The sequence below is a fragment of the Pelagimonas sp. KU-00592-HH genome (genome assembly GCF_040369695.1).
Classification (GTDB): Bacteria; Pseudomonadota; Alphaproteobacteria; order Rhodobacterales; family Rhodobacteraceae; genus Shimia.
In genome coordinates this window covers 277,009-385,800 of sequence record NZ_BAABWM010000001.1, presented here as the reverse complement: position 1 = coordinate 385,800, position 108,792 = coordinate 277,009, and the positions used below count along the sequence as shown (strand labels likewise).

Sequence of the window (108,792 nt, the reverse complement as noted above, 5' to 3'; positions counted from 1 at the left end):
GGGAACTGCCGGTGCTGGTGGAATTCGTGATCTACGTGTTCTTCGGCGTGGCCTGGGTGTTCCCGCTGAAGCCGATCTTCCTGGGCATCGGCCAGGCCGACCCGGACGATCCGGACCACGGCACATGGGATTAAACAAAACGCGTCAGGTGACTGGCGCGTTTTTTTGTTGTGGGGTGTTTGTCGCTAATTTTCATTGAGCTTTCCAACGATTTTTTTGCCGTTGGCAATTCCGATGCGGTTCAATCTGAGCTAAGGAATTAGTAATCCACCTTTGGTGGAGTGATTATTCTGATATTTTTGTAGAGGTTGAAATTGGACCCAGTTGCGATTGGTTTGATAGTATGGATGCTCAGCGCTCCCGTTTTTCTTGTTCTTTGGTTGCGAAGCCATTTTAGGCGGAAGCGAGCCTTGGGAGAACTCGAACGGTTCGCGGAAATAATTTCCATTGAAAAGGAAGTGGCCAAGAAGAAGCATGAGGTTGAGGCACTGGAGACCGACATCGAAACTCTTCAGGCAACTTACGGCGAAAAGAAAAAATATCTTGATCAGCTATTAGAGCAGGTAGCTGTCTACGATGACCGCTTGGCTTTTGCTGAACTGGGAATGTATGAGCCACATTTCGAGTTTGGGGATAGCGAACAGTACAAAGACCAAATTAAGAAAGTACGAACCCTTCAAAAGGCGATGGTCTCGGCAAAAGAGGCGACGATCTGTCCGGCTGATTGGACGGTTGAAGGGAGCCGTGCCAAAGGGCAGACAATGATCAACCGTCAATCGCGCTTGACGATGCGGGCTTTCAACAATGAGTGTGAGGCCGCAATCGCCAACACCAGATGGAACAATGTGGTTGCGATGGAAAAGCGCATCCTGAACTCGGCTAAAGCAATTTCAAGAGAAAACACCTCTCTCCAACTGAGCATCAATGACGCCTACGTTGCGTTGAAGATCGACGAGTTACACTTGACGCACGAGTATCGTGAGCAGCTAAAGATTGAAAAGGATGAACGCGCTGAACTTGCCAGGGTTGAAAGAGAAGAAAAGAAGCTGGCAGCTGAGGCAAGAGCGGCGGAAAAAGAAGAGATGAAATATCAAGCGCTCTTGGAAAAAGCGCGAAGAGAAGCAGGCTCTGATGAGGTTAGTGAGAGCTTGAAGCAAAAAATCCACGATCTCGAGAGCGCTTTGGAAGAGGCGCGCGCGACCTCTGAGCGCGCACGCGCAATGGCGGAAATGACTAGGTCAGGGTATGTGTATGTAATTTCCAATGTGGGATCGTTTGGAGAAGAAATGGTTAAGATTGGCCTGACGAGGCGTCTCGACCCTGGTGACCGTGTTCGCGAACTGGGAGACGCGAGTGTTCCGTTTGGTTTCGATACACATGCCATGATTTATTCAGAAGAGGCGCCTGCCTTGGAAGCTGCTCTACACAAAGAGTTCTCAGAACAACGCGTCAACATGGCCAACATGCGGAAGGAATTCTTTCGCGTGTCCCTTGACGAAGTGGAAGACGCTGTTGCGCGACTTGCTCCAGATGCTGACTTCTTCAAGGACAGAGAAGCGCAGGAGTGGCACGAAACCTTGGCAAGGCGGAAGGAGAAATTGCAAGCGGTCGCTCCATCCGAACTTGAGGCGCTGCCCGCCGCAATTTGACATAGTTCGCGCGGCTTTCTCGAAAACGGTCTTCTGGATTGAGTTTGGGTTGGTAGTCGTCTGAATATAAAGCGAAAAAAGCCGCCCCTGATGGAGCGGCTTTTGGTGTTTTTGAGGCTTGCCCGGATCAGCCGGCGGCGCGGTCTTCGGGGCGGTAGCCGATCAGTTCCGAGGCGGTGAAACGGCCGCCTTCGATCTTGGCAATCTTGTTTTCGCGCAGGAGTTGGCCGAAGGAGCGCAGGCTGTCTTCGCGGGTGTAGGCGTTGCTGCCGTCGACATCGCGGGCGAGGCGCATGACCATCGGGCGCGAGAACTTGTCCTGACCTTCAACGAAGGTGAGGTAGGCGGCGGCGGCTTCGAGAACCTCGGGCAGCTTGGTGGCGCCCATTGATTCCGCGAATTCCGCAAAGCTGCCGGCTTCGGCCGGGTCCATCTGCGACGGGGCGGCGGGGGCCGGTGCCGGGGCATCGGCGGCGCGTTCGCCAACCGAGACGCGGCGCGGACGTACGGGGCTGCGCGGGGCTTCGGCCTCGGGGGCTGGGGCGGTTTCAACCGGCGCGGCGGGTTCCTGCGGTTCCGCGGCAGGGGTGTCGACGCGCTGTTCGGCCACAAGTTTCAGCGGGGCCGCGGGGGCCTTGGGACGGCTCGGGCGGACCTCGGTTTCCTCGGGAGCCTGGCCGGTCACGTTGCGCACCACGCTGGCGAGATCGCCGCGATAGGGCTCGGTGGCGTCCTGCGGGGCGCGGGCGGCGCCGGAGCGCTGTTCCGCCTTGGTGGCGGCAACGGCGGCACGCAGATGTGCGATGGCCTGGCGACGACGGTTGCCGTCCGGTTCGTTCATGTGCTGGTCGGCCTCGGCCATCAGGCGCGGCATGTCGCTTTCGGCGTCGCGGTCGGCATCGGTCAGGTGCTTGCCACGCTCCGAACGGTCAGCCTCGGGCTCTTCTTCGGCTTCCATCTGGTCGGCGCGGTTCAGTTCGGCCTCGACCTGAGCCAGTTCGGCCAGCAGTTCGGCTTCGTCCTCGGGGGTCAGGCTGGAGACACGGCCGGGTTCGTCGGTCTTGGTCTCTGCGGTGTCCTCGGCGATTGGTGCTTCGGGCTCGTCTTCTTCCGGCTCGGCTTCAAGAAGACCTGCAGAGACTGCCTCTTCGAAGTCGGCCTTTTTCATGCGGACAACGCGGGCACGGACCGGGCGTTCGACCGGGGCCTCTGCCACGATCTCTTGTTCGGCGGGCTCTTCGGCAACGTCCTCTTCGGCTGCTGCTGCGGCCATTTCATCGTCGAGTTTCAGAACCGATTCAATCTCTTCGCGGGCTTCGGTCAGGAAGCTGTCGGCGTGTTCGTCTTCGGAATAGTCTTCTTCTTCGGGTTCGTTGCGCGACTTGGACACCACGGCGCGGATACGCTGGAGCTTGGCGGCGATGGAGTTTTCCTCGGCGGGGAAGTCCTCGGGCTCTTCGACCAGTTCGGCAATGTCTTCGGCGGCGTCCTCTTCGGCGAGGGCGTCTTCGATGGCAGAGAGGTCGAGCGTGTCGTCCTGTGCGGGGGCGCTGGCCACCTCGTCGTCGGCAAAGTCCTGTTCCTCCAGCGCGCCTTCGAGATCGGCGACAATGGTGGCGTCCTGATCTGCGATGGCCTCTGCGACAGGGGCTTCCTCGGCAATGTCTTCAGCGACCACCTCTTCGATGGTTTCTTCGACCATCTCTGCCTCGGGGGCAGTCACGGCATCGAGAATCTCGTCGGTGACGTCTTCGACTTCCGGTTCAATCTGTTCTTCCGGGGATTCGGCCTGCGGCTCGGCAACCTCGACGGGCGCCGCTTCGGCCACCGGTGCGGCGGGTGCGGGGGCTGCCTCGGGCTGCGGCGCGGGGGCGGCGGGGGCCTCGGTGGTCAGGTAGATCGAGCCCTGTTCGGTGCGCGCCTGAACGCGGCGTTCGACCTCGCGCTCGGCGATGCGGGCCAGCATTTCGGCGTCGGGGGTGGGAGGCTCGGCACCGAAGTACCTATCATCTGCCGCGAGATCGCGGAAATACTCAGCAATCGCTTTCATGGTGTCGAACGAGTCATCGAAACCCTCAAGCGTACAGGAGAACGTGCCGTATGAGACCGTCAAAACTTTGTTATTCGTAACCATCAGATGCGGGTCCTTTGAACTACTCGAGGTTCTGTTTACCACGACAGTCGAGACGAAAGCTGACCGATTCTGTGAAAGACAGCGTATCATTTTGAGGCTAGATTGTGGCGCGTTTCTTAAAATTGGAGGGAAACCGGGGTGTCTGAGGCGATTGTGCATAGTTTGGAACCAATCACCCTTGTCGGGGCGGGATTGGTCGGGAAAACCGATTTTGACACCTGTCGCCGCCTTGCACCGCGTGTTGTTGCGGCGGATGGCGGGGCCTTGCATTGCCTTGAATACGGGGTGATGCCCGAGGCGGTTATCGGCGATATGGACTCGTTGGAGGGGGCCGGGGTGGAGGGCATTCCGCAGGATCGCCTGCATGTGGTGTTTGACCAGAACCGGACCGATTTCGACAAGGCCCTGCATAGTATAAGGGCGCCGCTGGTGATCGGGATGGGGTTCAGTGGGGCGCGGCTGGATCACCAGCTTGCCTGTTTCAACGCGCTGGTGCGCAACTGTGATCATCGCTGCATCCTGCTGGGTGACACGGATATTGCCTTTCTCGCGCCGCCGTCGATTGATCTTGATCTGGAAGAAGGCGAGCGGGTCTCGCTGTTTCCGATGGGGCTGGTTGAAGGGGTGTCGGACGGGCTGCACTGGCCGATTGGCGGGCTGACCTTTACGCCGGACGGGCGTGTGGGAACATCGAACCGCGCGACGGGGGCGGTGTCGCTTCAGTTCACGGCACCGAAGATGCTGATCATCCTGCCGCGTGACTGTCTGGGACGGGCGGTTGAGGCGTTGCTGACGCAATCCGCGACATGGCCCGCTCTCTGAAGACGATATAAAGACCGGCGGCCATGGTCACGCAAATACCGATGGCGGCGAGGCCATTGGGCAGGTCGGAGAAGATAATCCAGCCGATCAGCGTGGCGAAGGGGATCTCGAGGTATTGCATCGGTGCCAGCGTGGCCGAGGGGGCATAGCGCAGCGACCATGTCATCAGGAGGTGGGCGAGGGTGCCGAGTGCGCCGATGAACAGGAGCATCGCCGTGGTGCTGGTGTCGGTCCAGACGATCGCGGTTTCGGGCATGTTGATATGCGGGCCGATCAGCAGGAACGGCAGGATCATGAGCGAGGCCATGGTGCCGCTGACGGCCTGAAGGCTGATCGGGTCGGTTTCCTTGGCGATCTGGCGGGTGACCAGCATGAACAGCGAAAAGACCACCGCCACCACGAGGGGCAGGAGGGCGGGCAGGCCGACCTCGGCAAAGCTCGGCTGGATCACCATGAGGGTGCCGACAAAGCCGACAACGCAGGCCAGGATGCGGCGCAGGCCGACTTCTTCGTCGAGGACGAACTTGCCAAGCAGCAGCATCAGGAAGGGCATGACGAAGGCGATGGCCACGGCATCGGCCAGCGGCAGGAAGCGCAGGGCGGCGAACATGGCGCCAATGCCGATGATATGCAGGACGGTGCGGATGATCATGAGATTGAAGGTGCGGCGGCGCATTCGCCATGGGCGGTTGGTGGCGGCAACGACGGGGATCAGCAGCAGTGCCTGAATGCCGAAACGCACCAGAAGCAGTTGGCATAAGGGAACGAGTTGACCCAGGATCTTCGCAACAGCGTCTCCTAAAGGGGCAAGCACACAAAAACCAAGCATCAATAAAATGCCGAGGAGAGGTCGATCCTGAGCCATGGGGTGACGCTAATCCGAAACAGTTGCGCGGTTCAATCCTGAGCTTAGCAATGTGACCCAGCGTAAATCACGAAAAAAACGGGCCGGTACGAAGACCGGCCCGACAGGGAGTGAGCTCGGTCTATGGATCAACACCGAGCATCGGGGAACTTTTGGCGATCAGATCGCCAGGTATTCTGCGCGCAGCTCTTCGTTCGAGAGCACTTCCTCGGCAGAGCCGTCAAAGACGATGCCGCCGGTATCGAGGATCACCGAACGGTCGGCGAGTTCGAGGGCGCGGACCGCGTTCTGTTCAACGAGGATCGTGGTGATGCCCTGTTCCTTGATGATGCGCAGGGTTTTCTCGATTTCGTCGACGATCACGGGGGCGAGGCCTTCGTAGGGTTCGTCGAGCAGCAGTACCTTGATGTCACGCGCAAGCGCCCGTGCAATCGCCAGCATCTGCTGTTCACCACCAGACAGCGTGACGCCTTCCTGCTTGCGGCGTTCGCCGAGACGCGGGAAGAGATCGTAGAGGCGTTCAATCGACCAGCCGATAGGCGGTGCGATTTGCGCCAGTTGCAGGTTCTCTTCCACGGTCAGGCCGGGGATGATGCAACGATCTTCGGGCACCAGGCCGATTCCGGCGGCGGCGGCCTCATGGCTTTTCATGAGGTGCAGCGGCTGGTGGTCGAGCCAGATTTCACCGTGGGTGACCTGCGGGTCATCCATGCGGGCGATCGAGCGCAGGGTCGATGTCTTGCCAGCGCCGTTGCGGCCCAGAAGCGCGAGGATCTCGCCTTCGTGCACGTTGAACGAGATGTTCTGCACGATGTAGCTTTCGCCGTAGTAGCTTTCCATGTTCCAGACGGAGAGGAAGGCGGGGGCGGTTTCGGCCAGGTTGTGGCCCTTGGAGAAGTCGGGTTTGACGTTCATTTGGGTCTCTCCTGATTATGCCGTTTCGCCCAGGTACGCTTCGCGCACCTTGGGATTGCCGCGGATGTTTTCCGGATCGTCTTCGACGAGGGGAGTGCCCTGCGCCAGAACGGTGATCCGGTTAGCCAGCGAGAACACGACGTGCATGTCGTGTTCGATGATCGCGATGGTGATGTCGCGTTCGTCGCTGATCTGCTTGAGCAGGTCGATGGTGTTGTTGGTATCGGCCCGCGCCATACCGGCGGTGGGTTCGTCCAGAAGCAGCAGGCGCGGCTCCTGGGCGAGGCACATGCCGATCTCGAGGCGGCGTTTGTCACCACGCGACATGGCAGCGGCGTGCATGTCACGCTTGTCGGCCATGTTCATTTCCTCAAGCATGTGCTCGGCCCGTTCCACGATGTCCTTTTCGTCCATCATGTTTTCGATGGCGTGCATACGGAAGGCACCGTCGCGCTTGGCGAAACAGGGGATCATCATGTTTTCCATGACGCTGAGTTCGCCGAAGATCTCGGGTGTCTGGAACACGCGGGAAATGCCCATCTGGTTGATCTCGTAGGGGCTGCGGCCCAGCACCGACTGGCCGTCGAACATGACAGAGCCGGTGTCGGGGATGAGTTTGCCCACGAGGCAGTTCAGGAGGGTCGACTTGCCGGCGCCGTTGGGGCCGATGATGGCGTGGACGGAGTTTTCCTTCACGCTCAGGTTGACGTCGCTCAGAGCCTGGAGGCCGCCGAACCGTTTGCCAACATCTTTGACTTCAAGAATGCTCATCAGTCGTTCTCCTTATTCAGCGGGTTCGGTTTTGGCGGTTTCGGTGTCATCGGCCTTTTTGCCTTTGATGGCTTTGCGGATGCGTTGACCACCTTCGACCAGGCCACCGGGCAGGAAGATCACGACGAGCATGAACAGGATGCCGAGGGTCAGGTGCCAGCCTTTGCCGATGAAGGGGTGGATGATGAAGACAACGAAGTCTTCAAGACCATCGGGCAGGAATGCGAACCACTGGTGCAGGATGTTGTCGTTGATCTTCGAGAAGATGTTCTCGAAGTACTTGATGAAGCCCGCGCCCAGAACCGGACCGATCAGGGTGCCGGTGCCGCCGAGGATGGTCATCAGAACAACTTCACCCGATGCGGTCCACTGCATACGCTCGGCGCCTGCCAGCGGGTCCATCGAGGCCATCAGGCCGCCTGCGAGACCAGCGTACATGCCGGAGATCACGAAGGCTGCCAGCGTGTAGGGACGCGGGTTGAGGCCGGTGTAGCTCAGGCGGTTCTGGTTCGACTTGATCGCGCGCAGCATCATGCCGAAAGGCGACCGGAAGATGCGGATCGACAGGTAGAAGGCGAGGATCATGATCAGCGCCGAGAAGTAGTAGCCGACGTTGAAGGTGAAGACCCATCCGGCGATTTCCAGATCCGTGCTGCTGCGCATTTCCATGCCGAAGAGGCTTGGAACCGGGATGTTGCCGCCTGCGGTCTGGCTTGCGCCAAGGATACGCGGGTCGTTCAGGGTCAGTTGCAGGCCGGTTTCACCGCCGGTGATCGGGGTCAGAACCGAATAGGCCAGTGCAAACATCATCTGGGCGAAGGCGAGCGTCAGGATCGAGAAGTAGATGCCCGAGCGACGCAGGCTGACGTAGCCGATGACGACTGCGAAGAGGCCGGCGACGATGACCGCGAGCACGATGGCGGGCAGCACGTTCATGCCGAGGATCTTGAACATCCAGACCGCGCCGTAGGAGCCGATGCCGAGGAAGGCAGCGTGGCCGAAGGAGAGGTAGCCGGTGAGGCCGAAGAGGATGTTAAAGCCGATGGCGAAGATCCCGAAGATCACGAAACGCTGCATCAGGTCCGGATAGCCTGCGTTGAACTGTGCCATCGCCGAGCCTTCGGGGAAGGGGTTCAGGATGAAGGGTGCAAACAGGGTCAGCACCACAACGATCAGCAGGAGGGAGGTGTCTTTTTTGTTGAGACCCAGCATGAGTTATTCCTCCATCACGCCTTTGCGACCCATCAGGCCACGCGGACGCGTCAACAGAATGATAATGGCAACCAGGTAGATGATGATCTGGTTGATGCCCGGGATGAGGTCGATGATTTCGCGCATGGAGGCAAAGCTTTCGAGGATGCCCAGCAGGAAGCCTGCCAGAACCGCGCCCGGAAGCGAGCCCATGCCGCCGACAACCACAACAACGAAGGACAGCACGAGGAAGTCCATGCCCATGTGGTAGTTGGGCGAGTTGATCGGGGTGTACATGACGCCTGCGAGGCCGGCCACGGCGGCTGCGAGGCCGAACATGATGGTGAAGCGCTTGTCGATGTCGATGCCCAGGAGGCCCACGGTTTCACGGTCTGCCATGCCGGCACGCACGACCATGCCGAAGGTGGTGAATTGCAGGAAGGCAAACACACCGCCGATGATCACGACCGAGAACATGAAGTAGACCAGACGCCAATAGGGGTAGATGATGGTGTTCGGGTCGAAGCCGATCGCGGCCCCAAAGTCGAACGAGCCCTTGAAGGCGTCGGGCGCCGGGGTCGGGATCGGGTTGGCACCGAAGTAATACTTGATGATTTCCTGCAGAACGATGGCAAGGCCGAAGGTCACGAGGATCTGGTCGGCGTGCTCACGCTTGTAGAAGTGCTTGATCAGGCCACGTTCCATGATGACGCCGACCAAGAGCATGATCGGGATCGAGAACAGGATCGCAAGTGGGACGGACCAGTCGATCAGGGCGGCACCGGTTTCCGGGCCGAACCAGGCTTCGACATAGGGGGTTTTGACCTTGAGCGGGTTGCCGAGGAAGTCGGTCTTGGTCGGGTCGATCGTCTCGAAGCTCAGGTTGAGGATCTTGCTGAGGGTCACGGCACAGAAGGCGCCGATCATGAACAGGGCGCCGTGGGCGAAGTTCACCACACCCAGCGTCCCGAAGATCAGTGTAAGCCCAAGCGCGATCAGCGCGTAGGCCGAGCCCTTGTCGAGCCCGTTTAGGATTTGAAGGATTATTGCGTCCATGGTTCCCACCCGTAGGTTTTGTCTGGGGTCGCTCCGTTAGATCAGTGCCCCGATCCTTGGAATGAAAAGCCCGTCCTCCCACCCGCGAAGGGGCAGAGCGTAGCGGTGTCGCGATGCTCGATTTGGGGGCGGACAGAGAAACCGGTCGCGCCGGGGGCGCGACCGGAAGGTCCGGATTAGGCGCCCGGGTTGCAGGTGCCCAGTTCGCCGCCGAAGATCGCCGGATCGTAGGTAACCTGTGCGGTCGGGGTAACTTCGACGATTTCGAGAAGGTCGAATTCCGAAGTCGGGTTTTCCTTACCGCGCACAACCAGAACGTCTTTGAAGCACTGGTGGTCTTCCGCACGGTACAGGGTCTTGCCGTTGCCCATGCCGTCGAACTCGAAGCCTTCGAGAGCTTCTGCAACACCGCAGGGGTTGAAGGTGCCTGCGCGCTCACATGCGTCAGCGTAGAGCATGGCCTGAACGTAGCAGGTGTGTGCAGCCTGCGACGGCGGGAAGCCGTACTTGGTGCCGAACGACTTGACGAATGCCTTGGAGCCTTCGTCCTGCAGCGACCAGTGCCAGTTGGTGGAACCGTAGATGCCCTTAACGTTGGCACCGGCACCCTTAGCCATCAGGCGCGAGTAGAGCGGAACAACGATTTCGAAGTTCTTGTTGTTGACCAGCTTGTCACGCAGGCCGAACTGAACCGCGTTGGTGAGCGAGTTCACCATGTTGCCGCCGTAGTGGTTCAGAACCAGAACGTCCGCGCCCGATTGCAGAACCGGAGCGATGTAGGACGAGAAGTCGGTCTGGGTCAGCGGGGTTTTCACGGCCGCAACGGTTTCCCAGCCAAGGGCTTCGGTCGAGGTGCGAACCGCTTCCTCGGTGGTGTAGCCCCAGTTGTAGTCGGCGGTCAGGTGATAGGCCTTACGGTCGGTGCCGTAGTTGTTGGCCAGGATCGGCGCAAGCGCGGCACCCGACATGTAGGAGTTGAAGAAGTGGCGGAAGCCGTTGGCCCGCTTGTCCTTGCCGGTGGTGTCGTTCGAGTGGGTCAGGCCGGCCATGAAGATGACGCCTGCCTCTTGGCAGAGAGCCTGTACGGCAACCGCAACGCCCGAGGACGAACCGCCGGTGATCATGACAGCGCCGTCTTTTTCGATCATCGACTTGGCCGATGCGCGGGCTGCGTCCGATTTGGTCTGGGTGTCGCCGGTTACGAATTCGACTTTCTTGCCCAGGATGCCGTTACCTTGCAGCGCCTTGGACGAGAAGGTGTTCATCATGCCGCCGTCGCCGCCACCGTTCAGGTGCTCAACAGCCAGCTCGTATGCGCGCAGTTCGTCTGCACCCTCGTCCGCGTAGGGACCGGTCTGGGGCACGTTGAAGCCCAGGGTCACGGAGCCGCCGGTGGGCTCGTTGGTGTAGGCAGCAGCAGACGACGCGGTAAAGATGGTCGGAAGCGCTACGCCAGCGCCAGCGACGGCACCGGACTTGAGCACGCCGCGACGTGTCATAGTGGTTTTGGACATTTAATCCTCCCGTTTGGTAAACAATGGCGATTGGCTCCTCTTCCGCACGCCATAAGCACTTTTGTGCAAATTCATTATCGGGGAGGGATAGAAAATTCCGCAACAACTGCTTTTAGCGTAACAATTTTTTTGTAAAGTAATCCACAATACCATAGTATGCACTGTAAAGAAATTTTTCGGCGCTGCAGAAAGTCGTTGAAAACAACAAGGAAAACACCATGGCTCGCGACACTTTGACAGGCAGCCGTATTCGGGAGCGACGGGCGATGGCGGGGATACGTCAATCAGAGCTTGCGCGCGAGGTCGGTATCTCTGCCAGTTACCTCAATCTGATCGAGCACAACAGGCGCAGAATCGGCGGTAAACTCCTTGTGGACATAGCCCAGGTGCTTGGGGTGGAGCCATCCCTGCTGAGTGAGGGCGCCGAGGCGGCGTTGATCGCCACGCTGCGGGAGGCTGCTGCGGATGCGCCTTCAGTGCAATCGGAGCTGGACCGGGTGGACGAGTTTGCTGGGCGGTTTCCGGGCTGGGCAGAGCTGATTGCGGACAACCACCGCCGGGTGGGCACGCTGGAGCGGGTTGCGGCCACGCTGACCGACCGGCTGACCCACGATCCGCATCTGGCCACCTCGATGCACGAGGTTCTGACGATGGTAACGGCGATCCGCTCGACTGCGGGCATTCTGGCCGAAACCAAGGAAATTGAACCGGAATGGCGCAACCGGTTCCAGCGCAACCTGAACGAAGACAGTCAGCGGCTGGCCGAGAGCACGCAGCAGCTTGTGACTTACCTTGATGGGGCAGGGGATGTTGGGGCGAGCCTGACCTCGCCGATGGAAGAGGTGGAAATGATGCTGGCCGAGCACAATTACCGCTTTACCGATCTGGAAGAGAGTGACGAGGGGCTTGAGGCGTTCATCGAGGCGCAGCCGCAGTTGACCTCACATGCCTCGCGGGATGTGGCGCTTGGGGTGCTGCGCCAGCTTAGGCGCGATGCGGTGATGATGCCGCGGGCGAGTTTTGGCAAGGCGATGGGAGAGTGGGGGCTGGATTTCCCGCGTCTTGTAAAGGAATTCCGCGCGCCGATGGCGGCGGTCATGCGGCGGATTTCCATACTGTCCAATGATTTCTGGTCGTCGCCCATCGGGATGGTGGTCTGCGACGGCTCGGGGACGCTTATCTTTCGCAAGCCGGTCGAGGGGTTCGCGGTGCCACGGTTCAGCGCGGCCTGTCCGAAATGGCCATTGTTCCAGGCCTTGAACCGGCCTTTGCGGCCGATCCACCAGACCGTGACGGTGACGGGGCGGGATGCGCGGCAGTTTGATTGCTATGCCATATCCGAGACCATTGGGCCGCTCGAATTCAACGAAGACCCGCTGTATCACGCTTTCATGCTGGTGGTGCCGATCGAGGGGGATGCAGGGGCAACGCGGGAGGTTGGCTCAACCTGTCGGGTATGTCCGAGCCTTGACTGTGTCGGCAGACGGGAACCATCCATTCTTGTTGATGGGATTTGACTTGGCTTTTTGGTGCGGGCAGTTAAGATCGGCGGGCGCGGCCGTAACATCGGTTGAGGCAGGGAGGGTATAATGTATGGGAAAGAGCGTTCTTCTGATTGAGGACGAGCCGAACATTATTGAGGCGATCAGTTTCATCCTGTCGCGGGATGGCTGGGCTGTTTCCACGCATTCGAACGGGCATGATGCAGTTGACGTCGTGCGTGGTGCGGTGCCCGATATTCTTATTCTCGACGTGATGCTGCCGGGCAAGAGCGGGTTCGACATCCTGCGCGAATTGCGTGAAACCCACGGACCCGAGAGCCTGCCGGTGCTGATGCTGACCGCGCGTGGCCAGTTGAAGGATCGCGAAATGGCGGAAAAGGCCGGTGTGAACCGGTTCATGACCAAGCCGTTCTCCAATGCTGAAGTGCTTGAGGCGGTGCGCGACCTGGTCGACGCATGAGCAAGCGGCAGACTTCCGTTTTCTTGCAAAGGCGAAACTATCGCCGCAGGCGCCTTGTTGACCTGATCCGCATGATGCCGGTGATTGGCACTCTGCTCTGGGCGGTGCCACTGTTGTGGCCGACGGGTGAAGATGGCGGCGTGACCACGTCAAAGGCGCTGGTTTACGTATTTCTGGTGTGGTTCGGGCTGGTGGTTGTCACGGCGCTGTTGTCGCGGCTGGCGTTGACGGCGCAGGTGGATGAGAACCTCAAGGACGGCTAGATGGCGACGCTCAACATACTTGTGGCGGTCTGCCTGATCTACGTGATTTTCCTGTTCGTGGTGGCCTTTGCCGCCGAACGCGAGGCGCGACGGGGTAAGGGCGGGTGGCTGCGGTCGCCGCTGGTCTATACGCTGTCGCTGTCGATTTACTGTACTGCGTGGACGTTCTACGGGGCGGTAGGTTATGCTGCGCGGTCGGGGCTTGAATACCTGACCATCTATATCGGCCCGAGCCTTGTGATGATTGGCTGGTGGTGGGTCCTGCGCAAGCTGGTGCGGATCGGCCGGGCACAGCGGGCGACCTCGATTGCCGACCTGATTTCCTCGCGATATGGCAAGTCTAACCTGCTGGCGGTGGGGGTGACGATCCTCGCCGTGATCGGAACCACGCCCTATATTGCGCTTCAATTGCAATCGGTTACGCTTAGTTTTGCGGTGTTTTCCGACGCCGGATCGACCTTTGAGGCGCTGGCGGATCAGGAAAGCACGGCGCTGTTGGTCGCGATGGGGCTGGCGTTGTTCACGATCCTGTTCGGCACCCGGAACCTTGACGTGAACGAACGCCATCACGGTGTGGTCATGGCCATCGCGGTGGAGGCCATCGTAAAGCTTTTTGCGCTCTTGGCGGTTGGGGTGTTCGTGGTCTGGGGCGTTGGTGGGGGCCTGTCAGAGACACTGGACAAGATCGATGCCTCGAAGATCGGCATGTGGGAGATGCGTGGAGATCGCTGGGCCTCGCTGATCTTCTTGTCGGCGGCGGCCTTTCTGTGCCTGCCGCGCATGTTCCAAGTGATGGTGGTGGAAAACGATGATGAAAGCCACCTGCGCACCGCATCCTGGGCGTTTCCGGCCTATATCATGGTGATGAGCCTGTTCGTGGTGCCGATCGCGGTGGTGGGGCTGGACCTGTTGCCGGAAGGATCGAACCCTGACCTCTTTGTTCTGACGCTGCCGCTGGCGACGGGGAACGAGGGGCTGGCGATGCTCTCTTTCCTTGGTGGGTTTTCCTCGGCGACGTCGATGGTGATCGTGGCGGCGCTGGCGTTGTCGACGATGGTGTCGAACCATATCGTGATGCCGATCTGGCTGACGGCGACAGGTGGCGGAGCGACGGTTTCGGGCGACGTGCGTAACGTCGTGATCCTGGCGCGGCGGTTCTCGATTGCCGGGGTGGTGTTCCTTGGATTCCTGTATTTCCAGCTTTCGGGTGGCGGCAACGCGCTGGCCTCGATTGGTCTTGTTTCCTTTGCTGGTGTGGCGCAGTTCCTGCCGGTGTTGCTGGGCGGGGTTTTCTGGCGGGGCGCGACACGCAACGGGGCCTTTGCTGGGTTGACTGTGGGGTTCATGGTCTGGGCCTATTGCCTGATGCTGCCAAGCTTCGGCCCCGGCGTTCTGATCCCGGAAACCGTTATGGAGCACGGGATCTTCGGGATTGATTGGCTGCGGCCCTATGCGTTGTTCGGGATCGAGGGAATGGATCCGCTGGTCCATGCAGTTCTGTGGTCTATATCGCTGAATTCAGTTGTGTTTTTCCTTGCGTCCCTGATCGGGTTTCCAACCCCGCTTGAGCGTTTACAGGGCGCGCAGTTCGTGAATGTTTACGAACACACGGAGAACCTCCAGAGCTGGAGCGGCAGCTTTGCGCAGAGTGAAGACCTGATGGTGATGTCGCAGCGTATTCTTGGTGCTCGCGAGGCGCAGATCCTGTTTGAAAGCGAGGCCCAGCGGCAGGGTGTGGGCGGTTACCTGCCCGAGCCCAGCCCGGATTTCCTGCTGGTGCTGGAGCGGGAGTTGTCGGGGTCGGTCGGGGCGGCGACGGCCCATGCGATGATTGGCCAGATTGTTGGCGGCGCTTCGGTTTCGGTGGAAGACCTGATGGCGGTGGCGGATGAAACCGCGCAGATGATGGAGTATTCCAGCCGTCTTGAGGCCAAGTCGGAAGAGCAGAGCCGGACTGCGCGGCAGCTGCGGCAGGCCAACGAGAAGCTGACCGAGATTTCGGTGCAGAAGGATGCCTTCCTGAGCCAGGTGAGCCACGAGTTGCGCACACCGATGACCTCGATCCGGGCGTTCTCGGAAATTCTTCGGGACAGCGAGCGGCTGAGTGAAGTCGAGAAGGTCAAATATTCCTCGATCATCCATGACGAGGCGTTGCGTCTGACGCGGCTTCTGGATGACCTGCTGGACCTGAGTGTGCTTGAAAACGGGCAGGTGAACCTGAACGTGCAGACCGGTGATCTGGGCGCGCTTCTGGATCATGCGCTGGCCTCGGCGCTGACTGGTGCGGGCAGTGATGGCTTTACCGTGCGCCGGGATCAGGTCAAGGAGGCGGTGGCGCTGAATACCGATTTGGATCGCCTGAGCCAGGTGTTCATCAACCTGATCGCCAACGCGCGCAAATACTGTGATGCAGAGGCGCCCGCGCTGACCATTCGTGTTGTGCAGAACGGGGCCTCGGTGCTGGTGGATTTCGTGGACAACGGGTCGGGTATTTCCAAGAAAGATCAGGCGGTTATCTTTGAGAAGTTCGCGCGGGTCGGGGAGATGAAAGCCGGCGGCGCGGGGCTTGGGCTGGCGATCTGCCGCGAGATCATGGCGCGGCTTGGCGGGTCGGTGAACTATCTGCCGGGACAGGGCGGTGCTGCGTTTCGGGTGATCGTTCCAAGGACGTTGCGCAAGGCGGCGGAATAGGGGTGTTGTAAAGCCTCTGGTAACCTCGTGTGCCTAGACTGGGGTGATACTCGTGTCAGGCAGCAGGCAATGACGGAACAGGACGAAAAATCGGTCTTGCGAAAGATGGCGACGCCCAAGGGCAGCGCGGGAACGGTGCGGGCCGTGCCGGTGGCGCGGCTGATGCGGCGCGCGCTTGAGACGGCGGCGCAGGACAGCCTTGGGGTGCCGCTCGAGGTGCGGTCGGTGCGGCAGTCATCGGTCAAACACGAGGACCTGCGTGAACTGTTTGCCGGTTTTGGGTTCATGGCGCTTCTTGAGGGGAGGCCCGCCGCAGGTGTCGCGATCGAAACCCCGGTGTTGGGTGGCGTGGTCGAGCATCAGACCATCGGCACCGTGTTGCCGCAAGGCGCGGGCGAGCGGCTGCCGACACGGGTGGATGCGGCGTTGATGGCACCGCTTCTGGATGATGCGCTGGCGCGGTATTCGCAGAGCCTCGAGACGGCGGATACGTCGTTCTGGGGGCGCAACTATGCCTTCGGGGCGATGGTGCCAGAGGCGCGAACACTTGTTCTGGCGCTGGGGGACGGGTTGTATCACCTGTTCGAGATGGAGGTGTCCCTTGCCGGTGGCGCGCGCGAAGGACGCCTTGTCATGGCCTTTCCCGACCATGTGGAACCAGCAGAGGAGCAAGAGGGCGGGGATGCGGCGTCAGAGACCGTGCGGCAGGGCGTGCTTTCGGCCCATGTGACGCTGGATGCGGTGCTGGCGCGGGTGCAGCTTCCGCTTTCGCAGCTTCAGGGCCTCGCGGTTGGCGAGACGATCCCGCTTGAGGCCGGCGTGCTGGATCGGACCTGGCTTGTGATGGAAGAGGGGGGCGTGTCGGCGCAGGTCACGCTTGGCCAGATGAACGGCGCGCGGGCTGTGCGGCTGATCGGGCAGGCCGGACGGGGCGAAGAGGGCGGTGAAAGAGATGCGACGGCCTTCGTGCAGATGCATGAAGAGGCGCGGGTGGCCGAACCTGACCTGTCGGATTTGCCGGAGGTGGCCCTTGATATGCCGATGATGGATCTTGAGACTGGTATGGAAGACGGCGAAGCCCTCGATGATCTGGAAGATCTGTTATCGGGAGAGGGCTTGGCCGAAGATGATATCGCCTTAACCGCCTGACGCGAGCGAGGCGATGCGCGGTGCGAGCGGACGCATGTCATAGCCGCCCTGTGCAGCGGCGTTGACGATTTCGTCAACGGTGAGGGTATCGGCGTGACCCAGCGACCAACACACCGTCGAGCGGGTGCCGGATGCGCAATAGGCCAGAACCTTGCCGGGGGCCTCTTCCAGCGTCTTGCGTTGCAGGGCGCAGCGGTCGGGCGTCATGGTGTCATGGGTCAGAGGGTTGACCACGAAGGTCAGCCCGGCCGCCGTTACCGCGTCACCGATGGCATCGGCCTGATGGGAGGGCGGAACCTCGGCATCGGGGCGGTTGCAGATGACATGTGTGAACCCTGCGTCGGCGAGGGCGGCAACGTCCTCGGCCGAGATTTGCGGGGCAACGAAGTATCGGGGCGTGATCTGACGAATATCCATGATGCTCTCGATTACTCGGCTGGAACCGCCTTGTCCAGTTGCGAGCGCACCATCGGCGCGGCCCACATCCCGGCCAGCATGGCCACGAGGAAGACCCAGTGCGGCCAACCGCCATAAGACAGAGAGGCAACGGCCGGTCCGGGGCAGAGGCCGGCGAGGCCCCAGCCGGCCCCGAAGAGGACCGAGCCCAGAACGAGGTTGCGGCCGATTTTGGGTTCCGGCGGGGTGGGGAACTCTCCGCCGACGATGGGGCGGCGGCCCTTGGTGAGCATCCAGGCGATGGCCATGGGCAGGATTGCCCCGCCCATCACGAAGGCAAGGGTCGGATCCCAGGTGCCGAAGACATCAAGCCAGCCCTGTACCTTGGTGGTGTCGGTCATGCCGGAGACGAAGAGGCCGGCACCGAACAGGCCACCCGCGATGAAAGCAAACACAAGGCGCTGCATCAGATCACCCCCAGAATGTGACGGAAGAGGACCACGGTCAGGCCACCTGCCATGATGTAGAAGACGGTGGCGACCATGCCGCGCAGCGACAGGCGCGAGATGCCGCAGACCCCGTGTCCGGAGGTGCAGCCATTGGCGATACGGGTGCCGATGCCGACAAGGAGACCCGCTGCAACCAGCACGGCGAGGTTCTCGCTGGCGTGGGTTTCGAAGGGGCGGTAGAGCGGTTTCAGCACGTTCGGCAGCAGGAAGACCCCGATCAGAAAGACAATGCGTTCCATGGCCGAGCTGCGGCCCGAGCCATCGACAAGGCCGCCGATGATACCGCTGGCGCCCATGACGCGCCCGTTGGCAAGAAGGTAGACGGCACCGCCGGTGCCGATCAGGAGGCCGCCAACCAGCCCCCAGATCCAATCAACTGGGATAGATTCAAACATCGCATTTCCTCTTGGTCCTGATGCGAGACTATGAGGTGGCGCGCCCTATCCGCATTTGGACGCGCCACCGGTGTGTTTTGGGAAAGGGGTCAGAGTTTGTTGACCGGCACTTTCAGGAAGACATCGCCCTTTTCATCCGGTTCGGGCATCTGGCCAGCACGCATGTTGACCTGAAGCGAGGGGATGATGAGCTTGGGCATGTCGAGGGTGGCGTCGCGTGCGTCGCGCATTTCGACAAAGGCGTCCTTGTCCTTGCCCTCGCCAACGTGGATGTTGCGCGCCCGCTGTTCCGCGACGGTGGTTTCCCACGCGTATTCATCGCGACCCGGGGCCTTGTAGTCGTGGCCCACGAAGATACGGGTCTCGTCGGGCAGGGCGAGGATCTTCTGGATCGACTGGTACAGGATCTCGGAGGAGCCACCGGGGAAATCGCAGCGGGCGGTGCCGAAATCGGGCATGAAGAGGGTGTCGCCCACAAAGGCGGCATCGCCAATCACATAGGTCAGGCAGGCGGGGGTATGGCCCGGGGTGTGCAGCACGTCGCAGCGCATCTGGCCGATCATGATGCTGTCGCCCTCGGTGAAGAGCTGGTCGAACTGCGAGCCGTCGCGCTGGAACTCGGTGCCTTCGTTGAAGACCTTGCCGAAAGTGTCCTGAACGATGGTGATGTTCTTGCCGATGCCGATCTTGCCGCCCACCTGTTCCTGGATATAGGGCGCGGCGGAGAGGTGATCGGCGTGGACGTGGCTTTCAAGCAGCCATTCGACGTTGAGGTTGTTGTCCTTGACGTAGGCGATGACCTCATCGGCCGAGGCGGTGCTGGTGCGGCCTGACGAGTAGTCGAAGTCGAGCACGCTGTCGATGATGGCGCAGGATGCGCCTTCGGGGTCTTTTACCACGAACGAGATCGTGTTCGTCGCATTGTCAAAAAAGGCGGTTACTTCTGGCGTCATCGAGAATCCTCCGTTTGCAGAAAGACATATATTATTTTGCGCATATGTATCAAGAGGAAGTGTTGCGTTGACCTATATCAATGCCAGATCAACCGGAACGTGTCAGTCTGTGGGCGCATTTTGAGGAAGACGTGATGACCGATGTAACGACCCGCAAAAAAGCCCTTTTGAAGCGCCTGTCGGAGCTGGATGAAAGGCTGCACCTGATCGAGGAAGAGTTGGACGCACCCAACTCGAAAGATTGGGAAGAGATGGCTGTCGAGCGGGAAGGCGACGAAGTTCTCGAGCAGTTGGGCCAGAGTGGCCAAGATGAGATTCTGCGTATTCGTGCAGCACTCAAACGCATTCGTGACGGAGAATACGGCATTTGCGTGCGTTGTGGGGACGACATCTCGGCTGAAAGGTTGGATGTGCTGCCTGATGCGCCATTGTGTAAGAATTGCGCGGCTGCAACGGCCGGGTGAGTTGGTTTTTTGAGGAGGAACCAAGAAAATGACTATTGAAGACCTTCTGGCCAAGGCCGAAGCCCTGTTGCCGGAAATCGAAGCAGCAGAGGGTGATGAGCGGTACAACCTGCACCAGGACCTGCACCGACTTTTGGAAAATATTCGTATACGCGGCGGCAAAGTTCCGGCGCATCTGCGGACCCGCGACCTTGAACTGGTCGACGAGGAAGTGGAAGACGCATTCGACAACATGCCGATCTGATCGGATCGGCAGACTTGCAAAATGGCACTCGCGGGAGACTGCGGGTGCCATTTTTCTGTTTGTTTTCTTGCTTTGAGCGTGGGGCTTCGTACTGTGGAGGGGAATTACAGTACGTGTATTGAGAGTAGGGGAACGACGGTATGGAGGACGCGGTCGAATACCTTGTCAAAGGCGAGGTTGCGGTTCTTGCAGTGAACAACCCGCCGGTGAACGCCCTTGGGGTGGCGGTGCGGCAGGGGCTTGTGGCGGGTCTGGACCGTGCGCTGGCCGACGACACCGTAAAGGCCATCGTGATCCTAGGGCGCGGACGGACCTTTCCGGCGGGGGCGGATATCTCGGAGTTCAACGCGCCGCCGATCGATCCCTGGCTTCCCGAGGTCTGCAACCTGATTGAGGCATCGAGCAAGCCGGTTGTGGCGGCGCTGCATGGCACTGCGCTGGGCGGCGGGTTCGAGGTGGCCTTGTCGGCGCATTACCGGATCGCTGTGACGGGGGCGCGAGTTGGCCTGCCGGAAGTGACATTGGGCATCCTGCCCGGAGCCGGGGGGACGCAGCGCACGCCGAGGCTGGCCGGGGCGTCTGCGGCGCTGGACCTGATGCTGTCGGGCAAGCCGATCGAGGCGTCATCGAAGACAGCGGAATGCTATTTCGACCGGATCGTTGAGGGGGAACTCGAGGCGGAGGCGCTGCGCTTTGCCGAGGAGCTGATTGCAGAGGGCGCGCCGGTGCGCCCGACGAAAGACGCGATGCAGGGGTTTGCCGATCCCATTGGGTATCAGAAGGCGGTGGCGTCGCGGCGCAGCGCGATTGCCGAACACCCGGAACTTGCGCCTGCCGAGATCATCAACTGTGTCGAGGTGGCAGAGCTTTTGCCGTTCGCGCAGGGGCTGACTTTCGAGCGGGCGGCTTTCGAGACGCTGGTGTCCTCGGACCAGAGCGCGGCGTTGCGGCACGCGTTCTTTGCCGAGCGCAAGGCGGCCAAGTTTCCCGAACTGGAGGCGGGGCGTCGCCGGGCGGTGCGCCGCATTGGTATCGTGGGCAGCGGGCGACAGGGCACTGGCGTGGTGCTGGCCTGTCTCGCGGCTGGGTACGAGGTGCTTATTGTCGAGAACTCGGAACAGATCGCGCGCAACCGGGTTGACCAGATTTCCAACATGCTGAACCGGCAGGCGCGCAACGGCAAGATTTCCGCACAGGACGTCGAAAGCGGTTTGGCGCGGCTGAGCGGGCATAGTGATTTCGTGGCCCTTGCGGACGTGGACATGGTGATCGAAGCAGTGCCGGAGAAACGCGAGATCAAGCAGCGGGTCTATTCGCAGCTGGATGCGGTGATCCGGGAGGACACGGTGCTGGCGACCACGTCGCTGTGGACGGATGTGCGCGAGTTGGCGGAGATGACCGAGGACCCGCAGAACGTGGTGGGCCTGCGGTTCTCGCGACCGGTGCGCATCGGGCGGATTGTCGAGGTCGTGGCCGGAACGCAGTCCGGGGCGGATGCGGTGATGACGGCGGTGGATGTTGTGCGGCGCATGGGCAAGGTGCCGGTGCGTGCGGGCGGCGGCGTGGCGCATATCGGGCGCAGCATTCTTGGGGCCTATCGGCACGCGGCGGACCTGTTGGTTGAGCAGGGCACGACGCCCTACCTTGTAGACGAGGCGATGCGCGACTGGGGCATGGCCAAGGGCCCCTATCAGGTGATGGACGTCGAGGGCCTGAACAGCAGCCTTGGAGAGCGGCAGGCCAGAGCCATGCAGGGGGGCGAAGGCGAACGCAATATCCGGTTCGCCGGACTTCTGCTTGAGGCCGGGCGCGAGGGGCGTGACAGCGGCAAGGGGTTTTATCTTTATGACGGTCCGAAATCCGCTGGCGTGCCTGATCCGGAGGTGATCGAGATCCTGCGCCACGAACGTGAGCGCCTTGGGATCAGGGCGCGCGGGTTTTCAGCCGAGGAGATCCAGCACGCCTGTCTTGCGGCGATGGCCAACGAGGGGGCGCGCCTGTTGCGGCTGGGGATTGCCACGCGGCCGTCGGATATCGACGTGGTGATGATGCTGGCCTACGGTTTCCCGCGCTGGCATGGCGGGCCGATGAAGTCGGCGGATCTGGCAGGGTTGCTGACCGTGAAGCGCGACATCGAGAAGAACGCGCCGATGGACGGCGTGTTCTGGCGGCTTGAGCCGGTCTTTGACGAGCTGATCAAGAACGGGCAGGGCTTTGACGCCCTCAATGCCTAGGCGAGGAAGAGACCAAGGATCACCAGCATAAGGCCGATGACCGACAGGAAAAGCGAGCCGAGGTTCAGGGGCATCACCTTTTGAACGGCTACCCGTAGCTCTTCATCGCTGAGGCCAGCGTTGCGGGCCTTGGCGACCTTGACGATCGACAGAATGAGGCCGCAGAGGCCGATAAGCGAAACAAGGGCACCGCCCCAGACAAGCCATTGCATGCTGTCATCCTTTTCGAGTTGCACCCCTGCCTTGTGGCGGGCGCGGTAAAACCGGTTCCGCGATGGCCTAGCGGAAGTGTCGGCGCGGGGCAAGCGGCGGGGTGGAAAAGGGGCGTGCATTTTCCCGCCGTCACCCGTTTTTGGCGTCTTGCGGCGGTGGGGGCGGGGGGATAGGTTGCGGGCCTGATAAAACGCCAAACCATCGCCTGGAGGCCATATGAACGACTACGTCACCGAAGAAGCCAACTCGCCGGATTCGAGCTATCGCGTAACCGCGGGCGAACTGCGCCAGTTCATCGAGCGGTTCGAACGGCTGGAGATGGAGAAGAAGGACATCGCCGACCAGCAGAAAGAGGTGATGGCCGAGGCGAAATCGCGTGGCTATGACACCAAGGTGATGCGCAAGATCATCGCGCTGCGCAAGCGCGACAAGGATGACATCGCCGAGGAAGAAGCGGTGATGGAAATGTACAAGGAAGCGCTGGGCATGTGATCCATGCCCATGCCCGGGCGCAGGCCGCGTCAGGGCATGATCAGGTTGACGCCGGGCAGGCGGGACATCTCGTAGAGGTCTTCGTCGTAGATTTCCGTCAGAGCGTCGATGAAATCCTCGGTCCAGCCGGGAATATCCAGTTCTTCCTCAAGCTCGTCATCAAGGGCAAACTTGTCCAGGAACGCCGCGATCACGCGGCGTTTTTGCATTTCGGTCATGCCCGGGTGGCTGTCGATGTAGGACTGGTAGCGGCTCATGCCTTCTTTTGACATGATCTCGTCCAGCAGATCGTTGCCGCCCTTGATGGGCTGGGTCGCGTCGAGCCCGGCCATTTCACGCAGGAGTTCTTCCCACAAGAGCGGGGTGTCTTCGTTGCACCAGACGGTAAGGGATGCCTGCGGGACGGCGGCGCGGATGCGCGTGACCAGTTCGGACCAACGCAGGGCGGTCGGGATCGAATTGTTGGTCAGGTCATCAATGCTCTTGCAGGGGGTGCCCCCCAGCATCGCCGGCAGGAAGGTGGCCGGGTTGCGGATCGCGAGGAAGATCTCGACCTCGTCCTGTTCAAAGATGTTGCAGAAATCGAGCAGCCGGTCCGCGGCATCGGGATAGATCATGTTCTGGCGGATCGCGATCTTGGGCACACCGAAGAAGTTGCTGTGCGACATAAGGATGCGATCGGGAGACTTCACCGACTTGTCAACGAGGTTGTCGAGGAAGCGGGCACGCAGTTCGTCACGTTGCGCCGTATTCTGCACCGCGCCGAGGGTTGAGCGCATGTCGGCGCGGTAACTCCTGGGTTTGGGCAGGGAAATACCGCGTTCGGCAAACATTTCGGTGTTTTTTGCCAGAGATTTCAGGAGCTTGTCATCGTCCGTGAAATGCGCCCCGGTGTGGAGTACGACCTGCATGAGTATCCGGTGTTTTTTGATCAGTTTGGCGTATTATATCTTCGTTTCTGGACAGTGAAACCAGATTCAGGCAACAGGGGGCCATGACCGAGATCCAAACCCAGATGTCGCCCGCCGCACGCAAACCGCGGCTGCCCAGCCCCTGGTCTGCCGGGGCGCTGACGATTGCGGTGATCGTGCTGTTGCCGATCTGCGCCGTGTTCTACATGGCGCTGTTTCCGTCCGAGAATATCTGGGGGCACCTGATCTCGACCACCTTACCGCGTTACCTTCGCAACACGCTGATCCTGATGCTGAGCGTCGGGCTTCTGGCGGCCAGTATCGGCACAGGCGCGGCCTGGCTGGTGAGCCGCTATACGTTCCCGGGTTCGGGATGGCTGCAATGGGCGCTTTTGTTGCCGCTGGCGATCCCGGCTTATGTCGGGGCCTATGCGCTGGTGGATTTCCTTGAGTATGCGGGTCCGGTCCAGACAGGGATGCGGGCGGCGTTCGGATGGAGCAGCGCGCGCGACTATTGGTTCCCCGAGATCCGCTCGATGGGGGCGGCGATCATCGTGCTTTCGGTGGCGATGTTCCCTTATGTCTACATTCTTGCCCGCGCGGCCTTCCGCGAACAGTCGGGGGCGGGAGAAGAGGTGGCCCGCTCGCTGGGTGTCGGCGCCCTGGGGCGGTTCTTCCGCGTCGGCCTGCCGTTGGCGCGCCCCGCGATTGCGGCCGGGTCCGCCATCGTGATGATGGAGACGGTGAATGATTTCGGCACGGTGGACTATTTCGCGGTGCAGACCCTGACCACCGGGATCTTCAGTGTCTGGCTGGAGAGCAACAATGCCGGCGGTGCGGCGCAGATCGCGACCGTGGTTCTTGTGCTGGTGATTTTCCTCGTGACGCTGGAAAAGCTGAGCCGTCGCAAGTTGCAGTTCTATTCCATGACCACGCGCCACCAGCCACCGCGCCTCGTGGCGCTTGCAGGCGTTTGGGGCTGGGTCGCCACGGGCCTGTGCCTGATTCCGCTCGCGGTGGGGTTCGTGCTGCCGGTTGGGGTGATCCTGTCACACGCACTGGAGAATGCCGATTTGTGGCGCGATCCCGCGCTGTTGCAGGCGCTGCGCAACACGCTGGTGGTGGGCAGCATCGCGGCGGTGATCACGGTGCTTGCGGGCGTGTTCCTTGTCTACGGCGTGCGCTTGTCGGGCAAGACCTTGCCGCGCCTGTTGTTGCCACTAACAACCATCGGTTACGCCGCGCCCGGGGCCGTTCTGGCGGTGGGCATCCTGATCCCTCTGGCGCAGGTCGACAACCGACTGGCCGACTTCATCGAGGTGGTGACGGGTCGACCGACGGGACTTTTGCTGACGGGATCGGCCTTTGCCATCATCCTGGCCTATTGCGTGCGATTCTTCGCGATTGCCCAGGGGGCGGCGGATGGTGCGATGGGACGTGTCTCGCCAAGCCTGCCCTGGGCGGCGCGCTCGCTTGGGCGGACGCGGGGACAGACGCTGCGGGTGGTCTATTTCCCGCTGATCCGTGCCACGGTTGGGTCAGCGCTGCTTCTGGTGTTCGTGGACTGTGTCAAGGAATTGCCCGCGACCATGCTTTTGCGGCCTTTCAACTTTGATACGCTGGCCACGCGGGTGCATGATCAGGCCAGTCTGGAAAACCTCGGCGATGCCAGCCCCGGCGCGATCATGATCGTGCTTGTGGGGATGGTCGCGGTCGGTTTTTTGGCGCGCGCAAACCGGTGATCAACTTAACACTTGCAGCCCCCATTTTTTGCGCTTAAACGCGTGCCAGTGCCCCTATAGCTCAGCTGGTAGAGCAACTGATTTGTAATCAGTAGGTCCGCGGTTCGAGTCCGTGTGGGGGCACCACATTTCTTCGTAATCCACCTGTTTTTCGTTTTCCGGCGGCCTTCAGCTCGCCTGGTGTTATCGTGTATTCTTGTTAGGTGGCGCTATTGCGCGAGCAGTACTTCGACTGCAAGCCTTGCAAGGGGACGTGTTCGAGGTTTTTTCGAACTAAGTAATGGTGAAGGGCGTTTCAAACTGAAACGAACTCATAGTGAGGGCAGGGCTGGCGCGGCTTCGCGGTCCGCACGACAGTGTGATTTGAGGTGCTGGAATTTGCATTGGGAACAGTGCTACACGGCGGCTTCAATGCGACATTCTTTGGGGCTGTGTCCGGAAACGGGGGCGCGCGGGGCCTAAATGAGGAAAACGGTGAAGACGATGGGGCCGAAAAGCCAAGCAAGATCAGGGTTTGCCGAAGTGCGGCACGCAGCGCGGTTGAGCGTTGCGCCCATGATGGACTGGACAGACCGGCATTGTCGGTATCTGCACCGTATCCTGTCGCGCGAGGCGCTGCTTTATACCGAGATGGTGACGGCGCCGGCGTTGGTGCAGGGCGGCGCGTTGCATCTTCTGGACTATAACCCCGAGGAACATCCGGTGGCCTTGCAGTTGGGCGGGTCAGATCCGCAGGAGTTGGCCAAGGCGACGCGGCTTGGGGCGGATGTGGGGTATGACGAGATCAACCTCAATGTCGGCTGCCCGTCGGACCGGGTGCAGTCGGGCACCTTCGGGGCGGTGTTGATGCGCCAGCCTGAGCTGGTGGCGGAATGTGTGGCTGCGATGGCAGAGGCCAGTGACGTCGAGGTGACGATCAAGTGCCGGATCGGCGTTGATGAGCAGGAACCGGAAGAGGTTTTGCCGGATTTCCTCGAGAAGACCTCGGCGGCGGGGGTGACGCGGTTCACGATCCATGCGCGCAAGGCCTGGCTTCAGGGGCTGAGCCCGAAGGAGAACCGCGATATTCCGCCCTTGGACTATGACCTCGTGAAACGCATGAAGGCGGCTTATCCGCATCTGCATATCTCGATCAACGGGGGTATTGCCTCGCTTGATCTTGCCGAAGAGTTGCTGGCCGCGGGGCTGGACGGGGTGATGATCGGGCGGGCGGCCTATCACAACCCTGCAGACATTCTTGTCGAGGCGGATCGTCGGATTTATGGCGGTACGCACCAGATCACGGCGCATGATGCCGTGAGGGAAATGCTGCCTTATATCGAGCGGCATCTGGACGGCGGGGGGAAGCTGCACCAGATTACCCGTCACATGCTGGGCCTGTTCTCGGGGCGTCCCGGGGCGCGGGCGTGGCGGCGGGTGCTGTCGGAGAACGCAACCAAGCCGGGCGCCGGTGTTGCGCTTGTCGAGGAAGCCCTCGCGCATGTGGCGGAATTTGATGGGTCTGAGGCGAGGAGCGCGTGATGCCTGAAATGTCGAGTTTGCTGCCGATGGCCGCAATGCTGGTGGTCATCGGTGGGTTTGCCGGTGTGCTTGCGGGCCTGTTGGGCGTTGGCGGCGGTATCGTTCTTGTGCCGGCGTTTTTCTATGCGTTCAGTGGCCTTGGCTATGAAGGACCGCAGTTGATGCAGGTCTGTCTGGCGACCTCGCTGGCGACGATCGTGGTGACTTCGGTGCGTTCGGTGCTGAGCCATAACAAGAAGGGCGCGGTGGATTGGGATATCCTGCGCGGCTGGGCCATCGGGATCGCGATTGGCGCGGTTCTGGGCGTTCTGGTGGCGTCGTCGCTGCGGTCGGTGACGTTGCAGGGAATTTTTGGCTGTCTCGGTATCGTGATCGGCCTCTACATGGGGTTCGGCAAGTCCGAGTGGCGTCTTGGACAGGCGATGCCCAAAGGCGTGACGCGCGCCGTTCTGAGCCCCGGTGTCGGGTTCCTGTCGGTGCTGATGGGGATCGGTGGAGGCAGTTTCGGCGTTCCGCTGATGAGCCTGTTCAACACGCCCATTCACCGCGCGGTTGCCACGGCGGCGGGTTTTGGCGTGATTATTGCGGCGCCGTCGGTGCTTGGGTTCCTGTTTCTCGAGATCGATCCGGCGACACGACCGCCTTATACTGTTGGTGCAGTGAATATCCCGGCCTTTGTGCTGATCATTGCGATGACGCTGATCACCACGCCTTTGGGGGTAAAGCTCGCCCACGCGATGGACCCCAAGCCGCTCAAGCGGGTGTTTGCGGTGTTCCTGACACTGGTCGCGATTAACATGCTGCGAAAGGCCTTTGGATGGTAAGCGCGCTGGCGGCGCGTGGCTGGACGCGGTTCGGCTGGGATGCGGGCATTGCGGCCTGGGTCGAGGCGGCGTTGCCACATGCGATTGCGTCGATGGAAGATCCCGCGCTGGCCGAATGGTGGGATTGCGAGGATACGTGGTTCATCGGTGTCGATGCCCTGCACAATGACGAGAGCGGCGCGGTGTCCGGCCAGCCGTTGGCGGGGCAAGCGGTTGATTTCATTCACGAGACTTTTGGGGCCATGCCCCCGCTGCACCGCGCGCAGGTGTCGGTTGTGAGCCCCGGTTATCCGCGTCCGAGACGGGGCGAGAGCGAGGCGGGTTTCCGGTATCGCGACAGGCGGTTTGCGGCACATGTGGACGGGTTGAAATTCGAGGGGCCGGATCGCCGCCGGACCATTGCCGAGCCACATGCGTTTATCCTTGGCATCCCGATGAACGATGCGCCGGCAGATGCGGCGCCGCTGGTGGTTTGGGAGGGAAGTCACGAGGTGATCCGTGCCGGAATGGCGGATTTCCTAAAGGATGTGCCGCGCGCGGACTGGGGCAGGGTGGATATCACCGACGCCTATGTCGCCGCGCGGAAACGGGCTTTCGAGACCTGCCCGATGGTCGAAGTGCATGCGCGGCCCGGCGAATGTTATCTGATGCACCGGTTGGCTGTGCATGGGGTAAAGGGGTGGGAGGCAAGGTGCGAGGGTGATCCGGAGAACCGGATCATCGCCTATTTCCGTCCCGAGATTGCCGGTGGGGCCGAAGCCTGGCTAGATCAGCCCTGAGTGCGGGCGGCGCGGCCGCCGCGACGTTTGCGCAGGCGCGGTGCGCGTGAGGGCAGTTCGTCCATGATGGCGCTGCGTTCATCCGGTTCCATGCGGGACCAGCGGGTGATCTCGTCAATCGAGCGCAGGCATCCGGTGCACAGGCGCTCTTCCTTGTGGATCACGCAGACCTGAATGCAGGGGCTTTCCACCTCGTTCCGCTTCCAGACCTTGTCTTTTTCCGCTTGCGTTGCCTTCATTGCGCGCTCCTCAGGTGTCGCATCCTGTCCAATGCTCCCTGAAGGATATAGGAGGCCGCGACGTGGTCGATAACCTCTGAGCGACGTTTGCGAGTCGTATCCGCCTCAAGAAGGGCCCTTTCTGCGGCAACAGTCGACAGGCGTTCATCCCAGAAACAGATCGGAATCGGTGTCAGCTTCGCGAGATTGCGGGCAAAGGCGCGGGTGGATTGGCAGCGCGGGCCTTCGGTGCCGTCCATGTTGCGGGGCAGGCCAAGGACGATGGCGCCGACACTGCGCTGGTCGATGATTTCCAGAAGGCGGGCGGCATCGATGCCGAATTTCTTGCGCTTAACGGTTTCCATCGGAGTGGCAACCGTTTGAAAGCTGTCGGAAAGCGCCACGCCGATTGTCTTGGTGCCAAGATCGAGGCCCATCAGGGCCTGCATGTTGGAAATGGCGGGCAGGATGTCTTCGACGGTTTCGAAAAGATGGTTCATTCCGAGGCGATCCCGGCCTGCACGGCGCCGCCGCGTACGATGGCGAGGGCCTCTTCGTTTGCGGCAAAGACGTCCTGGGCTTCGTTCCAGATGGCGATGGCGCGGTCCTGTTCACCCAGAACGCCGTAGGCCCCGATGAGACGCGCCCATTCCTGCGGCGTGCCGCCTTCGGTGTTGAGGCGTTCGGCGAGGCTCGAGACCATGCCACGGATCATTTCGCTTTGTTCTTCGGCGCTCATTTCCGAGGCAGCCTGCATGTCTTCTGCGGTCGGGCCGCCGGTGGGGGCGGCAGGGGGCAGTTGGTAGTCGACGCCCGCGAACCAGGCCAGTTCCGGCAGGCTCTGGCGGATGGGCGGGACCCAGGGGGCGTCGTGGGTGCTGTCGCGCAGAAGCTGTTCCCAGAGACGGAAGGTTCTGTCGGGGCGGTCATTCTGCAACAGCATCAGACCCCAGTAGTAACGTGCCAGCGGATTGCGGGGATCGCGTTCCATGACCCTGCGCAGCGAGGCTTCTGCTTCGGGAGAGACATAGCCTTCGGCGGCGCTGATCAAGAGCTGGGCGTGGGTCAGGTAGTCGTCGATGTTCGCCTCGTCGCCCTTGATGCGCAGGACGGCGGCCTGTGCCTCGTAGGCGGCCTTGAGGTTGCCGAGGTTGGCCTCGTTACGGGCCAGCAGGATCTGGCCTTGCAGGTCGTCGGGGCGTTCGGCGACGCTGGAGCGAAGTTTTTCAATAAGTTCGGCATATTCGCCGTCAGGTGTCTGGCCGGGGGTGACGGGCAGGGTGGCCTCAAAAGCGGCCTGAACGGGGCGGCTGTCGTGTTTTGCCTTGGCGGCGTCGATACGTGCCTGAAGGGGGGCATCCTCAAAGCCCGGTTGGCCAAGCGAGGAATAAAGACCAAGGCCGCCAGCGACGACGAACAGAGCCATGAGAACGGCGACCACGCGCCCCGCGCCAGTGGGTTGGCCGCCGGTATCGCCGCCTTCCTTGAGCTGGGCGTCGGCGGCAAGGATGCGGCGGGAGATTTCCGCACGCACACGCTCGGCGTCGGCCTCTTCGATCACGCCACGGGCCAGATCCTTGTCAACTTCCTTGAGCTGATCGCGGTAGACACGCAGGTCATAGGCCGCGGGCGGTTCGCTTCCGGTGCGTCCGCGCAGGATGGCAAGCCCGAGCAAGAGCGCGACGATCAATGTCAGGGCAATGGCGGTAATCCAGAACAGCATGGAGGCCTCCTGTGGTCATTGCCCTTCATCTATATCTTCGGGGGGGCGGTAAAAAGGGCAAAAGTCAAGGAAACATGAACATGTCGCAACCGTTCGCCAAACCGACGGTTTGAACCGGGTGAAACGGCATGTGAAGGTACATTAATCTTCCAATACCCGTCCCAGATCGGAATCATCATCATGAGACGTTACTCAGCTTTTGCCATCGCCCGCGAGGCCGCCCGGTACCACACCGGTTGGGAACGCGCGTGGCGTTCGCCGGAACCCAAGAAGAAATACGATGTGATCATCGTAGGCGCGGGGGGACATGGTCTCGCCACGGCGTTCTATCTTGGTAAGAACTTCGGCATCACCAATGTTGCAATCATCGAGAAAGGGTGGCTTGGCGGCGGCAACACCGGCCGTAACACGACCATCATTCGCTCGAACTATCTTCAGGATCCCTCGGCGGCGCTTTATGAAAAGGCGCGTTCGCTTTACGAGACCATGTCGCAGGACCTGAACTACAACGTGATGTTCAGCCCGCGTGGCGTGATCATGCTGGCGCAAACCCAGCACGAGGTTCGCGGTTACCAGCGCACCGCCCACGCCAATGCCCTGCAAGGCGTCAAGACCGAGTTCATCGGTCCCGAGCGCGTCAAGGAACTGGTGCCGATCATCAACCTTGATGGCCCGCGCTATCCCGTTCTGGGTGGCCTCTGGCAGGAACGCGGCGGCACAGGTCGTCACGATGCGGTGGCCTGGGGCTATGCGCGTGCGTGTTCCGACATGGGCATGGACATCATCCAGAAATGCGAAGTCATCGGCGTTCGGTCCGAGGGCGGCATGGTCAAGGGCGTCGACACCACCAAGGGGCCGATCGACTGTGATAAGTTGGGTCTTGTCGTGGCGGGCAACTCGGGAGCGCTGGCCGATATGGCGGGCTTCCGTCTGCCGATGGAAAGCGTTGCGCTTCAGGCGCTGGTTTCCGAGCCGATCAAGCCCTGCATGGACGTGGTCGTCATGGCCAACACCGTGCATGGCTACATGTCCCAGTCGGACAAGGGCGAGATGGTGATCGGCGGTGGTACCGACGGGTTCAACAACTACACCCAGCGTGGGTCTTTCCACCACATCGAGGAAACGGTGCGCGCGCTGTGCGAAACCTTCCCGATGGTCTCGCGTCTGAAGATGCTGCGCCAGTGGGGCGGTATCGTGGACGTGACCGGCGACCGGTCGCCGGTGATCGGCAAGACGCCTCTGGGCAACTGCTTTATCAACGCGGGCTGGGGCACCGGCGGCTTCAAGGCCATTCCGGGTGGCGGCTGGGCGACAGCCGAGCTGATCGCCAAGGGCGAACCGGGTCCGCTGAGTGCCGAGTTCGGCATGGAACGCTTCATCGAAGGCCGCTTTATCGACGAATCCGTCGCGGCCGGCGTGGCTCACTAAGGGAAGGGGACAGGATATGCTTACTCTTCAATGCCCCTATTGCGGCGTAGAGGCCGAGGAAACCGAACTGCACGCGGAAGGTGAAGCGCACCTGAAACGTTTCGGTCCCGGTTCGTCGGATGACGACTTCGAAGGTTACCTGTTCATGCGTGAAAACCCGAAAGGGGTTCACTTTGAGCGTTGGCGCCATTCGAACGGCTGCGGCAAGTTCTTTCACGCCGCCCGTTGCACCATGACCCTTGAGGTATTTGGCACCTATTCGGCACAGACGCTGGAGCCGCCTCAGGAGATCAAAGACAAGATTTCGGCCAAGTATCCCGGCTGGACCTGGAGGGAATTCGCATGAGCACGCGTCTCGCATCAGGCGGCCGTCTGCTGAACAAGGGCAAACAGCTCAAGTTCAGCTTCAACGGCAAGCAATTTACCGGCTACGAAGGCGACAGCCTTGCCTCGGCGCTTCTGGCAAATGACCAGATGATGATCGGCCGGTCGTTCAAGTATCACCGCCCGCGCGGTGTTGTCGCCAGCGGCTCGGAAGAACCCAACGGCCTCGTCAACCTGGGCGAGGGCGGCAAGTTCGAACCGAACCAGCGCGTCACCACGACCGAACTGTTTGATGGTCTGACCTGCACCTCGCAGAACCACTGGCCGTCGCTCGAGTTCGATATCGGCGCGATCAACAACCACATGACCCGGTTCTTCCCGGCGGGTTTCTACTACAAGACCTTCATGTTCCCGCGCTTTGCATGGAAGCATGTCTTTGAACCGATTGTGCGTCAGTCGGCGGGTCTGGGTAAAGCGCCGCAGGATCGTGACGCGGACACCTATGAGCACTTCTACGCCTTTGTCGACGTGGTGGTGATCGGTGGCGGTATCGCCGGTCTTCAGGCCGCAAAGGCAGCGGGTGCCTCGGGTGCCAAGGTTCTGCTGATGGAACAGACCCCGCATTGGGGTGGCCGCGCGCCGGTTGACGGTGGTGAGGTCGACGGCAAGCCGGTGGCCGAATACATCGACGGTCTGGTTGCCGAGTTGCAGGCCATGGACAACGTCACCATGCGCAACCGCATGATGGGCGCAGGTGTCTATGACCACGGCTATGTTCTGGGCTATGAGCGTGTGAACGATCACACCCCGATGAACACCGGCCCGCGCCACCGCCTGTGGCGTATCCGGACCAAGCAGATCATCACTGCAACCGGTGCCATCGAACGTCCGCTGTCGTTTGCGGGCAACGATATTCCGGGCGTGGTTCTGGCCTCTGCGGTTCGTGACTATGCCGTGGATTACGGTGTGTCCGTGGGCGACCGTACCGTTGTTGTCACCAACAACGACGACGCCTATCGTACTGCGATTGCTCTGAAAAAGGCCGGTCTTGAAGTGCCGGTGATCCTTGACGCCCGTGCGTCGGGTGGCGGTGCTCTGGCGGATGAGGCCAAGGCGCTTGGTATCCGTGTCGAGAACGGCAAGGGTATCGCCAAGGTCAAGGGCGGCAAGCGCGTGACCGGTGTTGTGGTCTGTGCCCAGGCGGGTCAGGGCGCGATGCTGGAAGAGATCAAATGTGACGCGGTTGCCATGTCGGGCGGCTGGTCGCCGGTTGTGCACCTGTGGTCGCATTGCGGTGGCAAGCTGATCTGGGATGATGCGCAGGCACATTTCCGCCCCGACGCCGCACGTCCGCCGAAAGGCGCGAATGGCGAAGGTTTCGTGATCCCGGCAGGGTCGGCCAATGGTCCCCTGGAACTGGCGGGTGTCGTTGCTGATGCCAATGCCGCCGGTGTTGCCGCTGCGAAAGCGGTTGGTCAGGATAGCAGCGTTGCTGCGCCTGCCGTTGCCGAAGCAGCCGAAGCCGCGATGGAGCCGGTCTGGCTCATGCCGCAGGGCGCTGGCCCGGAACTGCGCATCAAGGCGTGGCTGGATTACCAGAACGACGTAAAAGTGTCGGACGTGCGTCTCGCGGCCCAAGAGGGTTACGAGAGCGTCGAGCACACCAAGCGTTACACCACGCTGGGCATGGCGACCGACCAGGGCAAACTGTCGAACATCAACGGCCTTGCCACGCTGGCGGGTCAGTTGAATGCACCGATCCCGGAAGTGGGCACCACCACGTTCCGTCCGCCCTATACGCCGATCTCGATGGGTTCGATTGCTGGTGAAGCGCGTGACGCGGTCTTCCAACCGCTGCGCCGGACCCCGATCCACGCCTATCACGAAGACGAGAAAGCCTTCTTTGAACCGGTTGGCCACTGGCGTCGTCCGTACTGCTTCCCGAAAGCAGGCGAGAGCCACGCCGATGCGGTGAAGCGCGAGATCAACCAGACCCGCAACAGCGTGGGCCTTCTGGATGCCTCGACCCTTGGTAAGATCATCGTCAAGGGCCCCGACGCGGGCAAGTTCCTCGACATGATGTACACCAACATGATGTCGACGCTGAAGCCGGGCAAATGCCGCTATGGCCTGATGTGTAACGAGAACGGTTTCCTGATCGACGATGGTGTTGTTGCACGCATCGACGAGGATACCTTCCTGTGTCACACCACCACCGGCGGTGCCGAGCGCATCCACGGCTGGATGGAAGACTGGCTGCAATGCGAGTGGTGGGACTGGAAAGTCTATACCGCGAACGTGACCGAGCAATACGCGCAGATCGCGGTTGTGGGCCCGAACGCCCGCAAGGTGATCGAAAAGCTGGGCGGCGAGATGGATGTCTCGAAAGAAGGCCTCGCGTTCATGGAGTGGAAAGACGGCAAGATCGGCGATTTCGACGCCCGCGCTTACCGGATTTCGTTCTCGGGCGAACTGTCCTACGAGATCGCGGTTCCCGCTTCGCAGGGACGGGCGTTCTGGGATGCGCTGATGGAAGCTGGCGCCGAGTTCGGTATCACGCCTTACGGCACCGAAGGGTTGCACGTGATGCGCGCCGAGAAGGGCTTTATCATGATCGGCGACGAAACCGACGGCACGGTGATCCCGCAGGATCTCAACATGCAGTGGGCGATTTCCAAGAAGAAGGAAGACTTCCTTGGCAAACGTGCGCAGCTGCGTCCGTTCATGGCGTCCGAAGACCGCTGGAAGCTTGCGGGCTTTGAGACGGTAGACGGGTCGGTCATTCCGGACGGCGCCTATATCGTCGGGACCGGCGTGAACGCCAACGGCCAGCGCAATGTGCAGGGCCGTGTGACCTCGACCTACTATTCGCCGACCATGGACCGTGGCATTGCCATGGGGCTGATCGACGGTGGTATGGAGCGTCTTGGTGACGTGGTCGAGTTTAACAAGGTGGATGGCTCGACCGTGAAGGCCAAGGTGGTTGATCCGGTGTTCTATGACAAGGATGGGGAGAAGCAGAATGTCTAAGGCTGTGAGCGCCCTTGAAGGGGCATCGTTCGAAGGCTTTGCCAAAGTCGAGGAAACCGGCCTGCGCGGCATGATCACCGTGCGCGGTGATCTGGACTCGAAAGAGATGGCGGCGGCGGTCAAGGCTGTTACCGGTGTCGAAATGCCGGCCGTGCGCAAGATCGTGCATGGCGAAAGCGGATCGGTTGCCTGGATGTCGCCGGACGAGCTTTTGGTGGTTTGCGCCTATGAGGAGGCGGACGCCAAGGTTGCGGCGATGACCGAGGCTCTGGCCGGTCAGCACGCGCTGGTCGTGAAGGTTTCGGATGCGCGCGCCGTGTTCCGTATCTCGGGCGACGATGCGCGTGAAGTGATTGCCAAACTGGCACCTGTCGACATGTCGCCGGCGGCCTTTCCGGCCGGCGAATTCCGTCGCTCGCGCGTGGCGCAGGTGGCGGCGGCCTTCTGGCTGAACGAGGACGGTTCGTTCGAAATGATCTGCTTCCGGTCAGTCGCGCAGTACGTCTTTGACCTGCTGTCGGTCTCGTCTGAAAAGGGTGGCGAAGTCGGTTTCCTGAACTGATATCCGTAGACATGATTTCATCAGGCCGCCCTGCGCAAGTCGGGCGGCCTTTTTCTATGGCGGGTGCTAGAATGCCGCGCCGTAACCCGTTGTGGTTTCTCCTTTTTAGAGGCAGATTGAAGATCAATTCAAGGTTGAGTTTGTCTGGAGGCTATTGTGAAAACAGGATTTTTGACCACTGCGCTTTTTTTAGTCGCAACACTTAGCGGGGCGGCGACGGCGCAGGCCGAGCATACGATCTTGCAGTGCAAGGTTCAGAACACCGAATTGGGACGGTGGATTTCACCCGAGGTCGTGATTGCTTATTCGCCGGGTAGCAAAAAGGCCATCGTGTCGGATCCGATCATTATGCACTTTTACAAGAGGCCACTGGAAGCCAAGGTTAAGGACAGAAAATCGAAGATTTCTCTGTATTGGCGGGTCAAGAACGTCTCCGACTCTGCCGCGCAGGCATTACCCAGCATGGAGTATTCGGCGACAATATTCAAAGGATCTCCCAAGTTCACCATTTCTGCACGTCCTCAAGGCCGGCCCCAAACGTTTAGCGGCCGCGGGACCTGCAGTCCGCTTAAAAACGTAGGGAAGTGGAAAAAGTATCTCAAGAATCTGTGATCAGTTCCGTTGTCGAATGCAGTATACCAAGGAGTTATCTGTTGAGAGGTTGCTTGAGGACCTGTAGGTCTGAAAGTGTTTTTCCCTTGGAGGTGACGTCGTGAAGCGATTTGTTCTTTCGGCCCTGATGCTTTGGATGTGTGCGAGTGCTGCTTCGGCGCAGGTGGTTGATTGCAATATTACTCAACGTAGTTGGGCGGGGATCGTGACAGAGTGGTACAGCTTTGATCTTGATATGAAAAAGACCCGCATCACGGTATCGGATGCGGTGATCCGTTTCGTGGATGGCAAGCCTCTAAAGGCCGAGGTTGAGTCTTTGGATGAGAACGAAGCAAGATTGCGATGGTCGGTAAAGAAACTACCCACAGATGAAACACGGGGTGGCGATTTTGTTGCCGTTTTGAACATTGCTGAGAAACGGCTGAACGTTGAAGCCAAGTATTCGGATGGTGGTGACGCCGGGACCGGCAAGGGAATCTGCTTTGACCAGTGACGGCGCGGAGGCAAGCCTTGCATTGTGCGAAGCTGTCCCCAAATCTAGTTTTAGGATCGCGACTATTTTCGGGGGGAATGCATGAAACGGGTCTTTTTGAGCAGTCTTTTGCTTGTGGGGCTGACTGGTACTGCCGCTTTCGCTGAGAAATGGGAATGTACTTTTCTCGGGCAACGACCGGACGGAGTTTTGCGCAGTCAGGTTTTTGTGGATGTGAACGAAGGCCGGGCCGAGGCACAGGTTTTCGATTCCCTCATCAACAAGATGCATGGCGCTCCGATAAGTGCGCGTGTGTCCGCGGACAACGAAAAGCGCGTGACCTACAAGTGGTCGTTGAAGCACGTCGCGGTGCGGCGGGTTGAGGCTGCCCGTGTCAACTTTACGTTGACGCATCTGAAGGATACCAACCGCGCAGCCTTTTTCGCCATTGCACCGACGCTTTTGAATGATCGAATTGGCGGCGGAGCGGGCAAAACCTTCACAGTTGCTGGCAGCTGTGCGCCACGATGAGAAATCGCACGAGGTGATGAGAACACAAAATACACCTACTTTTGGCCGTGAGAAATAAGTAGGCTGTTCAAGCACGGTTTTGACTTGACCTTCCACCCCTGACACACACATCTGTAGCGCAGAACAACCCGCACGAACACAAGGATGCTCACCATGGCTTTCGAACTTCCCGATCTTCCCTATGCACACGATGCTCTTGCTGATCTTGGCATGTCGGCAGAGACCCTCGAGTACCACCACGACCTGCACCACAAGGCCTATGTCGACAACGGCAACAAGCTGATTGCTGGCACCGAGTGGGAAAGCAAGTCGATGGAAGAGATCATCGTTGGCACCTATGACGCCAACGCTGTTGCCCAGAACGGCATCTTCAACAACATCTCGCAGCTGTGGAACCACAACCAGTTCTGGGAAATGATGGGCCCGAACCAGACCGCCATGCCGGGTGAACTGGAAAAAGCCATCGTCGAGAGCTTTGGCTCGGTTGACGAGTTCAAGTCGCAGTTCGCTGCTGCCGGTGCCGGCCAGTTCGGTTCGGGCTGGTGCTGGCTGGTCAAGGACGCCGACGGCGGCCTGAAAGTCACCAAGACTGAGAACGGCGTGAACCCGCTCTGCTTTGGCCAGACCGCGCTGCTGGGCTGTGACGTATGGGAGCACTCCTACTACATCGATTTCCGCAACAAGCGTCCGGTTTACCTGTCGAACTTCCTCGACAAGCTGGTGAACTGGGAGAACGTGGCATCGCGCCTGTAATCGGGTCTGCCACACGAGAATTCGGGCCCCGGAGGGAAACCTTCGGGGCCTTTTTCATGGCCGCTTGCCAATTGCCGTGAACAAGTTCATCAATCGACGGGTGATTTGAGGGGAGGCGGCGCATGAGCGAGGCGCGGCAAGGTATTATGGCGATGGTGGTGGCCTGTTTGACATGGGGCCTCGTGCCGCTGTTCTACAAACAGCTTGAGCATATTCCGCCGATCGAAATCCTGGCCCATCGCACGCTCTGGTCGGCGGTGATCTTTGTCGGGGTGTTGATGTTCCAGGGGCGGCTCAAGCTGCTTGGCGAGGCGCTTTTGTCACGACGCACGGTGGTGGTGATCGCGTTTGCCGCGTTCCTGATTTCTTTCAACTGGTATTTCTTTATCTGGTCGGTCGCCAACGACAAGGCCACGGAGGCGTCGCTGGGATACTTCCTGTTTCCTCTGGTGGCGGTGCTGCTTGGGCGGGTGGTGTTTCGCGAACAGTTGCAGAGGCTGCAGTGGATTTCCATCGGCATCGCACTGTTTGCCGTGGTTCTGCTGACCGCTGGGTTGGGGGTTGCGCCGTGGATCGCGCTGGCGCTGTCGACAACCTTTGGATTGTACGGGCTGATCAAGAAGGGCCTCAGCATCGGGCCGGTGGTGTCCGTGACCGCCGAGGTGATCGTGCTGGTTCCGATTGCCGCGGTCATCCTGTGGTTTGCCCATGGTGACGGGCAGGGGGCATTCGGCGCGGATGTGAAGGACAGTCTTTTGCTGGTCCTGTCCGGGGCGCTGACGGCGACGCCGCTGATCCTGTTCAGCTTTGCGACCAAGCGGGTGGCGCTGTCGACGGTCGGGTTGGTGCAGTACCTGAACCCGACCTTGCAGTTCTTCTGTGCCGTGGTGATTTTTGGCGAACCCTTTGGTGTTTGGCACGGGATCGCCTTTCCGCTCATCTGGATCGCGCTTGCGCTTTATTCCTTTGCAGCGCTGCGTCAGGAGAAGGCAGCGTCCAAGGTAGATTCCAGCGTCGCCAGATCATCGACCACCTGAATGAAGTCTTTCAGGGAGGCATCGGCAAAGCCCTGATCAATGACGCTGTCGATGAGGGCAATCAGCGCATCCCAGTAGCCGTTCACGTTGGCGAGCAGGATGGGTTTGTCGTGCAGACCCAGCTGACGCCATGTGAGAACCTCGAAGAGTTCGTCCAGTGATCCTGCGCCGCCGGGCAGAACGATGATGGCGTCGCAGTTCATGAACATCACCTTTTTGCGCTCGTGCATGTTTTCGGTGACGATGAAGCGGGTCAGATCGACCTTGCCGACCTCGCGTTTCAAGAGGTGAACGGGGATCACGCCAAAGGTATCGCCGCCGTTGGCCTGGGTGGCATTTGCAACCGCGCCCATCAGGCCGATGTCGCCGGCGCCGTAGACAAGCCGCCAGTTCTTGTGTGCCAGAAGTGCGCCGAGATCTTCTGCGAAGGTCTGAAATGCAGGGTCCTTGCCGGAACGTGAGCCGCAAAAGACACAGATTGACGGGTTGGTCATGGAATTCCCCAATATCTTCAATGCTGTTTTGACCAGTGTTACTCGGGTTGATATGGTCGCTCAACCGTCAAGGGGCCGTTGAATTCATTATGCTGCCGCGCGTGTTTTCGATATGCCCAAGACGACAACATCTTGCGAGCGTTTCGCGCCAGACTTATGCACTAAGTTCATCGCGTGACGTTTGAGCTAGCGGAATCTGGGGAAAGGCTGGCATGAGCAGAATTGCATCTTTGCTTGGTGGAAACGCCGTCATCGTGGGGGGCGCAGCCGTGGTCGGGGTTGTGGCCGTGGTTGTTAGTGGCGTGTTCAAGTCACCCGAGCCTGAGGTCGCGCCAGCGCCTGTCGTTGCGATGCCGAAAACCGAAGAGGCGCCGGCACCTGAAGTGACCGAAGCCCCTGCCACCGAGGAAGCGGTGGTGGAAGAGCCCACGCCGGAACCCGAACCCGAAGCAGAGGTCGTTGTCGAGACGGTTGTACCGTCGTTTGATGTCGTGCGGGTCGAGCCGGATGGAAACACCCTTATCGCGGGCCATGCGGCGGCGGAGGTGTCGATCACGGTGCTTCTGGATGGTGCCGATCTGGCCGAGGCGCCGACGGACTCGGGTGGGAAATTCGTGACCTTCGCGTCGATCGCTCCGAGCAGCGAACCGCAGGTTCTGAGCCTTGTTCAGCGTCGTGAGGACGGCGATGTCTTTTCCGAGGCGACGGTGATCCTTGCACCGGTTCAGCCGGTGGTCGCAGCGGCAGAGCCCGAAGCCGTGAACGCGCCGGCGGAGGTTGTTGTGGAGGCCGTTGAAGACGCGGTCGCGGAAGACACGGTTGAAACTGTGGAGGTTCAGCCGGAGCCGGTTGAAGACACCGAAGTTGCCGCCGTTGAAGAGGCGCAACCCGCCGCGCCGACGGTGCTGTTGTCTGATGGGGACGGTGTACGGGTTCTTCAGCCACCAGCGGTGATCGAGACCGGGCCGGATGTCACAACGTCGCTTGCGCTGGATACGATTGCCTATTCCGATGCCGGTGAGGTTTCGTTGACGGGCCGTGGATCGGATGAGGGCTTTGTGCGGGTCTATCTGGACAATGCACCGATCACCTCTTCGCGGATCGAGGCTGGGGGGAACTGGCGTACCGAACTGCCGGATGTTGATACCGGGGTCTATACCCTGCGTGTCGATCAGGTGGATGCGGAAGGCGAGGTTGTCTCGCGGGTGGAGACACCGTTCAAGCGCGAGGCACCCGAGGCCCTGCAGGCGGTTGCGCCGCAAGGCGATACCAAGGTCGAGGCCGTGACGGTTCAGCCCGGATCGACGCTTTGGGCCATTGCCAACGAACACTATGGTGACGGTGTGCTTTATGTGCGGGTGTTCGAGGCCAACAAGGATCAGATCGTTGATCCCAACCTGATTTTCCCCGGCCAGATCTTCAGCATTCCCGAAGAATGATGCCGCAGAGAGCCGGCAAGCCGGATTGATTTGGTGCGCCCTCTGGTAATGTCCGGAAGGCGCATTACCTGTCTATTGAAGACACGAGGATCTCGTATGAGACGAAGATATACGGCCTCGGCCGACGAAGTTGCCCGAAATGAGCAAAGGTCCGGCTGGCGCACGATCCGCCGTGTTGCGCCCTATCTGTGGCCGGAAGAGCCGAAGTGGGTGCGATATCGCGTGGTTTTCGCGCTTGTGGCGCTGTTCGTGTCCAAGCTGATCGCGGTCTGTGTGCCGCTGATCTACAAGGCGGCCGTTGATACGCTGGCGGGGGAGGGCGTGTCCACGCTGGTGCTTGGGGCCGTGGGGTTGACCGTGGCCTATGGTATGGCGCGGGTGATGACCGTGGGCTTCCAGCAGCTGCGAGATGCGATTTTTGCGCGGGTTGGTCAGCGGGCGCTGAGGGCGCTGGCGCTTGAGACCTTCGTGCATATCCACCGCCTGTCGATGCGCTATCACATTACCCGCAAGACAGGTGGGCTTAGCCGGATCATCGAACGTGGTGTGAAGGGGGTCGAGTTCCTGCTGCGGTTCCTGCTGTTCTCGATTGGTCCGCTTTTCCTCGAATTGCTGATGATCTCGGCGATCCTGTTCTGGTTGTTTGACGCCTGGTACCTGGCGGCGGTGGCCCTGACGATTGGCGGCTACGTCTTTTTCACCTTCAAGGTGACCGAGTGGCGGGTGCGCCTGCGTCGCGAGATGAATGACCAGGACACCGAGGCCAACCAGAAGGCCATCGACAGCCTGCTGAACTTTGAGACGGTCAAGTATTTCGGGGCCGAGGAACGGGAAGCGGCGCGCTATGATGCCTCGATGGCAGGGTATGAAAGAGCGGCTCTCAAGACCTCGTATTCATTGGCGTTTTTGAACTTTGGCCAATCCTTCCTGATCACCACCGGCCTTGTTGCGGTGATGGTTCTGGCGGCTGTTGGCGTGGAAAGCGGGGCGCTGACCGTCGGGGATTTCGTGATGGTCAATGCCTACATGATCCAGATCACCATGCCGTTGAATTTTCTTGGCACGGTTTACCGCGAAATCCGGCAGTCGCTTGTTGATATGGGCGAGATGTTCGACCTCTTGGAGCAGCCGGCAGAGGTGTCGGACAAGTCGGGGGCCAGAGATCTGAAGGTGAATGGTGGTGCAATTCAGCTGGACAACGTGGCCTTTGGTTACGAAGCCACGCGCCCGATCCTGCAGGGGATCAGCCTTGACGTGGGCGCGGGACAGAATGTTGCGATTGTCGGCTCGTCCGGATCTGGAAAGTCGACCATCGGGCGGTTGCTGTTCCGGTTCTATGACGTTGATGGCGGGGCGCTGCGGATTGACGGTCAGGACGTGCGGGACGTGACACAGAAGAGCCTTCACGCGGCGATTGGCGTGGTGCCGCAGGACACGGTGCTGTTCAACGACACCATCCGCTATAACATCGCCTACGGGCGTGACGGGGCGACCACCGAAGAGATTGAAGAGGCGGCAAAATCGGCGCAGATTCACGACTTCATCATGTCCCTGCCGGAGGGCTATGAGACGATGGTGGGGGAACGCGGCCTGAAGCTCTCTGGCGGCGAGAAACAGCGTGTTGGCATTGCGCGCACGTTGCTCAAGAACCCGCCGATCCTGTTGCTGGACGAGGCCACCTCGGCCTTGGACACCGAGACAGAGGGCGAGATCAAGGGCGCGCTGGCGCGTGCTGCAGAGGGACGGACCGTGATCACCATTGCGCACCGTCTGTCGACAGTTGCCGAAGCGGACCGGATCGTGGTTCTGGAGGCCGGGAGCATCGTGGAAGAAGGCACCCACGACGAACTGGTAGCCCGTGGCGGACGCTATTCCCAGCTCTGGCAGCGGCAGATGTCAGAGCAGGAAGCGGCCTGACGGAAGCACGGGCCGCGCACCTTAATTTGACAGGATGGCTTTTGCCTCGCAGACTTGCCCCATTCTTTTCCGACGGGGGTATGCGCGATGCCGACGTATATTTTGCAAGGCAAGACTTATGGTTTTTCCGAGTTTACCGGTTTTTTGGATAGTGTTTCTGACGCAACTGTCACGTTCAACGTGGATGGCACGGGGTTCTCTTATGTCATTGGGGCACCCGATGGGGGATCACCGCCGCCTGCGGTTCTGACCGGTATTGGACCCGGTGACGCCGAGTTCAACGGGAGCAGTGCGTTCCGGTCCGATTTCGTCGTGCGCATCAGCCAGTTCGACTGGGGGCCGTTCAGCGACCGGAAACAGACGATTGTCATGGATTTCCACGATCCGGTGGCCAACGAGACCTATAGTTTCGTCATTGGCGGCGACCCGCTTCCTCCGATCACGGATGTGACCAGCTTCTACGACTGGGCCGCGGAAATTGCCCTTTTCGGGCAGGTTGTTACCGGGCCTTATGCACCGGGCGAGGTCATACCGTTTGGCGGGATGCCGGGGGTGGTGGAGGAGCAATCTCCGATTTGCGGCACGGATAACCCCGACAACCTTCTTGGCACCAATGACGACGACGAGATGTGTGGCGAGGGTGGCAACGACACGCTGAATGGTCAGGGGGGCGATGATCTCATCTACGGCAACGAGGGGGATGACCTGCTGACCGGAAGCGGCGGCGCTGACACGCTGGATGGCGGCGTGGGCATAGATACGGCGAACTATGAGTCGTCCAATTCCTCGATCGTCGTGAACCTTCTTACGACCGAAGGCACGGCAGGGGATGCGCTTGGGGATCGGCTGTTCCTGATCGAAAACGTTATCGGATCCAACCTGGAAGATACGATCACCGGAGACGGCAAGGACAATCGTCTGGAAGGTCTTGCGGGCGCCAACCGTATTTTCGGCGGGGGTGGCAATGACCTTTTGTACGGAGGGATTGATAAAGACCGTCTCTCCGGTGGGCTTGGAAATGACTATCTTTCCGGCGGCGGCGATGATGATGTGCTGATCGGAGGAGGCGGTGCCGACACTCTCGAGGGCAACTTCGGGCGCGATGACCTGACGGGCGGCGCCGGCGGCGATCGGCTCAATGGTGGGCGTTCGAATGACGTTTTGAACGGAGGTACCGGCGATGACAGCCTGTTTGGTGCAGACGGGCAGGACAGGCTGTTTGGCGGGGAAGACAACGACGAGCTTGAGGGCGGCAAGGGCAACGACTCGCTCAGCGGGCAGTCCGGAGCCGACACATTGATCGGTGGTACGGGAGACGACACGCTTTTGGGTGGCACCGGTGCAGACAATCTGAAAGGTGGCGATGGTGTTGACGTGCTGGAGGGCGAGCACGGTGAGGACACGCTCTATGGTGGCGACAAAAACGACACTCTCAAGGGCGGCGATGGCAAAGATTTCCTTTATGGAGACCAGGGCGCGGACGTTCTTTTGGGCGGTGCCATTGGGGATGTGCTGGAAGGACGGGCGGGCCGTGACCGGATGTGGGGCGGCAGCGGTTTTGACAGCATGAAAGGCGGTAAGGGAAACGATGTTCTGTTCGGTCAGAACGGGCGTGACACGCTTATGGGCGACGCTGGACATGACAAGCTGGACGGTGGAGCGGGGAATGACGTTCTGTTCGGCGGCACCGAACATGGCAAGAATGATGCCGATACGCTGATCGGGGGCGCAGGTGCTGATACCTTCGTGATGGATGTCTACGCCAGTGATACGCAAACCGTGAAAGACTATCAGGCGGGCTTTGATCTGGTGCAGATCAACGCTTCAAGCAGCTATGTCGGCGGGGATGTCGGGGCGTTTATTGCCGATCTGCGCTCGGTTGCGACGGTTGCAGATGGCAACACCTACATTGCCTATACAAAGATCTTTGGCGGCAATCCCTTCGATATGCATTTTGCATTCGAAGGGATCACCGACCCCAATTCGATCACCTTTGTCGTGGACTTGTTCTAAGGTGGGCGCGGGCCGATTACTCGGCCGCGCGCAGGGTTTTTCCTGACGGGGCGGCGGGTTCTTCCTCGTCATCCCAAAGGAGGACAGGCGCCTTGATGCGCTTGGCCTCGCGGCGCAGGGCCCAGTCGCGGGCGGCGCGGCTGCCACGGCCCAGCGACAAGCGGGCCAGAAGTGCCGCCATCCAGCGCAGGTAGGTGCTGAACCAGACACGCAGGGCCAGCATCGACGGGGTAAAGATCAGCGTCAGGACGGTTGCAATGCCAAGGCCGAAGACCACCGCGGTGGCGAGCTGTTTCCACCAGAGTGCGGTCGGGCTGTCGAAGGAATAGCCGCCATTGGCAAAATCGAGTGAAAGGCCGAACATCATCGGGGCAAGGCCCGCCATCGTAGTGATCGTGGTCAGGAGAACCGGGCGGATACGCGCCTGAGCGGTGCGCACGATGGCTTCGATCCGCGGCATGTATTGCGAGAATTCCTGATAGGTGTCGATCAGAACAATGTTGTTGTTCACCACGATCCCGGCAAGCGCCACGATCCCGGTGCCGGTCATGATGATCGAGAACGTCTGGTCCATGACCAACATGCCGATCAAAACGCCCGCGGTGGACAGGACCACGGCGAGGAGCACCAGCACCGAGTTGTAGAAGCTGTTGAACTGGGCCAGCAGGATGATGAACATCAGGCCAAGCGCCCCGGCAAAGGCGTTGCCAAGGAAGGCCTGGCTTTCGGCCTGATCTTCCTGATCCCCGGTCCATTCCCATTCGATGCCAGCCGGGAAGGGCTTGGTTTCCAGCCATTCGGTGAGTGTGGCAAGGCGTTCGTTCGCGGTGAGGGGGACGGAGGTAAAGCCGCGCTCTGCATAGTCTGCTTGCAGGGCGCTGTCGGCGTCCCATGTGGGGGTGTCGATCACTTCGGTTTCACCGGTCTCGGCGTTTGTCAGGACGGTCAGGTCGCTTGCGACCCCCGCTTTGACGTCGAAGAAACGGGTCTGGTTGATGCGGTTGATCTCAGCCAGCTTTTCGACCGGTTTGCGGGTGATGAAGTTCGACAGGGGCACAAGGCCGTCGGCGGTGCGTACCTTGAGGGTATCAAGGGTCGACAGAACGCGGTCTTCGTCGGGCAGGCGGACGCGGATCTCGATTTCTTCGTCCGAGCTTTCGACGGGCATGGTGTCAAGCAGGATGCCGCGTGTCACGAGTTGCACCATCGCGCCCACGGTGGCCACGTCGGCACCGTAGCGGCCCGCCTTGGTGACATCTACGTCGATCTGCCAGTCGATGCCCGGGAGTGGCAGGGTGTCTTCAATCAGTTGCAGACCGGGCGTTGCATCAAACTGCGCGCGCGCGATTTCGGTCGCGGCGGTCAGCGTTTCCCAATCGTTGCCCTTGATGCGCAGGTGAACGGGTTTGGCCGAGGCAGGTCCGCGCGAGGCTTCGAGGATTTCGATTTGCGCCCCGGCGATGGTTTTCAGTTCGGCCTCCAGTTCGTTCAGAACCGTATTGCCGTCCATGACCGTGTCCTTGACGGTGCGATTGACGTCGATCCCGAGGAAGGGAATGGTGAACCAACGCTCACGAGCATCCGGGCGGTCTTCCCACGGGATAGTTTCCAACTGGATCTGGCCGATGGTGTCTTTCGGAGCCTGAGCGCCGCCGGTGTTCTGGTCAAGACCGCCTTCACCAGCAAAGGAAAAGGCCGTCTTGATGCCGGGGTGGGCGAGAACGATTTCCTCGGCCTCGCGGACAAGATCGTCTTTCTGATCGAGCGAAAGGTTGCCACGTGCCTTAACGTAGACAATGGCCTGTTCCGGCTCGGATTCCACGAAGAACTCGGTGCCCTTGTTGTTGGCGCCGTAGTAGCCAAAGACACTTACAACGAAGAAGATCACCCCACCGATGGTCACGATTGGCATGATCGGATTGCCCGCAATGAGGTGGATGAAGCGTCCGAACAGCGAAAGGGGGCTGCCGGATTCAACCTTCTTGGCTTTGCGTTCGATGCGGGCGGCGTCCAGTGTGATCGACGCGGCAAAGGCTGCGAACATGAAGATCAGGAAGCCGGGCAGGAAGCTCATCAGCCCGGGGGCCGGGGCCGCATCACCCAGCAGGAACGCCGGGTTGATTGCCTGCATGATCCCGACAAAGAGCATCAGGATCGATGGCGGCACCAGAAGGGCGCGTACAAACCACGGCGTGGTCGCGCGAAGCCATTCGGAGCTGAGGTGGAATTTGCGGCTCAGGCGACCCGAGACCCCGCCCATGACGGGAAGGTAGACCAGCGCCACGACCAGAGAGGCCGAAAGCACGAAGATCAGCGTGACTGGCAGCATGCCCATGAACTGACCTGGTACGCCCGGCCAGAATAGCATCGGCAGGAAGGCGCAGAGGGTGGTGGCGGTCGAGGATACGATGGGCCAGAACATGCGTTTGGCGGCCTCGACATAGGCGTGCATCGGGCCGGTGCCCTCGGAGATGCGCTTGTCGGCGTATTCGACAACGACAATTGCACCGTCCACGAGCATGCCCACTGCAAGGATGAGACCGAACATCACGATGTTGGAGATGGTGATTTCCATCACGGCCAAAAGCGCGAAACACAGGAGGAACGAGGTCGGGATGGCAAAGCCGACCAGCAGGGCTGCGCGGGATCCAAGGGCGGCCAGTACCACGATCATCACGAGGGCGATGGCGGTCAGAACCGAGCCTTCGAGCTGCGAGACCATGGAGCCGACGATGCGGGACTGGTCGTTCGACGTGCCGACTTCGACAGCGGCGCGCAGGTTTTCGGGCCATTCAGCCGAGGCCTTCTCGACTTCCTCGCGGACAAGGTTCGCGGTGTCGATAAGGTTGAACCCCTTCCGCTTGACCACCTGAAGCGCCACGGTGTTTTCGCCGTTGAAACGAGCGGTGCCGAGGCGGTCTTCGAAGGTCAGGTTGATCTGCGCAAGGTCGCCCAGCGTGACAACGCGGTCGCCGTTTGTCTTGACGGGCAGGTCATAAACATCGCGCGGTTCATCGAAGGACGAGGGGATCTTGACCGAAAAGGTGCCTTGCTCGGTTTCGATCTCACCTGCCGCGATCAACTGGTTGTTGTTGACAACCACGTTGATGAGTTCGCCTGCCGTGACGTTGTAGGCCTCGAGGCGCAGCGGGTCGATAACCACTTCGAGCATCTCGTCCCGACCGCCGGCCAGACCGGCTTCGAGAACCGCGTCCATCGTCTCAAGTTGATCCTGCAACTTGTTGGCAATCTGCGACATGGTGCGTTCAGGGACGTCACCTGTCAGGTTGACGATGATGATCGGGAATTCCGAGAAGTTGATCTCGTTGATCGAATACTTTTCGAAGCCGTCCGGAAACTTTCCTTCGGCGGTGTTCATGGCATCGCGCACGTCGGCGATGATCTTGGACTTGTCCCAGCCGAAATCGAATTCGAGGAAGATACCGGCATAGTTCTCGGCCGCAGTCGACTGCATCTTGTCGAGACCGTCGAGGTCAGCCAGTTCGGTTTCCATCGGCTTGATCAGCAGGGTTTCACTGTCGGCGGCGGAAATTCCGGGGAAGGGGACCGAGATGAAGAGGCCGGGGATCTGGATATCCGGCTCGCCTTCCTTGGGCAGGTTCCAATAGGCATATCCTCCTACCGCAAGCGACAGGAAGATGAATGCCAGTACCATCCGGGCGCGGTCGGCAGCCCAGTCTACGATCCCGATCATTGGTTGTGCTCCTCAAAGACCGGCACCGCTGCGACGCCTTTCACGACATACTCCTGTCCGATGACGATGATGTTGGCCTCATCTGCAAGGCCGGTGACCCAGAGGCCGTCTTTGCTGTCACGCAGGATATTGATGGAGTGGAAGTTGACCATGTTGGCCTCTTCGATGGTGCGGACCCCGAGGATGCCTTCGTCGTTCAGTGTGAGGGCGGATTGCGGGATCAGGTGGGCCTTGGCGCCGTCGGCAGCGATTGCGATCTCGGCGGTCTGGCCGTCACGGATGGCGAGGTCGCGGTTGGGGACGTCGATCTCGACACGGAAGGTGCGGGTGGTCGGATCGGCCGAGCGTGACAGGAAGGTCACGTTTCCAACGACTTCCTGACCGGTCGTGAGGCGGGCTCCGGCCTGCGCCCCAAGAGCCACCTTGGAGACTTCGGTTTCCGGGACGAAACCGACAACCTTGATCGGGTCAAGCTGGATCACGGTGCCGCAAAGCGAACCGGCCTGCATCAGGCTGCCCAGTTCGGCAGTGTCGGATTCCAGCAGTCCCGCAAAGGGCGCGGTGATCGTCAGGCGGTCGATTTCACGTTGCGCGGCAGCGACGGCGGCCTCAGCGGATTCGATACCCGCTTCGGTGGATTGGAGGCCGGATTTGGCGGCTTCGACACTTGCCTCGGCAGAGCGCACGGCGGCCTGTGTCGAGGCGACGCGGGTTTCCGATGCAAAGCCCCCCTCGGAGAGTTTCACGGCGGCGTTGTAGTTGATGTTGGCTTCGTCAAGACGGGCGCGGGCTTCGTCGAGGCGGGCCTGGGTTTCAGGTTGACGAGCGCGGGCCTCCAGAAGGCGGGCTTTGGCCTCGGCCATAGTTGCTTCGCGAGTGCCGGGGTCGAGCTTGCAAAGCAATTCTCCGGCTTCGACATGCGCGCCGCGGCGCAGGGGCTGCGAGATGACAAGTGCGGAGGTTTCCGCGCGCACTTCGACCTGGCGATTGGCCTCGGTCTCACCGCGCAGGACAACCGCGTTCGCGATGGTGGAAGCCTTGGAGGAAATGACCTTTACGCGGACAGCATCGGGAATGTCTTTCTCGGCCGTGGTTTCTTGTGAGGCAGGGGGCTGTGCTTCCGCCTCAGTGGGGCTACCCGTCGCAGCAAAAGCCATCGTCTTGTCACGTTCGACGACGATGAAATACAGAAACGCTGTGACCAGGATTGCGGTCAGGATTGGCACCACGCGCATCGGGTTTTCCTCACTATTGTCTTTTGATGTGCTTATCCGCACGTATTTGTCTTGCGAAATAGTCGCGCTGAACGTGATTGCAACCAGTTTGGCGCAAAAACTGAACTGATCCGTTCAGTTTATTCAGAATGAAACTTCTTCGCAACGATTCCGGAGGTCGGATGCTATTGGCACTGTGTCTGCTTCGCGTTATGAGAGGGCAAATCAAGGGAGAAATCGTGTGAGCGATACCGACAGTTTCATCGAAGAAGTTACCGAAGAAGTACGCCGTGACAGGCTGTTCGGCATGTTCCGCCGGTACGGCTGGATTGCAGGCGCGGCGGTGGTGGTCATCGTTGGTGGTGCTGCCTGGAACGAGTGGCAGAAAGCCGAGCGTGTGTCTGCCGCGCAGGACACAGGTGACGCGATTTTTGAAGCGATTGAGAACCCGGACGACGCTGCCCGGGTTGCCGCCCTCGAAGCGTTGCAGCCGAACTCGCCTGAAGCTCAGGTTCTTGTCGATTACCTCGTGGCTTCGCACCAGTTGTCCGAAGGGGACAATGCAGGCGCGGCGGCAACGCTCAAGGCGGTTTCTGAAACCGGAACGGATGTGCCGGAGGTTTATCGTCAAATAGCGCTTTATAAATCGCTTGTTGCAAACGGTGCCGAGACCCCGGCGGCCGAGCGCCGTTCGCTTCTTGATGCACTTGCTGCTCCGGGTGCGCCGCTTTCATTGCTCGCGCAAGAGCAATTGGCGCTTCTGGACATTGAAGAGGGCAATCCTGATGCGGCGATTGATCGCCTGAATGCAATCATTGCGGATGCCGGTGTCACTGGAGGCTTGCGTAACAGGGCAAGTCAGTTGATTGTGGCTCTGGGTGGTGTGCCGGGGACGGCAAACCAATAACCTACAAGACGTGAGGACCCGGGCAGTGAAGGTAAAAAATTGGATCATCGCGCTGACCGGCGCAGCCTTTGTGGCAGCATGTAGTGAGCCGGAAGTCATTCTTCCCGGCAAACGCGAGAACCTGCGTGGCGGTGAGAGCGGCCCGGTTCAGATTGAAAACCAGGTCAAGCCCATCCGGCTGGTCGGGGCCGTCAACAATGCGAGTTGGACAGGTCGCATCGGGTCTCCTGCGACACGTATTCCGAATGCGGCGCTTGGCGCGGCTCCTGCCCGTATCTGGAGCGCGAAGATCGGTTCCGGAAATGAACGCAAGCAGCGCCTGACGGCGGACCCGGTTGTTGCGGATAATCGCGTCTTTACAATGGATTCCGAGGGCACTTTGAGTGCCTTCTCAACCGCGGGCGAAGTGATCTGGCAGCGCAACCTGACGCCTGCCGGGGATAAATCAAAGGATGCTGCCGGTGGCGGGTTGGCCTTTGGTGATGGAAAGCTGTTCGTCACAACAGGCTTCGGGCGCCTTGAGGCTGTTGATCCCGCATCCGGCGAAACCCTTTGGGAACAAAAGCTTGGCGCCATCGGAAGCGGAAGCCCCGCGGTCTATGGCAAGCTGGTGTACCTCGTGTCCGGCGACGAGCGAGGCTGGGCGCTGAACACCGACACGGGCAAGATTGCCTGGCAGGTGAACTCTATTCCGGCGGTGACCAACGTTCAAAGTCCTGCGGCCCCTGCGATCAACGACCAGATGGTGATCTTCCCCTTTGGCTCGGGTGAACTGCAGGCGACCTTCCGTCGTGGCGGGTTGCGCCTTTGGGGGGCAGGTATTGCCGGTGAGCGTCTTGGACGTGCCGTGAACAAGATCGGCGACATCAGCGGTGATCCGGTTCTGGATGGCAAGGTTGTCTATGCGTCGAACCATTCGGGTCGTCTGGTTGCTTTGGATGCGGATACCGGCGAACGAATTTGGACGGCGGAGCAGGGGGCTGTAAGCCCAACGTTCCCGGCGGGCGGTTCGCTTTTCCTCGTGAACGACCGCAACCAGGTGGTTCGCGTCGATGCCCGTACGGGCGAAGCAATCTGGGCTGTGGATCTGCCGTTGTTCCAATCTCACAAGCCCAAGCGTCAGGCGGCGATCTATTCGCACTACGGACCGATCGTGGCCGGTGGTCGGGTGATCGTGGCCTCTTCGGATGGGGTGCTGCGCAGCTTTGATCCGACCTCGGGTGAGATTGTTCACCAAGCGGAAATTCCCGGTGGGGCCTCGTCGAATCCGGTGGTTGCGGGCGGTGTTCTTTACGTCGTGGGCGGCAAAGGCCAATTGCACGCTTTCCGTTGACCGGAAAATGATATAACGGGGCGTCTTCAGACGTGTCGGAGACTACAGATGAGTTTAACCCTCGCCATCGTGGGGCGCCCGAATGTGGGCAAATCCACCTTGTTCAATCGCCTAGTCGGCAAGAAGCTCGCGCTGGTTGATGACCAGCCGGGGGTCACGCGCGACCTGCGCGAAGGTGAGGCCAAGCTGGGGGATTTGCGGTTTACCGTGATCGACACCGCTGGTCTGGAAGATGCGACTGACGACAGCCTTGAAGGCCGGATGCGCCGTCTGACCGAACGTGCGGTGGACATGGCCGACATCTGCCTGTTCATGGTGGATGCCCGCACGGGTATCACCCCGACAGACATGATCTTTGCCGAGATCCTTCGCAAGCGATCCGCGCATGTGATCCTTGCCGCCAACAAGGGAGAGGGGGCTGCGGCGGATGCCGGTGTGCTTGAGGCCTATAGCCTTGGCCTTGGTGAGCCGATCCGTATTTCGGCGGAACATGGCGAAGGCATGCACGACCTTTACCTGCAGCTGATGCCGATTGCCGACGAATTCGACAAGCACGCAGAGGACAGCGCGCCCGAGGTTGAAGTTGATGTCGACCTTGAGGAAGACGAGGATGGAGACGAGATCCCGCCGTCGCAGAGGATCACCGCCAAGAAGCCGCTCCAGGTGGCGGTTGTTGGTCGACCAAATGCCGGTAAGTCCACGTTAATCAACAAGATTATCGGCGAAGACCGTCTTTTGACCGGGCCCGAAGCGGGCATTACCCGCGATGCGATCAGCCTTCAGGTTGACTGGGGCGGCACGCCGATGCGGATCTTTGACACCGCCGGAATGCGCAAGAAAGCCAAGGTACAGGACAAGGTTGAAAAACTGTCTGTTGCCGATGGTCTGCGGGCGGTGAAGTTTGCCGAGGTGGTTGTCGTGCTGCTGGATGCGGCCATTCCGTTTGAACAGCAGGACCTGCGTATCGCCGATCTGGCCGAGCGCGAAGGGCGGGCTGTGATCGTGGCGGTGAACAAGTGGGACGTGGAAGATTCCAAGCAGGAAAAACTCCGCGACCTGAAAGAAGCCTTTGGCCGCCTGTTGCCGCAGCTGCGCGGGGCGCCGCTGATCACGGTATCGGCCAAGACCGGACGCGGCCTTGACCGTCTGCATGATGCGATCCTGCGAGCCTATGACGTCTGGAACCGTCGCATCAGCACGGCGCAGTTGAACCGCTGGCTGATTGGCATGCTGGAACAGCACCCGCCGCCGGCACCGCAGGGCAAACGCATCAAGCTGCGTTACATGACCCAGGCCAAGACACGTCCGCCGGGGTTTGTTGTCATGTGCTCGCACCCCGACAAGATGCCGGACAGCTATTCGCGCTATCTCGTGAATGGTCTGCGCGAAGATTTTGACATGCCGGGCACCCCGATTCGCCTGACGATGCGGGGGCAGGGGGACAAGAACCCTTACAAAGGGCGCAAGAAGTCTACACCGAGCCGTCTTCGCAAACACCTTAAGGGGCGTTCGGCGGATTAAGCCCGCCATTTGGCAAAACCCAACTTCGCTATATACTTGCGCCCGCGTGACATGCGTCATGCGGGTGTTACCTATGTGTTGCAGACCCTTGGGCAGCGATTTTCAGCCCAGTCGGGAAATTTAGTGAAGTGGTGGCAGAAAAATGGAAATTCGTGAGCGTTTACAGCCATATACCGTGAAAGATGACCGTATCGCCTGGGCCAGTTTCCTGGGCACATTCCTTGTTTATTTCCTGAGCCTTTATCTGACCATTGCCTTTGTCGGGCAATGGGTGGTCGTTGTGCCGGCAGGGATCATCAATGCCTTTGCCGCAGTGCGCCTTTACGTTCTGCAACATGACTGCGGACATGCCTCGCTGTTTGCCACGCGCCGGATGAATGATCTGGGCGGCTATGCGCTGTCGGTGATTTCACTCGCGCCCTTTGCGATCATGCGCCACAACCACAACCTTCACCATTCGCACCTTGGCAATCTTGAAGAACGCGAGACCGGTGAAATCCACACCATGACGGTGCGGGAATGGGAGGCGGCAGGGTTCTGGGAGCGGCTGGGGTACCGGCTTTATCGCAATCCGTTCATCCTTATCCCGATCGGATCGGCGTTCACCTATTTCATCCGCTACCGCTGGCCCAAGAAGGCGCGCGAGGTTGGGCTTATGGGGCTTGTTGCCCATAACCTATCTATCGCAGCGTGGCTTCTTTTCCTTTATGTCGCAGCGGGTTGGACGGGGATATGGATGTGGCTTGGTTGGGGTTTCGTTGGCGGGATGATCGGGGTTTTCCTTGTCTACCTGCAACACAATTTCGAAGACACCTACTGGGATCGCAAGCCCGATCTGAACCCGCGTGTGGCGGCGTTGCAGGGATCGTCGGCGCTTGATCTTGGCTGGTGGATGGACCTTGGATCGGCCAACATCGCCTATCACGATATTCACCATTTCAATGCGCGCATTCCGTCGTACCGGTTGCGCAAGTGCCATCAGGATATTCGCGAAGAATACGATCTGCGGGTGATCCATTGGCCCGAGGCGTTGCGGTCTTTCCGTCTCAAGCTGTGGGACGAGGATGAGGGGCGGTTGGTGCCGTTTCCGCGTCGGTCCGGGCGGATTTTGGCGACTCCGGCGGAATAGTAGCCGAATCAAAGGGTTAAGGCGGGGAATGCCTGTGAAAACCGACGTCGGTATTACGTCGGTATCGTGACGGTATTGCGGAGGTGCTGGTTTGCCCAAAGTCCAGCGTTTCGGCACCCTGCGGCGGGTTCACGGGATCGAAACGAAAACAGGCGGCCTGAGCCGCCTGTTTCGTGTTTCATGATGTGAGGTCTATCAGGCCAGCGTGCCTTCGGCGGTGAGGGTGGTCTTGCCGCCAAGGTAGGGGTGCAGAACCTCGGGGAGGACAACCGAGCCGTCTTCCTGCTGACCGTTTTCCAGAACCGCGATCAGGCAGCGGCCAACCGCAAGGCCCGAGCCGTTCAGGGTGTGCAGGAATTCCGGCTTGCCGCCGTCGGCGGGCTTGAAGCGGGCGTTCATGCGGCGGGCCTGGAAATCACCACAAACCGAGACCGACGAAATCTCGCGGTAGGTGTTCTGACCCGGCAGCCAGACCTCGATGTCGTGGGTGCGCTGTGCACCAAAGCCCATGTCGCCGGTGCAGAGCGCAACGGTGCGGTAAGGCAGGCCCAGACGTTCAAGGATGCCCTCGGCGCATTTGGTCATGCGGTCCAGCTCGGCGCGGCTTGCGTCGGGCTTGGTGATCGAGACCATTTCGACCTTTTCGAACTGGTGCTGGCGCAGCATGCCCGAGGTGTCGCGACCGGCGCTGCCCGCTTCGGAGCGGAAACACTGGGTGTGGGCGACATAGCGGCGGGGCAGGTAGCTTTCCTCGACCGTGACGTTGTTCACGATGTTGGTGAGGGTCACCTCGGCGGTCGGGACAAGCCACCAGCCGTTGGTGGTCTCGTAGGAGTCCTCGCCGAATTTCGGGAGCTGGCCGGTGCCGTACATCATTTCGGGCTTTACCAGAACCGGGGTCCAGGTCTCGGTCAGGCCGTTTTCGTCGATGTGGGTGTTGATCATGAACTGCGCGAGCGCGCGGTGGATACGGGCCACGGCACCGCTGAGCACCACGAAACGCGAGCCCGAGAGCTTGGCCGCGGTTTCAAAGTCCATGCCGGGTTTCACGCCCGCAAGGTCATAGTGTTCCTTGGCCTCGAAGCTGAGTTCGACCGGGGTGCCCCAGCGGTTGATCTCGACGTTGTCGTCTTCGTCTGCGCCATCCGGAGTGTCGTCGAACGGGGTGTTCGGGATGCCCATCAGGAGATCGGTCAGCTGCTGGTCGAGCGCCTTGGCCTCGGTCTGCATGGCTGCGACTTCGGCTTTCTTTTCGCCGACGAGGGCGCGGAGGCGTTCGAATTCGGCTTCGTCGCCCTTGGCCTTGGCGGCGCCAACTTCCTTGGCGGCCTTTTTCTGCACGGATTGTGCCTCTTCGGCGGCCTGGATCTTGGTGCGGCGCTCGGCGTCGAGGGCCAGAACCTGTGACGACATCGGCTCGGCTCCACGGCGGGCGAGGGCGGCGTCCAAAGCGGCCGGGTTTTCGCGGATCGCTTTAATGTCGTGCATCGGTCTTTCCTATGTTTGATGAATCACTAACAGGGCTGCTTATGGCGCATTTTTTCAGAGATCGTAAGCGGGGGCGTCGGGCTTATTGTGAAACTGTGGCGACAGCGCGACCAATACTGCCTTTCGCGCCTTGCAACCGAGGCCAATGCCCCATAGGTTCCCTGCGACTTTGCGGGGGTCGGCCCCGCCAACAAAAGGACACTCGACAATGGATGCAATTGGCCAGTTTTTGCCCCTCATTCTGATCTTCGCGATCATGTACTTCCTGCTGATCCGCCCGCAGCAGAAAAAAGTGAAAGAACACCAGGCAATGGTGGAAGCACTGCGTCGCGGTGACCAGGTCGTGACCCAGGGTGGTCTGATCGGCAAGGTCGACAAGGTCAAGGATGACAACGAGGTTGTCGTGGAACTGGCCGAGGGCGTGAAGGTACGTGTGGTCAAGTCGACCATCGCTCAGGTTCTGAGCAAGACCGAGCCGGCGGCAAACAGCTAATCCAACAACAGGGCCGCGACGATGCTGCAAATCGACCTTTGGAAACGGGTCCTCATCTGGACCGTATGTGCGCTGGGGCTGCTTCTGGCATTGCCCAACGCGTTTTATGAAAGGGTCGAGGCGCGCAATGACGCCGTGGCCTCGCTTGAGCTGGGGTATGCTGGCAACGGGCTTGAGGAACAGGCGGCGCAATGGCCGTCTTTCCTGCCGTCCGGGCTGGTGAACCTTGGCCTTGACCTGCGCGGCGGTGCGCATCTTCTGGCCGAAGTACAGGTCGAGGATGTGTATGAGGCGCGTATCAAGGCGATGTGGCCCGAGGTGCGCGACCTGTTGCGCGGTGAGCGGGCGACAATCGGCACTATTCGTTTGCAGCCTTCGCCGGTTGACGAGCTGCGGGTGCGGATTTCCAAGCCCGAAGCGATTGGCGAAGCCGTGGCCCTTGTGCGCGGTATTGCACGTCCGGTTGTTTCACTGACCGGTGCGGGGCAGAGCGACATTGTCGTGGCGTCCGAAGGGGCCGACATCATCGTGACCCTGTCGGAGGCCGAGAAGCTTGCTACCGACGAGCGCACGGTGCAGCAGGCGCTTGAGATCATCCGTCGCCGGATCGACGAGGTGGGCACGCGCGAGCCGACCATCCAGCGCCAGGGGTCGGATCGTATCCTGATCCAGGTCCCGGGCATTGGTTCGGCGGCCGAGTTGAAAGACATTATCGGCACCACCGCGCAGCTGACCTTCCATCCGGTGATCGGGCGGGGGTCGAACGCGGATGCGAATGCCGGCGCGGGCAACGAAATCCTGCCTTCGCTGGATGACGAGGGTGTCTTCTATACCGTGGAAAGCGCGCCCGTTGTGACCGGTGAGGAACTGGTGGATGCGCAGCCGTCGTTTGACCAGAACGGTGGCCCTGCGGTGTCGTTCCGGTTCAACCCGACCGGCGCACGCAAGTTCGGCGACTATACCGCCGAGAACATCGGGTCGCCCTTTGCCATCGTACTGGATGGCGAGGTGGTTTCTGCGCCGGTGATCCAGTCGCATATTCCGGGTGGTTCGGGCATCATCACCGGCCGTTTCTCGGTTGAGGAAAGCACCAACCTTGCGGTTCTCTTGCGCGCAGGTGCGCTGCCGGCGGGGCTGGAGTTTCTGGAAGAGCGGACCATTGGTCCGGAACTGGGCGCAGACAGCATCGCGGCGGGCAAGATCGCCTGTATCGTGGCCTTTGTCGGCGTTCTGGTCTTCATGTTCCTGAGCTATGGCACTTTCGGCCTGTTCGCCAATATCGCGCTGATCCTGAACGTCGGCCTGATTTTTGGCCTTTTGTCGATGATCGGTGCGACGCTCACGCTGCCGGGGATCGCGGGGATCGTTCTGACCATCGGTATGGCGGTGGATGCCAACGTGCTGGTGTTTGAGCGTATCCGCGAGGAACTGAAGAACTCCAAAGGTCCGGCGCGGGCCATCGATCTGGGGTATGAAAAGGCGCTGTCGGCCATCGTGGATGCCAACATTACCACCTTCATCACCGCCGTTATTCTGTTCGCCGTCGGCTCTGGTCCGGTGCGCGGCTTCTCTATCACCCTTGGCCTCGGCATCATGACCTCGGTCTTCACGGCGATCTTCGTGACCCGCCTGATGATCGTGATCTGGTTCGAACGCCGCCGTCCCAAGACCATCGAGGTATAAGCCATGCGCCTGAGACTTGTTCCAAAAGAAACCAAGTGGGATTTCTTCAGCCGCCCGACCCTGTGGCTCGGGATTTCCGGTGCGCTGATCGTGCTGGCGATGGTGAGCTTTTTCATCCAGGGCCTGAACTTCGGCATCGACTTCCGCGGTGGCACAACCATCCGGACCGAAAGCGCGCAGGAGGTTGTGGTGGGCGACTACCGTGACGCGATTGCGCCGCTGGGTCTTGGTGACGTGAGCATCACCGAGGTGTTCGACCCGACCTTTGACGAGGACCAGAACGTCACCATGATCCGCATCCAGGCACAGGATGGCGAAGAGGCGGTGACCTCGGACGTGATCCGCAGTGTCGAGGTGGCCCTTCAGGCCGTGGCTCCGGACATCAGCTTTGTCTCGGTCGAGTCGGTTGGTCCCAAAGTGTCGGGCGAGTTGATCCAGACCGCCGTGATCGCGGTGCTTTTGGCGATTGGCGCGGTTCTGATCTACATCTGGCTGCGGTTCGAGTGGCAGTTCGCGCTGGGTGCGGTGGCCGCGCTGGTGCACGACGTGGTGCTGACCATCGGCGTGTTCTCGGAATTGCAGATCCGTTTCGACCTCGCGATCATTGCAGCGCTTCTGACAATCGTGGGTTACTCGCTGAACGATACCGTGGTTGTGTTCGACCGGGTGCGCGAGAACCTGCGCAAGTACAAGAAGCTTGAGCTGAAAGAGGTTCTGAACCTGTCGATCAACGAAACCCTGAGCCGGACGATGATGACCTCTGTCACCACGCTTCTGGCGCTTCTGGCCCTATTCATTCTGGGTGGAGATGTTATCCGTGGATTCGTCTTTGCCATGATCTGGGGGGTTATCGTGGGTACCTATTCGTCGATCTTCATCGCCTCGGCCGCGCTTTTGAAGCTGGGCGTGAAGCGTGACTGGTCGAAACCGTCGAACACCGGTGGCAACCAGTTTGCCAATATCGACGCCTGATGATCGCTGACCTTCTGGCCACGCCGGGGTTGTTCTGGCTGGTGGCCACCATTGGAGCCGCGGGCATTGTCCGCGGCTTTACTGGTTTCGGAACCGCGCTGATTTTCGTGCCGGTGGCGGGCCTGTTCCTGCCCCCGGCCGAAGTGATTGCACTGATCACCCTGACCGGTGTGGCAAGCACCTTTGCGCTTTTGCCGCGGGCCTGGGCGCAGGCGGAAAAGCGCGACGTGGGCCTGTTGTCCTTGGCAGCGCTGTTCACGGTTCCGGTGGGGCTGTGGCTTTTGGCCAAACTGGACCAGGTGACCATTCGCTGGATCGTGACGGTGATTGCCGGTGTGATGCTGGCCGCGCTGGTGAGCGGCTGGCGCTATCGTGGCGAGGTTCGGGGTGGCAAGCTGGGCGCGATTGGTGGCGCGGCGGGGTTGTTTGGCGGGTTGACCGGCCTGACGGGCCCGGCGGTGATCCTGTTTTACCTTTCTGGCGTGAAGCGGGTCGAGGTCGTGCGGGCCAATACCATCCTGTTCCTTGCAGCGCTGGACGTGGTGATCGTGGCCAACCTGATGTGGCGCGGCATGACCGACTGGCGGTTGTTTGTGCTGGCCGGCGCGCTTGCGGTACCCTATTTCGTGACCACGATGATCGGGCAGGCGATGTTCGATCCGCGGCACGAGAAAATCTATCGCACTGCGGCCTATGCGGTGATCGCGCTGGCGGTGCTGACGGGCCTGCCGCTGTGGGATTGAGGAGAGAGTGAATGCAGCTGAGTGAAGTGTTCTATTCCGAGGCGCAGCCGATCGAGGGCTATGGACCGGGGTTCTTCCGGATCGGTGGCCAGGTGATCGAGGGCAGCGCCATCATCCATGCCGAAGGGGCGCGGTCCTGGGCGGGGTATGGTGACGTCGAGACGATCCTTGGCATGAAGGACAAGATTGATTTCATCCTGATGGGCACCGGCGAGACCATGGCACCGGTCGAGGCCGCGTTTCGCGAGGCGCTGGAAGAGGCGGGGATCGGGGTTGAGCCGATGGCCTCGCCCACCGCCTGCCGCACCTACAACGTGCTGGTGTCGGAAGGGCGTCGCGTGGCGGCGGTGTTGCTGGCGGTCTGATCGCGGGCAGTTGGCTGTCAGGGGCGTTGCCCCTCTTGCCCCGTGCGGGGCAATTCACCCCAGGGTATTTGGGCCAAGAAGAAGCGTCTGATGCGGGGGCGGGGCTTGATTCATCTCAAGGAGTTCCGGGGTGTTGTCGTCCATAGCTGGGCGCAAAGGGCAATTCCGCTTTTTTCGGATGCCGGCATGGGCTAAGGCAGACAGATGACTTTGACCGTAAAAGACCTGACGATCTCGCGGGGGGGGATTCCCGTTCTCGAGGGGCTGAACTTTACCGTGGAACCGGGGCGGGCGCTGGTGTTGCGCGGGCCGAACGGGGTGGGCAAGACCACGCTGTTGCGCACAGTGGCCAAGTTGCAGCCGCCCGTGGAGGGCGAGGTGATCTGTGCGCCGGATGCGATTGCCTATGCGGCGCATAGTGACGGGCTGAAATCTACGCTGACCGTTTCGGAGAACCTGCATTTCTGGGCCGATGTCTTTGGCACCAAGGGAATCGAGGGCGCGTTGAAAGGCTTTGACCTCGAAGCGCTGGCGGATCGCGCGGCAGGTGGATTGTCGGCCGGGCAGAAGCGGCGGCTGGGGCTGGCGCGGTTGCTGGTCACGGGACGGCCGCTCTGGGTGTTGGACGAGCCGACGGTGTCGCTTGACGTCGCCTCGGTGGAGATGTTTGCCGATACGGTGCGGGCCCATCTGAAACAGGGGGGATCGGCGCTGATCGCGACGCATATCGACCTTGGGCTGGGCGAAGATGTGGATGTTCTGGACGTGGGGCCGTACCGGGCCAAGCCGGGCCAGGGCAAGGGGGCCTTTGACGGGGATTTCGACGAGGGCTTCCTATGATTGCCTTGCTGGTACGCGATATGCGGCTTGCCATGCGCGCCGGGGGCGGGTTTGGCCTTGGGCTGGCGTTTTTCCTGATCGTGACGGTGTTGGTGCCGTTTGGCGTGGGGCCGGAAAGCGGCCTCTTGGCCAAGATCGCGCCGGGCATCCTGTGGCTGGGGGCGCTTTTGGCCTGCCTGCTATCACTGGACCGGATTTTCGCGCTGGACTGGGAAGACGGATCGCTGGACCTTCTGGCGACTTCGCCGTTGCCGATGGAGGGCGTGGTGAGCGTGAAGGCGCTGGCGCACTGGCTGACCACCGGCCTGCCGCTGTGTCTTGCGGCGCCGCTGTTCGGCCTGCTGCTCAGCCTGCCGGAGGCGGGCTATCTGTGGCTGGTCCTGTCCCTGGTGATCGGGACGCCGGCGCTCTCGGTGATCGGGACGTTTGGCGCGGCGCTGACCGTCGGGCTGAAGCGGGGGGGCTTGCTGTTGTCGCTGCTGGTGCTGCCGCTTTACGTGCCGACGCTGATCTTCGGGGCCGAAGTGGCGCGGCGCGGGGCCGAGGGGCTGGATACGATGACGCCGCTTCTCATGCTGGGGGGCATCACCTGCGGCACTATTGCGCTTTTGCCCTTCGCAAGTGCCTTGGTCTTGCGGGTCAATCTGCGCTAAGTAATGCCGGATCATGAATGTGACGAGGGTTTAACCCAAATCAAGGAAGTGCGCGGCCCTCACTGGCATGTGAGGTGCAAATGCCGAACAAGGCAGATAGGGGAATGATATGGGTTCTATCTGGGAATACGCCAATCCGGTGAAATTCATCCGCACGTCGGAGATCGTGCTGCCGTGGGTGTCGATCCTGGCAACGGTCACGCTGATTGCCGGGCTGGTCTGGGGATTCTTCTTTACGCCGGATGATTACCGCCAGGGATCGACGGTGAAGATCATCTATTTGCACGTGCCCTCGGCGCTGATGGCGATCAACGTGTGGTTCATGATGCTTGTGACCTCGCTGATCTGGCTGATCCGGCGTCACCACGTTTCGGCACTTGCGGCCAAGGCGGCCGCACCCGTGGGCATCATCATGACGGTGATCGCGCTGGTGACCGGGGCGATCTGGGGGCAGCCGATGTGGGGCACCTGGTGGGCCTGGGATCCGCGGCTGACCTCGTTCCTGATCCTGTTCCTGTTCTACCTTGGCTATATCGCCCTTTGGGAAGCCATCGACAATCCGGATACGGCGGCCGATCTGACCTCGGTTCTGTGCATCGTGGGGTCGGTCTTTGCCATGCTGAGTCGCTATGCGGTGAATTTCTGGAACCAGGGGCTGCACCAGGGTGCGTCGCTCTCGCTGGACAAGGAAGAGAACGTGGCCGATGTCTTCTCGACGCCGCTTTATGTCTGTATCGCGGGGTTTGTCCTGTTGTTCATCGCGCTGGTGTTCCTGCGCACCCGTACTGAAATTCATCGTCGCCGTACCAAGGCGCTCTTGGCTCGTGAAAGGCTCGGATAATGCCTGATCTCGGAAAATACGCGGACACGGTTCTGTCGTCCTACATCGTTTCGATCATCCTGCTGGTGCTCTTGGTGCTCGTGAGCCTGCGGGCTGCGCGCAAGGCGCGTGCCGAGCTTGAGCAGGTGGAGGAACGTCGTCGTGGCTAAGGTGTCCCCCCTGATGGTCCTGCCGCCGGTGATTTTCGGCGGGCTTGCGGCGCTGTTCTACTTCGGCATGGGGCGCGAGAACCCCAACGAACTGCCGACCGCGCTGGCGGGGAAGCCCGCGCCCGCGCTGGAGGTCGAGGCGCTTGGCAACCTGCCGAGCTTTGACAGCAGCATGCTGGCGGATGGCGAGGTCAAGCTGGTCAACTTCTGGGCCAGCTGGTGTGCGCCCTGCCGGGTCGAGCACCCGACGCTGATGCAGCTTGAGGCCGAGGGCATCCCGATCTACGGCGTGAACTACAAGGACCAGCCTGCGAACGGGCTTGGGTTCCTGGCTGAACTGGGCGATCCCTATACGGCGGTCGGGCAAGATCCCAAGGGGCGTGCGGGTATCAACTGGGGCGTCTATGGCGTGCCGGAGACCTATCTTGTGGATGGCGAGGGGCGGATCATCACCCGCGTCGCCGGACCCGTGACCCAGCGCGAACTGGCCAGCCGCCTGCGCCCTAAGCTGGATGAGTTGGCGGCGCAGTAACCACTCGAGACTGACGTTCATGAAAGGCCCTTTTGCGGGGCCTTTTTTCGTTTGGGCTTGGCAAAGCCCGCGCAAGGTTGTTCTGCTGTCGCGGACAGGAGGACCGTCATGGACGCATGGGCACGCTGGCAGGCGATTTTTGCGCCTGAGACAATTGATGAGAATTTCCGTGCGCTTTGGCAGCAGTTGCCATCGGTGGCGGTGCCGCGGGCGGCAGCGGTTCTGGAGCTTCCGCGAGGGGCGGTGATGCTGCCCGAGGTGTTTTCCCATCAGGGGCAGGATATCGGGATTGCGGCGCATCTGGAGCGGATGCGGATGAGCGGGTTGGCGGTGATGCATCGCGGGCGGCTGGTGCATGAGGTCTATGGTCGCGGGCGCGGGCCGGAAGATGTCGCCATCCTGTGGTCGGTCAGCAAGTCGATCACGGCACTGATGCTTGGGATCGCGCGGGAGGAGGGCGCGCTGCCTGATCTTGACGCATTGGTCACCGAGTATGTGCCGGAGCTGCGTGGCACGGGATACGAGGGTGTCACGGTGCAGCAGGTTTCGGACATGGTGAGCGGCATCCGCTGGCGCGAGGTCTATGACGACCCCGAGGCCGAGGTGGTGCGCTCGGTGGCGGCTTTCATGGAAGGGTCGCAGGATGCCTTTGCCACCGAGATGGTGCGACAGCGTGATCCCGGCGCCTTCGGGCAATATGCCAGCATCGAGACGCATGTTTTGGGCTGGGTGATCCGGCGGGCGACGGGTGTGCCGATGCAGACCTATCTGGCCGAGCGGCTGTGGGGGCCGCTGGGCTGTGAGGGGGATTTGCAGGTTCTGGTCGACACCAAGGGCGAGCCGGTGGTGTTCGGCGGGATGCACGTGCGGCTGCGTGATCTGGCGCGGGTGGGGCAGATGATCCTTGACGGTGGGCGTGCGCTGGACGGCAAGCAGGTGGTGCCGGAGTGGTGGATTCGCGAAATGGCGGTGCCGGATCACCTGCCATCGCGCCCCGGCATTGGGCCGCCGCATTCGGAAAGCGACTATGGCTACAAGAATCAGTGGTGGCTGCCGCCGGTTCAGGATGGCGGGGACTTCAGTGGAATCGGCATCTATGGCCAGTTCCTTTACATCAATCCCGAACGCCAGGTGGTGATTGCGATGAACGCGGCCTATCCGCAATACACGCAGGACGGGCCGGACAGGACGGCGGAAACACTTTCCATGTGTCAGGCCATTGCGCGGGCGTTGGATGCGGGAGAAAAAATTTCGTGCTGAAAGCTGTGTGATCGAGGGGTGATCACGCGGTGTGTCATCTCTTGTAACAATTTTCAGGCTGTTTTATTCGTTTGTTTTCAGAGGTTTGGTGATTTTTCGCCATTTTAGCCTCTGACGCGCCCCTGACGAATTTCAACGATTAATTCATTTGAACGTGAGTGTTTTGCTGGGTCATGTGGACCTGCGAAAACGCAAAACCACTAGGAGTAAATGTTATGAAATTCCACGCAAAATCGGGCGCAGCAATCGCTTCCGCAGCTCTGGCTCTGGCCGTTTCGGGCGTCACCATGACCGCCGCAACCACCGCGATTGCCGGTGAAGAAGCCAAGGTTCACTGCGTTGGTGTGAACACCTGCCAGGGCACCAGCGACTGCGCGACCGCAAGCAACTCTTGCGCGGGTCAGAACAGCTGTAAGGGTCAGGGCTTTGTTTCGATGACCAAGACCCAGTGCGAGAAAATCGGCGGCACCGTCGAAAGCTAATTCGCAAAACGCCCCAAGAAACACTCCCGGGGCGAGCGCGAGCCCCGGGAGACCATTTACAGGAACATCATGATCGACCGTCCCGACTATCTTGGCTTTGGACTGGGGCTGCGGCCTCAGCATTATCCGGAAATCCTTGAAACTGATGAGGAGCTTCCGATTGATTGGTTTGAAATCATTTCGGAAAACTACATGGTGCCGGGGGGCAAGCCGCGCCAGATGCTGGATCGCATCCGCGAACGCTATCCTCTGGTGATGCACGGCGTGTCGATGTCGATTGCCTCGACCTCCGAGTTGAACTGGAAGTACCTCGAGCGCCTTAAGGCGCTGGCCGATGATGTGCAGCCGAAGTGGATTTCGGATCACCTGTGCTGGACCGGGGTGCATGGTGTGAACCTGCATGACCTTTTGCCGGTACCTTATACCGAAGAGGCACTGACTCATATCTCTGATCGGATCAGCCAGGTGCAGGATTTCCTGGGACGGCGGATCGCGATTGAAAACGTATCCTCCTATATCGAGTTCGAAGAATCCGAGATGTCGGAGTGGGAGTTCGTGGCCGAACTTGCCAAACGTGCGGATTGCTGGTTGCTGATGGATGTGAACAATGTCTTCGTGTCGGGCCAGAACCACCAGTTCAACGACGCGCATTTCATCCAGTCGATCCCGAAAGAGCGCGTAGTGCAATTCCATCTGGCGGGCCACAGCGAGGGCAATGATTGCCTGATCGACACCCATGACCAGCCGGTCTGTGACGAGGTGTTCGAGCTTTATGGCAAGGCGATTGAACACTTCGGCCCGATCTCCACCATGATCGAGCGCGATGACAATATCCCGCCGCTGGCGGAGCTTCTGGAGGAGCTGGGACGGGCGCGGGCGATTGCCGCCGATGTTCTGGACCCGAAGATGGTGGCGCAATGAGCGCGCCGAACCTTGCCGCGCTTCAGGCCGCCTTGCAGCGCGACATCGTGGGCCGCACCGGCGAGGCGCTGGGGCGGCTGAAGGTGCCGGAAAGCGCGTCGCCCGAGAAACGCCTGTTTGTCTACCAAAACGCCTATGTGCAGCGTCTGGTGGGGATCATGATGGAGGACTATGACACCACCTGGACCTTTCTGGGGGATCAGATGTTCTTTGATCTGGCGCAGGAGTTCGTGACGAAATACCCGTCGAACACCCCCAATGCGCGGTGGTTCAGCCACCGGTTCCCCGATTTCCTGGGAGAGGGGGAATTGGGCCGGGACACGCCTTCGGTGGCCGAGGTGGCGCGTATTGAACGTGCCCTTGGCGATGCTTTTGATGCGGCCGATGATCCCGTTTTCAGCCGTGAACAGCTGGGTGTCGTGGCGCAGCAGGGGCTGGAGACGGCCAAGCTGATCCTGCATCCGAGCGTGACGCTGTTGCGGCTTGAGACCAATGCCTATGACATCTTTAAGGCCTTGCGGGCCGAGGAGATGCCGCCGGAGATCAAGGCCGAGAGCGAACCGCGTTGGGCGCTGGTCTGGCGTCGTGATCTGGTCTGTCGCCACATGGAGCTGGACCCCGAGCAGGGGGCATTGCTTGATCTGGCCGGACAGGGCCACGGGTTTACCGCGCTTTGCGAATTTGCGGCAACTCTGGGCGATCCGGAGACCGCGGCTGTGCGTATGGCCGGGTACCTTGGACAGTGGATCGACAATGAAATCCTGACGGATATGCGATGACAAAACATACTCATCGAACCCGAAACGCCACGTATCACCTGAAACTCGCAAATCGTTGATTGGTTATTTCGACGGAATGCACATAAAACATATCTAACGACGCTCCGAAGGACATCTGACCCCATGTTTCGTACCGCTACTCTTATCGCCTCTGCCTGGATTGCATTGACGACAGCCGTGTCCGCCGCGGATCGGCCCGTGGTGGTTGAACTTTACACCTCGCAGGGGTGCTCGTCCTGTCCGCCTGCCGATGCTTATTTTCATGACAAGCTGGCCGGTCGGGATGACGTGATCGCCTTGGCGCTGCACGTCGATTACTGGGATTACCTTGGCTGGAAGGACGAGTTTGCCAGCCCGGCCAATACCAAACGCCAGCGCGATTATGCGCGGGCGGCGGGGCATCGCACGGTTTATACGCCGCAGATGATCATCGGTGGGCGGGACCACGTGGTCGGCAATCATCCTTACGAGGTGATGGACCTGATCGACGCGCATATGAAAAGCAAGGCGCCGGTCGACCTGAGTATCGAACGCAATGGCAACCGGGTGCGTATCAATGCCGAAACCGGTGAGGACCTGGGTCCGATGTTGGTGCAGATCGTGCGCTATCGTCCGGGGGCGGAGGTTTCGATCAAGCGGGGTGAAAACGCGGGTCGTGTCCTGCGTTATGCCAATATCGTTGAAGATTGGGACGTTGTGACCGAATGGGACGGCAAGGCGCCTCTCAAGACCAAGGCCACGGCGCGCGGTGATCTGCCTGTTGTGGTGCTGGTTCAGGCAGAAGGTCACGGGCCGATTTTGGCGGCGGCGCGTCTGCGCTAGGTCTTACTCTTCGTTGATCTTGACGTTTTTGAAGTTCTCGTCCGGGTACTTCCAACGCTGGTGAATCCAGAACCATTGTTCCAGGTTTTCTCGGATCAGTCTTTCGAGACCATCATTGACGGCTTGGGTCATGGTGATGGGGTCGGAGTGCGGGATCTCATCCTGCGCGACGATGCGGAAGTTCAGCCCGTCCGGTTCGCGCAGCCCGTAGACCGGGATCAGGGCGGCGTTGTACTTGAGCGCCAGTTCGGCGGTGATCAGAGAGGTGCGGGTTTTCTTGCCGAAGAACTGAATGTCCTCGCCATAGTAGTGGTAGAGGTCTGTCAGGATGCCGAGCACGCCGCCCCCCTTGATGTGACGCACCATCTCGAGCATGCCCTTGCGGCCCTGTTCGAACATCGGGGTTCCGATCTTGGAGATCGATTTCACGTAGTGTTCGTTGAAGTAGGGATTGGACATGCGCCGGTAAAGCGCGCCCATGTTGTGGCCGCGGTGGATCAGGTTGGCCCTTACGGCATCGTAGTTGCCCATGTGGCCGGTCACGAGGATGACAGGGCGGCCTTCGGCGCGGGCCTGTTCCAGTTTGGCAAGGCCCGGGCCTTCGATTGGTGCCTTGATGGCGCGCTCGACGAACGCCTGGCCCGAGTAGATTTCGATCAGGGTGCGGCCGGCATTGTCCGGCACCGCCTTGCAGAGGCGTTTGACCTCGCTTTCGGGCAGGTCGGGCAGCACGAAGTTGAGGTTGCTGCGAATGCGGCGATGGTAGCCCGCCAGCGGGGCCACGACAGTCGAGACCAGCCACCCCATCATCCGCACGCGCGTGGCATAGGGCAGGGTCAGCGCAAGGCCGATAGCGCCCTTCAGGAACAGATTGGTGGCGTAATGTGTCTTGGTCCCAACGGGGGCGTCTTTGGGCTGGCTCATCTAGGTCTCAGCGGAATGTTTCGCGATGCCACACATACGTGCCTGCGCCGGCAATCACAAGCGCGCCGATGAGGGTCCAGATGTCGGGGTATTCGCCGAAGATCAGCATGCCCCAGATGGTTGCGAAGATCAGGCCGGTATAGGCGAAGGGGGCGAGGAGGCTTGCTTCGCCTTCCGAGAGGGCGCGGATCAGCAGCAGTTGGGAGAGGGTGCCGAACAGCGTGATCAGCGCCATCAGGCCAAGCGATGTGGCGTCGGGCATTGTCCATTGCGGCACCACGAGGATCGACAGGACCACCGCGCCGAAGAGGGCAGTGTAGAGCATCGAGGTCCAGATGTCCTCGTCCTTGCCGACGAAGCGGGTGGTGAGCGTGTAGGCGGTGTAGAAGACGGCGGCGGTGAGCGGGTAGATGGCGAAGGGCGAAAAGACGTCCGAGCCGGGGCGGATCACGATCAGAGCACCGATCAGCGAGATGGCGATGCCGATGACACGGCGGGGGCCAAGGCGTTCACCAAGGAAGAGGGCCGCACCAAGCGTGATGAGCACCGGGTTCACGTTCATGATCGCGGTGGCTTCGGCAAGGCTTATGTTGCTGATTCCGATGAAGAAACACCACGTCGCCCCCATCAGGAAGACCGACCGCAAGAGTTGCAGGAGCGGATAGCGGGTGTGCAGCACGGCGGGCATGCGGCGGGCGACGAGGACAAAGACCACGAGGGCCTGACCGGCATAGCGTGTCCACAGCGCCTGAACCACGCCGACGCGGGGCGCAAGCGCCTTGGCCGTTGCATCCATGAGGGTAAAGCACAGGATGGCGGCGATCATCAGCAGGATGGCGCGGGCGGTGGGGGACAGTTGGCTCATGCCCAAGCTGTAGGAGCCGGAGGCAGGCGTGTAAACATGTAGTTTACGCGTTAACCATCCTCTTCGTCAGGATTGGCCAGCTTGATCTCGCCACGGTCGGCAAGGGTGCGGATGACGCTGACGATTTCTGTCATGGCGTGTTCGCCGTCGCGGGGGGCAACCTTGCCCAGTTCGGTGACTTCTTCGCGCAGTTGATCGGCAAGGCGGGACGACATGTTGGCGAGCATGAAATCGGTAGACTCGCCCAGTGCCCCTTCGGTCGCATAGGCAAAGGCGGTGATCAGCGTTGCCTGATCGATTTCGCGGGTGATGGCTGGCACATCGCGCGCTTCGAGGCGGAGGGGGATGTCCTCAAACGTGAAGATGGCCTTGCGCACGGCATTGGCGAAATCGGTGTCTTCGTCATCCAGCCCGGTCAGCACGTCATCGCGGGTGGCGGCGGGGGAATAGTTGAGGATCGCGCCAACGCGGGCAAAGGCGGCCTGATCGAAGGCGCGGGGCGGTTCGTCATCCAGCTGGGCCGCGAGCGACAGGCCGATGCGGTCCACGGCTTCGGGGGTGACCGCGCTGGTTAGGGACATGGCATAGGTAATGCGGCGGGCCTTTTCGCCGGGCAGCGCACCAAGGAGTTCGGCGGCGCGGGCCACGTCAAGTTTGGCCAGCATGACGGCGGCGACCTCGGTGCTTTCGCGGTCACAGATGATGGTCAGTTGTTCGACGGACAGGGCACGGATGCGGACCCAGGGATCACCGGCCTGACGCACCCCGGCCTCTTTGCGGAGGCGTGCAGCGGTCAGCGGGCTGATCTTGCCTTCAAGTGCGGAGAGGGCACCGGAGATGCCGCGCGGGAAAGACAGGCCGATGGATTCGAGTTCGTGGGCGAATTCCATCACCACGGTTTCCAGCGTCTCGCGATCCACGTAGCGCATGTTGCCGAGGATCTTGGTGAGATCGGCCTGAATATCATCGGGCAGGTCAGTCAGGGGCACATCCGCGCCTTCGTTCAGGAGAAAACGCACGATGATGGCCGCCTTGTGGCGGCGGCTGAGCCCAAGAGGGCCGGAGATCGGGGCGGGTGCAAAAGCGGCGCTGCTCAAAGGGGCCTCCTGTGTGGTGGAGGCACCTTAGTCAGCAACCGGTGAACAAAGCCTTAGTGGTTGTAGGTTGATCCGGTGCGGATCGCGTTTTCCAGCGAGACCGCAGGCCATGTGCCTTCGCCACCGCGGGCGCGGATTTCATCCAGTTCGAGCCACGCAAGATAAAGGTCGCCGCTTTCGACATGGGCCTGACCCTTGTAGGAGCGGGCCAGCAGGTTGTCGGGGTTCTGTGCGAGGGCCTTTTCATAGAAGGCCATGCCCAGTTCCGGATCGCCAAGGCGGCGGTGGGTAAAGCCCCAGTATGTCAGCACACGGTCATCGGACTGGTCCGACATGACCGACAAGATGGTCTGTGCGGTGTCGAACTGGCCAGCGTAGGCGTATTCGCGAACGGCACCGTAGAGAATATCGTCGGAAAGGCTGGAGTTCTGCGCCTTGACGCAGCGCTTTTTGTCCTTGTCCCAGACTTCGCCGCTCTTGCAGTCCTTGGTGGTTTCGGAGGGCTTGGGGACGCCGAAATCGTTTCCGCCAGCGGCCCATGCCGTGAAGGGGGCGATCGCCAAGGCCGAAATCAGAACAAGATTGCGAGAAGGCATTAGGGGCTCCATCATTTAAGAAAACTCTTGAGATCAAACTATCACAGTTTTCTTCAACCCAAAGTCACGATCACGAAAGGAGGTGTGACTACCTTGTGTTCGGCGCAATGCACATCTCGAGCTTGGCGTCCCAATACAAGCCATCATTGCAGTGAAGGCGTGTGCCTTCGTCCTGAATGACCAGAGGCTGGTTCTTGTTGAGATTTGCCGAGGCGGTTCCGGCGGCGAGGGTTGTCATGAGGATCAGTGCAGTGCGCATGTCTCGTCCTTTCGGTTTGTGTTCGGGTGACGAGGTAGAACGTCTGTGCAGGCCAACCACGTCAGGTAATTCACGTTTCCGTCAGAACAAAAAAGGCCGGGCAGTGGGCCCGGCCTTGGTGATCTTGATCGAAAGAGATCTTATTCGCCGAAGACGCGGCGGAAGATCGTGTCGACGTGTTTGGTGTGGTAGCCCATGTCGAACTTTTCGTTGATGCCGTCGACGCCAAGGGCGGCAACCACTTCTTCGTCGGCCAGCAGCAGTTTGCGGAAGTCGAGACGCTCTTCCCAGACTTTCAGGGCGTTGCGCTGCACCATCGAGTAGGCGTCTTCGCGGCTGACACCGGCTTGGGTCAGGGCCAGCAGAACGCGCTGCGACATTACGAGGCCCGGGAACTTGTTCATGTTGTCGAGCATGTTTTCGGGGAAGATCAGCATCTTGTCGACAACGCCGGCCAGACGGTTCAGGGCGAAATCGAGGGTGACGGTGGCGTCGGGGCCGATGCCGCGCTCGACCGAGGAGTGCGAGATGTCACGCTCGTGCCAGAGGGCCACGTTTTCCATCGCCGGGATCACGGTCATGCGCACGAGGCGCGCGAGGCCGGTGAGGTTCTCGGTCAGGACCGGGTTCTTCTTGTGCGGCATTGCCGAGGAGCCTTTCTGGCCCATCGAGAAGAATTCCGCGCCTTCCAGAACTTCGGTGCGCTGCATGTGGCGGATTTCGACGGCGATGTTTTCGATCGACGAGGCGATCACGCCGAGGGTGGCGAAGAACATGGCGTGGCGGTCACGCGGGATGACCTGCGTGCTGATCGGCTCGGGGCGCAGGCCCAGTTGCTCGCAGACGTGCTCTTCAACCGCGGGGTCGATGTTGGCGAAGGTGCCAACCGCGCCCGAGATCGCGCCGGTGGCGACTTCCCAGCGGGCTTTTTCAAGGCGGTTCTTGTTGCGGTCCATCTCGGCATAGAAACGCGCGAAGGTCAGGCCCATGGTGGTGGGTTCGGCGTGGATGCCGTGGCTGCGGCCGACGCGGACGGTGTCCTTGTGCTCGAGCGCGCGTTTCTTCAGCGCGGCGAGGACCTTGTCCATGCCTTCCAGCAGGATGTCGGCGGCGCGCACCAGCTGAACGTTCAGGCAGGTGTCGAGCACGTCCGAGGAGGTCATGCCCTGGTGGACAAAGCGGGCCTCTTCCGAGCCGACGTGTTCGGCGAGGTGGGTGAGGAAGGCGATGACGTCGTGTTTGGTTACGGCTTCGATCTCGTCGATGCGGGCCACGTCGAATTCAACGTCCTTGGCTTTCCAGACCGCGTCGGCGTTTTCCTGCGGGATAACGCCCAGCTTGGCCATCGCGTCACAGGCGTGCGCCTCGATTTCGTACCAGATCTTGAACTTGGTTTCCGGCGACCAGATGGCAACCATTTCGGGGCGGGCATAGCGTGGGATCATGTCACGGCCTTGTGTCTTGCGGTTGGGATTTGGGCGCGGTTTAGACTGAAGGGGACGCGGCGGCAAGGTGCGAGGGGACAGATGAGACGGATTGCCCTGATTTTTATGGGTCTGGCCGGTATGGCGCAGGCGGAAGGCTGGTCGGATCTGAATGGTGCCGAGATTGCGGCGGCCTTGAACGAGCAGACGCTTCACTATGAAGATGCCACGCAGGTGTTCTACGAGAGCGGACGCACGTTGTATGACGCGGGGCGGCCGAGCTGGGGATACTGGGCGGTGCGCGGCGACCAGTATTGCAGCCAGTGGCCGCCCGCGGATGGCTGGGCGTGCTATGACATGCAGCGCAATGGTGACGTGCTGCGTTTCATCGGCGAAAGCGGTCATGCGACCGACGGGGTTCTCAAGCGCTAAAGGCAGAGCAACCCGCCAGTCGGGTTTGTTATTCGGCGACGGCCACTGTCACGCGGGTCAGCGTGTCACAAATCTCTTGCAGGTGGGCGAGATCACGCACTTGTTTGCGCGAGGCATTTGCGCCGGTTTGGACCATGTCCGAGAGGCTATAGGGGGTGAGGCCGCGTGTGGCGAGCGTGTCGGCATGCGGGGTCAGGATCTCCTCGAGCTTGGCGCGCACCCGTTCGGCGGACTCGGCCAGTTCGGCTTGGCTGGAGTTGTTGAAGCCCTCGATGATGTCCTCGGCGTTCGGGGTGCTGTGCATCTTCTCGTAGGGGCGCAGGGTGGTGACTTCGAACACCAGCCGCAGCCTGTCTTCCAGCGTTTCACACGCGGGAAGGCGGGTTTCGATCTCGTTGATACTGCGGATACAGAACAGGCGGATCACGGCGCGCATGATCTCGTCCTTGTTCTTGAAATTGTTGTAGACGGTCTGGCGGGCGACGCCGGCGGCTTCGGAAATATCATTCATCGTCGTGCGCTTGACCCCGTAGCGGAGAAAGACCTCGACGGCGGATTCCAGGATTTGAATCTCTTTTTCGTTCATGTGGCTAGCCTCACAAATGGACGCAGGATGTCAATGTCGGTGATTGTCAGTTTTGAAAGAATCCGCGTATTCAGGGCAAAGGGCGCAGGGAGAGTGCAATGGGTTTCATCACTGGAGTTGGTCATTTCGCGCCGCGGGATTTGCGTGGGGCGGCAGAATGGGCGCGGCTTGAGGCTTTCGTGGCGGGCGAACCGCAGGCTTTCGGGCGCAACCCCGCCACAAGCCACGTGACGGGGTCGGCCTTTGTGCTGTCGCCGGACCGGCAATCGGTGCTGTTGACCCATCATCGCAAGCTGGATCGCTGGTTGCAGCTAGGCGGGCATTGCGACGGGATCGCGGATGCGGCTTTCGTGGCGCTGAAGGAAGCCTATGAGGAGAGCGGGCTTTCGCGGATCAGGGTTTTGAGTGACAGGGTGTTCGACGTCGACATCCACGAGATTCCGGCGCGGGGAGACGACCCGGCGCATCTGCATTACGACGTGCGGTTCCTGACGGTGGCCGAGGCAGGAGAGATCGCGGTGTCGGACGAATCCCACGATCTGGCCTGGGTGCCGATCGCGCAGTTGCGGCAGTATACGGAAGCGCGATCGGTTCTGGTTGTGGAAGAGGCAGCGGCGTTCCTAGAGTAGGACGTCGCTGGTGTCGATCTCGGCGAGTGTGGTGTTCAGCAAGGTCAGGGTATTGCTTGCGTCGAGGGTGATGAGGACATTGGTTCCCGACTGGTTCATGTGGGATGTGATGTCGGTGATGCCGTAGCTGCCGGAGATTGCGGTGAAGTCGATCACCTCGCCGTTGATGGAGCTATCGAAATCGGTGATCGTGTCATGACCGAATCCTGCTTCGAAAACAAAGATGTCGCCGCCGCCGTTGCCAGTTAGCAGGTCGTCGCCCGCGCCGCCCTTCAATTGGTCAGCCCCAAGGCCCGCTTTCAGCGTGTCATTGCCTGCGTCGCCTGCGAGGGTGTCCTGACCCTGAGCGCCCAGCAGGATATCATTGCCACCGCCACCCGCGATGTGATCGTTGCCATTCTGGCCGTAGAGGCTGTCGGCACCGTCGCCACCGGTTAAGGTGTCGTTGCCCTTGCCACCGTTCAGGAGGGCGGTACCCGTGTAAGTGGCCGAAAGGTTGTCGTTGCCCTTTTCGCCATAGACCCGGTTCTGGCCGTTACTGACGGTGATAATATCGTTTCCTGCACCGCCTTTCAGAAGGTTGTTGCCGTAATAGTCATCAACAACGTCTCGCCCTTGCGATCCAATGAAGGTGTCGTCTCCAAGACCAAAACCGAACTTGGAGCTTTTTTGAACGTCTCTGAGCACACGTGTCACGCCGCTCAGGTTTACGTAGTCATCTTGTTCCGTATCAAAAAATCCGCTTGAAATGTCGAAGAACTCGATGGACGACTTCTTGTTTAAAACAAGCCTGCCGTCGGTTTGATTGCCCACCACGGTGTCGTTGCCGGTGCCACCAAACAGCTCCATCTGAGAGCTGAAACGATGAACGGTGATGAGGTCATCTCCCGCGCCACCGAAAACCGTATCATTGCTGCCGACGCCTAGAATTGTGTCATTCCCACCGCGGGTACGAACGAGATTTTTGAATCCGTTGCAATGGACGATTTCTTTGAAGGATGATCCCCCGAAGAAGCTTTCAACGCCGGAAAGTCCTACTTGCAGGTGAACTTCTTTTGTTTCCTCGAAGTACCAGTCATAGGTTGTTTCGGCATCCATGTGGGAAATGCCCTTGATATCGATATGAGAGCCGGAAAGGCCGACATGAATATCATTGCCCAAGAGCGCTTCGATTGAGGCGGCTTTGTCGATGACGAGGTCAGATGCGCCCCACGGTCCGGTGAATTTGATGGTATCAAAGCCGTCACCGCCGGAAATCGACATGGGGGCAGCTGTTCCCGTTGTGAAATCGCTGAGTTCGAAAAGGTCATCACCTGCGCCGCCCGACAGTGTGGATGCGCCAGAGGTGGAGATGATCGTGTCATTGCCTTCGCCACCATCGACCACATTCCCGGAACTCCACAGCTTGAAGGAGTCGTTGCCGTCCCCTCCCGAGATCACGCTGGCACCATTTTGGACCCAAATCTCATCTTGGCCCGCGCCGCCGAAGATAGATCCAGTTCCGTCGTAGACGTTCAGGGTGTCATTGCCTTCGCCGCCCAGCAGTTCATAGGTCCCGCTGCTGATATAGAGGTAGTCATTGCCGGTGCCACCCACGAGTTTTCCCGACACGTTCGCTGAGAGATTGTCATTACCCGCGCCGCCAACCAGCGTGTCCCCGTTGTAGGAGGTCAGCGAGTCGTCGCCTTTCAGGCCCAGAATGAGATCGCCGCCGCCTGTTCCCGAAAGCCTGTCGTCTGCATTGCTGCCACGGATGGTTGCCATTGTTTTTTCGTCCTCAAATTGTCTGTATCAAAAGGATTTCTTGAGCTGCCGCAGCTCATGTTCTGGAAATTAGATGTAATCAGTTTGATGTGGATATACTAGTGAGAAATGCACGCTTGGGTTGCGTTTCTCGTCGCGTCAGCCAGCGCCGGATTTGCAGGCTAGGTGATCAGGAAAATCTGGTCCGAGACCTCAGATAGGGTGACATCCTCGATCGTCAGGGAGATGAACGAGTCGAATGCAATCACCACGTCATCGCCAACCTGGGTCATGTGGTTGGCGATATCGGTGACCGGCGGAAAGGTCAGGATATTGCTGATCTGGATGATCTCGGCGTCGCGGTCGGGGTTGAAACCGGTGATCGTGTCGTGGCCGAAGGGGCCTTCGAACAGGAAGAGATCGGGGCCTGCGCCGCCGTTCAGGAGGTCATTTCCGATACCGCCGATCAACACGTCGGCGTGGCTGCCACCTAGGAGGGTGTCATTGCCCTTGCCGCCTTCCAGCGAGTCGATGCCGCCGCCACCGGAGAGAAAGTCATCGCCGTCATTGCCAGAGAGATCATCGTCGCCCTTGTTGCCGAGGAGGCGGTCATTGCCACTGCCTCCTCCGAGGGTGTCTTTGCCGGTGCCGCCGTAGATGCGGGCCGAGCCACGCCCGAAGGAGGTTAGGAGGTCATTGCCTTCGTTGCCAAAGAGGGTGTCGTGGCCGGAGGATGCGGCGAGCCAGTCGTTGCCCTTGTTGCCCTTGAGGAAATCGTCTCCGCTGCTGTCATAGACAACGTCGCGGCCTTTGGAGCCGATGAAGGTGTCGTTGCCGCTCATGAGCATGAAGGCGCCGTTGGGGTTTTCATCGGTGTTGATAACGACACGGGTGACACCGCTGAGATCAAAGAGGTCGTCGCCTTGAGAGCCGTCGAAATTGCCGCCGGTGAACCTGAGAAATTCGATCGAGGCGGTGTCGTCGAGGATAATGCCGCCCGCGGCGGTTTCCCCGGCGGCCCAGTCGGTGCCCTGACCGCCGTAGAGTTCGATAGAGCCGCCGTTGCGGTCAAAGTAGATCAAGTCGTCGCCCGTGCCGCCGAACAGGGTGTCGGCCCCGAAACGCGACACAAGGATGTCGTCGCCGCCACGGCCGCGGATGAGATCGTCGCCGCTGTCGCCGTCGATGTATTCGGCAAAGGAGGATCCGCCGACGATATCGTTGCCGAGGCCGGTGTTGATGTTGAGATAGACTGAGCGGTTTTCGCCTATGCCACGGACATAGACGGTTTGCGCATCCATCGAAGTGATGCCGCCGAGTTCGAAATGATCGTCAATCTCGGTGCCGCTGAGGCTTAGCCCCAGAAGGGCTTCGACGGAGGTGGCCTGGTTGAGAATGAGTTTCGAACTTGGGGTGCGACCACTCAGGATAAGCGTGTCAAAGCCCGCGCCGCCGGTGAAGACCGAGGTGCTTGTGCCAAGGTGATTGCCGGTGATTTCAAAGGTGTCGTTGCCTGCACCGCCGTGGATCGTGGAGTTGCCGCGCGTGTCTATGATTTGATCTGCGCCCGCACCGCCGTAGATGGTGTCTCCGGTGTTTGACGCATAGATTGTGTCATTTCCTGCGCCACCCAGGGTGAGGAAGCTGCCACCGCCCGCGATGATGTTGTCATCGCCCAGCCCCCCGACCAGCTTGCCCGACCCGATGGCGTTAAGTTGATCGTCACCAGCGCCGCCGAGAAGAGTGTTGTTTCCGAAGCTGACCGACAGGCGATCATTGCCGTTGAGGCCATAAAGGATGTCGTTGCCTGATCCGCCGATCAGGCGGTCGTCGTTGTCGGTTCCCCGGATGATTGCCATGACATCAAATCCCTTAAACCAGGCCATTGGGTGATAATTGCGGTGGCGCGGAAATTCGGTGCGCCTTTGTGAAAACAGCCTAGCAAGGGGCGGGCCGGAAATCCAATGCCACGCGCCCCTTGCATGGGCAGGTGTTGCCGATGTGTCAGGCCAGTTCGGTTTCCACGTGGCTGCTGCGCTCGAGGGTGCGGTGGACCGGGCATTTGTCGGCGATCTCAAGGAGCTTCTGGCGCTGGGCGTCGTCGAGATCTCCGGCGAGGTGGATCACGCGGCGGAAGCTGTCGATCTTGTCGCCGGTGCGGTTGTCGGCGTCCTGGGCGTGGACCTTGTTGTGGCTGATGTCGACGCTGACATGTTCGAGCGGCCAGCCCTTGCGGCGGGCGTACATGCGGATGGTCATCGAGGTGCAGGCGCCAAGACCCGCCGACAGGAAGCCATAGGGCGACATGCCCTTGTTGGTGCCACCATAGGCAAGCGGTTCATCGGCGAGGGCATGGTGGAAGGGGCCGGCGTTGATGTCCTGAAGGAAGCCCGCGGTGTCGGCCTCGGAGACATGCACGATGCCTTCGGGGGTGGCAGGGGCCGGTGCCGGGGGGCGCAGGTCGAGGTAGCGACCGGCCCAGGCCGAGATGACCTCGGCGGCGTATTCGGCGTCTTCCGGGGTGGAGACCAGATGGTCGGCGTCATCCAAGGTAACGAAGCTCTTGGGGTGCTTGGCCGCGCCGAAGATCTCGGCGGCGTTTTCGATGCCGACCACATCGTCCTTGGGGGCGTGCAGCACGAGGAGGGCGCGTTTCAGGTTCCCGATGGCGGTGGAGAGGTTGGCGGCGGCGACGTCTTCGACAAATTCCTTGCGGATGGTGAAGGGGCGTCCGCCAAGGCAGACCTCGGCTTGTCCGGTGGATGCGATTTCCGAGAGGGCACCGCCGAAGTTGTGGGTCACGTGGCCGGGTTCAAAGGGCGCTCCGATGGTGGTGACGGCCTTGACCGAGGGCATGTCACCGGCGGCGCGCAGGACGGCGGCCCCACCCAGCGAGTGGCCGATCAGCAGCGAGGGGGCCATGTTGCGGCCGGCGAGGTAGCTGGCGGCGGCGTGTAGGTCGTCGACGTTGGAGGAGAAGGTCGTGTTGGCGAACTCGCCCTCGGAGTGGCCGAGGCCGGTGAAATCAAAGCGCAGGACGGCGATGCCCATGCTGGACAGGCGTGCTGCGATGCGACGGGCGGCGGGAATGTCCTTGGAACAGGTGAAGCAATGGGCAAACAGCGCGGTGGCCAGCAGCGGACCCTTGGGCAGATCAAGGCGTGCAGAGAGGGTATCGCCGTTGTGGCCTGAGAATGTGATGCGTTCGGTGGGCATGGGATGTCCTTGACGTCGTGTGTTGCTTCCAATCTGAGCGTAAAGCCGCCTGTAACCAAGGTATTGAAGGGCAGGGTCACGGGATGGTGACCGGGTGTTACACAGGGCGGTGCGTTTGGGTGTCAGATGATGCCGGAGCAGACGTGGTTTTCGAAACGGGTCGGTAGGTGCCCGGCGGCACCGCCGGGCTGCGCCTGCCTGCCCCTCGGCAGGCGCATTTGCGCCAACCCAGGCAGGCGCAGCCCTTTGTTATGATTTCCAAAATTCGGGGCCGCGCATTGAGTGGTTTGTATCGGCCAAGAAAAAGCCCCGGTGCGGAACACCGGGGCAGAGTGGCTGGGCTGGATGATGCCCAACGGGGAGGTAAGGGGTTAGGCCTGGCCCATCAGGCGGGCATCGAAGGGATAGCTGGTCAGGTTCTCGTAGCCGTCCTCGGTGATCAGCACCTGATCTTCCAGCTTGATCGAGAAGTCGCCGTTTTCCGGGCTGACTAGGGCTTCGACGCAGAGCACCATGCCGGGTTCGAGTTCGTAGTCGAAGGCGCCTTCGACCAGAGCGTCCGGATAGGCGATGAGGGGCCATTCGTCGCAAAGGCCGACGCCGTGCATCATGCAGCCGTATTTCTGGGCCTGGAACTGATCGTCGAGCTTGTGGCAGGCGCGGGAGATGTCCTGCATGTTCACGCCGGGTTTGAGCAGCTCCATGTTCTGCATGATGTGCTCGTGACCGTGCTGCATGGCATAGACCATGTCAGGGCGGGGGGGCTGATCGCCGATCCACCAGCTGCGCGAAATGTCGACGCAGATGCCGTAAGAGCCGACAAGGTCGGTGTCGAAGCTGACCATTTCGTTGTTCTGCACGATGCGTGGGCCGCATTCCTGAAACCATGGGTTGGTACGCGGGCCGGAGGCGAGCAGGCGGGTTTCGATCCATTCGCCGCCACGGCGGATGTTTTCGGCGTGAAGGACGGCCCAGATGTCATCCTCGCTCATGTTGCCACCGGGCACGCCCGCACGGGCGGCGCGTTCCATCTCGGCCACGGCGGTTTCGCAGGCGTGATGGGCACAGCGCATGGCAAGGATTTCGTCGGGGCCCTTGATCGAGCGGGATTTTTCGGTGACTTCCTCGCCTTCCATGATCTCGAAGCCCTGTGCCTCGAGGGCGCGCAGGCCGTGGATCATGATCTTGTCGACCGCGAGGCGCTTGTTGCCCGGGGCGTGTTCTTCCATGAGCTTGCGCACTTCGTTGGAGAAGACATCGGCGGCCACGTCGACCTTGTCGCCGCGATCAAAGTAGAAGAGATCGGCGCCGGCGCGCTGTTCGCGGACAAGGGGGTTGAATTCGCTGAGGAAAGGCGACTGTTTGTAGTCCCAGATCACCATGTAGCCGTCGGCGCACAGAAGAAGCGCGCGGAACGGGTTGTGGGTGTTCCAGAGCTGCATGTTAGTCGAGTCGGTGGCGTAGCGGATGTTGAGCGGATCGAACATCAAAAGGCCGCCGTAGCCACGGTCGACGATATGCTGCGTCAGGCGTTCCCAGCGATATTTGCGCATGGCCTGAAGGTCGGGCAGTTGCAGGCCTGCGGCGGCCCATTCCGAAAAGGCCAGCTGGGTCGGGCCGATTTCGACACGGTCCTGATCATTGGGTGTGTTGTCCCCCGTGCGGTCGCCGCGGTTGGGGTCGATCTTGCGGATGTCGCGGTGATAGTCGCGCATGGTGGCTGGCCTCCCTGAAGTCTGGGCATGAGTGTGCAGAGGGGAATCAGATCGGTCCTGCCTGAAACCGACCTCCATATGGTCTTTTTTGAATGCAGAGCACGGCAGGGTGGCCTAAGCATGTGGCATGAGCGAGATTTTACAGAAGACCATTCCCTATGATCCGCTGGCCGAGGTGCCGTTGCCGGGGATTTCACCGCTGGATTGGGCCGATTGGCTGATCGTGGACGAGGCCTATGGCGGGCAGATGGCGCGGCGGGAGGCCTTGCTGGAGGGGCAGCGCGACGCGGTCTATGCGCTGGACGAGAGCGGCTTTGAGGCGGCGTGCGAGTTGCTCGACAAGATCGTGGCGCAGGTTCTGGCGCGGGATGACTATGTGCGGGAGGGGGACGTGGTGACTTGCCCCGACGGGCGGCAGGTTGTTCTGGACCGGGCGTCGCCTTTGGTGACGGCGGCGCGGTTGGTGCAGGAGGACCTTTGCCTGCTGGACAAGCGTGGCGACGAGCATGTGCTGGTCGGGGCGGTCCTGTGTTTTCCGGCAAGCTGGATGCTGGCGGAGAAGTACATGCGCCCCTTGGTGGGTATCCACGAACCGGTGGCGGATTATACCGACAATATCGCAAAGCGGGTGCAGCGCCTGTTTGATGGCGTCCGGGCGGATCGGCCGCTCTGGCGGTTCAATGCGCTTTGGTACCATGATCCGGAGCTGTTTCAGCCGAGATCGGCCTTTGAGCCGCGTCGGATCGGGGCCGGATCCGGGGATGGGCCGTATCTGCGCAGCGAGAAGCAGAGCATCCTGCGCCTGCCCGAGAGCGGGGCAGTGGTGTTTTCGATCCATACCTTTGTCCTAAAGCGCGAGGATGTTGCCGGGGCCTGAGGGGGTGTCGGTAAGGGGTCTTGGACCTTGACGGGATTTCTGCGATTGTCCGGAAAAAATGGCGGCGCATATGAGCATTGAAGAACAATACGATACCTATCCCTATCCGGCGCGGAACCCCAAGGACGAGCGTAAGCGACTGATCCAGGGCTCGCCGTCGTTTCCGGTGGAGATGGACCATTACCTGTTCGGCGGCAAACGCAACTGGCGCGAGCCGATCCGCATTCTGGTGGCCGGGGGCGGTACGGGCGATGCGCTGGTGCAGTTGGCGCAGGTGTTGACCAGTGCCAAACGGCCTTATGAGATCACCTATGTCGATCTGTCCGTGACCGCCCGCGAGATTGCCGAGGCGCGGATTGCCGAGCGGCGGTTGCAGAATGTCACCTTCCACACCGGAAGCCTGCTGGATGCGCCGGAGTACGGGATGTTTGACTATATCGACTGTTGTGGCGTGCTGCACCACTTGCCGGAGCCCGACAAGGGCTTCAAGGCACTGTCCGAGGCGCTGGCCCCGCAGGGGGGCATGGGGCTTATGGTCTATGCGCCCTATGGGCGGAACGGCGTTTACCCGTTGCAGGAGGGGTTCAATGCCCTGTCGCAGGGGATGAGCGCGAAAGAGCGGCTGGCCTTTGGCAAGGCGACGCTCAGGAACCTGCCCAAGGCGCATCCGTTCAAGACCAATCCGGTGCTGGTGGACCACAAGAAAAGCGATGCGGGGTTTTACGACCTGCTGCTGCACTCGCAGGACCGGCCTTATACGGTGTCGGAACTGGCGGGGGCGCTGGACAGGGCGGGGCTGCAATCGGCGGGGTTCCTGCCAAGGGCGCTTTACCAGCTGGATGACCTGTTGCCTGCGGGGATGGACGTTCCGGAGGGATTGAGCGAGATCGACCGGATGGCGGCGGCCGAAAAACTTCGCGGGACCATCAAGACCCATATCGTTTACGCGGTGCATAAGGGGCGCGAGGACCTCAAGGCGATTGATCCGACCGATCCCTGGCTGGTGCCGCATCTGAAAAGCGGCGCGGGGCCGCAGCTTGCCAAGATGATCGAGCGCAAGGGCAAGATCTTGATGGATTTCCAGACCGAGAGCTATGAGTGGAAAATCCCGCGTGAGTGTGCGCCGCTCTTGGCACTGATCGACGGGCGCACACCGCTGGGTGTCTTGCGCGAGCGTGTGGGGCTGGACGAGTTCGTGTTTCGGGGACAATGGCGCAGGGTGCATGATGCGCTCGAGCCGTGGAACGAGCTGAACTATTCCAAGCTCTATGTCTGAGGCGGGTTTTCCGCGTTGACGGGGCCTTGTGACACTTTAGGGTTGTGACAAGGTGGCGGCTTTGCCCGCCCGCGAGCAGCAAAGGGGTTCCCCGATGGCGGTGAAAGAGTCAGCCGACAAGACAATTGCCCGTGCCAAACAGGCGGCGAAGGCGGGGGATCTGGTGAGCGCTGTCGAGGCGTTCCAGAGCGTGATTGCGCGGTTTCCCAAGAACAAGCGGGCGCAGCAGGGGATGGCGGCGCTGAAACCATCGGCCCTGCCGCAGGTTTTGCGGGCCGCTCAGGAGGCGCAGGGCAAGGCGGACTGGGCCGAGGCGGAGCGGCTTTTGCAAGCGGCGGTGGCGCTGGCTCCGGAGATGTCGGAGGTCTGGCTGGCGCTGGCGGCCTGTCAGCTGGAGATGCGAAAGGCACCGGCGGCGCTGATGGCGGCGGAGCGGGTTCTGGCGGCGCTGCCGGATCAGGCGGACGCGCTGAACTGCAAGGGGCGGGCGCTGCGGGAAATGGGGCGCGGGGACGAGGCGCAGGCCTGTTTCAAAGCGGCGCTTGGAAACCCGGCGACGGACGCGCAGACCTATACCAACCTTGGCATTCTTGCGCGGGCGCGCGGGGATAAGGATGCGGCTTCAGGATATTACCGTAAGGCGCTGGAATTGCAGCCGAACGAGCCTTTGTTGCACGCCAATCTTTCACAGGTGACCACTTATGTGGGCGGTGAGGACCATGTGACCCAGATGCGGGCGGCGCTGGCGGCCAAGGGGGCGGATGCGCCCGAAAGCGCGGCCCTGCATTTTGCCCTGTTCAAGGCGCTGGATGACATGGGGGAACGGGCCGAGGCCTTTGCCCATTTGCAAAAGGGCAATGCGCTGAAGAAACAGGCGCTGGGCTATGATTTCCAGAGCGACGCGCGGCCCTATGCGGTAAGCAAGATCCTGTTCGAGGCGCCGGTGGGCGAGGCTACGGGCAAGCCGGGGCTGCGGCCGATCTTTGTGACCGGCCTGCCGCGTACCGGCACCTCGCTGGTCGAGCGGATGCTGGGACAGGGCGACGGGGTGCAGACCTGTGGCGAGCTGCCGGTGGTGCAGAACGTGGTCGGGCGGTTGTTGCGCCGGGTGATGGGGCGCGACAAGCGGGTGTTGAAACGCGCCGACCTTGAGGCGTTGCGGGAAGAGCTGCTTGAGGGGCTGGCGGCCTATTCGGATGGCAGCCCGGTGCTGGTAGACAAGATGCCGCTGAACTTTCGCTGGATCGGCTATATCTGCGCGGCCCTGCCGGAAGCCCGCGTGGTGCATCTGGCGCGTGATCCGATGGCGGTGGCCTGGTCGCTGTACCGGCATGACTTTGTTGGCGCAGGCAACGGGTTTGCCTATGACGTGGCCGATATCGGGCGTTTCATGGTGCTGCACCGCGAGTGGATGGCGCATTGGCGCGCGGTCTGTCCGGGGCGGATTGTCGACGTGAGTTATGCCGATCTGGTGGAGGCACCGGAGGTGGCGACGCGGGCTTTGGCCGAAGGGGTTGGCCTTGACTGGTCCGAGGCATGGCTCGCGCCGGAAAAGGCGCGCGGGCAGGTGTTGACGGCGAGTGCCGAACAGGTGCGCAGGCCGATCTATACCGGCAGTGATGCGGGCTGGCGGGCCTATGAGGCCGAGTTGGCGCCGATGCGACAGGCGCTTGAGACGGCGGGGCTGGTTTAAGGCGTAAGGGCTGCGCCTGCCTGGGCGGGCGCACATGCGCCTGCCGCGCTAGAACACGCCCATCGCGAGGCCCATTGCCATGGCTGCGCCAAGGTCGCTACAGGGCGCAAGCTTTTCTACGGAAAGGGTTTTCGGGGCCAGAATGGCCTCGGGCGACTGGGCGTTGGTGCCGACAATGATCGGCTCCTGCACGGGTTTGAGCCGCCATCCGGTTGCGATGCGGGCGATCTGGCGGACGGCGTTTTCCCCGTCGGAGCCGGCGCAGACCATCTGGGCATAGGGGCGGCCTTCGATCCTGCCCAGAACGGGATAGTAGGCGCGGTCGAAGAAATCCTTCATCACGCCCGAAATCGCGGCAAGGTTCTCTGGCGCGCAGAAGATATAGCCATCTGCCGCAAGAAGGTGCTCGGGGCCGGCCTGATCGGCCTGGATCAGGGTTGTGGTGATCTCTGCCTTGGCCGCGCCATAGGCCGCCTCGGCCATCTGACGGCTGCCGCCGGTGCGGGAATGGTAAACGATGAGAAGTTCGGGCATGGCCGCAGGATAGCAGCCGGAGCGGGGAGGGGAAGGGGCTGTGAGTAGTTGCGCGTTGTGTGGGGGAGCTGCCAGCTTTGGCAGCAGCTCGTTTGAGTTTGGCAGCCTCCAGTCTTTGAAATTGATGTTTAGTCAATTTCATTTAAAACAGTGGAAGATGAGCAGTCTTACCGACATCGAAAAACGTTACTTAGAACGCTTGCTTCAAATGGGCAGCGGCTACGTGCTTGACTACTCCGACGTGACATATGGTGCTTTCTTTAATAAGTATAGCATCGACATTCATGGGCCCGAATACCAAGTCTATGGCACTTCCAAGGCTAAGAAAATGAGGGCTTTTTGGGATCTTGAACCCGATGCCACCGTCGGCAAGGTGCTTGCCGAGATGCTCGACTCTTACGTTGCAAATTGCGAACTAAGTGGTGCCGAAGTTGACATGCCGATACTTGAAAAAGGGCGTGCTGCGGTTGACCGCCTACTTGGCAATTCCACCAAGCCCAATGGCCAGGCAACGGAGAACCTTTTTCTTGATGTTGAATTTTCGCCCCCAAACATCAGCAGGCTTCCCATCGACGTGCAAATTGTGCCTATTGTCCAAAAACGTTTGGAAGAAGCGCAGGTGGCTTTGAGGGTAGGGGCAAACCTCTCAGTTATTCTCCTTTGCGGAAGCGTATTAGAAGCTGTGCTCCTTGGTGCCGCTCAAAATCAACCGGCGCTGTTTAACGATAGTAGGGCTAGTCCGAAAGACAATTCAGGTACCGTAAAGAAGTTTCATGAGTGGAGTCTCGCACAGTTCATTGACGTATCTTGCGAGATCGGGCTGCTCAAACCTGATGTGAAAAAATTTGGCCATGGTCTTCGTGACTTTCGGAATTACATCCACCCTTATCAGCAGTTAGTTTCTGGGTTTACTCCAGACCAGCACACTGCAAAATTATGCTTTCAAGTATTGAAAGCCGCGCTCGCAGACGTGGCGGGAGAACGCTGAAGGGTGAAGGAAGCGACGCTATCCGTAGTTGAACTAGAAAATCAAATCTTAGCTAAACCGGCTGTGTAGCCCGTTGTGTAACCGTCTTCTTTAGGGACTATTCGAAAAAAAAGGGCGCCCCGAGAGGCGCCCTTTCTTTTCACTGTCCCTGCTTTGATTAGCAGCTGTAGTACATGCCGAACTCGACCGGGTGGGGGGTCGTTTCGTAGAGGGTGACCTCTTCCATCTTGAGTTCGATGTAGCCTTCGATCTGGTCCTTGGTGAACACGTCGCCTGCGAGCAGGAAGTCGTGATCCGATTCCAGGGCTTCCAGAGCTTCACGCAGCGAACCACAGACGGTCGGGATGCCTGCCAGCTCTTCTGCCGGAAGATCGTAGAGGTTCTTGTCCATGGCTTCGCCGGGATCGATTTTGTTGGTGATGCCGTCGAGGCCAGCCATGATCAGGGCTGCGAATGCCAGGTAGGGGTTCGCGGCCGGATCGGGGAAGCGGGCTTCAACGCGCTTGGCTTTCGGCGATTCAGTCCACGGAATACGGACACAACCCGAACGGTTACGTGCCGAGTAGGCGCGCAGAACAGGTGCTTCGAAACCCGGAACCAGACGTTTGTAGGAGTTGGTTGCAGGGTTGGTGAAGGCGTTCAGGGTTTTCGCGTGCTTCAGGATGCCGCCGATGAAGTACAGGGCTTCCTGCGACAGGTCAGCGTATTTGTCGCCAGCGAACAGCGGCTTGCCATCTTTCCAGATCGACATGTTGACGTGCATACCGGTGCCGTTGTCGCCGTAGATCGGCTTGGGCATGAAGGTTGCGGTCTTGCCGTAGGAGGCGGCCACGTTGTGGATGATGTACTTGTACTTCTGAAGTTCGTCGGCCTGTTTGGTCAGGCTGTCAAAGATCAGGCCCAGTTCGTGCTGACAGGAGGCAACCTCGTGGTGGTGCTTGTCAACTTTCATGCCCAGACGCTTCATGGTCGAGAGCATTTCCGAACGGATGTCTTGTGCATCGTCGATCGGGTTCACGGGGAAGTAGCCGCCCTTGAGGCCCGGACGGTGGCCCGAGTTGCCCATTTCGTATTCGGTGTCGGTGTTCCACGAACCGTCAACCGCATCAACTTCGTAGGATACCTTGTTGATGGTGTTCGAGAAACGCACGTCGTCGAACAGGAAGAATTCCGCTTCGGGACCCATGTAGGCCACGTCACCGATGCCCGAGGATTTCAGGTATGCTTCGGCTTTCTGAGCGGTGCCGCGCGGGTCACGACCGTAGGCTTCGCCGGTGTCCGGCTCGACGATCGAGCAGTGGATGGCAACGGTTTTTTCCGCGTAGAAGGGATCCACGTAGGCCGAGGTGGTGTCGGGGATCAGTTTCATGTCCGAGTTTTCGATCGACTTCCAGCCGGCGATCGACGAACCGTCGAACATGAAGCCTTCTTCGAGGAAGTCTTCGTCGACCAGGTCAACGTCAACGGTTACGTGCTGGAGCTTGCCGCGCACGTCGGTGAAACGGATGTCGACATAGGCCGCATCTTCGTCTTTGATCAGCTGGAGAACTGCGTCTGCGCTCATTCTCATGGTCCTTCTGATTGAATGGAATTCAGGGTGGATTAAAGGGCGTCCGAACCGGATTCACCGGTACGGATGCGGATGGCTTGTTCGACGGGGCTTACGAAAATCTTGCCGTCGCCGATCTTGTCGGTCTTGGCCGCGTCCACGATGGCTTCAATCGCGGCGTCGACCTGATCATCATCGAGAACAACCTCGATTTTGACCTTGGGCAGGAAATCCACGACATATTCGGCGCCGCGGTAAAGCTCGGTATGGCCTTTCTGGCGACCAAAGCCCTTAACCTCGATGACGCTTAGGCCCTGGATGCCGGAGTCTTGCAGCGCTTCCTTGACCTCATCGAGCTTGAACGGCTTGATGATCGCTTCGATCTTTTTCATCTCGGGATTCTCCTCGCCTGAGTTGTTGGAAACTGACAGACCACTTTCATCAGGCGGTCACAATTGGCTAAGATGACGCGAGGGCCGAAGGGCGGGGAATTCCATTTCCTGTGATTAAAAAATAGGCGGAATGCGCGAAATTTGCGCCGAATTGAATCGCGAAAGATCGAGAAGTGACCGAAATACTGACAGCTGCACAAATGCGCGCCATCGAAAAAGCGGCAATCGAGTCGGGCGAGGTGATGGGCCTGGAGTTGATGGAACGGGCCGGACGCGGGGTTGTGGAGGCGATTTTCGAGGAATGGCCGGCGTTGGCGGAAGAGGGGGGCGCTGCCCCCCACGAGGCCCATGACGGGCCTCGTTCCCCCCGGGGTATTGAGGCCAAGAAGAAGCGGCGAGCGGTGGTTCTGTGCGGGCCGGGCAACAATGGCGGCGACGGGTTCGTGGTGGCGCGGTTGTTGAAAGAGCGTGGTTGGGAGGTGGAGGTGTTCCTGTACGGGGACGCCGGGAAGCTGCCGCCGGATGCGCGGGTGAATTATGAGCGGTGGTTGGAGATGGGCAGTGTGAGATCATTTTGCACACAGACCTTCGAAGACGAGAGTATCAGTAAGGGGGGGGCTCTTGTCGTTGATGCGCTTTTCGGAACTGGTCTGACGCGATCTGTCGAGTTGCCACTTGTTGCTTTGTCGCCAGAGCCGGCTTTGGGGTCGGACTATAAACTGGTTTCCGTGGATGTTCCGTCTGGGCTTTGCTCTGACAGTGGACGTCAGATTCTGAACGAAAGTCCGGATCAAGGCGGCATTGCTGCTCCTTCTGATCTGACAGTTTCATTTCACCGAGAAAAACTCGGCCATCGACTGGCAGATGGACCTGCTAGCTGTGGAAAAACCGTTGTTGCAGACATCGGTCTCGAGGGCTGGACCCGTCCGCGGGTGGGGGCGGACGGGGGCTGCCCGGCGGTGCCGCCGGGCGACATTGTCACCTTGGTTGATGGTTCTAATGCCTTGCTTGCCAAGGCGGGGGCGCACAAGTTTTCCCATGGCCACGCCCTGATCCTGTCTGGCGGTGCGGGAAAGTCCGGTGCTGCTCGTCTTGCGGCGCGGGGGGCGTTGCGGGTTGGGGTAGGGCTGGTCACGCTGGGAGTGCCGCATGATGCGCAGGCAGAGGTGGCGGCGCAGATCACGGCGTTGATGATGTGTGAGATTGGCGATGCCGGTGCCTTGGCGAAGACCCTGGAGGACGGGCGGCTGAATGCGCTGTGTCTCGGGCCGGGGTTAGGGTTGGAGCGGGTGCGGGAGTTCGTGCCGGTGGCGCTTGGCGCTGGGGCTAACGCGCGGCGGGCTGTGGTTCTGGATGCGGATGCCTTGAGCGCTTTTGCCGGTGCGCCGGATGCGTTGTTCGGGATGCTGCATGAGAATTGTGTGCTGACGCCGCACGGGGGGGAGTTCCAGCGGCTGTTTCCGGATCTTCATGCCCGGCTGGAGGAGGTGCCGACTAAGGGGCCGGCCTATTCCAAGGTGGATGCAACACGCGAGGCGGCGGCGCGAGCCGGGTGTACCGTGTTGTTCAAGGGACCGGATACGGTGATTGCCGCGCCGGAGGGGCGGTGTTCGGTGCATTCGGCGGCCTATGAGCGGGCAGCGCCTTGGTTGGCGACGGCGGGGTCGGGGGATGTGCTAGCCGGGTTCATCACCGGCCTTCTGGCGCGAGGGTTTTCGCCCATGGAGGCTGCTGAGACCGGGGCCTGGCTGCACGTGGAGTGTGCGCGGACGTTTGGTCCCGGCCTAATTGCCGAGGACCTGCCCGAAATGCTGCCACAGGTGTTCCGCGATCTCGGGCTTTAGCCTTTCGTGGCTGGCTGGCCATAAGCCGGTTTCATCGCGCAGCGACTGATCCCTTGAGTTTGTCGGGGGCTTAACTTGTTGGCGGAAGGCACAGATATATCAGTTGTTTTCACGAGGGCATCTTGGATTCTCCGTTGGATTGAAACGCGCCGCCCCCCATTCGGAACAGGTTTGTGGGGACAAAGGCATTTTTCCTCTCGCTTCCGCTGGAGAGCTTTGCTAAGACGCGCGGACCGTGCGGGTGTGGCGAAATTGGTAGACGCACCAGATTTAGGTTCTGGCGCCGCGAGGCGTGGGGGTTCAAGTCCCTCCACCCGCACCACTTTGAAAATAAACGGAAAAATTGAGTTTATTTGCTTGGGGAGCGCGCTGTTTCGCTTCGTGTTTCACAAAAAGTTTCACACTTTCACGCTTTGTGCTGTTTATGTTCTGTTCTTGGGTGGGCTCGAGTCGCGGCGGGATAGCGTGCTTTTCGTCATCGCCTTCGGTCTGGCTTGTGATCTGTGATTTTGAACCATCGCGAGGCTCTTTTGTCCCGTAATGTCATGTCACATACTGAACGCAGCAATATCGGCCCCTCTTGATATCTAATGCGCGGCACACTAAGTCAGACACGCAAAGCTTCCTCTTTCGACCTCCTGTATCCTTGCGGCCTCAGTTGATCTTACGACGACACTGAGCCGGGCTGTCGCATTTTGCGGATGGCAAATAATTTAGGAGACAACACGATGGCCAATGGCACCGTGAAATGGTTCAATTCCCAAAAGGGCTTCGGCTTTATCGCACCTGAACAGGGGGCGAAGGACGTATTCGTGCATATTTCAGCACTCGAACGCTCGGGCATTCAACAGCTAGACGACGGTCAAGCTGTGACTTTCGACATTGAAAGTGGCCGGGATGGCCGCGAATCTGCGGCCAATATCGTTTTGGCGTAAGCCTGCGAATAGAAAAAACGAAGCGGGGGCAGCTTACGGCTTGGCCCCGTTTTTTCATGGATTTGATTGTGAACCTCTGAGATGCGGAGATGCGGAGATGCTAAACACAACATAGAAGGAAAGAAACATTGATAGAAATAAATTGGGGAAACCCCATGACACTCGTTGTTTCATCGAAAGGTGAAACACAAAAATTCAGCACGATCGAGCAAGTCATTTATTGGCTTCGGAAAAAGTGGCCAGTCGCAGACAGAAAACGTGATATTGCGATCGACTACGCCGATGCTGCGATGAACTGTTTGGTAACGGTGGGAGCTGCCCGCAAAGCTTTTCTCGCTGCGGCTAAAACAGCAGGATTTCATCCTAGCGAAGAAATCGCTGGAACTAATCCAGGTAACTTACTGGTACCGTTTGATTGCCACCCTGAAAGGACCTCTAGAGATGGCAGAACTCGAAAAAGATAAGTTACCCAACGTTGAAAGCGCGCCGGCGGAATCGGTTATCGACCGGTCAACACGTATTTCGCGGCAAATAGTCAAAGACGAAGCTGAAGAGCGAGAACTCAAAACAGCTCGCCTTCGCAATGAGCGGCTCGAGAAAGAGGCCGATGGCTCCCAAAGTGAATCCGAAGCAAGTTCACAAGCGATACGTGGGAAAACCTAGCAAGGCAGAGCGTCATGACTTGCTCAGCTCCCCTGTTGTCAGTACAGCACCTGCCGGCAGGTCTTCGGCATCCAGCATCGACGCTACCCGTTCCAGCGATGCAACAAGCATGGCTTGCTCCCAGTCTTCGAGGTCCTTGAAGCGCCGAACAAACCGTTGCTGAAGAGGATCGGGGGCATTTTCGATGGTCTGCCACCCGAATTCAGTCATGACGATATTGGTCTGGCGCCGATCTTCCAGTGACTTTTCACGGACAACACATTCGCGGGCGACCAGCCTGTCGACCAATGCGGTTACGGTTGCCTGGCTTACGTGCATCCGGGTCGCAATGGCTTTTGCAGTGGTTTGACCCGTTTCCGCAACCATCTGAAGTGCCCGGAATTGTACCGATGTCAGTCCGGCCTGTTGCGCCAGTTCGCGCCCCGCGATTTCCGTCGCTCGAAGAATTTGCCGCAATGCAACCAGGCTGCTGTCGATACGATCCATATGAGGCTCCAAAGTCGAGGGTGGAGCGAGATTGTCAACTTTGCATCGGAATCTCAAGCTGTTTAGGTTGTAAGAATTTCGATAAATTAAGCGAAACATGCCTGTTTTGCACCATAACACTCACTTGCTGCGGCTTTTTGCTTAGTGAATTGAATTTTTTGATCTGACGTGATAGTTAGTTAATCAAAGTTTAGGAGAGAGTATGAAACATTCACTTGAGTTGTTTGAACAGCCAATTCCGACATTGCGCGCACCTCAGCCTGAAGACGGAGAGCGTGTTGCAATGCTGACGAAAGATGGCCGCAAACAGGTCTTTGGAGAGCTGCTTGGGGAACTCTCGGACTTTGAGCAATTCATGCACACTTCGATCGTAGCCGAAGTGGACGGCGAAGTTGTCGGCGCCGTTTTGGCCTATATTCCGCCCTTCGCCCCCGAAACCCTGAACATCCTGCAAGTGGTGATCCACGAAAACGAGGTCAACAAAGGGCTTGGGTCTCTGATGTTGGGGCAATTGATGCGCCGCGAGGTCTGTGCGGAAGTTGGCCGGGTAGAAACCACGATAAGTTCAGATGATGAAGTAACTTGGGCCCTGTTTCGCCGCTTTGCGCGCTGGCAGCGCAGCCGGATGGAAATCGCACTGTTTTTCACTCAAGCGCTGCAACCACATCGTCGGCACGAAAATGACAACCAAGTCACCATTCGACTTGCAGGTGAAGCTGTAAGCGCCGCCTGAGCCCCGATCGCGCGTCAAAACACCAAGTACAATCACAAGTTACCTGAAACGAAAGCAAAATGACTTTTATGACGATTGACAATGATACCGCTTACTACGCCGAAGAAGCTGCCACCTTGGGGGACCGGGTTGTCGCGGCGCGCGAAGCTACGGGAATGACACAAAAGGACTTGGCCCGGCAGTTGGGTGTCAAGCTAAAGACCGTCCAGGGCTGGGAGGACGACAGGACCGAGCCGCGCGCAAACAAGGCCCAAATGATGTCGGGCGTTCTCGGTGTCTCGTTGACATGGCTTCTCAGCGGCGAAGGTGAGGGCGTGGCTGAGCCAGCCGAAACCCAAGAGCTCGGCACGGATCTCTCTGCAGCTCTGAATGACATTCGCAAGTTGAAGGCAGAACTCTCACAATCTGTGCGTCAGCTCGGCGCGCTCGAAAAGCGGCTGCGGAGGGTTCTCTAAACAACGGGCCACTATTCAATTGTGCCCGTCAGTTCACCACAAAAAACGAAAGAGCAGGAACCATGACCAATCCCGAATTTCAGCCCGCCACGGAAAATCATCCCGAAGGTGAAAATGGAACCACTCCAAAGGAGCTGGAAATCCTGCCAAGGCTTGTTCGGGAAAAATTGGGGCTCAGCGTTGCAGAAATGGCCGAGCTGATCGGCATGAGCGAGTTCGGATACCGTAACTGGGAGGCGGGCAGCCGTCGCCCGGGCGGCCCCGCTCTCAAACTTTTGGCGCTCCTCGATGCGCAGCCAAAGCAGGTATTGGACTTGTTGAAAGCCCTGTAAGTCAGTTTTTGATTGATCCTGCGTGCCGTGTTGGTTTGTTGTTCGTAAGCAGATTCACACTTTGTGCTGTTTTATGCTTTGTTCTTAGATGAGTTCGAGTCGCGGCGAGACTGTGCGCTTTTCGACATGACCTTCTGTCTGGCTTGTGATCGGTACTTCTGGACCATCTTGAGGGTTTTGTGGCCTGTGACCGCTTGGATCTCACTGTCCGAGCATCCTGCTTCTGCCAATTCTACTGCGGCCGTATAACGCCATCCGTGGATGACATAGTCGACCGCGTCGATTTCTTTGCGCACTCTCATAACCATTTCCTGAACACGCCGCTTGCTAACGGGTTGAGTAAGGTTCTTTGCGAGAAGATGCTTGCCACGCTTCGGGGTTGAAGACAGGAAGTCACGGAGGCGCTTGGGGCAGTAGATCCAAATGCGCGAACCCGTTTTTTCCTGGGTAACCTGCATATACTCCCCATCAAAGTCGCTCCATTCCATCTTCACAACGTCACCGATCCGTTGCCCGGTTCCAGTGCATAGGTAAAAAGCCAACAGTTCCGTTTTCAGGTCGTTTGATGTGCAAAATCGCTCGAATGCCTGGAGTTTCTCCTCGGGCCAAGGTTCGTACTCTCCACCTGTCAGCTTCTCAACGCCCGAGGCGGGGTTCGTGGCTATCCATTCCAGCTCGATCGCATGTCCTGCCAGTATCGATAGTTGCTCCACCATGGCGTTCGCCTTTCGCCACTTGTCGGCATGTGCATCACGAGCAGCTATCACGTCACGGCGGCGTAACTTAGTGAAGTCCTTGCTCCCGTTTTTTGCACGGATCAACTCCAGTGTCCGGCGATACTCTGCCTTGGTGCTTGGTTTGAGTTTCTTGAAGCGCGGAGTTTGGTAGTAGCTTTGGATCAGCGCCTCAAAGGTAGTCTTCACTGTACGAGCTTTGCCACTCCTAAGTTCCCAATATGCTGCGTCGAATTCCTGGCTGTCGGGATCACCCGGCAAACGAACGTATTTCCCGCCTCTTCTAAAATACCAATAGGTCTTTCCATTTCTCACAACGGGAACCGTGAAAGGTTTGTTCTGTTTTCTTACCATTCGAAACTGGTCTCCATAGCTGCTCCCGATTTGATCGCCTCGAGCTCTTTGACACTCCAGCGTTCAAACTCGCCGCCTATTGAAACGGGCTTTGGAAGTGCGCCGCAATCTACCAAGCGTCGAAAGTCCGCAGGCTTCATGTCCAGAAGCCGCGCAGATGTTCTTTCGCTAGCGAAGATCGGAGCCACTTGTCCCATTTTAGGTTTCGATCCTCCCTTGATGCGGGCATTCTTTCATATCGTTCTCTTCACGCCCACAAGTGGCGCAAAGATTGTAGATGAACCCGGCGACCAGTTTGCAGCCGTCCAGCGCGTGACGCTCGGTCTCGAACGATTGTTCGATTGCTTCTGCCTTGGCCTTCGCTTCATTTGCGAGGTTGCGAAGTTGAGTGGGCGTGAGGTTGTCTAGTTTCATAAGGGGGGCTTTCATCTGGGCGGCGGCCAATTCCCAGCCCGCCGCCCCGTCCTTCCCGGTGGGTTACGCGCGGTCGCCGAGGAGGGCGTTGATGCGTTCGATTTGAATCTGGATGGTTTTCTTGGGGGGGAGTGGGTCGTCGCGGTGGCCACTCCGGATGTGGTTAGGAAGCGTCATCGACAGTTCGGGGTGCTGGTACTTTTCGAGGGCGTCCAGTGTTTCACGCGCAATGGCCAATTCCCTTTGGAGCTTTTCAACCAACTTGTTCGCGTCGTTGATGATCGCTTGAACTTGGTTGCTGTTGTCGATGTGTTCTTTAACTGTTTTGCTCATGGTCTCTTCCTTTCAATTGCCCCGACCGGCTCCTGCAAATGGTTGCTGCCGGTCGGAGGTGGGCAGGATTGCCCTAACTCTTGTTCTCGTTTGGACTGTCAGCCAGCCAGGGAGCGGGCTTGATCGTCACCGGAACATTTCGCGCGTCGCTGCTGATTTTCTGAGCAACGGTCATCCTCTCCTTCCGGGTGTGGCCGGTGGGGCGTTTGCGGTTCTGGTGCATCGGTGTTTTGAAGCAGCGCTTTCGCAGAAGATCACTCATCCGGCTCAGTCCGTGTCTCGAAGAACAACTGGACCACCGACTTTGCGCTTGAATTTGGAGGACTTACCGCCCGGAAGAGGGTGTCGGCTTTTATGAGCCCCAATGTGTTTGGCGCGCACGCGGTTTGCCTTGGAAATCCTAGCTTTGTCTTCGCGTGTCTTGGCCTTGTGGCAGGCGACATGGGCGGGAGCCAAGTTTTCGTCGCTGTCATCACGGGTCAGATCAAACGGAACGATGTGCTCGAGCTCCCACTTCTCCCGCGTACCGTCAATCCTTTCACCGCATATGTGGCAGATCCCTTTGTGGGCCTCAAAAATCGATGCCCGCTGGAGAGGTGTTCGCTTACGGCGGTTCATTGTTTTGCCGCCTCGTTGCTCTGATGCCAGCCCGCCAACCAGTCTGCGGCTTTGTCGATGTCACCTTCGTGTGGACACTCAGAAGACAAGGTGCCGTTCTGGGCCGCCTTCGCACCCTCTGTGAACTCATCGGACCCTGGGAAGCCGCCGCTATAGTCGACAGCTTGCGTCCAGTGCGGCTGCAGGTCTTCCTTTGGCTGCTCTTGGTTGTTCTCGACTTCTGCAGCAGCGGCGTCACTGCCATCGCCTTTCGGGTCTTTGGCGTCTCCGGACTGTTCGTCCTTGTGTTCAATCGTTTTCGCGCTTTCTGGATGCCTAGCTGCTTCAGCTGTCGCAGCAAATCCGCCCTTGCTCGATGGAGTGATGTCCCGCATCGGCGTCATGCTCTCAACCTCGTCGGTCGAGAAAGCACCCATTATGACGCCAGGTTCGTAGCGTCTGGTCCATGCGCGACCCGCATAGTACGCCAATTGTTGATCTGGGTCGTTGTGCCACAAGGCACTGTTCTTGATCGTTATCTCGTCGAGCGTGGGGGACTGGTACTCCTTAACGACTCCGTCTACCTCGATGAAGGCGATGCAACGGCGATCACCCACAGCCGTTCGCTTGGCGACCTCGCGCTCATTCCTCGAGAGAGCGGGTTTATCAAGCATCTTGATCTCACCCTCATAGCGATACTGGAGTTCGATCCCCGTGCAATTCTTGAGAGCCGCCACGAAGACTTTGGCAGAGTAGGCAATCGGTGCGTCTGTTTTTGTTTGGAAGGATTCTTGGGCCAAAGCGAACGGATCAAATCCCCAATGAGTTGCTCGCATGGTGATCGCAAGACAGATCGCTGCTTTTCCCTGACAGTGTTTCGGAAGCATTGGGCCGGCCGCAGCCATCAGGTCGGCAAACTGGACAACCTCGCCGAGGTTTGAAAATCCATAGGAGCCAAGATTTGGATCAAACACCGACAGGCCTTCGACTTCCTTGGCGACAGAGACATTTGTTGCGGTGTTCATGGTGCTTTCCCCTCAATCTGCATTTCTTCAAGCAGCATTTCCCGCTGCCAATCTGGTCGACGGTAAACGCCGGTTGTTTCACCGGGGCCGGGCCAGATGCCGCTGTCCAAGCACTCACGGACGCGGGTCAAAGCTCTATTGTTTCGGAATGCTCCGATGCGCAGATCCTCGTCAGAGATCTCCCGCAGGATCACGTGATGTGGTGGCGAGTCCCACTGAGCAATGATGCCAAACGACGGCCAGTGATCGGTGAGTTGCTTGAAGCCTTCACAAGCGAACGCCCCCTGCATGTCATATCCGTGCTGAGTGATGCGGTGATCCACGAGCCGCTCGTTAAATGACGTTCCGCGTGTCGCCATCTTCTTGTAGTCGGTGACCAGCCCTGAGAAGGAGACAGTATCCGGGCGCGCAAGGCACCAGATCCCCGTGCGTTCATCTTTCCATGCCATCGAGACTTCTGGCACACCGTCCATAACTGCGGAGGCGGCAGGATCGGCGACAAGAACCTTTCCCATGTTGCAAAGCTGCTCCCACTCCGCCTCAGTAATGATGTCTCGGCTGTCCGCCTCGACGTTGGCCCAAAACTCCACCGAACGAATACCAGCCTCCGTTCCACGCCCCTCGTTGTAGGCTTTCATCTGAGCCGGCGTGGGACGTTTGGGTTTGTTTTCAGGCAGGGCCCGGAACTCTTCTTCAAGCAACTCCGGGCCCCCCTCGACAAAGCAGGCCATTGCCCGGCCTAAGCGCAGCGCATCGGTCTGTTTGCTTTCCCAACGGTTGGGATTGAGCCTGTGAAACGCCCATACATCGGCAGGGCTTTCGAGTTCCATCTTTCGCAGAACGCCAGATGTTACACTCGGGCCATCGCACGGTTGGTTGTGATGGCGTTCCAAACTGATCCGGTAAAAGCCAGGTTCAGATATTACCTCACTCTCCGGCAGTTCAATGATCTCGAAATTGTCCTGAACAAGGTCACGCATCGTCCGTCTCCTTTTGCTTTCCGCGCGAGACCAGCCGGTCCGCAGCTTTGGCTGCTGCAGCCTTGTTCTTCGCGACTTCTTCGTGGCGCCAAGCATCTGCCTTCGCGCGCACCGCTTCGATCGTGGGCGCTTTGAAGCGAATGGGCAGGTCGCCAATGTATGCGACGCACATGCGGCCCTTCTGCGTTGGCGTGTAGGTGTGGATCGGTAACTCGGTAATTGGGCGCATCAGAACCCCTCCAGGCGAAGAAGGTTGTATCGCTCAGCCTCGATTGCGTTGGCGGCAACCTTGCCGAACACCCGATCTGCCATAGCAAAGGCAAGTATCAAGAACGTCATCAGAGCGATGACAAAGAGCAGTCTGGAAAGCGCGGCATTTTGTTTGTCATCTTCGCTCTTGGGCGAGGGGTGTTTCCATGCGCCGGCGGAATGGGGTTTCCGGGTCATTCCAGTTCTCCCAGGAAAAGTGGATTGCACGAGCGAGGCTTCGACAGGGACAGGGTTAAGGCCCCGCTCGTGGTTCCCTCTACCGCTGTGGGGATGCGCGGTGAGGTGTTGGAAAAAAGAGGGCGGGTGGAGACAGTTGGCTCCGTGAGTGGAATGGCCATCCCACCCGCCAGTGTCCGCGCAGCGTCAGGTACAGGTCTTGTGAGGGCTGCGCGGGGAGTGAAGACAAAGGGCGGCATCACGAAGCCCCCTCGATTGCATCCTCAACCCGCTTTACGAAAGCTCGGCCGAGCATGTAGATGACCCGCTCACGCCCATAAAAATGCTTGAAGCCGTCCGGAAAACGGTTGTGAATTTCAACGATGCCGAGAAGGTTTCCCTTGGCGTCATAGTGAGCGTTTGCAACTCCGGAATGCTCGACCTCGGCCGACCATACATCGCAGATGTTGCGTTTGTGGGTAGAAGTCTGTGTCCACTCGGGGCGAGTGCCTGCGGTGCGGTAAGTCATAGCCATCACTCCGCGGCCAGCGAATGGCAGGTGAGAAAGTTCTGCAGTTCGTCGGCTGAGTAAAGACGGCCGGCATCCTTTATCTGCCAGGCATGGGTGTAGGTGGTCTCAATGACGCGCGAGGTCATGTCCTCTGACGCCCATGCCTCTGCACACTGGCGATCGGTTACGACTGCCGAGGCCTTCCATCCCTCTTTTCGAAGGGTGTCCCCGCTGCCCGCGTGAACACGAGGCTCGACGTAGTCGAAGACGACATATGCAGCGCGGTCTGACAGAGGAATTGACATGTGTGGTTCTCCCTTGGATGAGGAGAAATATGCTATATGGGAATATTCCAGTCAAGAATAAAAATGCCAAATGGGAATAAATGTGTTTTTTGAAATTGTCTGAGGCTCGATTTGAGTGAATCACTTGAAAGGTTATCTTCACCCCAGAAGACGATCTGATCGAAGTAGAAATGAAGAGGGGACCGCGTATTCATGGGAAGGGCGCTCCCCAAAGAGTTCCCGGCGGCAAAAAGTGGGGAAAGTAGAAGGTTTTTTATCACGCAAACAGCGTCGCATCGGCGTGACTCGCGACCGTGTTTTCGATATGTTCTAAAAATTCCGTAGAAAAGCCGGGGCCCAGATTCTCCCAAATCAATCCCCGGCTCTATTCCTATATGACCCAGCTGCGTTGCTGGTCACCACTCACGGAATAGGGTCTGTTTGCCCTAAGTGAATAGATCTTGCAAGCCGCAGCGCAGCGTCAACTCGCCTCAGGAGGGGCGGTAAGATGACTGAAACGACAGATCCTCTAGTAGAGGAAGGCCTGCGATCAATAGCTTCGGGCGAACGTATTGTTGGGGGATATGCGATCCCTGTCTACAACCTAAATGATGGCCGGCGAGTCCTTTCGGAGCGAGGATTTCTTGCTGTAATCGGCGTAAAAGGACGCGGCACTTCTAATGGACATCGACTGAAGAAAATTCTTAGTGATAGGGTTCTTAGGGCCTTGTTTTCAAAGAATGTTTTAATGGCCATCGAAGAGCCGATCCGTTTCAAGAGCGAACGCAACCTTTTGACCTTCGGATACGATGCCGAAATCTTGAAAGGCTTTTGTGTCGGTTTTGTTCGGGCACGTGAAATGGGGGCCTTGAAAACTGATGTTCAACGCAGATATGCGGAGTATTGTCAGACCCTTCTAATCGCTTTTGCAGATCTTGGCATCAAAGCTTGGATCGACGAGGCAACCGGTTATCAAAAAGTTCGTGAACGCGATGCACTCCACCGGATACTGGACACCTACATTAATTCGCACTGGGCAAGGTGGTCAAAGACATTCCCTGACGAGTTCTACCAACAAATCTATCGGTTGAAGGGGCACCCATTTGACCCGGACAAAGTCGCTCGCCCTGGGTTTATTGGCAAGTTGACATCTGACATCGTCTATTCACGCTTGGCGCCAGGTGTTTTGGACGAACTGGAACGGAAAAACCCGGTTGTTGAAGAGAAAGGCTATCGCCAACGGAAGCACCACCAATGGCTTACGGAAGATCATGGGCATCCCAAGCTCCGTGAGCATATTGGAAACCTGATTTTCATGATGAGGGGCGCAAGTCACTGGGATAGTTTCTACCGCAACCTACAACGGGCTGCGCCTAAGCTCCACGAAACCGCTGAGTTTGACTTCGGAGAGGCATAGATCCGAAACTCCAGCAAGCTCTAACCCCGCTCAACGGCGGGGTTTTTCTTTTCCTGTCGGGTGACCGGCACCAAAAAAATTTTTCGATTATAGTTCAACCGATAGGCACCCCGCAGCCAGATTCGTGCTTCTTTCGAGAGCTACTTCACGCCTAGGCTAATTGAACATTGGTGAGTGGCGTTGTCTGTAATCATGCTTTGCATCGATTGCTAATGCTAGTGAGAACATCATTTCAGGATGATCTGATTCGGCTTGAAATCCTGTTGTTTGACGTTCCCTTTCAATGAAATGGGTGAATGATTTTTGGGACTCCGTGAGGTGCCAATTCACTGATTTTGCGGACATCTGACGAGCCGATTTGCGACCGCGGAGCAGTTCGAGGAAATTCAGTCTGCCATTGTCGGAACTCAAGTTGTTATATTGCGAACCGTCGCTAGCTACCTCGACTATCTATGAATCCCAGCTGGGCGATTCTTCCATTTTGAGGACACTCTTGTGTCCTCATTTTGAGCGAGGAAAAGGAGGGTAACATGTTGCTAAAAAAGGGTAATTACTGGCAGGTGTTTGCAAATTTCCGCTTGGGGCGGTAATTTCCCTGAGCACAGCGCACGATTTTGAAATGGATAACTTACCCGATCAGAGAGCGAAGATGACGGACCAAGAATTCGAAGAAAAGCTAAAGCGCCTTAGCCAGGCCCAACTTGATCGGTATATTGATCTGTTGCTTGAATTTCAGCTTCTGCCAAAGAAAGGATGTCCTGCCAACCTTGCTTGCGGGCCTCAGGAAGATCCCGATACACCCGTATCAGCCTGACTTCAGCTTCCGAGACCTCGTCCATAAACAATAGGTAGAGTGGCACTTCGAGTGCATTCGCGATGGACTGGTACACTTTCAGGCTCGTCCCGCCGACGCCGCGCTCAGCCTTGGAAATGGTTGGCTGCTCAACGCCACAAGCGTCCGCCAGATCATTTTGCGTCCATCCATTTAGTTTTCGAAGTCGGGCGATGTTTTTCATGCCGACACAATATTCCCTATGCACGGGTTACTCCAATTCCTGTGTGGTATAAATATTCTTGACTGGAATATGCCAAATAAGCATATTGCCGGTTATGACTAAGCTCGCACAATATCTAAAGGACAGCCAAATTCGGCAGGAGGACTTTGCCGAAGAGATTGGTGTTAAGCAGGGAACTGTTTCGCGATTTGCTTCAGGGAGAGGTACTCCCGGTCTCGAACTTGCGGTGGCCATTGAAGATGCAACTGGCGGTGCGGTGCCTGCCCGATCATGGGTTAATCAGCAGGAGGCGGCCGAATGATCGCCTCCTGCGACCGAGAAGAAACGGGACATAGGTTCTCGGTTTCAAAATCACTTTCCCTTCAAACGTGTCGGTGTCTTCAAGAAAGGGCACCCGCGGTCGTTTTGCACGTCAAATCTTCAGAGGGTTTTTACCATGCGAGTTGCTAAACCAGGTTCCGTTCAGGAGGTGGTGCGAGAGTCCATCTCGGCTGCAGGCGGGCTAGAATGCGCCAGCAACGATCTCGGGATTTCCACGGCAACCTTATCAAGAGCGAGTGGTTTTGATGACGACCGACCAGGTGGCTTGGGGGTCAATCACCTCCATCGGCTTGGACGGATCGTTCCTGCGTCCGCAGCCCCCATAGCGCGGCATTTCTCGAGGCTGGCCGGGGGTGTCTTTCAACCCGTACCTTCTTTCGAGAATGCAAAGTCAGACATACACCATCTTACAAAGGAGTTCGCTGACGTGCTGAACAAGCACGCCTTGGCGCATTCCGAAAACTCCTCTGATCCTGAAAAGTTCACTCGCTGCGAGGCCCATGAAGTCGTTCGCGAAGTGGATGAGTTGGTTCAGGCGGCGCTGAGCTATCAGGCCGCAATTCTGTCGCGGTTCCAAGAATGAATTGGGCCAGGCACCTGATCTCGAGCGCGGCGAGCACTCCGCGTACCTCCCTGTTGAAACTGCCCCGGCGCGTAAGCGCTTGGGGCCTTTTTTGAAAAGGAAACCGTCATGGCAAAGGACATGAACCAGGAAGAATTCACGCTTGACCTGCAGAAGCTCCGGAGTGAACTCGATCAACTGCACAACAAGGCAACGGCATCGTCCGAAAGCTCGTCCGCGTTGGGCCAGCGGCGCAAGCAGGCCTACGAGTCGCTTGGTTGCCACAAGGATGCGCTCTCGGTCATCGAACGCATCGACAAAATGAGCCCCGATAAACTGGCCGATTTCTTACGGTCGTTTGAGCCTATGTTCTCGGGGCTGCTTCCTCAGTGGAAGGAGCAGTACCAGGACATGGTCGACAAAGCCAATGCGCAATCCGACGACATGGCGGGGGCGATGGGCTGATGGTCATTGCAGGCCTTGATATCGCCACCGCAACTGGCGTCTGCTTTGGGAAACCAGGGCAGACACCAGAGTTCTTTACGCGTGACCTTGGAAAAGGGCAGACGCATGATCTGCGTTTCTCGAACGTCATGCGGCTCACTCATGAACTGATCGATCAACACGATGTTGAGTTCATCGGGATTGAGGCGCCCATCATTAACCCACGTCGAGACGACAAGGCGAAAATAACACTGCTTCACGGGCTCGTTGCCTGTGTTCGTGGGTGGGCTCATCTTCGCGGCGTCGAGGCACGCGTGTTTGAAATTCCAACCATCGACAAGAACTTTCTAGGGGCGCCCTCCCGGGGCGGACGGGACGCGCGCAAGTGGGCGAACCACAAGCAGTGCCAAGTTCGTGGCTGGAGCCCCAAGACGGATGATGAGGCGGATGCAGGCGCAGTGTGGGACTACGCCTGCGCCTCGCAAAGCCGTGCCTACGCAATTCACACAACCCCCCTGTTTTCTCGGAGCAACGGGACGCTCCCAAAGTCGGAAGGAGAGAAATCGTGAAAGTACGTCATGAGGTAGTAGCCGTTGTCAGCGGTGGAACCGGGCGAGTAAAGCATATCGTTCGCGCGGAAAGCCGGGACGCAGCCAAGGCGCGCGTCATCCTCGCTTACAGCGATCGGCACGTCGAGTTTCTCTCCGTCAACCGGGCAACGGCAGAAGTGGAGGGGGGGCAATGAGCAAGACGGGCCTCGACTGGTATAAACGGGAGCCCCTTGCGTACCTCTCAGATACTCAAGGACTTACCGCGCGCGAACATGCGGTCTATTCGGTTGTGATCGAGCTTCTTTACGTTCACGGCGGCGAAATCAACAATGATCCGAAATGGATCAGTGGCTGGATCTCGGATATGGGCACCGCCGCCATTCGAAATTCGTTGGCGAGTTTGGCGCTCAGGGATGGCATCACCCTTGAAATCTCAGAAACGAAAATCTCCCAGAAACGCGCGAAAAATGAAGCAAAAACCAAACAGAAACTGAGAGAAAACGCGAAAGAAAATGGAGAAAAAGGCGGGAAAAGTTCTGCAAAATCGCGGTCTGAATCGAAACAAAACAATGGCTTAGGTCAAGCAAAGGCTTCGACGGAACATCAAGCAGATAAGAGAAGAGTAGAGAAGAAAGAACCTAAAGGTTCTTCTCAAGTGACGCAGCAGGATTCTCTTGGCGGCCTGACTTCTTCCAGTAGTGACACGGGCGATGAGGTCGCCGACGTTCTTCTCGAAGTGTGCTCCAATCAGGTAGCTATCGATTTTGTTGCTCACCGGCGGGAAATCAAAAAACCGCTTACCGCGCGTGCGGCTCGAGCGATGGTAAACAAGGTGCGGGGACACCCAAACCCTGATGCGGTTCTCAACGAGAGCATAGCTCAGGGGTGGCAGGGCATTTTCCCCGACAAGGTGTCTGCCGCGCAGCCTGAAGGCGCATCAAACGATCGCTTGTCCCGCTACCAAAAGATCATCGCTGAAAACCGGGCTTACGAACAGCGGGGGCGACTGCAATGACAAGTATGAATGTTCTTGTTGGTTGCGAGCAATCCGGCGTTGTGCGAGACGCCTTCCTCGCCGCAGGGCATGACGCTTGGTCCTGTGACCTCCTCCCGGCGGAGACCCCCTCTAACCGTCACATCGTGGGCGATGTCCGTGACGTGATGGCTTGGGGCGAATGGGACTTGCTGGCCGTCATGCACCCGCCTTGCACCCGTCTTTGTAACTCTGGTGTCCGCTGGCTGCACAAGGCCCCACCGGGGCGGACGCTGGACGAGATGTGGCAGGAGTTGGACGAAGGCGCGGCCCTGTTCTCGGATTGCTGGAACACGGATATTCCCCTAGTCGCCGTCGAAAATCCGGTAATGCACAAGTATGCCAAGGAACGGATTGTAAATTACGAGCCGTTCGCGCAGTCGGTGCAGCCTTGGCAATTCGGCCACGACGAGCAGGGCCCAGACAACGAGAAGAAACGAACCTGTTTCTGGCTTCGTGGTCTGCCGAACCTCACCCCAACAGGGACGCTTGACGGCACCACGGCGCGGGAGAGCGTCCACAAGGCCACCCCCGGCAAGGATCGTTGGAAGGAACGCAGCCGCTTTTTTCCCGGTCTAGCGCAGGCGATGGCCGACCAGTGGGGCTGCATTGAAAGGCTGGTGGCACCATGACCGAAGACTGGAAGGGAGAACACTTGATCTCTGCGAACCGTCTGTCGGCCTACCAGAGAAAACGTGCGTCAGGCGTTGACCGCGCAGTTGCCCGCGCCAAGGCGTTGAGTGACCGGCGGGACAAAGTTGAAGCGCTCTTGAAGGCGGGCAGGACCTTTGCGGAGACAGCAGAGATCCTTGGCATGACAGCGGACAACGTGCGCAAGGATGCGATCACTAGAGGCATTCACAACACTAAGCGCCGATCGGAGAATTGTTGTGAAAGTTGAAAAGCGTCCGTTCGACGTCGAACCTCACAACGTCGAGCAAGAACAGCAGCTGTTGGGTGCCGTGATCGTAGACAACGATCGGTTCCACAAGATCTCAGGATTGGTGAAGGCGGAGCATTTCTGGGAGCCTGTGCACAGGGACATCTGGAAGGCAATTGCATCCAGGGTTTCCAACGGTCACCTCGCTGACGCGACCACGCTTGCCAATGATTTCGCGGCTCACGAAGGCATCGAGCAACTTGGCGGGGTTCGGTACATTGTGAGACTGGCAGGGGCGTCCATCAGCGGGTTTGCGGTTCAAGATTACGCTGAAGACACCGTCAGGTTGGCGAATGCGCGGATCTTCATGGACACGCTGCGCGAGGCGGCTTCGAAGATTTCGGAGAACGCTCCGATGGACGAAGTAAAGGCCGGTGTTGATCTTGCTTTGATGGAGGTAGAAGAGCAGGGCAAAGAGAACTCGATTCCCCTTGTCGCCGCTTTCCGCCGCGCGATTGAGAACATGAACGAGGCCTATCAGGATGGTGCGCCTGTTGGTATCCCGACAGGGTTGAATGCTCTCGATCAGCGTACTGGCGGTTTGTTTGCACCAGATCTCATTGTACTCGCCGGCCGGCCCTCGATGGGTAAAACCTCGCTGGCAACATCCCTGGGTTTGCGAACGGCAAAGGCCGGAAAAGCGGTCGCAATTGTATCTCTGGAAATGGACGATCAGGGCTTGGCACAGCGCATCCTGTCGGAGTTATCCGGTGTGCCCTATTTCAACTATCGGCGCGCTCACGAGATGAGCGAGAGGGACTTCAGGTCGACCGTCGAAAGCGCAAACGAGAATTCCTCTTTGCCAATTGAGATTGTCCCGCCGCACGTCAGAGACCCAGGTGCGATATTTTCGGCGCTTCGCAAGATTGATCGGAAATACAAGGCAGTTGGAGGGCTGGGCTTAGTCTTGGTGGACTATCTGCAATTGGTAACCGAGCGGGGCAACAGCGCGAACGAGCGCATCGGCAAAGTTTCCAATGGCCTGAAGAAGATTGCGACAATGCTGCATGTGCCGGTCATAGCACTTTCACAGCTGTCACGAGGGGTCGAATTCAGAGACAACAAGCGTCCGATGCTTTCAGATCTCAGGGACTCTGGCCAAATCGAGCAAGATGCTGATGTCGTGCTCTTTTGCTACCGCGACCATTACTATTTGAGCCGCGAAACACCGCCGGAGGACGATGTCGAACTGGCGCTTCATAACGAAGCGCTCGGCGCGTGCAAGAACGTGATGGAGGTCATCACCGCGAAGCAGCGCTTTGGGTCGATCGGAACCGACAGGATTGGCTGTGCAATTGAAACCAATCGGTTTTGGAACCTCGAGCCATCTCTTGGTGATAGGCAAGAGGAGATTACCTTCTGATGGACGTCATCGCTGAAGCAAACCGCATCAAGGAACGTTTCAGGAAATGCGGCACTGAGGCCGAGCTTACTCGAGTGAAAGACGAGGAGTGCGAAGCCACTCTTTCAATGAAAGATCTGCCCGCCCCCGGGCCCCTGATGCACCAACACATTGTCGCTCTGTATATCCATCGAGTTCAGGGCTTTCGATCAAGCATAAAGGCGAAACTCTGATGGCAGTTTTTACGAAGTTTTCACAGATCCCTTTGTTCCATTATGACCTCATCATGGCGGACTGTCCTTGGCTCTATCGAAACTGGTCTGAGGCCGGCGAGCATAAGAACGCAAGTGCACAATACTCTTGCATGTCGATTGATGACATTAGGCGTCTCCGGGTGGCAGATCTTGCGGCAAAGGATTGCGTGCTTTGGCTTTGGTGCACCAACCCAATGATCGATGTGCAGATCGACGTCATGAAAGGGTGGGGCTTCAAATTTGTGACGTCTGGACACTGGGCCAAGTTCACCGAGAAGTCTTTCGATAGAAACGACAACGTGATCTCCGGCAAGCAGCATTTCGGACAAGGATATTGCCTTAGGTCTGCTGGCGAACCTTTCGTGATCGGCGCCACTGGCAATCCCAAATACTCCAAGAGCGTGCGATCAGTCCTCATGGCGGCCGCGAGACAACACTCGCGCAAGCCAGACGCGGCCTATCGCGAAGCAGAGAAACTGTTCCCCACGGCCACCAGGCGCCTTGATCTGTTCTCTAGGGAAGAGCGGAAAGGCTGGGACAGTTTCGGAAATGAGGTCGGCAAGTTTCAGGAGGTAGCGGCGGAATGAAGAACACACCGATCAGTAGAATATACCATCAAGCCAATGGAGACGCCCCACAGGGGGGCGAGGCTCGCCGTCGCAATTTGAAAGCGCGCCGAGAACTATGGCATCGGCTCGGAGTCGCTGTGATCGACCCAGAGGACATCCACGACGACTGGGAGCGCCAACAGGTAACGAACCAGGCCAACAAACTTTATGGCCAACGGAGGGGCACGTGATGGCTATTTCAAAAAAACAGGTTCAGGCCCAAATGAGAGCCGGAGGCCAGCGTGTGTTTCAAAACGCATACGCAGAAATCTACGACAAGGAGGGGCCTCGGCTGGAGCGGCAATCTGGCGCCGGCATGACGACAAAAGTGCACCAGTTGCTGGATCCC

119 protein-coding genes and 2 tRNA genes (2 of these 121 cut by a window edge) are annotated in these 108,792 nt (G+C 59.5%); 74 read left to right on the top strand and 47 right to left on the bottom strand.

Annotation, left to right across the window (positions count from 1 at the left end; genetic code table 11):
* Both ABWV42_RS02045 and ABWV42_RS02040 read left to right on the top strand, forming a co-directional pair.
* On the top strand, positions 1 to 134 hold the 3' portion of the coding sequence (locus ABWV42_RS02045) for a DUF2842 domain-containing protein (RefSeq protein WP_353338684.1). The gene continues 103 nt to the left of window position 1, outside the view; the window shows 134 of its 237 coding nt (coding positions 104-237); its start codon lies beyond the left edge, outside the window; it ends in the stop codon at positions 132 to 134.
* Positions 135 to 410: 276 nt separating this feature from the next.
* Positions 411 to 1,649: an SNIPE associated domain-containing protein gene (locus ABWV42_RS02040; RefSeq protein ID WP_353338683.1), complete on the top strand. Its 1,239-nt coding sequence runs from the start codon at positions 411 to 413 to the stop codon at positions 1,647 to 1,649.
* A gap of 127 nt (positions 1,650 to 1,776) precedes the next feature.
* On the opposite strand, the gene ABWV42_RS02035 is transcribed toward ABWV42_RS02040, so the two are convergent.
* Positions 1,777 to 3,783 (bottom strand): hypothetical protein, encoded by a 2,007-nt coding sequence (locus tag ABWV42_RS02035; RefSeq protein WP_353338682.1) that lies wholly within the window; start codon positions 3,781 to 3,783, stop codon positions 1,777 to 1,779.
* 138 nt (positions 3,784 to 3,921) lie between these two features.
* On the opposite strand from ABWV42_RS02035, the gene ABWV42_RS02030 reads away from it, so the two are divergent.
* Positions 3,922 to 4,605 carry a thiamine diphosphokinase gene (locus tag ABWV42_RS02030; RefSeq protein ID WP_353338681.1) on the top strand — a complete coding sequence of 228 codons (684 nt, stop codon included), beginning with the start codon at positions 3,922 to 3,924 and terminating at the stop codon, positions 4,603 to 4,605.
* On the opposite strand, the gene ABWV42_RS02025 is transcribed toward ABWV42_RS02030, so the two are convergent.
* From ABWV42_RS02025 to ABWV42_RS02000, 6 genes are all read right to left on the bottom strand, one after another.
* Positions 4,529 to 5,470: a DMT family transporter gene (locus tag ABWV42_RS02025; protein ID WP_353338680.1), complete on the bottom strand. Its 942-nt coding sequence runs from the start codon at positions 5,468 to 5,470 to the stop codon at positions 4,529 to 4,531. The genes ABWV42_RS02030 and ABWV42_RS02025 overlap by 77 nt on opposite strands.
* Before the next feature lie 159 nt (positions 5,471 to 5,629).
* Positions 5,630 to 6,385 (bottom strand): ABC transporter ATP-binding protein, encoded by a 756-nt coding sequence (locus ABWV42_RS02020; RefSeq protein ID WP_255105520.1) that lies wholly within the window; start codon positions 6,383 to 6,385, stop codon positions 5,630 to 5,632.
* A 15-nt stretch (positions 6,386 to 6,400) separates the two neighbouring features.
* On the bottom strand, positions 6,401 to 7,156 hold the full coding sequence (locus ABWV42_RS02015) for an ABC transporter ATP-binding protein (RefSeq protein ID WP_255105522.1): 756 nt from the start codon (positions 7,154 to 7,156) through the stop codon (positions 6,401 to 6,403).
* 12 nt (positions 7,157 to 7,168) lie between these two features.
* A complete protein-coding gene (locus ABWV42_RS02010; protein ID WP_255105523.1) occupies positions 7,169 to 8,368 on the bottom strand; it encodes a branched-chain amino acid ABC transporter permease in 1,200 nt (399 codons plus the stop codon).
* A gap of 3 nt (positions 8,369 to 8,371) precedes the next feature.
* Positions 8,372 to 9,403: a branched-chain amino acid ABC transporter permease gene (locus ABWV42_RS02005; protein ID WP_353338679.1), complete on the bottom strand. Its 1,032-nt coding sequence runs from the start codon at positions 9,401 to 9,403 to the stop codon at positions 8,372 to 8,374.
* A gap of 176 nt (positions 9,404 to 9,579) precedes the next feature.
* Positions 9,580 to 10,917 (bottom strand): substrate-binding protein, encoded by a 1,338-nt coding sequence (locus ABWV42_RS02000; RefSeq protein ID WP_255105527.1) that lies wholly within the window; start codon positions 10,915 to 10,917, stop codon positions 9,580 to 9,582.
* 218 nt (positions 10,918 to 11,135) lie between these two features.
* On the opposite strand from ABWV42_RS02000, the gene ABWV42_RS01995 reads away from it, so the two are divergent.
* The 5 genes from ABWV42_RS01995 to ABWV42_RS01975 all read left to right on the top strand — a co-directional run bounded on the left by ABWV42_RS01995 (position 11,136) and on the right by ABWV42_RS01975 (position 16,982).
* A complete protein-coding gene (locus tag ABWV42_RS01995; protein WP_255105529.1) occupies positions 11,136 to 12,434 on the top strand; it encodes a helix-turn-helix domain-containing protein in 1,299 nt (432 codons plus the stop codon).
* A gap of 76 nt (positions 12,435 to 12,510) precedes the next feature.
* Positions 12,511 to 12,879 carry a response regulator transcription factor gene (locus tag ABWV42_RS01990; protein ID WP_255105531.1) on the top strand — a complete coding sequence of 123 codons (369 nt, stop codon included), beginning with the start codon at positions 12,511 to 12,513 and terminating at the stop codon, positions 12,877 to 12,879.
* Positions 12,880 to 12,950: 71 nt separating this feature from the next.
* On the top strand, positions 12,951 to 13,142 hold the full coding sequence (locus tag ABWV42_RS01985) for a hypothetical protein (protein ID WP_353338678.1): 192 nt from the start codon (positions 12,951 to 12,953) through the stop codon (positions 13,140 to 13,142).
* Positions 13,143 to 15,833 carry an ATP-binding protein gene (locus ABWV42_RS01980; RefSeq protein ID WP_353338677.1) on the top strand — a complete coding sequence of 897 codons (2,691 nt, stop codon included), beginning with the start codon at positions 13,143 to 13,145 and terminating at the stop codon, positions 15,831 to 15,833.
* A 69-nt stretch (positions 15,834 to 15,902) separates the two neighbouring features.
* Positions 15,903 to 16,982, top strand: a complete 1,080-nt coding sequence (locus ABWV42_RS01975) for a FliM/FliN family flagellar motor switch protein (protein WP_353338676.1) — start codon at positions 15,903 to 15,905, stop codon at positions 16,980 to 16,982.
* Here ABWV42_RS01975 and ABWV42_RS01970 read toward each other — a convergent pair.
* The 4 genes from ABWV42_RS01970 to ABWV42_RS01955 form a co-directional block, all read right to left on the bottom strand.
* Positions 16,971 to 17,399 carry a protein tyrosine phosphatase family protein gene (locus ABWV42_RS01970; protein WP_255105535.1) on the bottom strand — a complete coding sequence of 143 codons (429 nt, stop codon included), beginning with the start codon at positions 17,397 to 17,399 and terminating at the stop codon, positions 16,971 to 16,973. The genes ABWV42_RS01975 and ABWV42_RS01970 overlap by 12 nt on opposite strands.
* 11 nt (positions 17,400 to 17,410) lie before the next feature.
* Positions 17,411 to 17,845, bottom strand: coding sequence for a DUF6691 family protein (locus ABWV42_RS01965; protein WP_353338675.1), 435 nt, complete (start codon positions 17,843 to 17,845; stop codon positions 17,411 to 17,413).
* Positions 17,845 to 18,270: a YeeE/YedE family protein gene (locus ABWV42_RS01960; protein WP_353339504.1), complete on the bottom strand. Its 426-nt coding sequence runs from the start codon at positions 18,268 to 18,270 to the stop codon at positions 17,845 to 17,847. Before ABWV42_RS01960 ends, ABWV42_RS01965 begins: the two co-directional genes overlap by 1 nt.
* 101 nt (positions 18,271 to 18,371) lie before the next feature.
* Positions 18,372 to 19,235: an MBL fold metallo-hydrolase gene (locus ABWV42_RS01955; protein ID WP_255105541.1), complete on the bottom strand. Its 864-nt coding sequence runs from the start codon at positions 19,233 to 19,235 to the stop codon at positions 18,372 to 18,374.
* A gap of 134 nt (positions 19,236 to 19,369) precedes the next feature.
* On the opposite strand from ABWV42_RS01955, the gene ABWV42_RS01950 reads away from it, so the two are divergent.
* The 3 genes from ABWV42_RS01950 to ABWV42_RS01940 all read left to right on the top strand — a co-directional run bounded on the left by ABWV42_RS01950 (position 19,370) and on the right by ABWV42_RS01940 (position 22,177).
* Positions 19,370 to 19,699, top strand: coding sequence for a TraR/DksA family transcriptional regulator (locus ABWV42_RS01950; RefSeq protein ID WP_255105544.1), 330 nt, complete (start codon positions 19,370 to 19,372; stop codon positions 19,697 to 19,699).
* A gap of 28 nt (positions 19,700 to 19,727) precedes the next feature.
* Positions 19,728 to 19,943 carry a hypothetical protein gene (locus tag ABWV42_RS01945; protein ID WP_353338674.1) on the top strand — a complete coding sequence of 72 codons (216 nt, stop codon included), beginning with the start codon at positions 19,728 to 19,730 and terminating at the stop codon, positions 19,941 to 19,943.
* 140 nt (positions 19,944 to 20,083) lie between these two features.
* A complete protein-coding gene (locus tag ABWV42_RS01940) occupies positions 20,084 to 22,177 on the top strand; it encodes a 3-hydroxyacyl-CoA dehydrogenase NAD-binding domain-containing protein (RefSeq protein ID WP_353338673.1) in 2,094 nt (697 codons plus the stop codon).
* Here ABWV42_RS01940 and ABWV42_RS01935 read toward each other — a convergent pair.
* The gene (locus ABWV42_RS01935) at positions 22,174 to 22,389 is read right to left on the bottom strand and encodes a hypothetical protein (protein ID WP_353338672.1); all 216 of its coding nucleotides are present in this window, start codon (positions 22,387 to 22,389) and stop codon (positions 22,174 to 22,176) included. The genes ABWV42_RS01940 and ABWV42_RS01935 overlap by 4 nt on opposite strands.
* 217 nt (positions 22,390 to 22,606) lie before the next feature.
* Between ABWV42_RS01935 and ABWV42_RS01930 the strand changes: the two genes are divergently transcribed.
* Positions 22,607 to 22,882: a DUF2312 domain-containing protein gene (locus ABWV42_RS01930; RefSeq protein ID WP_255105553.1), complete on the top strand. Its 276-nt coding sequence runs from the start codon at positions 22,607 to 22,609 to the stop codon at positions 22,880 to 22,882.
* A gap of 29 nt (positions 22,883 to 22,911) precedes the next feature.
* Here ABWV42_RS01930 and ABWV42_RS01925 read toward each other — a convergent pair whose 3' ends face one another.
* Positions 22,912 to 23,793: a hypothetical protein gene (locus ABWV42_RS01925; RefSeq protein WP_353338671.1), complete on the bottom strand. Its 882-nt coding sequence runs from the start codon at positions 23,791 to 23,793 to the stop codon at positions 22,912 to 22,914.
* Positions 23,794 to 23,876: 83 nt separating this feature from the next.
* On the opposite strand from ABWV42_RS01925, the gene ABWV42_RS01920 reads away from it, so the two are divergent.
* The 5 genes from ABWV42_RS01920 to ABWV42_RS01900 all read left to right on the top strand — a co-directional run bounded on the left by ABWV42_RS01920 (position 23,877) and on the right by ABWV42_RS01900 (position 28,659).
* The gene (locus ABWV42_RS01920) at positions 23,877 to 25,535 is read left to right on the top strand and encodes an ABC transporter permease (protein ID WP_353338670.1); all 1,659 of its coding nucleotides are present in this window, start codon (positions 23,877 to 23,879) and stop codon (positions 25,533 to 25,535) included.
* A 50-nt stretch (positions 25,536 to 25,585) separates the two neighbouring features.
* Positions 25,586 to 25,661: transfer RNA gene (locus tag ABWV42_RS01915), tRNA-Thr, on the top strand.
* Between the two features lie 357 nt (positions 25,662 to 26,018).
* Positions 26,019 to 27,056 carry a tRNA dihydrouridine(20/20a) synthase DusA gene (gene dusA / locus ABWV42_RS01910; RefSeq protein WP_353339503.1) on the top strand — a complete coding sequence of 346 codons (1,038 nt, stop codon included), beginning with the start codon at positions 26,019 to 26,021 and terminating at the stop codon, positions 27,054 to 27,056.
* Positions 27,056 to 27,880, top strand: coding sequence for a sulfite exporter TauE/SafE family protein (locus ABWV42_RS01905; protein ID WP_255109685.1), 825 nt, complete (start codon positions 27,056 to 27,058; stop codon positions 27,878 to 27,880). Before dusA ends, ABWV42_RS01905 begins: the two co-directional genes overlap by 1 nt.
* Entirely contained in the window at positions 27,874 to 28,659 is a 786-nt protein-coding gene (locus tag ABWV42_RS01900; RefSeq protein ID WP_353338669.1) for a hypothetical protein, read from the top strand. The genes ABWV42_RS01905 and ABWV42_RS01900 overlap by 7 nt, the downstream gene beginning before the upstream one ends.
* Here the strand turns inward: ABWV42_RS01900 and ABWV42_RS01895 are convergent.
* The 3 genes from ABWV42_RS01895 to ccmI are packed head-to-tail and all read right to left on the bottom strand — an operon-like array spanning position 28,650 to position 30,600.
* Positions 28,650 to 28,898, bottom strand: a complete 249-nt coding sequence (locus tag ABWV42_RS01895; RefSeq protein WP_353338668.1) for a DUF1289 domain-containing protein — start codon at positions 28,896 to 28,898, stop codon at positions 28,650 to 28,652. The genes ABWV42_RS01900 and ABWV42_RS01895 overlap by 10 nt on opposite strands.
* Positions 28,895 to 29,377: a Holliday junction resolvase RuvX gene (gene ruvX, locus ABWV42_RS01890; RefSeq protein WP_353338667.1), complete on the bottom strand. Its 483-nt coding sequence runs from the start codon at positions 29,375 to 29,377 to the stop codon at positions 28,895 to 28,897. The genes ABWV42_RS01895 and ruvX overlap by 4 nt, the downstream gene beginning before the upstream one ends.
* On the bottom strand, positions 29,374 to 30,600 hold the full coding sequence (gene ccmI / locus ABWV42_RS01885) for a c-type cytochrome biogenesis protein CcmI (RefSeq protein WP_353338666.1): 1,227 nt from the start codon (positions 30,598 to 30,600) through the stop codon (positions 29,374 to 29,376). Before ccmI ends, ruvX begins: the two co-directional genes overlap by 4 nt.
* A 180-nt stretch (positions 30,601 to 30,780) precedes the next feature.
* Here ccmI and ABWV42_RS01880 point away from each other — a divergent pair, with 180 nt between their 5' ends.
* From ABWV42_RS01880 to rarD, 9 genes are all read left to right on the top strand, one after another.
* On the top strand, positions 30,781 to 32,028 hold the full coding sequence (locus ABWV42_RS01880; protein ID WP_353338665.1) for a sarcosine oxidase subunit beta family protein: 1,248 nt from the start codon (positions 30,781 to 30,783) through the stop codon (positions 32,026 to 32,028).
* A 16-nt stretch (positions 32,029 to 32,044) separates the two neighbouring features.
* Positions 32,045 to 32,374 (top strand): sarcosine oxidase subunit delta, encoded by a 330-nt coding sequence (locus ABWV42_RS01875; RefSeq protein WP_255109699.1) that lies wholly within the window; start codon positions 32,045 to 32,047, stop codon positions 32,372 to 32,374.
* Positions 32,371 to 35,382 carry a sarcosine oxidase subunit alpha family protein gene (locus tag ABWV42_RS01870; protein WP_353338664.1) on the top strand — a complete coding sequence of 1,004 codons (3,012 nt, stop codon included), beginning with the start codon at positions 32,371 to 32,373 and terminating at the stop codon, positions 35,380 to 35,382. The genes ABWV42_RS01875 and ABWV42_RS01870 overlap by 4 nt, the downstream gene beginning before the upstream one ends.
* Entirely contained in the window at positions 35,375 to 35,944 is a 570-nt protein-coding gene (locus ABWV42_RS01865) for a sarcosine oxidase subunit gamma (protein ID WP_353338663.1), read from the top strand. The genes ABWV42_RS01870 and ABWV42_RS01865 overlap by 8 nt, the downstream gene beginning before the upstream one ends.
* 156 nt (positions 35,945 to 36,100) lie before the next feature.
* Complete coding sequence (locus ABWV42_RS01860; protein WP_353338662.1) at positions 36,101 to 36,556, top strand: hypothetical protein; 456 nt, start codon at positions 36,101 to 36,103, stop codon at positions 36,554 to 36,556.
* Positions 36,557 to 36,656: 100 nt separating this feature from the next.
* On the top strand, positions 36,657 to 37,049 hold the full coding sequence (locus ABWV42_RS01855) for a hypothetical protein (RefSeq protein WP_353338661.1): 393 nt from the start codon (positions 36,657 to 36,659) through the stop codon (positions 37,047 to 37,049).
* Between the two features lie 81 nt (positions 37,050 to 37,130).
* Positions 37,131 to 37,559, top strand: coding sequence for a hypothetical protein (locus ABWV42_RS01850; RefSeq protein ID WP_353338660.1), 429 nt, complete (start codon positions 37,131 to 37,133; stop codon positions 37,557 to 37,559).
* Positions 37,560 to 37,712: 153 nt separating this feature from the next.
* Complete coding sequence (locus ABWV42_RS01845; protein ID WP_255109717.1) at positions 37,713 to 38,312, top strand: superoxide dismutase; 600 nt, start codon at positions 37,713 to 37,715, stop codon at positions 38,310 to 38,312.
* A 122-nt stretch (positions 38,313 to 38,434) separates the two neighbouring features.
* Positions 38,435 to 39,349, top strand: coding sequence for an EamA family transporter RarD (rarD, locus tag ABWV42_RS01840; protein WP_353338659.1), 915 nt, complete (start codon positions 38,435 to 38,437; stop codon positions 39,347 to 39,349).
* On the opposite strand, the gene ABWV42_RS01835 is transcribed toward rarD, so the two are convergent.
* Complete coding sequence (locus ABWV42_RS01835; protein ID WP_353338658.1) at positions 39,292 to 39,843, bottom strand: LOG family protein; 552 nt, start codon at positions 39,841 to 39,843, stop codon at positions 39,292 to 39,294. The two genes, rarD and ABWV42_RS01835, sit on opposite strands and share 58 nt — an antisense overlap.
* Before the next feature lie 212 nt (positions 39,844 to 40,055).
* On the opposite strand from ABWV42_RS01835, the gene ABWV42_RS01830 reads away from it, so the two are divergent.
* The 3 genes from ABWV42_RS01830 to ABWV42_RS01820 all read left to right on the top strand — a co-directional run bounded on the left by ABWV42_RS01830 (position 40,056) and on the right by ABWV42_RS01820 (position 45,212).
* Positions 40,056 to 41,282: a LysM peptidoglycan-binding domain-containing protein gene (locus ABWV42_RS01830; protein ID WP_353338657.1), complete on the top strand. Its 1,227-nt coding sequence runs from the start codon at positions 40,056 to 40,058 to the stop codon at positions 41,280 to 41,282.
* 96 nt (positions 41,283 to 41,378) lie between these two features.
* Complete coding sequence (locus ABWV42_RS01825) at positions 41,379 to 43,199, top strand: ABCB family ABC transporter ATP-binding protein/permease (RefSeq protein ID WP_353338656.1); 1,821 nt, start codon at positions 41,379 to 41,381, stop codon at positions 43,197 to 43,199.
* Between the two features lie 87 nt (positions 43,200 to 43,286).
* A complete protein-coding gene (locus tag ABWV42_RS01820; RefSeq protein WP_353338655.1) occupies positions 43,287 to 45,212 on the top strand; it encodes a calcium-binding protein in 1,926 nt (641 codons plus the stop codon).
* 16 nt (positions 45,213 to 45,228) lie between these two features.
* Here ABWV42_RS01820 and ABWV42_RS01815 read toward each other — a convergent pair whose 3' ends face one another.
* Both ABWV42_RS01815 and ABWV42_RS01810 read right to left on the bottom strand, forming a co-directional pair.
* Positions 45,229 to 48,927, bottom strand: coding sequence for an efflux RND transporter permease subunit (locus ABWV42_RS01815; RefSeq protein WP_353338654.1), 3,699 nt, complete (start codon positions 48,925 to 48,927; stop codon positions 45,229 to 45,231).
* Complete coding sequence (locus ABWV42_RS01810) at positions 48,924 to 50,162, bottom strand: efflux RND transporter periplasmic adaptor subunit (RefSeq protein ID WP_353338653.1); 1,239 nt, start codon at positions 50,160 to 50,162, stop codon at positions 48,924 to 48,926. Before ABWV42_RS01810 ends, ABWV42_RS01815 begins: the two co-directional genes overlap by 4 nt.
* Positions 50,163 to 50,382: 220 nt before the next feature.
* Here ABWV42_RS01810 and ABWV42_RS01805 point away from each other — a divergent pair, with 220 nt between their 5' ends.
* From ABWV42_RS01805 to ABWV42_RS01790, 4 genes are all read left to right on the top strand, one after another.
* Complete coding sequence (locus tag ABWV42_RS01805) at positions 50,383 to 51,048, top strand: tetratricopeptide repeat protein (RefSeq protein WP_353338652.1); 666 nt, start codon at positions 50,383 to 50,385, stop codon at positions 51,046 to 51,048.
* A 25-nt stretch (positions 51,049 to 51,073) separates the two neighbouring features.
* On the top strand, positions 51,074 to 52,381 hold the full coding sequence (locus tag ABWV42_RS01800) for an outer membrane protein assembly factor BamB family protein (RefSeq protein ID WP_255109740.1): 1,308 nt from the start codon (positions 51,074 to 51,076) through the stop codon (positions 52,379 to 52,381).
* A 48-nt stretch (positions 52,382 to 52,429) separates the two neighbouring features.
* Positions 52,430 to 53,902 carry a ribosome biogenesis GTPase Der gene (der, locus tag ABWV42_RS01795; protein WP_353338651.1) on the top strand — a complete coding sequence of 491 codons (1,473 nt, stop codon included), beginning with the start codon at positions 52,430 to 52,432 and terminating at the stop codon, positions 53,900 to 53,902.
* 142 nt (positions 53,903 to 54,044) lie between these two features.
* Positions 54,045 to 55,031, top strand: a complete 987-nt coding sequence (locus ABWV42_RS01790; protein WP_353338650.1) for a fatty acid desaturase — start codon at positions 54,045 to 54,047, stop codon at positions 55,029 to 55,031.
* Between the two features lie 195 nt (positions 55,032 to 55,226).
* Here the strand turns inward: ABWV42_RS01790 and serS are convergent, their stop codons facing one another.
* Entirely contained in the window at positions 55,227 to 56,519 is a 1,293-nt protein-coding gene (serS, locus tag ABWV42_RS01785; RefSeq protein WP_353338649.1) for a serine--tRNA ligase, read from the bottom strand.
* 208 nt (positions 56,520 to 56,727) lie between these two features.
* Here serS and yajC point away from each other — a divergent pair, with 208 nt between their 5' ends.
* The 15 genes from yajC (at position 56,728) to ABWV42_RS01710 (ending at position 68,054) form a co-directional block, all read left to right on the top strand.
* Positions 56,728 to 57,012, top strand: coding sequence for a preprotein translocase subunit YajC (gene yajC / locus ABWV42_RS01780; RefSeq protein WP_255109749.1), 285 nt, complete (start codon positions 56,728 to 56,730; stop codon positions 57,010 to 57,012).
* A 21-nt stretch (positions 57,013 to 57,033) separates the two neighbouring features.
* Positions 57,034 to 58,695: a protein translocase subunit SecD gene (gene secD, locus ABWV42_RS01775; RefSeq protein ID WP_353338648.1), complete on the top strand. Its 1,662-nt coding sequence runs from the start codon at positions 57,034 to 57,036 to the stop codon at positions 58,693 to 58,695.
* 3 nt (positions 58,696 to 58,698) lie between these two features.
* Positions 58,699 to 59,667, top strand: a complete 969-nt coding sequence (gene secF, locus ABWV42_RS01770; RefSeq protein WP_353338647.1) for a protein translocase subunit SecF — start codon at positions 58,699 to 58,701, stop codon at positions 59,665 to 59,667.
* Positions 59,667 to 60,410: a TSUP family transporter gene (locus ABWV42_RS01765; RefSeq protein ID WP_353338646.1), complete on the top strand. Its 744-nt coding sequence runs from the start codon at positions 59,667 to 59,669 to the stop codon at positions 60,408 to 60,410. Before secF ends, ABWV42_RS01765 begins: the two co-directional genes overlap by 1 nt.
* Positions 60,411 to 60,421: 11 nt before the next feature.
* The gene (locus tag ABWV42_RS01760; RefSeq protein WP_353338645.1) at positions 60,422 to 60,775 is read left to right on the top strand and encodes an Mth938-like domain-containing protein; all 354 of its coding nucleotides are present in this window, start codon (positions 60,422 to 60,424) and stop codon (positions 60,773 to 60,775) included.
* 204 nt (positions 60,776 to 60,979) lie between these two features.
* Positions 60,980 to 61,615 (top strand): heme ABC exporter ATP-binding protein CcmA, encoded by a 636-nt coding sequence (gene ccmA, locus ABWV42_RS01755; RefSeq protein WP_353338644.1) that lies wholly within the window; start codon positions 60,980 to 60,982, stop codon positions 61,613 to 61,615.
* Complete coding sequence (ccmB, locus tag ABWV42_RS01750) at positions 61,612 to 62,268, top strand: heme exporter protein CcmB (RefSeq protein WP_353338643.1); 657 nt, start codon at positions 61,612 to 61,614, stop codon at positions 62,266 to 62,268. Before ccmA ends, ccmB begins: the two co-directional genes overlap by 4 nt.
* 109 nt (positions 62,269 to 62,377) lie before the next feature.
* On the top strand, positions 62,378 to 63,109 hold the full coding sequence (locus ABWV42_RS01745) for a heme ABC transporter permease (RefSeq protein WP_255109765.1): 732 nt from the start codon (positions 62,378 to 62,380) through the stop codon (positions 63,107 to 63,109).
* Complete coding sequence (gene ccmD / locus ABWV42_RS01740) at positions 63,109 to 63,258, top strand: heme exporter protein CcmD (protein ID WP_500152773.1); 150 nt, start codon at positions 63,109 to 63,111, stop codon at positions 63,256 to 63,258. The genes ABWV42_RS01745 and ccmD overlap by 1 nt, the downstream gene beginning before the upstream one ends.
* Entirely contained in the window at positions 63,251 to 63,790 is a 540-nt protein-coding gene (locus tag ABWV42_RS01735) for a DsbE family thiol:disulfide interchange protein (RefSeq protein WP_353338642.1), read from the top strand. Before ccmD ends, ABWV42_RS01735 begins: the two co-directional genes overlap by 8 nt.
* A gap of 108 nt (positions 63,791 to 63,898) precedes the next feature.
* Complete coding sequence (locus ABWV42_RS01730) at positions 63,899 to 65,050, top strand: serine hydrolase domain-containing protein (protein WP_353338640.1); 1,152 nt, start codon at positions 63,899 to 63,901, stop codon at positions 65,048 to 65,050.
* 215 nt (positions 65,051 to 65,265) lie between these two features.
* Positions 65,266 to 65,532, top strand: coding sequence for a BufA2 family periplasmic bufferin-type metallophore (bufA2, locus tag ABWV42_RS01725; protein WP_255109776.1), 267 nt, complete (start codon positions 65,266 to 65,268; stop codon positions 65,530 to 65,532).
* 69 nt (positions 65,533 to 65,601) lie between these two features.
* Positions 65,602 to 66,453, top strand: coding sequence for an MNIO family bufferin maturase (gene bufB, locus ABWV42_RS01720; RefSeq protein WP_255109779.1), 852 nt, complete (start codon positions 65,602 to 65,604; stop codon positions 66,451 to 66,453).
* Complete coding sequence (locus ABWV42_RS01715) at positions 66,450 to 67,232, top strand: HvfC/BufC family peptide modification chaperone (RefSeq protein ID WP_353338639.1); 783 nt, start codon at positions 66,450 to 66,452, stop codon at positions 67,230 to 67,232. The genes bufB and ABWV42_RS01715 overlap by 4 nt, the downstream gene beginning before the upstream one ends.
* A gap of 123 nt (positions 67,233 to 67,355) precedes the next feature.
* Entirely contained in the window at positions 67,356 to 68,054 is a 699-nt protein-coding gene (locus ABWV42_RS01710) for a DUF1223 domain-containing protein (protein ID WP_353338638.1), read from the top strand.
* 3 nt (positions 68,055 to 68,057) lie between these two features.
* On the opposite strand, the gene ABWV42_RS01705 is transcribed toward ABWV42_RS01710, so the two are convergent.
* The 6 genes from ABWV42_RS01705 to purB form a co-directional block, all read right to left on the bottom strand.
* Entirely contained in the window at positions 68,058 to 68,978 is a 921-nt protein-coding gene (locus tag ABWV42_RS01705; RefSeq protein ID WP_353338637.1) for a lysophospholipid acyltransferase family protein, read from the bottom strand.
* 7 nt (positions 68,979 to 68,985) lie between these two features.
* Positions 68,986 to 69,843 carry a DMT family transporter gene (locus ABWV42_RS01700; protein ID WP_353338636.1) on the bottom strand — a complete coding sequence of 286 codons (858 nt, stop codon included), beginning with the start codon at positions 69,841 to 69,843 and terminating at the stop codon, positions 68,986 to 68,988.
* Positions 69,844 to 69,893: 50 nt separating this feature from the next.
* The gene (locus ABWV42_RS01695; RefSeq protein ID WP_353338635.1) at positions 69,894 to 70,940 is read right to left on the bottom strand and encodes a flagellar motor switch protein FliG; all 1,047 of its coding nucleotides are present in this window, start codon (positions 70,938 to 70,940) and stop codon (positions 69,894 to 69,896) included.
* A gap of 53 nt (positions 70,941 to 70,993) precedes the next feature.
* Complete coding sequence (locus ABWV42_RS01690) at positions 70,994 to 71,536, bottom strand: tetratricopeptide repeat protein (RefSeq protein ID WP_353338634.1); 543 nt, start codon at positions 71,534 to 71,536, stop codon at positions 70,994 to 70,996.
* Positions 71,537 to 71,624: 88 nt separating this feature from the next.
* The gene (locus tag ABWV42_RS01685) at positions 71,625 to 71,795 is read right to left on the bottom strand and encodes a hypothetical protein (protein WP_353338633.1); all 171 of its coding nucleotides are present in this window, start codon (positions 71,793 to 71,795) and stop codon (positions 71,625 to 71,627) included.
* 140 nt (positions 71,796 to 71,935) lie between these two features.
* A complete protein-coding gene (gene purB, locus ABWV42_RS01680; protein ID WP_353338632.1) occupies positions 71,936 to 73,240 on the bottom strand; it encodes an adenylosuccinate lyase in 1,305 nt (434 codons plus the stop codon).
* A gap of 81 nt (positions 73,241 to 73,321) precedes the next feature.
* Here purB and ABWV42_RS01675 point away from each other — a divergent pair, with 81 nt between their 5' ends.
* Positions 73,322 to 73,651 (top strand): hypothetical protein, encoded by a 330-nt coding sequence (locus ABWV42_RS01675; protein WP_353338631.1) that lies wholly within the window; start codon positions 73,322 to 73,324, stop codon positions 73,649 to 73,651.
* 28 nt (positions 73,652 to 73,679) lie between these two features.
* On the opposite strand, the gene ABWV42_RS01670 is transcribed toward ABWV42_RS01675, so the two are convergent.
* Positions 73,680 to 74,237 carry a TetR/AcrR family transcriptional regulator gene (locus ABWV42_RS01670; RefSeq protein WP_353338630.1) on the bottom strand — a complete coding sequence of 186 codons (558 nt, stop codon included), beginning with the start codon at positions 74,235 to 74,237 and terminating at the stop codon, positions 73,680 to 73,682.
* A 98-nt stretch (positions 74,238 to 74,335) separates the two neighbouring features.
* Here ABWV42_RS01670 and ABWV42_RS01665 point away from each other — a divergent pair, with 98 nt between their 5' ends.
* The gene (locus ABWV42_RS01665; RefSeq protein ID WP_353338629.1) at positions 74,336 to 74,866 is read left to right on the top strand and encodes an NUDIX hydrolase; all 531 of its coding nucleotides are present in this window, start codon (positions 74,336 to 74,338) and stop codon (positions 74,864 to 74,866) included.
* Here ABWV42_RS01665 and ABWV42_RS01660 read toward each other — a convergent pair.
* From ABWV42_RS01660 to dddP, 4 genes are all read right to left on the bottom strand, one after another.
* A complete protein-coding gene (locus ABWV42_RS01660; protein WP_353338628.1) occupies positions 74,858 to 76,630 on the bottom strand; it encodes a calcium-binding protein in 1,773 nt (590 codons plus the stop codon). The genes ABWV42_RS01665 and ABWV42_RS01660 overlap by 9 nt on opposite strands.
* Before the next feature lie 161 nt (positions 76,631 to 76,791).
* Positions 76,792 to 78,468: a calcium-binding protein gene (locus ABWV42_RS01655; RefSeq protein ID WP_353338627.1), complete on the bottom strand. Its 1,677-nt coding sequence runs from the start codon at positions 78,466 to 78,468 to the stop codon at positions 76,792 to 76,794.
* Between the two features lie 145 nt (positions 78,469 to 78,613).
* Entirely contained in the window at positions 78,614 to 79,825 is a 1,212-nt protein-coding gene (locus ABWV42_RS01650; RefSeq protein WP_353338626.1) for a bifunctional alpha/beta hydrolase/OsmC family protein, read from the bottom strand.
* 371 nt (positions 79,826 to 80,196) lie between these two features.
* Entirely contained in the window at positions 80,197 to 81,540 is a 1,344-nt protein-coding gene (gene dddP / locus ABWV42_RS01645; protein ID WP_255109806.1) for a dimethylsulfonioproprionate lyase DddP, read from the bottom strand.
* 127 nt (positions 81,541 to 81,667) lie between these two features.
* Here dddP and ABWV42_RS01640 point away from each other — a divergent pair, with 127 nt between their 5' ends.
* From ABWV42_RS01640 to ABWV42_RS01630, 3 genes are all read left to right on the top strand, one after another.
* Entirely contained in the window at positions 81,668 to 82,417 is a 750-nt protein-coding gene (locus ABWV42_RS01640) for a heme-dependent oxidative N-demethylase family protein (protein WP_353338625.1), read from the top strand.
* Between the two features lie 70 nt (positions 82,418 to 82,487).
* A complete protein-coding gene (locus ABWV42_RS01635) occupies positions 82,488 to 83,693 on the top strand; it encodes a class I SAM-dependent methyltransferase (RefSeq protein ID WP_353338624.1) in 1,206 nt (401 codons plus the stop codon).
* Positions 83,694 to 83,787: 94 nt separating this feature from the next.
* A complete protein-coding gene (locus ABWV42_RS01630) occupies positions 83,788 to 85,386 on the top strand; it encodes a tetratricopeptide repeat-containing sulfotransferase family protein (protein ID WP_353338623.1) in 1,599 nt (532 codons plus the stop codon).
* A 48-nt stretch (positions 85,387 to 85,434) separates the two neighbouring features.
* Here ABWV42_RS01630 and ABWV42_RS01625 read toward each other — a convergent pair whose 3' ends face one another.
* Complete coding sequence (locus ABWV42_RS01625; RefSeq protein WP_353338622.1) at positions 85,435 to 85,920, bottom strand: flavodoxin family protein; 486 nt, start codon at positions 85,918 to 85,920, stop codon at positions 85,435 to 85,437.
* A gap of 157 nt (positions 85,921 to 86,077) precedes the next feature.
* Here ABWV42_RS01625 and ABWV42_RS01620 point away from each other — a divergent pair, with 157 nt between their 5' ends.
* On the top strand, positions 86,078 to 86,908 hold the full coding sequence (locus ABWV42_RS01620) for a hypothetical protein (protein WP_353338621.1): 831 nt from the start codon (positions 86,078 to 86,080) through the stop codon (positions 86,906 to 86,908).
* A 157-nt stretch (positions 86,909 to 87,065) separates the two neighbouring features.
* Here ABWV42_RS01620 and glnA read toward each other — a convergent pair whose 3' ends face one another.
* Positions 87,066 to 88,472, bottom strand: a complete 1,407-nt coding sequence (glnA, locus tag ABWV42_RS01615) for a type I glutamate--ammonia ligase (RefSeq protein WP_255109818.1) — start codon at positions 88,470 to 88,472, stop codon at positions 87,066 to 87,068.
* Positions 88,473 to 88,510: 38 nt separating this feature from the next.
* Positions 88,511 to 88,849, bottom strand: a complete 339-nt coding sequence (locus ABWV42_RS01610) for a P-II family nitrogen regulator (RefSeq protein ID WP_353338620.1) — start codon at positions 88,847 to 88,849, stop codon at positions 88,511 to 88,513.
* 173 nt (positions 88,850 to 89,022) lie between these two features.
* Between ABWV42_RS01610 and ABWV42_RS01605 the strand changes: the two genes are divergently transcribed.
* The 5 genes from ABWV42_RS01605 (at position 89,023) to ABWV42_RS01585 (ending at position 92,291) form a co-directional block, all read left to right on the top strand.
* The gene (locus ABWV42_RS01605) at positions 89,023 to 90,693 is read left to right on the top strand and encodes an NAD(P)H-hydrate dehydratase (RefSeq protein ID WP_353338619.1); all 1,671 of its coding nucleotides are present in this window, start codon (positions 89,023 to 89,025) and stop codon (positions 90,691 to 90,693) included.
* Between the two features lie 237 nt (positions 90,694 to 90,930).
* Positions 90,931 to 91,015, top strand: a tRNA-Leu gene (locus ABWV42_RS01600).
* A gap of 406 nt (positions 91,016 to 91,421) precedes the next feature.
* The gene (locus ABWV42_RS01595; RefSeq protein WP_353338618.1) at positions 91,422 to 91,628 is read left to right on the top strand and encodes a cold-shock protein; all 207 of its coding nucleotides are present in this window, start codon (positions 91,422 to 91,424) and stop codon (positions 91,626 to 91,628) included.
* Positions 91,629 to 91,783: 155 nt separating this feature from the next.
* On the top strand, positions 91,784 to 92,092 hold the full coding sequence (locus tag ABWV42_RS01590) for a DUF982 domain-containing protein (RefSeq protein ID WP_353338617.1): 309 nt from the start codon (positions 91,784 to 91,786) through the stop codon (positions 92,090 to 92,092).
* Positions 92,070 to 92,291 carry a hypothetical protein gene (locus ABWV42_RS01585; protein ID WP_353338616.1) on the top strand — a complete coding sequence of 74 codons (222 nt, stop codon included), beginning with the start codon at positions 92,070 to 92,072 and terminating at the stop codon, positions 92,289 to 92,291. The genes ABWV42_RS01590 and ABWV42_RS01585 overlap by 23 nt, the downstream gene beginning before the upstream one ends.
* 12 nt (positions 92,292 to 92,303) lie before the next feature.
* On the opposite strand, the gene ABWV42_RS01580 is transcribed toward ABWV42_RS01585, so the two are convergent.
* On the bottom strand, positions 92,304 to 92,777 hold the full coding sequence (locus tag ABWV42_RS01580; RefSeq protein WP_353338615.1) for a MarR family winged helix-turn-helix transcriptional regulator: 474 nt from the start codon (positions 92,775 to 92,777) through the stop codon (positions 92,304 to 92,306).
* Between the two features lie 202 nt (positions 92,778 to 92,979).
* Here ABWV42_RS01580 and ABWV42_RS01575 point away from each other — a divergent pair, with 202 nt between their 5' ends.
* The 3 genes from ABWV42_RS01575 (at position 92,980) to ABWV42_RS01565 (ending at position 94,297) form a co-directional block, all read left to right on the top strand.
* The gene (locus tag ABWV42_RS01575; protein ID WP_353338614.1) at positions 92,980 to 93,510 is read left to right on the top strand and encodes a GNAT family N-acetyltransferase; all 531 of its coding nucleotides are present in this window, start codon (positions 92,980 to 92,982) and stop codon (positions 93,508 to 93,510) included.
* Between the two features lie 59 nt (positions 93,511 to 93,569).
* Positions 93,570 to 93,965, top strand: a complete 396-nt coding sequence (locus ABWV42_RS01570; protein WP_353338613.1) for a helix-turn-helix domain-containing protein — start codon at positions 93,570 to 93,572, stop codon at positions 93,963 to 93,965.
* A 62-nt stretch (positions 93,966 to 94,027) separates the two neighbouring features.
* Positions 94,028 to 94,297 (top strand): helix-turn-helix domain-containing protein, encoded by a 270-nt coding sequence (locus ABWV42_RS01565; protein WP_353338612.1) that lies wholly within the window; start codon positions 94,028 to 94,030, stop codon positions 94,295 to 94,297.
* A gap of 71 nt (positions 94,298 to 94,368) precedes the next feature.
* Here ABWV42_RS01565 and ABWV42_RS01560 read toward each other — a convergent pair whose 3' ends face one another.
* From ABWV42_RS01560 to ABWV42_RS01510, 11 genes are all read right to left on the bottom strand, one after another.
* Positions 94,369 to 95,385 (bottom strand): tyrosine-type recombinase/integrase, encoded by a 1,017-nt coding sequence (locus ABWV42_RS01560; RefSeq protein WP_353338611.1) that lies wholly within the window; start codon positions 95,383 to 95,385, stop codon positions 94,369 to 94,371.
* Positions 95,386 to 95,583: 198 nt separating this feature from the next.
* Positions 95,584 to 95,829: a hypothetical protein gene (locus tag ABWV42_RS01555; RefSeq protein ID WP_353338610.1), complete on the bottom strand. Its 246-nt coding sequence runs from the start codon at positions 95,827 to 95,829 to the stop codon at positions 95,584 to 95,586.
* A 33-nt stretch (positions 95,830 to 95,862) separates the two neighbouring features.
* Positions 95,863 to 96,132: a hypothetical protein gene (locus tag ABWV42_RS01550; RefSeq protein ID WP_353338609.1), complete on the bottom strand. Its 270-nt coding sequence runs from the start codon at positions 96,130 to 96,132 to the stop codon at positions 95,863 to 95,865.
* 73 nt (positions 96,133 to 96,205) lie between these two features.
* Positions 96,206 to 96,394, bottom strand: coding sequence for a hypothetical protein (locus ABWV42_RS01545; RefSeq protein ID WP_353338608.1), 189 nt, complete (start codon positions 96,392 to 96,394; stop codon positions 96,206 to 96,208).
* A gap of 5 nt (positions 96,395 to 96,399) precedes the next feature.
* Positions 96,400 to 96,750 (bottom strand): HNH endonuclease, encoded by a 351-nt coding sequence (locus ABWV42_RS01540; protein ID WP_353338607.1) that lies wholly within the window; start codon positions 96,748 to 96,750, stop codon positions 96,400 to 96,402.
* The gene (locus tag ABWV42_RS01535; protein WP_353338606.1) at positions 96,747 to 97,754 is read right to left on the bottom strand and encodes a recombinase RecT; all 1,008 of its coding nucleotides are present in this window, start codon (positions 97,752 to 97,754) and stop codon (positions 96,747 to 96,749) included. The genes ABWV42_RS01540 and ABWV42_RS01535 overlap by 4 nt, the downstream gene beginning before the upstream one ends.
* Positions 97,751 to 98,734 (bottom strand): PD-(D/E)XK nuclease-like domain-containing protein, encoded by a 984-nt coding sequence (locus tag ABWV42_RS01530; protein WP_353338605.1) that lies wholly within the window; start codon positions 98,732 to 98,734, stop codon positions 97,751 to 97,753. The genes ABWV42_RS01535 and ABWV42_RS01530 overlap by 4 nt, the downstream gene beginning before the upstream one ends.
* Positions 98,727 to 98,963 carry a hypothetical protein gene (locus tag ABWV42_RS01525; protein WP_353338604.1) on the bottom strand — a complete coding sequence of 79 codons (237 nt, stop codon included), beginning with the start codon at positions 98,961 to 98,963 and terminating at the stop codon, positions 98,727 to 98,729. Before ABWV42_RS01525 ends, ABWV42_RS01530 begins: the two co-directional genes overlap by 8 nt.
* Positions 98,963 to 99,181, bottom strand: coding sequence for a hypothetical protein (locus ABWV42_RS01520; protein ID WP_353338602.1), 219 nt, complete (start codon positions 99,179 to 99,181; stop codon positions 98,963 to 98,965). Before ABWV42_RS01520 ends, ABWV42_RS01525 begins: the two co-directional genes overlap by 1 nt.
* Positions 99,182 to 99,419: 238 nt before the next feature.
* Positions 99,420 to 99,689: a hypothetical protein gene (locus ABWV42_RS01515; protein ID WP_353338601.1), complete on the bottom strand. Its 270-nt coding sequence runs from the start codon at positions 99,687 to 99,689 to the stop codon at positions 99,420 to 99,422.
* Positions 99,690 to 99,694: 5 nt separating this feature from the next.
* Positions 99,695 to 99,976: a hypothetical protein gene (locus ABWV42_RS01510; RefSeq protein WP_353338600.1), complete on the bottom strand. Its 282-nt coding sequence runs from the start codon at positions 99,974 to 99,976 to the stop codon at positions 99,695 to 99,697.
* A 487-nt stretch (positions 99,977 to 100,463) separates the two neighbouring features.
* Between ABWV42_RS01510 and ABWV42_RS01505 the strand changes: the two genes are divergently transcribed.
* On the top strand, positions 100,464 to 101,372 hold the full coding sequence (locus ABWV42_RS01505; RefSeq protein WP_353338598.1) for a P63C domain-containing protein: 909 nt from the start codon (positions 100,464 to 100,466) through the stop codon (positions 101,370 to 101,372).
* A 686-nt stretch (positions 101,373 to 102,058) separates the two neighbouring features.
* On the opposite strand, the gene ABWV42_RS01500 is transcribed toward ABWV42_RS01505, so the two are convergent.
* Positions 102,059 to 102,388: a helix-turn-helix domain-containing protein gene (locus tag ABWV42_RS01500; protein WP_353338597.1), complete on the bottom strand. Its 330-nt coding sequence runs from the start codon at positions 102,386 to 102,388 to the stop codon at positions 102,059 to 102,061.
* A 94-nt stretch (positions 102,389 to 102,482) separates the two neighbouring features.
* On the opposite strand from ABWV42_RS01500, the gene ABWV42_RS01495 reads away from it, so the two are divergent.
* The 11 genes from ABWV42_RS01495 to ABWV42_RS01445 all read left to right on the top strand — a co-directional run.
* The gene (locus tag ABWV42_RS01495; protein WP_353338596.1) at positions 102,483 to 102,689 is read left to right on the top strand and encodes a helix-turn-helix domain-containing protein; all 207 of its coding nucleotides are present in this window, start codon (positions 102,483 to 102,485) and stop codon (positions 102,687 to 102,689) included.
* Between the two features lie 447 nt (positions 102,690 to 103,136).
* Positions 103,137 to 103,292: a hypothetical protein gene (locus ABWV42_RS01490; RefSeq protein ID WP_353338595.1), complete on the top strand. Its 156-nt coding sequence runs from the start codon at positions 103,137 to 103,139 to the stop codon at positions 103,290 to 103,292.
* A 108-nt stretch (positions 103,293 to 103,400) separates the two neighbouring features.
* A complete protein-coding gene (locus ABWV42_RS01485; protein ID WP_353338594.1) occupies positions 103,401 to 103,736 on the top strand; it encodes a hypothetical protein in 336 nt (111 codons plus the stop codon).
* Positions 103,736 to 104,284: a hypothetical protein gene (locus ABWV42_RS01480; RefSeq protein WP_353338592.1), complete on the top strand. Its 549-nt coding sequence runs from the start codon at positions 103,736 to 103,738 to the stop codon at positions 104,282 to 104,284. The genes ABWV42_RS01485 and ABWV42_RS01480 overlap by 1 nt, the downstream gene beginning before the upstream one ends.
* A gap of 172 nt (positions 104,285 to 104,456) precedes the next feature.
* Complete coding sequence (locus ABWV42_RS01475) at positions 104,457 to 105,281, top strand: phage replication initiator YdaU family protein (RefSeq protein WP_353338591.1); 825 nt, start codon at positions 104,457 to 104,459, stop codon at positions 105,279 to 105,281.
* A gap of 5 nt (positions 105,282 to 105,286) precedes the next feature.
* Positions 105,287 to 105,931 (top strand): hypothetical protein, encoded by a 645-nt coding sequence (locus tag ABWV42_RS01470; RefSeq protein WP_353339501.1) that lies wholly within the window; start codon positions 105,287 to 105,289, stop codon positions 105,929 to 105,931.
* The gene (locus ABWV42_RS01465) at positions 105,928 to 106,200 is read left to right on the top strand and encodes a hypothetical protein (protein ID WP_353338590.1); all 273 of its coding nucleotides are present in this window, start codon (positions 105,928 to 105,930) and stop codon (positions 106,198 to 106,200) included. Before ABWV42_RS01470 ends, ABWV42_RS01465 begins: the two co-directional genes overlap by 4 nt.
* On the top strand, positions 106,190 to 107,602 hold the full coding sequence (locus ABWV42_RS01460) for a DnaB-like helicase C-terminal domain-containing protein (protein ID WP_353338589.1): 1,413 nt from the start codon (positions 106,190 to 106,192) through the stop codon (positions 107,600 to 107,602). Before ABWV42_RS01465 ends, ABWV42_RS01460 begins: the two co-directional genes overlap by 11 nt.
* On the top strand, positions 107,602 to 107,814 hold the full coding sequence (locus ABWV42_RS01455; RefSeq protein ID WP_353338588.1) for a hypothetical protein: 213 nt from the start codon (positions 107,602 to 107,604) through the stop codon (positions 107,812 to 107,814). Before ABWV42_RS01460 ends, ABWV42_RS01455 begins: the two co-directional genes overlap by 1 nt.
* Positions 107,814 to 108,422 (top strand): MT-A70 family methyltransferase, encoded by a 609-nt coding sequence (locus ABWV42_RS01450; protein ID WP_353338586.1) that lies wholly within the window; start codon positions 107,814 to 107,816, stop codon positions 108,420 to 108,422. The genes ABWV42_RS01455 and ABWV42_RS01450 overlap by 1 nt, the downstream gene beginning before the upstream one ends.
* A gap of 211 nt (positions 108,423 to 108,633) precedes the next feature.
* Positions 108,634 to 108,792 carry the start of a hypothetical protein gene (locus tag ABWV42_RS01445; protein WP_353338585.1) on the top strand. 507 nt of this gene lie beyond the right edge of the window, so 159 of the gene's 666 nt are visible here — the first part of the coding sequence; it begins with the start codon at positions 108,634 to 108,636; the stop codon falls past the right edge of the window.

Excerpts from the sequence above, each read along its gene's own strand:
- ABWV42_RS02035 (WP_353338682.1), bottom strand. The coding sequence starts at position 3,783 with ATGGTTACGAATAACAAAGTTTTGACGGTCTCATACGGCACGTTCTCC.
- ABWV42_RS02025 (WP_353338680.1), bottom strand. The coding sequence starts at position 5,470 with ATGGCTCAGGATCGACCTCTCCTCGGCATTTTATTGATGCTTGGTTTT.
- ABWV42_RS02020 (WP_255105520.1), bottom strand. The coding sequence starts at position 6,385 with ATGAACGTCAAACCCGACTTCTCCAAGGGCCACAACCTGGCCGAAACC.
- ABWV42_RS02015 (WP_255105522.1), bottom strand. The coding sequence starts at position 7,156 with ATGAGCATTCTTGAAGTCAAAGATGTTGGCAAACGGTTCGGCGGCCTC.
- ABWV42_RS02010 (WP_255105523.1), bottom strand. The coding sequence starts at position 8,368 with ATGCTGGGTCTCAACAAAAAAGACACCTCCCTCCTGCTGATCGTTGTG.
- ABWV42_RS02005 (WP_353338679.1), bottom strand. The coding sequence starts at position 9,403 with ATGGACGCAATAATCCTTCAAATCCTAAACGGGCTCGACAAGGGCTCG.
- ABWV42_RS02000 (WP_255105527.1), bottom strand. The coding sequence starts at position 10,917 with ATGTCCAAAACCACTATGACACGTCGCGGCGTGCTCAAGTCCGGTGCC.
- ABWV42_RS01995 (WP_255105529.1), top strand. The coding sequence starts at position 11,136 with ATGGCTCGCGACACTTTGACAGGCAGCCGTATTCGGGAGCGACGGGCG.
- ABWV42_RS01990 (WP_255105531.1), top strand. The coding sequence starts at position 12,511 with ATGGGAAAGAGCGTTCTTCTGATTGAGGACGAGCCGAACATTATTGAG.
- ABWV42_RS01985 (WP_353338678.1), top strand. The coding sequence starts at position 12,951 with ATGATGCCGGTGATTGGCACTCTGCTCTGGGCGGTGCCACTGTTGTGG.
- ABWV42_RS01980 (WP_353338677.1), top strand. The coding sequence starts at position 13,143 with ATGGCGACGCTCAACATACTTGTGGCGGTCTGCCTGATCTACGTGATT.
- ABWV42_RS01975 (WP_353338676.1), top strand. The coding sequence starts at position 15,903 with ATGACGGAACAGGACGAAAAATCGGTCTTGCGAAAGATGGCGACGCCC.
- ABWV42_RS01970 (WP_255105535.1), bottom strand. The coding sequence starts at position 17,399 with ATGGATATTCGTCAGATCACGCCCCGATACTTCGTTGCCCCGCAAATC.
- ABWV42_RS01965 (WP_353338675.1), bottom strand. The coding sequence starts at position 17,845 with ATGCAGCGCCTTGTGTTTGCTTTCATCGCGGGTGGCCTGTTCGGTGCC.
- ABWV42_RS01955 (WP_255105541.1), bottom strand. The coding sequence starts at position 19,235 with ATGACGCCAGAAGTAACCGCCTTTTTTGACAATGCGACGAACACGATC.
- ABWV42_RS01950 (WP_255105544.1), top strand. The coding sequence starts at position 19,370 with ATGACCGATGTAACGACCCGCAAAAAAGCCCTTTTGAAGCGCCTGTCG.
- ABWV42_RS01945 (WP_353338674.1), top strand. The coding sequence starts at position 19,728 with ATGACTATTGAAGACCTTCTGGCCAAGGCCGAAGCCCTGTTGCCGGAA.
- ABWV42_RS01940 (WP_353338673.1), top strand. The coding sequence starts at position 20,084 with ATGGAGGACGCGGTCGAATACCTTGTCAAAGGCGAGGTTGCGGTTCTT.
- ABWV42_RS01935 (WP_353338672.1), bottom strand. The coding sequence starts at position 22,389 with ATGCAATGGCTTGTCTGGGGCGGTGCCCTTGTTTCGCTTATCGGCCTC.
- ABWV42_RS01930 (WP_255105553.1), top strand. The coding sequence starts at position 22,607 with ATGAACGACTACGTCACCGAAGAAGCCAACTCGCCGGATTCGAGCTAT.
- ABWV42_RS01925 (WP_353338671.1), bottom strand. The coding sequence starts at position 23,793 with ATGCAGGTCGTACTCCACACCGGGGCGCATTTCACGGACGATGACAAG.
- ABWV42_RS01920 (WP_353338670.1), top strand. The coding sequence starts at position 23,877 with ATGACCGAGATCCAAACCCAGATGTCGCCCGCCGCACGCAAACCGCGG.
- dusA (WP_353339503.1), top strand. The coding sequence starts at position 26,019 with ATGGGGCCGAAAAGCCAAGCAAGATCAGGGTTTGCCGAAGTGCGGCAC.
- ABWV42_RS01905 (WP_255109685.1), top strand. The coding sequence starts at position 27,056 with ATGCCTGAAATGTCGAGTTTGCTGCCGATGGCCGCAATGCTGGTGGTC.
- ABWV42_RS01900 (WP_353338669.1), top strand. The coding sequence starts at position 27,874 with ATGGTAAGCGCGCTGGCGGCGCGTGGCTGGACGCGGTTCGGCTGGGAT.
- ABWV42_RS01895 (WP_353338668.1), bottom strand. The coding sequence starts at position 28,898 with ATGAAGGCAACGCAAGCGGAAAAAGACAAGGTCTGGAAGCGGAACGAG.
- ruvX (WP_353338667.1), bottom strand. The coding sequence starts at position 29,377 with ATGAACCATCTTTTCGAAACCGTCGAAGACATCCTGCCCGCCATTTCC.
- ccmI (WP_353338666.1), bottom strand. The coding sequence starts at position 30,600 with ATGCTGTTCTGGATTACCGCCATTGCCCTGACATTGATCGTCGCGCTC.
- ABWV42_RS01880 (WP_353338665.1), top strand. The coding sequence starts at position 30,781 with ATGAGACGTTACTCAGCTTTTGCCATCGCCCGCGAGGCCGCCCGGTAC.
- ABWV42_RS01875 (WP_255109699.1), top strand. The coding sequence starts at position 32,045 with ATGCTTACTCTTCAATGCCCCTATTGCGGCGTAGAGGCCGAGGAAACC.
- ABWV42_RS01870 (WP_353338664.1), top strand. The coding sequence starts at position 32,371 with ATGAGCACGCGTCTCGCATCAGGCGGCCGTCTGCTGAACAAGGGCAAA.
- ABWV42_RS01865 (WP_353338663.1), top strand. The coding sequence starts at position 35,375 with ATGTCTAAGGCTGTGAGCGCCCTTGAAGGGGCATCGTTCGAAGGCTTT.
- ABWV42_RS01850 (WP_353338660.1), top strand. The coding sequence starts at position 37,131 with ATGAAACGGGTCTTTTTGAGCAGTCTTTTGCTTGTGGGGCTGACTGGT.
- ABWV42_RS01845 (WP_255109717.1), top strand. The coding sequence starts at position 37,713 with ATGGCTTTCGAACTTCCCGATCTTCCCTATGCACACGATGCTCTTGCT.
- rarD (WP_353338659.1), top strand. The coding sequence starts at position 38,435 with ATGAGCGAGGCGCGGCAAGGTATTATGGCGATGGTGGTGGCCTGTTTG.
- ABWV42_RS01835 (WP_353338658.1), bottom strand. The coding sequence starts at position 39,843 with ATGACCAACCCGTCAATCTGTGTCTTTTGCGGCTCACGTTCCGGCAAG.
- ABWV42_RS01830 (WP_353338657.1), top strand. The coding sequence starts at position 40,056 with ATGAGCAGAATTGCATCTTTGCTTGGTGGAAACGCCGTCATCGTGGGG.
- ABWV42_RS01825 (WP_353338656.1), top strand. The coding sequence starts at position 41,379 with ATGAGACGAAGATATACGGCCTCGGCCGACGAAGTTGCCCGAAATGAG.
- ABWV42_RS01820 (WP_353338655.1), top strand. The coding sequence starts at position 43,287 with ATGCCGACGTATATTTTGCAAGGCAAGACTTATGGTTTTTCCGAGTTT.
- ABWV42_RS01815 (WP_353338654.1), bottom strand. The coding sequence starts at position 48,927 with ATGATCGGGATCGTAGACTGGGCTGCCGACCGCGCCCGGATGGTACTG.
- ABWV42_RS01810 (WP_353338653.1), bottom strand. The coding sequence starts at position 50,162 with ATGCGCGTGGTGCCAATCCTGACCGCAATCCTGGTCACAGCGTTTCTG.
- der (WP_353338651.1), top strand. The coding sequence starts at position 52,430 with ATGAGTTTAACCCTCGCCATCGTGGGGCGCCCGAATGTGGGCAAATCC.
- ABWV42_RS01790 (WP_353338650.1), top strand. The coding sequence starts at position 54,045 with ATGGAAATTCGTGAGCGTTTACAGCCATATACCGTGAAAGATGACCGT.
- serS (WP_353338649.1), bottom strand. The coding sequence starts at position 56,519 with ATGCACGACATTAAAGCGATCCGCGAAAACCCGGCCGCTTTGGACGCC.
- yajC (WP_255109749.1), top strand. The coding sequence starts at position 56,728 with ATGGATGCAATTGGCCAGTTTTTGCCCCTCATTCTGATCTTCGCGATC.
- secD (WP_353338648.1), top strand. The coding sequence starts at position 57,034 with ATGCTGCAAATCGACCTTTGGAAACGGGTCCTCATCTGGACCGTATGT.
- secF (WP_353338647.1), top strand. The coding sequence starts at position 58,699 with ATGCGCCTGAGACTTGTTCCAAAAGAAACCAAGTGGGATTTCTTCAGC.
- ABWV42_RS01765 (WP_353338646.1), top strand. The coding sequence starts at position 59,667 with ATGATCGCTGACCTTCTGGCCACGCCGGGGTTGTTCTGGCTGGTGGCC.
- ABWV42_RS01760 (WP_353338645.1), top strand. The coding sequence starts at position 60,422 with ATGCAGCTGAGTGAAGTGTTCTATTCCGAGGCGCAGCCGATCGAGGGC.
- ccmA (WP_353338644.1), top strand. The coding sequence starts at position 60,980 with ATGACTTTGACCGTAAAAGACCTGACGATCTCGCGGGGGGGGATTCCC.
- ccmB (WP_353338643.1), top strand. The coding sequence starts at position 61,612 with ATGATTGCCTTGCTGGTACGCGATATGCGGCTTGCCATGCGCGCCGGG.
- ABWV42_RS01745 (WP_255109765.1), top strand. The coding sequence starts at position 62,378 with ATGGGTTCTATCTGGGAATACGCCAATCCGGTGAAATTCATCCGCACG.
- ccmD (WP_500152773.1), top strand. The coding sequence starts at position 63,109 with ATGCCTGATCTCGGAAAATACGCGGACACGGTTCTGTCGTCCTACATC.
- ABWV42_RS01730 (WP_353338640.1), top strand. The coding sequence starts at position 63,899 with ATGGACGCATGGGCACGCTGGCAGGCGATTTTTGCGCCTGAGACAATT.
- bufA2 (WP_255109776.1), top strand. The coding sequence starts at position 65,266 with ATGAAATTCCACGCAAAATCGGGCGCAGCAATCGCTTCCGCAGCTCTG.
- bufB (WP_255109779.1), top strand. The coding sequence starts at position 65,602 with ATGATCGACCGTCCCGACTATCTTGGCTTTGGACTGGGGCTGCGGCCT.
- ABWV42_RS01715 (WP_353338639.1), top strand. The coding sequence starts at position 66,450 with ATGAGCGCGCCGAACCTTGCCGCGCTTCAGGCCGCCTTGCAGCGCGAC.
- ABWV42_RS01710 (WP_353338638.1), top strand. The coding sequence starts at position 67,356 with ATGTTTCGTACCGCTACTCTTATCGCCTCTGCCTGGATTGCATTGACG.
- ABWV42_RS01705 (WP_353338637.1), bottom strand. The coding sequence starts at position 68,978 with ATGAGCCAGCCCAAAGACGCCCCCGTTGGGACCAAGACACATTACGCC.
- ABWV42_RS01700 (WP_353338636.1), bottom strand. The coding sequence starts at position 69,843 with ATGAGCCAACTGTCCCCCACCGCCCGCGCCATCCTGCTGATGATCGCC.
- ABWV42_RS01690 (WP_353338634.1), bottom strand. The coding sequence starts at position 71,536 with ATGCCTTCTCGCAATCTTGTTCTGATTTCGGCCTTGGCGATCGCCCCC.
- ABWV42_RS01685 (WP_353338633.1), bottom strand. The coding sequence starts at position 71,795 with ATGCGCACTGCACTGATCCTCATGACAACCCTCGCCGCCGGAACCGCC.
- purB (WP_353338632.1), bottom strand. The coding sequence starts at position 73,240 with ATGATCCCACGCTATGCCCGCCCCGAAATGGTTGCCATCTGGTCGCCG.
- ABWV42_RS01675 (WP_353338631.1), top strand. The coding sequence starts at position 73,322 with ATGAGACGGATTGCCCTGATTTTTATGGGTCTGGCCGGTATGGCGCAG.
- ABWV42_RS01670 (WP_353338630.1), bottom strand. The coding sequence starts at position 74,237 with ATGAACGAAAAAGAGATTCAAATCCTGGAATCCGCCGTCGAGGTCTTT.
- ABWV42_RS01665 (WP_353338629.1), top strand. The coding sequence starts at position 74,336 with ATGGGTTTCATCACTGGAGTTGGTCATTTCGCGCCGCGGGATTTGCGT.
- ABWV42_RS01660 (WP_353338628.1), bottom strand. The coding sequence starts at position 76,630 with ATGGCAACCATCCGTGGCAGCAATGCAGACGACAGGCTTTCGGGAACA.
- ABWV42_RS01655 (WP_353338627.1), bottom strand. The coding sequence starts at position 78,468 with ATGGCAATCATCCGGGGAACCGACAACGACGACCGCCTGATCGGCGGA.
- ABWV42_RS01650 (WP_353338626.1), bottom strand. The coding sequence starts at position 79,825 with ATGCCCACCGAACGCATCACATTCTCAGGCCACAACGGCGATACCCTC.
- dddP (WP_255109806.1), bottom strand. The coding sequence starts at position 81,540 with ATGCGCGACTATCACCGCGACATCCGCAAGATCGACCCCAACCGCGGC.
- ABWV42_RS01640 (WP_353338625.1), top strand. The coding sequence starts at position 81,668 with ATGAGCGAGATTTTACAGAAGACCATTCCCTATGATCCGCTGGCCGAG.
- ABWV42_RS01635 (WP_353338624.1), top strand. The coding sequence starts at position 82,488 with ATGAGCATTGAAGAACAATACGATACCTATCCCTATCCGGCGCGGAAC.
- ABWV42_RS01630 (WP_353338623.1), top strand. The coding sequence starts at position 83,788 with ATGGCGGTGAAAGAGTCAGCCGACAAGACAATTGCCCGTGCCAAACAG.
- ABWV42_RS01625 (WP_353338622.1), bottom strand. The coding sequence starts at position 85,920 with ATGCCCGAACTTCTCATCGTTTACCATTCCCGCACCGGCGGCAGCCGT.
- ABWV42_RS01620 (WP_353338621.1), top strand. The coding sequence starts at position 86,078 with ATGAGCAGTCTTACCGACATCGAAAAACGTTACTTAGAACGCTTGCTT.
- glnA (WP_255109818.1), bottom strand. The coding sequence starts at position 88,472 with ATGAGCGCAGACGCAGTTCTCCAGCTGATCAAAGACGAAGATGCGGCC.
- ABWV42_RS01610 (WP_353338620.1), bottom strand. The coding sequence starts at position 88,849 with ATGAAAAAGATCGAAGCGATCATCAAGCCGTTCAAGCTCGATGAGGTC.
- ABWV42_RS01595 (WP_353338618.1), top strand. The coding sequence starts at position 91,422 with ATGGCCAATGGCACCGTGAAATGGTTCAATTCCCAAAAGGGCTTCGGC.
- ABWV42_RS01590 (WP_353338617.1), top strand. The coding sequence starts at position 91,784 with ATGACACTCGTTGTTTCATCGAAAGGTGAAACACAAAAATTCAGCACG.
- ABWV42_RS01585 (WP_353338616.1), top strand. The coding sequence starts at position 92,070 with ATGGCAGAACTCGAAAAAGATAAGTTACCCAACGTTGAAAGCGCGCCG.
- ABWV42_RS01580 (WP_353338615.1), bottom strand. The coding sequence starts at position 92,777 with ATGGATCGTATCGACAGCAGCCTGGTTGCATTGCGGCAAATTCTTCGA.
- ABWV42_RS01575 (WP_353338614.1), top strand. The coding sequence starts at position 92,980 with ATGAAACATTCACTTGAGTTGTTTGAACAGCCAATTCCGACATTGCGC.
- ABWV42_RS01570 (WP_353338613.1), top strand. The coding sequence starts at position 93,570 with ATGACTTTTATGACGATTGACAATGATACCGCTTACTACGCCGAAGAA.
- ABWV42_RS01565 (WP_353338612.1), top strand. The coding sequence starts at position 94,028 with ATGACCAATCCCGAATTTCAGCCCGCCACGGAAAATCATCCCGAAGGT.
- ABWV42_RS01560 (WP_353338611.1), bottom strand. The coding sequence starts at position 95,385 with ATGGTAAGAAAACAGAACAAACCTTTCACGGTTCCCGTTGTGAGAAAT.
- ABWV42_RS01550 (WP_353338609.1), bottom strand. The coding sequence starts at position 96,132 with ATGAGCAAAACAGTTAAAGAACACATCGACAACAGCAACCAAGTTCAA.
- ABWV42_RS01545 (WP_353338608.1), bottom strand. The coding sequence starts at position 96,394 with ATGAGTGATCTTCTGCGAAAGCGCTGCTTCAAAACACCGATGCACCAG.
- ABWV42_RS01540 (WP_353338607.1), bottom strand. The coding sequence starts at position 96,750 with ATGAACCGCCGTAAGCGAACACCTCTCCAGCGGGCATCGATTTTTGAG.
- ABWV42_RS01535 (WP_353338606.1), bottom strand. The coding sequence starts at position 97,754 with ATGAACACCGCAACAAATGTCTCTGTCGCCAAGGAAGTCGAAGGCCTG.
- ABWV42_RS01530 (WP_353338605.1), bottom strand. The coding sequence starts at position 98,734 with ATGCGTGACCTTGTTCAGGACAATTTCGAGATCATTGAACTGCCGGAG.
- ABWV42_RS01525 (WP_353338604.1), bottom strand. The coding sequence starts at position 98,963 with ATGCGCCCAATTACCGAGTTACCGATCCACACCTACACGCCAACGCAG.
- ABWV42_RS01520 (WP_353338602.1), bottom strand. The coding sequence starts at position 99,181 with ATGACCCGGAAACCCCATTCCGCCGGCGCATGGAAACACCCCTCGCCC.
- ABWV42_RS01515 (WP_353338601.1), bottom strand. The coding sequence starts at position 99,689 with ATGACTTACCGCACCGCAGGCACTCGCCCCGAGTGGACACAGACTTCT.
- ABWV42_RS01510 (WP_353338600.1), bottom strand. The coding sequence starts at position 99,976 with ATGTCAATTCCTCTGTCAGACCGCGCTGCATATGTCGTCTTCGACTAC.
- ABWV42_RS01505 (WP_353338598.1), top strand. The coding sequence starts at position 100,464 with ATGACTGAAACGACAGATCCTCTAGTAGAGGAAGGCCTGCGATCAATA.
- ABWV42_RS01500 (WP_353338597.1), bottom strand. The coding sequence starts at position 102,388 with ATGAAAAACATCGCCCGACTTCGAAAACTAAATGGATGGACGCAAAAT.
- ABWV42_RS01495 (WP_353338596.1), top strand. The coding sequence starts at position 102,483 with ATGACTAAGCTCGCACAATATCTAAAGGACAGCCAAATTCGGCAGGAG.
- ABWV42_RS01485 (WP_353338594.1), top strand. The coding sequence starts at position 103,401 with ATGGCAAAGGACATGAACCAGGAAGAATTCACGCTTGACCTGCAGAAG.
- ABWV42_RS01480 (WP_353338592.1), top strand. The coding sequence starts at position 103,736 with ATGGTCATTGCAGGCCTTGATATCGCCACCGCAACTGGCGTCTGCTTT.
- ABWV42_RS01475 (WP_353338591.1), top strand. The coding sequence starts at position 104,457 with ATGAGCAAGACGGGCCTCGACTGGTATAAACGGGAGCCCCTTGCGTAC.
- ABWV42_RS01470 (WP_353339501.1), top strand. The coding sequence starts at position 105,287 with ATGAATGTTCTTGTTGGTTGCGAGCAATCCGGCGTTGTGCGAGACGCC.
- ABWV42_RS01465 (WP_353338590.1), top strand. The coding sequence starts at position 105,928 with ATGACCGAAGACTGGAAGGGAGAACACTTGATCTCTGCGAACCGTCTG.
- ABWV42_RS01455 (WP_353338588.1), top strand. The coding sequence starts at position 107,602 with ATGGACGTCATCGCTGAAGCAAACCGCATCAAGGAACGTTTCAGGAAA.
- ABWV42_RS01450 (WP_353338586.1), top strand. The coding sequence starts at position 107,814 with ATGGCAGTTTTTACGAAGTTTTCACAGATCCCTTTGTTCCATTATGAC.